The 114,053-nt window shown below is 66.4% G+C and carries 98 protein-coding genes (2 of these 98 running past the window's edge); 30 read left to right on the top strand and 68 right to left on the bottom strand.

Going from position 1 to position 114,053, the window contains the following annotated elements; translation table 11 throughout:
- The 14 genes from BLR24_RS18425 to sctV all read right to left on the bottom strand — a co-directional run.
- A protein-coding gene (locus BLR24_RS18425; protein ID WP_093019461.1) for a glutamate cyclase domain-containing protein crosses the window boundary here: on the bottom strand, positions 1-11,518 show its 5' portion. The gene continues 2,147 nt to the left of window position 1, outside the view; only the first 11,518 of its 13,665 coding nucleotides appear in the window; the start codon lies at positions 11,516-11,518; its stop codon lies beyond the left edge, outside the window.
- A 34-nt stretch (positions 11,519-11,552) separates the two neighbouring features.
- Positions 11,553-12,584: an EscU/YscU/HrcU family type III secretion system export apparatus switch protein gene (locus tag BLR24_RS18420; RefSeq protein WP_093019459.1), complete on the bottom strand. Its 1,032-nt coding sequence runs from the start codon at positions 12,582-12,584 to the stop codon at positions 11,553-11,555.
- 10 nt (positions 12,585-12,594) lie between these two features.
- Positions 12,595-13,374: a type III secretion system export apparatus subunit SctT gene (gene sctT, locus BLR24_RS18415; RefSeq protein WP_093019457.1), complete on the bottom strand. Its 780-nt coding sequence runs from the start codon at positions 13,372-13,374 to the stop codon at positions 12,595-12,597.
- A 14-nt stretch (positions 13,375-13,388) separates the two neighbouring features.
- On the bottom strand, positions 13,389-13,874 hold the full coding sequence (locus tag BLR24_RS18410; RefSeq protein WP_093019455.1) for a serine kinase: 486 nt from the start codon (positions 13,872-13,874) through the stop codon (positions 13,389-13,391).
- Positions 13,871-15,247: a FliI/YscN family ATPase gene (locus tag BLR24_RS18405; RefSeq protein WP_302848513.1), complete on the bottom strand. Its 1,377-nt coding sequence runs from the start codon at positions 15,245-15,247 to the stop codon at positions 13,871-13,873. The genes BLR24_RS18410 and BLR24_RS18405 overlap by 4 nt, the downstream gene beginning before the upstream one ends.
- The gene (gene sctL / locus BLR24_RS18400) at positions 15,244-15,879 is read right to left on the bottom strand and encodes a type III secretion system stator protein SctL (protein ID WP_093019453.1); all 636 of its coding nucleotides are present in this window, start codon (positions 15,877-15,879) and stop codon (positions 15,244-15,246) included. Before sctL ends, BLR24_RS18405 begins: the two co-directional genes overlap by 4 nt.
- Positions 15,861-16,571, bottom strand: a complete 711-nt coding sequence (locus BLR24_RS18395) for a type III secretion system protein (protein ID WP_093019451.1) — start codon at positions 16,569-16,571, stop codon at positions 15,861-15,863. Before BLR24_RS18395 ends, sctL begins: the two co-directional genes overlap by 19 nt.
- A 10-nt stretch (positions 16,572-16,581) precedes the next feature.
- Positions 16,582-17,361: a type III secretion system inner membrane ring lipoprotein SctJ gene (sctJ, locus tag BLR24_RS18390; RefSeq protein ID WP_093019449.1), complete on the bottom strand. Its 780-nt coding sequence runs from the start codon at positions 17,359-17,361 to the stop codon at positions 16,582-16,584.
- Complete coding sequence (locus tag BLR24_RS18385; protein ID WP_093019447.1) at positions 17,358-17,789, bottom strand: hypothetical protein; 432 nt, start codon at positions 17,787-17,789, stop codon at positions 17,358-17,360. Before BLR24_RS18385 ends, sctJ begins: the two co-directional genes overlap by 4 nt.
- 64 nt (positions 17,790-17,853) lie before the next feature.
- Positions 17,854-18,057: a hypothetical protein gene (locus BLR24_RS18380; RefSeq protein WP_007834711.1), complete on the bottom strand. Its 204-nt coding sequence runs from the start codon at positions 18,055-18,057 to the stop codon at positions 17,854-17,856.
- 154 nt (positions 18,058-18,211) lie between these two features.
- Positions 18,212-19,381 carry an FHA domain-containing protein gene (locus tag BLR24_RS18375; RefSeq protein ID WP_093019445.1) on the bottom strand — a complete coding sequence of 390 codons (1,170 nt, stop codon included), beginning with the start codon at positions 19,379-19,381 and terminating at the stop codon, positions 18,212-18,214.
- A 2-nt stretch (positions 19,382-19,383) separates the two neighbouring features.
- The gene (gene sctC / locus BLR24_RS18370; RefSeq protein ID WP_254787417.1) at positions 19,384-21,162 is read right to left on the bottom strand and encodes a type III secretion system outer membrane ring subunit SctC; all 1,779 of its coding nucleotides are present in this window, start codon (positions 21,160-21,162) and stop codon (positions 19,384-19,386) included.
- Complete coding sequence (gene sctS / locus BLR24_RS18365) at positions 21,159-21,425, bottom strand: type III secretion system export apparatus subunit SctS (protein ID WP_093019443.1); 267 nt, start codon at positions 21,423-21,425, stop codon at positions 21,159-21,161. Before sctS ends, sctC begins: the two co-directional genes overlap by 4 nt.
- A 45-nt stretch (positions 21,426-21,470) precedes the next feature.
- A complete protein-coding gene (gene sctV / locus BLR24_RS18360; protein WP_093019441.1) occupies positions 21,471-23,543 on the bottom strand; it encodes a type III secretion system export apparatus subunit SctV in 2,073 nt (690 codons plus the stop codon).
- Between the two features lie 299 nt (positions 23,544-23,842).
- Between sctV and sctQ the strand changes: the two genes are divergently transcribed.
- Positions 23,843-24,979: a type III secretion system cytoplasmic ring protein SctQ gene (gene sctQ, locus BLR24_RS18355; protein ID WP_093019439.1), complete on the top strand. Its 1,137-nt coding sequence runs from the start codon at positions 23,843-23,845 to the stop codon at positions 24,977-24,979.
- Positions 24,980-24,990: 11 nt separating this feature from the next.
- Positions 24,991-25,650: a type III secretion system export apparatus subunit SctR gene (sctR, locus tag BLR24_RS18350; RefSeq protein ID WP_093019437.1), complete on the top strand. Its 660-nt coding sequence runs from the start codon at positions 24,991-24,993 to the stop codon at positions 25,648-25,650.
- A 13-nt stretch (positions 25,651-25,663) separates the two neighbouring features.
- Here the strand turns inward: sctR and BLR24_RS18345 are convergent, their stop codons facing one another.
- Positions 25,664-26,074, bottom strand: coding sequence for a PaaI family thioesterase (locus BLR24_RS18345; protein WP_093019435.1), 411 nt, complete (start codon positions 26,072-26,074; stop codon positions 25,664-25,666).
- A gap of 31 nt (positions 26,075-26,105) precedes the next feature.
- Entirely contained in the window at positions 26,106-26,840 is a 735-nt protein-coding gene (locus BLR24_RS18340; RefSeq protein WP_093019598.1) for an FMN-dependent NADH-azoreductase, read from the bottom strand.
- 100 nt (positions 26,841-26,940) lie between these two features.
- Here BLR24_RS18340 and gcvA point away from each other — a divergent pair, with 100 nt between their 5' ends.
- Positions 26,941-27,867, top strand: a complete 927-nt coding sequence (gene gcvA, locus BLR24_RS18335; protein ID WP_093019433.1) for a transcriptional regulator GcvA — start codon at positions 26,941-26,943, stop codon at positions 27,865-27,867.
- A gap of 16 nt (positions 27,868-27,883) precedes the next feature.
- Here gcvA and BLR24_RS18330 read toward each other — a convergent pair whose 3' ends face one another.
- From BLR24_RS18330 to BLR24_RS18240, 19 genes are all read right to left on the bottom strand, one after another.
- Positions 27,884-28,789, bottom strand: coding sequence for an SDR family oxidoreductase (locus BLR24_RS18330; protein WP_093019431.1), 906 nt, complete (start codon positions 28,787-28,789; stop codon positions 27,884-27,886).
- A gap of 120 nt (positions 28,790-28,909) precedes the next feature.
- Complete coding sequence (locus BLR24_RS18325) at positions 28,910-29,848, bottom strand: glutathione S-transferase family protein (RefSeq protein ID WP_093019429.1); 939 nt, start codon at positions 29,846-29,848, stop codon at positions 28,910-28,912.
- 37 nt (positions 29,849-29,885) lie between these two features.
- On the bottom strand, positions 29,886-31,526 hold the full coding sequence (locus BLR24_RS18320) for an isovaleryl-CoA dehydrogenase (protein WP_093019427.1): 1,641 nt from the start codon (positions 31,524-31,526) through the stop codon (positions 29,886-29,888).
- Between the two features lie 95 nt (positions 31,527-31,621).
- Positions 31,622-32,638: an NADP-dependent oxidoreductase gene (locus BLR24_RS18315; RefSeq protein ID WP_093019425.1), complete on the bottom strand. Its 1,017-nt coding sequence runs from the start codon at positions 32,636-32,638 to the stop codon at positions 31,622-31,624.
- A gap of 22 nt (positions 32,639-32,660) precedes the next feature.
- Positions 32,661-33,125, bottom strand: a complete 465-nt coding sequence (locus BLR24_RS18310) for a PaaI family thioesterase (protein WP_093019423.1) — start codon at positions 33,123-33,125, stop codon at positions 32,661-32,663.
- Position 33,126: 1 nt separating this feature from the next.
- Positions 33,127-33,921 (bottom strand): SDR family oxidoreductase, encoded by a 795-nt coding sequence (locus BLR24_RS18305; RefSeq protein WP_093019421.1) that lies wholly within the window; start codon positions 33,919-33,921, stop codon positions 33,127-33,129.
- Between the two features lie 53 nt (positions 33,922-33,974).
- Positions 33,975-35,372: a DUF2252 domain-containing protein gene (locus BLR24_RS18300; protein ID WP_093019419.1), complete on the bottom strand. Its 1,398-nt coding sequence runs from the start codon at positions 35,370-35,372 to the stop codon at positions 33,975-33,977.
- A 66-nt stretch (positions 35,373-35,438) separates the two neighbouring features.
- Positions 35,439-35,675: a hypothetical protein gene (locus BLR24_RS18295; RefSeq protein ID WP_093019417.1), complete on the bottom strand. Its 237-nt coding sequence runs from the start codon at positions 35,673-35,675 to the stop codon at positions 35,439-35,441.
- A 2-nt stretch (positions 35,676-35,677) separates the two neighbouring features.
- Complete coding sequence (locus BLR24_RS18290) at positions 35,678-37,588, bottom strand: acyl-CoA dehydrogenase (protein ID WP_093019415.1); 1,911 nt, start codon at positions 37,586-37,588, stop codon at positions 35,678-35,680.
- Positions 37,589-37,758: 170 nt separating this feature from the next.
- The gene (locus BLR24_RS18285) at positions 37,759-38,934 is read right to left on the bottom strand and encodes an acetyl-CoA C-acyltransferase (protein WP_093019413.1); all 1,176 of its coding nucleotides are present in this window, start codon (positions 38,932-38,934) and stop codon (positions 37,759-37,761) included.
- Between the two features lie 43 nt (positions 38,935-38,977).
- Positions 38,978-40,453 carry a M20 family peptidase gene (locus tag BLR24_RS18280; protein WP_093019411.1) on the bottom strand — a complete coding sequence of 492 codons (1,476 nt, stop codon included), beginning with the start codon at positions 40,451-40,453 and terminating at the stop codon, positions 38,978-38,980.
- A gap of 26 nt (positions 40,454-40,479) precedes the next feature.
- On the bottom strand, positions 40,480-42,585 hold the full coding sequence (locus tag BLR24_RS18275; RefSeq protein ID WP_055806519.1) for a 3-hydroxyacyl-CoA dehydrogenase NAD-binding domain-containing protein: 2,106 nt from the start codon (positions 42,583-42,585) through the stop codon (positions 40,480-40,482).
- 231 nt (positions 42,586-42,816) lie between these two features.
- Positions 42,817-43,512, bottom strand: a complete 696-nt coding sequence (locus tag BLR24_RS18270; RefSeq protein ID WP_055806516.1) for an ABC transporter ATP-binding protein — start codon at positions 43,510-43,512, stop codon at positions 42,817-42,819.
- A gap of 1 nt (position 43,513) precedes the next feature.
- Positions 43,514-44,290, bottom strand: coding sequence for an ABC transporter ATP-binding protein (locus tag BLR24_RS18265; RefSeq protein ID WP_093019409.1), 777 nt, complete (start codon positions 44,288-44,290; stop codon positions 43,514-43,516).
- Complete coding sequence (locus tag BLR24_RS18260; RefSeq protein WP_093019407.1) at positions 44,290-45,606, bottom strand: branched-chain amino acid ABC transporter permease; 1,317 nt, start codon at positions 45,604-45,606, stop codon at positions 44,290-44,292. The genes BLR24_RS18265 and BLR24_RS18260 overlap by 1 nt, the downstream gene beginning before the upstream one ends.
- A gap of 90 nt (positions 45,607-45,696) precedes the next feature.
- The gene (locus tag BLR24_RS18255; RefSeq protein WP_055806507.1) at positions 45,697-46,650 is read right to left on the bottom strand and encodes a branched-chain amino acid ABC transporter permease; all 954 of its coding nucleotides are present in this window, start codon (positions 46,648-46,650) and stop codon (positions 45,697-45,699) included.
- Between the two features lie 80 nt (positions 46,651-46,730).
- Positions 46,731-47,969, bottom strand: coding sequence for a branched-chain amino acid ABC transporter substrate-binding protein (locus BLR24_RS18250; RefSeq protein ID WP_093019405.1), 1,239 nt, complete (start codon positions 47,967-47,969; stop codon positions 46,731-46,733).
- Between the two features lie 198 nt (positions 47,970-48,167).
- Entirely contained in the window at positions 48,168-49,397 is a 1,230-nt protein-coding gene (locus BLR24_RS18245; protein WP_093019403.1) for a branched-chain amino acid ABC transporter substrate-binding protein, read from the bottom strand.
- A gap of 123 nt (positions 49,398-49,520) precedes the next feature.
- Positions 49,521-51,164 carry a 3-(methylthio)propionyl-CoA ligase gene (locus tag BLR24_RS18240; protein WP_093019401.1) on the bottom strand — a complete coding sequence of 548 codons (1,644 nt, stop codon included), beginning with the start codon at positions 51,162-51,164 and terminating at the stop codon, positions 49,521-49,523.
- Positions 51,165-51,466: 302 nt separating this feature from the next.
- On the opposite strand from BLR24_RS18240, the gene BLR24_RS18235 reads away from it, so the two are divergent.
- The 6 genes from BLR24_RS18235 (at position 51,467) to BLR24_RS18210 (ending at position 56,277) form a co-directional block, all read left to right on the top strand.
- Complete coding sequence (locus BLR24_RS18235) at positions 51,467-52,543, top strand: AraC family transcriptional regulator (protein ID WP_093019399.1); 1,077 nt, start codon at positions 51,467-51,469, stop codon at positions 52,541-52,543.
- Positions 52,544-52,617: 74 nt separating this feature from the next.
- Complete coding sequence (locus tag BLR24_RS18230; protein WP_093019397.1) at positions 52,618-54,099, top strand: protein adenylyltransferase SelO; 1,482 nt, start codon at positions 52,618-52,620, stop codon at positions 54,097-54,099.
- Positions 54,096-54,506 (top strand): peptide-methionine (R)-S-oxide reductase MsrB, encoded by a 411-nt coding sequence (gene msrB / locus BLR24_RS18225; RefSeq protein WP_093019395.1) that lies wholly within the window; start codon positions 54,096-54,098, stop codon positions 54,504-54,506. The genes BLR24_RS18230 and msrB overlap by 4 nt, the downstream gene beginning before the upstream one ends.
- A 21-nt stretch (positions 54,507-54,527) precedes the next feature.
- Entirely contained in the window at positions 54,528-55,070 is a 543-nt protein-coding gene (locus tag BLR24_RS18220; protein ID WP_093019393.1) for a septation protein A, read from the top strand.
- Positions 55,067-55,348: a BolA family protein gene (locus tag BLR24_RS18215; RefSeq protein ID WP_055806485.1), complete on the top strand. Its 282-nt coding sequence runs from the start codon at positions 55,067-55,069 to the stop codon at positions 55,346-55,348. The genes BLR24_RS18220 and BLR24_RS18215 overlap by 4 nt, the downstream gene beginning before the upstream one ends.
- Positions 55,349-55,491: 143 nt before the next feature.
- Positions 55,492-56,277 (top strand): peptidylprolyl isomerase, encoded by a 786-nt coding sequence (locus tag BLR24_RS18210; RefSeq protein ID WP_093019391.1) that lies wholly within the window; start codon positions 55,492-55,494, stop codon positions 56,275-56,277.
- Between the two features lie 85 nt (positions 56,278-56,362).
- Here the strand turns inward: BLR24_RS18210 and purL are convergent, their stop codons facing one another.
- Positions 56,363-60,358, bottom strand: coding sequence for a phosphoribosylformylglycinamidine synthase (gene purL, locus BLR24_RS18205; protein ID WP_093019389.1), 3,996 nt, complete (start codon positions 60,356-60,358; stop codon positions 56,363-56,365).
- Between the two features lie 238 nt (positions 60,359-60,596).
- Here purL and map point away from each other — a divergent pair, with 238 nt between their 5' ends.
- The 4 genes from map to BLR24_RS18185 all read left to right on the top strand — a co-directional run bounded on the left by map (position 60,597) and on the right by BLR24_RS18185 (position 66,229).
- Positions 60,597-61,421 (top strand): type I methionyl aminopeptidase, encoded by an 825-nt coding sequence (gene map / locus BLR24_RS18200; RefSeq protein WP_093019387.1) that lies wholly within the window; start codon positions 60,597-60,599, stop codon positions 61,419-61,421.
- A gap of 34 nt (positions 61,422-61,455) precedes the next feature.
- Positions 61,456-64,062 carry a [protein-PII] uridylyltransferase gene (locus tag BLR24_RS18195; protein WP_093019385.1) on the top strand — a complete coding sequence of 869 codons (2,607 nt, stop codon included), beginning with the start codon at positions 61,456-61,458 and terminating at the stop codon, positions 64,060-64,062.
- Between the two features lie 84 nt (positions 64,063-64,146).
- Complete coding sequence (gene pgm, locus BLR24_RS18190; protein ID WP_093019383.1) at positions 64,147-65,802, top strand: phosphoglucomutase (alpha-D-glucose-1,6-bisphosphate-dependent); 1,656 nt, start codon at positions 64,147-64,149, stop codon at positions 65,800-65,802.
- Between the two features lie 25 nt (positions 65,803-65,827).
- Positions 65,828-66,229, top strand: a complete 402-nt coding sequence (locus tag BLR24_RS18185) for a PPC domain-containing DNA-binding protein (protein WP_093019381.1) — start codon at positions 65,828-65,830, stop codon at positions 66,227-66,229.
- Positions 66,230-66,298: 69 nt separating this feature from the next.
- Here the strand turns inward: BLR24_RS18185 and BLR24_RS18180 are convergent, their stop codons facing one another.
- Genes BLR24_RS18180 through BLR24_RS18170 form a run of 3 tightly spaced genes read right to left on the bottom strand, consistent with a single transcriptional unit; the run spans position 66,299 to position 69,383 of the window.
- On the bottom strand, positions 66,299-67,357 hold the full coding sequence (locus tag BLR24_RS18180) for an amino acid ABC transporter permease (RefSeq protein ID WP_093019379.1): 1,059 nt from the start codon (positions 67,355-67,357) through the stop codon (positions 66,299-66,301).
- Positions 67,354-68,352, bottom strand: a complete 999-nt coding sequence (locus BLR24_RS18175; protein WP_093019377.1) for an amino acid ABC transporter permease — start codon at positions 68,350-68,352, stop codon at positions 67,354-67,356. Before BLR24_RS18175 ends, BLR24_RS18180 begins: the two co-directional genes overlap by 4 nt.
- Positions 68,349-69,383 carry an amino acid ABC transporter substrate-binding protein gene (locus BLR24_RS18170; protein WP_093019375.1) on the bottom strand — a complete coding sequence of 345 codons (1,035 nt, stop codon included), beginning with the start codon at positions 69,381-69,383 and terminating at the stop codon, positions 68,349-68,351. Before BLR24_RS18170 ends, BLR24_RS18175 begins: the two co-directional genes overlap by 4 nt.
- A gap of 174 nt (positions 69,384-69,557) precedes the next feature.
- Between BLR24_RS18170 and BLR24_RS18165 the strand changes: the two genes are divergently transcribed.
- The gene (locus BLR24_RS18165) at positions 69,558-69,953 is read left to right on the top strand and encodes a DoxX family protein (RefSeq protein ID WP_093019373.1); all 396 of its coding nucleotides are present in this window, start codon (positions 69,558-69,560) and stop codon (positions 69,951-69,953) included.
- 34 nt (positions 69,954-69,987) lie between these two features.
- On the opposite strand, the gene def is transcribed toward BLR24_RS18165, so the two are convergent.
- From def to smc, 5 genes are all read right to left on the bottom strand, one after another.
- Positions 69,988-70,527 (bottom strand): peptide deformylase, encoded by a 540-nt coding sequence (gene def, locus BLR24_RS18160; protein WP_093019371.1) that lies wholly within the window; start codon positions 70,525-70,527, stop codon positions 69,988-69,990.
- Between the two features lie 51 nt (positions 70,528-70,578).
- On the bottom strand, positions 70,579-71,031 hold the full coding sequence (locus tag BLR24_RS18155) for a hypothetical protein (protein ID WP_093019369.1): 453 nt from the start codon (positions 71,029-71,031) through the stop codon (positions 70,579-70,581).
- Positions 71,032-71,146: 115 nt separating this feature from the next.
- On the bottom strand, positions 71,147-73,231 hold the full coding sequence (gene ligA / locus BLR24_RS18150) for an NAD-dependent DNA ligase LigA (protein ID WP_093019367.1): 2,085 nt from the start codon (positions 73,229-73,231) through the stop codon (positions 71,147-71,149).
- A 22-nt stretch (positions 73,232-73,253) separates the two neighbouring features.
- Entirely contained in the window at positions 73,254-74,357 is a 1,104-nt protein-coding gene (locus BLR24_RS18145; protein ID WP_093019365.1) for a cell division protein ZipA C-terminal FtsZ-binding domain-containing protein, read from the bottom strand.
- Positions 74,358-74,371: 14 nt separating this feature from the next.
- On the bottom strand, positions 74,372-77,887 hold the full coding sequence (gene smc, locus BLR24_RS18140) for a chromosome segregation protein SMC (protein WP_093019362.1): 3,516 nt from the start codon (positions 77,885-77,887) through the stop codon (positions 74,372-74,374).
- Between the two features lie 113 nt (positions 77,888-78,000).
- Between smc and BLR24_RS18135 the strand changes: the two genes are divergently transcribed.
- The 4 genes from BLR24_RS18135 to BLR24_RS18120 all read left to right on the top strand — a co-directional run bounded on the left by BLR24_RS18135 (position 78,001) and on the right by BLR24_RS18120 (position 81,191).
- Positions 78,001-78,762: a hypothetical protein gene (locus tag BLR24_RS18135; RefSeq protein WP_093019360.1), complete on the top strand. Its 762-nt coding sequence runs from the start codon at positions 78,001-78,003 to the stop codon at positions 78,760-78,762.
- A 59-nt stretch (positions 78,763-78,821) separates the two neighbouring features.
- Positions 78,822-79,130: a helix-turn-helix domain-containing protein gene (locus BLR24_RS18130; RefSeq protein WP_093019358.1), complete on the top strand. Its 309-nt coding sequence runs from the start codon at positions 78,822-78,824 to the stop codon at positions 79,128-79,130.
- Positions 79,127-80,425, top strand: coding sequence for a type II toxin-antitoxin system HipA family toxin (locus BLR24_RS18125; protein ID WP_093019356.1), 1,299 nt, complete (start codon positions 79,127-79,129; stop codon positions 80,423-80,425). The genes BLR24_RS18130 and BLR24_RS18125 overlap by 4 nt, the downstream gene beginning before the upstream one ends.
- A 73-nt stretch (positions 80,426-80,498) precedes the next feature.
- Complete coding sequence (locus BLR24_RS18120) at positions 80,499-81,191, top strand: P-loop NTPase family protein (RefSeq protein WP_093019354.1); 693 nt, start codon at positions 80,499-80,501, stop codon at positions 81,189-81,191.
- Between the two features lie 43 nt (positions 81,192-81,234).
- Here BLR24_RS18120 and BLR24_RS18115 read toward each other — a convergent pair whose 3' ends face one another.
- From BLR24_RS18115 to BLR24_RS18080, 8 genes are all read right to left on the bottom strand, one after another.
- On the bottom strand, positions 81,235-81,738 hold the full coding sequence (locus tag BLR24_RS18115) for a disulfide bond formation protein B (RefSeq protein WP_093019352.1): 504 nt from the start codon (positions 81,736-81,738) through the stop codon (positions 81,235-81,237).
- A complete protein-coding gene (locus BLR24_RS18110) occupies positions 81,735-82,832 on the bottom strand; it encodes a sulfate/molybdate ABC transporter ATP-binding protein (RefSeq protein ID WP_093019350.1) in 1,098 nt (365 codons plus the stop codon). Before BLR24_RS18110 ends, BLR24_RS18115 begins: the two co-directional genes overlap by 4 nt.
- 89 nt (positions 82,833-82,921) lie before the next feature.
- Entirely contained in the window at positions 82,922-83,815 is an 894-nt protein-coding gene (gene cysW, locus BLR24_RS18105; protein ID WP_093019348.1) for a sulfate ABC transporter permease subunit CysW, read from the bottom strand.
- A gap of 1 nt (position 83,816) precedes the next feature.
- Positions 83,817-84,704: a sulfate ABC transporter permease subunit CysT gene (gene cysT, locus BLR24_RS18100; protein ID WP_055806415.1), complete on the bottom strand. Its 888-nt coding sequence runs from the start codon at positions 84,702-84,704 to the stop codon at positions 83,817-83,819.
- Complete coding sequence (locus tag BLR24_RS18095; RefSeq protein ID WP_093019346.1) at positions 84,705-85,721, bottom strand: sulfate ABC transporter substrate-binding protein; 1,017 nt, start codon at positions 85,719-85,721, stop codon at positions 84,705-84,707. It lies immediately after the preceding gene.
- Entirely contained in the window at positions 85,718-86,293 is a 576-nt protein-coding gene (locus BLR24_RS18090; RefSeq protein ID WP_093019344.1) for an RBBP9/YdeN family alpha/beta hydrolase, read from the bottom strand. Before BLR24_RS18090 ends, BLR24_RS18095 begins: the two co-directional genes overlap by 4 nt.
- A 19-nt stretch (positions 86,294-86,312) precedes the next feature.
- Positions 86,313-86,954, bottom strand: a complete 642-nt coding sequence (locus tag BLR24_RS18085) for a peroxiredoxin (RefSeq protein ID WP_093019342.1) — start codon at positions 86,952-86,954, stop codon at positions 86,313-86,315.
- Between the two features lie 126 nt (positions 86,955-87,080).
- Positions 87,081-87,995 carry a LysR family transcriptional regulator gene (locus BLR24_RS18080; protein ID WP_093019340.1) on the bottom strand — a complete coding sequence of 305 codons (915 nt, stop codon included), beginning with the start codon at positions 87,993-87,995 and terminating at the stop codon, positions 87,081-87,083.
- A gap of 133 nt (positions 87,996-88,128) precedes the next feature.
- On the opposite strand from BLR24_RS18080, the gene BLR24_RS18075 reads away from it, so the two are divergent.
- Positions 88,129-88,776 carry an FMN-dependent NADH-azoreductase gene (locus BLR24_RS18075; RefSeq protein ID WP_093019596.1) on the top strand — a complete coding sequence of 216 codons (648 nt, stop codon included), beginning with the start codon at positions 88,129-88,131 and terminating at the stop codon, positions 88,774-88,776.
- Positions 88,777-88,856: 80 nt separating this feature from the next.
- Here the strand turns inward: BLR24_RS18075 and BLR24_RS18070 are convergent, their stop codons facing one another.
- The gene (locus BLR24_RS18070; protein ID WP_093019338.1) at positions 88,857-89,414 is read right to left on the bottom strand and encodes an NADPH-dependent FMN reductase; all 558 of its coding nucleotides are present in this window, start codon (positions 89,412-89,414) and stop codon (positions 88,857-88,859) included.
- Positions 89,415-89,599: 185 nt separating this feature from the next.
- On the opposite strand from BLR24_RS18070, the gene panE reads away from it, so the two are divergent.
- On the top strand, positions 89,600-90,532 hold the full coding sequence (gene panE / locus BLR24_RS18065) for a 2-dehydropantoate 2-reductase (RefSeq protein WP_093019336.1): 933 nt from the start codon (positions 89,600-89,602) through the stop codon (positions 90,530-90,532).
- A gap of 10 nt (positions 90,533-90,542) precedes the next feature.
- Positions 90,543-91,217: an Asp/Glu/hydantoin racemase gene (locus BLR24_RS18060; protein WP_093019334.1), complete on the top strand. Its 675-nt coding sequence runs from the start codon at positions 90,543-90,545 to the stop codon at positions 91,215-91,217.
- 13 nt (positions 91,218-91,230) lie between these two features.
- Here BLR24_RS18060 and BLR24_RS18055 read toward each other — a convergent pair whose 3' ends face one another.
- The 13 genes from BLR24_RS18055 to BLR24_RS18005 form a co-directional block, all read right to left on the bottom strand.
- On the bottom strand, positions 91,231-92,598 hold the full coding sequence (locus BLR24_RS18055; protein WP_093019332.1) for an NAD(P)/FAD-dependent oxidoreductase: 1,368 nt from the start codon (positions 92,596-92,598) through the stop codon (positions 91,231-91,233).
- Between the two features lie 74 nt (positions 92,599-92,672).
- Positions 92,673-93,587: a serine O-acetyltransferase EpsC gene (gene epsC / locus BLR24_RS18050; RefSeq protein WP_093019594.1), complete on the bottom strand. Its 915-nt coding sequence runs from the start codon at positions 93,585-93,587 to the stop codon at positions 92,673-92,675.
- Positions 93,588-93,721: 134 nt separating this feature from the next.
- The gene (locus tag BLR24_RS18045) at positions 93,722-93,937 is read right to left on the bottom strand and encodes a TOBE domain-containing protein (RefSeq protein WP_007829250.1); all 216 of its coding nucleotides are present in this window, start codon (positions 93,935-93,937) and stop codon (positions 93,722-93,724) included.
- A gap of 65 nt (positions 93,938-94,002) precedes the next feature.
- Positions 94,003-95,292 (bottom strand): O-acetylhomoserine aminocarboxypropyltransferase/cysteine synthase family protein, encoded by a 1,290-nt coding sequence (locus BLR24_RS18040; protein ID WP_093019330.1) that lies wholly within the window; start codon positions 95,290-95,292, stop codon positions 94,003-94,005.
- 34 nt (positions 95,293-95,326) lie between these two features.
- Complete coding sequence (locus tag BLR24_RS18035) at positions 95,327-96,157, bottom strand: ATP-binding cassette domain-containing protein (RefSeq protein ID WP_093019328.1); 831 nt, start codon at positions 96,155-96,157, stop codon at positions 95,327-95,329.
- Positions 96,154-97,131: an aliphatic sulfonate ABC transporter substrate-binding protein gene (locus BLR24_RS18030; RefSeq protein ID WP_093019326.1), complete on the bottom strand. Its 978-nt coding sequence runs from the start codon at positions 97,129-97,131 to the stop codon at positions 96,154-96,156. The genes BLR24_RS18035 and BLR24_RS18030 overlap by 4 nt, the downstream gene beginning before the upstream one ends.
- A gap of 11 nt (positions 97,132-97,142) precedes the next feature.
- On the bottom strand, positions 97,143-97,991 hold the full coding sequence (gene ssuC, locus BLR24_RS18025) for an aliphatic sulfonate ABC transporter permease SsuC (protein WP_093019324.1): 849 nt from the start codon (positions 97,989-97,991) through the stop codon (positions 97,143-97,145).
- 8 nt (positions 97,992-97,999) lie between these two features.
- Positions 98,000-99,169 (bottom strand): FMNH2-dependent alkanesulfonate monooxygenase, encoded by a 1,170-nt coding sequence (ssuD, locus tag BLR24_RS18020; protein ID WP_093019322.1) that lies wholly within the window; start codon positions 99,167-99,169, stop codon positions 98,000-98,002.
- A 31-nt stretch (positions 99,170-99,200) separates the two neighbouring features.
- A complete protein-coding gene (locus BLR24_RS30750; protein WP_217636331.1) occupies positions 99,201-99,353 on the bottom strand; it encodes a hypothetical protein in 153 nt (50 codons plus the stop codon).
- Positions 99,350-100,306 (bottom strand): sulfonate ABC transporter substrate-binding protein, encoded by a 957-nt coding sequence (locus BLR24_RS18015; RefSeq protein WP_093019320.1) that lies wholly within the window; start codon positions 100,304-100,306, stop codon positions 99,350-99,352. The genes BLR24_RS30750 and BLR24_RS18015 overlap by 4 nt, the downstream gene beginning before the upstream one ends.
- A gap of 14 nt (positions 100,307-100,320) precedes the next feature.
- Complete coding sequence (locus BLR24_RS31190; RefSeq protein WP_268810396.1) at positions 100,321-100,455, bottom strand: hypothetical protein; 135 nt, start codon at positions 100,453-100,455, stop codon at positions 100,321-100,323.
- A 105-nt stretch (positions 100,456-100,560) separates the two neighbouring features.
- Entirely contained in the window at positions 100,561-101,145 is a 585-nt protein-coding gene (ssuE, locus tag BLR24_RS18010; protein WP_093019318.1) for an NADPH-dependent FMN reductase, read from the bottom strand.
- Between the two features lie 122 nt (positions 101,146-101,267).
- Positions 101,268-102,296: a sulfate ABC transporter substrate-binding protein gene (locus tag BLR24_RS18005; RefSeq protein ID WP_093019316.1), complete on the bottom strand. Its 1,029-nt coding sequence runs from the start codon at positions 102,294-102,296 to the stop codon at positions 101,268-101,270.
- A 136-nt stretch (positions 102,297-102,432) separates the two neighbouring features.
- Here BLR24_RS18005 and BLR24_RS18000 point away from each other — a divergent pair, with 136 nt between their 5' ends.
- The 5 genes from BLR24_RS18000 (at position 102,433) to msrA (ending at position 108,072) form a co-directional block, all read left to right on the top strand.
- Complete coding sequence (locus BLR24_RS18000) at positions 102,433-102,705, top strand: oxidative damage protection protein (protein WP_012748083.1); 273 nt, start codon at positions 102,433-102,435, stop codon at positions 102,703-102,705.
- 7 nt (positions 102,706-102,712) lie between these two features.
- Entirely contained in the window at positions 102,713-104,551 is a 1,839-nt protein-coding gene (mnmC, locus tag BLR24_RS17995; protein ID WP_093019314.1) for a bifunctional tRNA (5-methylaminomethyl-2-thiouridine)(34)-methyltransferase MnmC2/FAD-dependent 5-carboxymethylaminomethyl-2-thiouridine(34) oxidoreductase MnmC1, read from the top strand.
- Between the two features lie 70 nt (positions 104,552-104,621).
- The gene (locus BLR24_RS17990) at positions 104,622-105,533 is read left to right on the top strand and encodes a transglutaminase family protein (RefSeq protein WP_093019312.1); all 912 of its coding nucleotides are present in this window, start codon (positions 104,622-104,624) and stop codon (positions 105,531-105,533) included.
- 196 nt (positions 105,534-105,729) lie between these two features.
- Positions 105,730-107,235 carry an alpha/beta hydrolase family protein gene (locus tag BLR24_RS17985; RefSeq protein WP_093019310.1) on the top strand — a complete coding sequence of 502 codons (1,506 nt, stop codon included), beginning with the start codon at positions 105,730-105,732 and terminating at the stop codon, positions 107,233-107,235.
- A 135-nt stretch (positions 107,236-107,370) separates the two neighbouring features.
- A complete protein-coding gene (gene msrA / locus BLR24_RS17980; RefSeq protein ID WP_093019308.1) occupies positions 107,371-108,072 on the top strand; it encodes a peptide-methionine (S)-S-oxide reductase MsrA in 702 nt (233 codons plus the stop codon).
- Positions 108,073-108,074: 2 nt separating this feature from the next.
- Here the strand turns inward: msrA and BLR24_RS17975 are convergent, their stop codons facing one another.
- Complete coding sequence (locus tag BLR24_RS17975; protein ID WP_093019306.1) at positions 108,075-109,106, bottom strand: class I fructose-bisphosphate aldolase; 1,032 nt, start codon at positions 109,104-109,106, stop codon at positions 108,075-108,077.
- Between the two features lie 51 nt (positions 109,107-109,157).
- Positions 109,158-110,330 (bottom strand): NAD(P)/FAD-dependent oxidoreductase, encoded by a 1,173-nt coding sequence (locus tag BLR24_RS17970; protein ID WP_093019304.1) that lies wholly within the window; start codon positions 110,328-110,330, stop codon positions 109,158-109,160.
- A gap of 84 nt (positions 110,331-110,414) precedes the next feature.
- Between BLR24_RS17970 and BLR24_RS17965 the strand changes: the two genes are divergently transcribed.
- The 4 genes from BLR24_RS17965 to BLR24_RS17950 form a co-directional block, all read left to right on the top strand.
- The gene (locus tag BLR24_RS17965; protein ID WP_093019302.1) at positions 110,415-111,308 is read left to right on the top strand and encodes a LysR substrate-binding domain-containing protein; all 894 of its coding nucleotides are present in this window, start codon (positions 110,415-110,417) and stop codon (positions 111,306-111,308) included.
- Between the two features lie 146 nt (positions 111,309-111,454).
- Complete coding sequence (locus BLR24_RS17960) at positions 111,455-112,420, top strand: MurR/RpiR family transcriptional regulator (protein ID WP_093019300.1); 966 nt, start codon at positions 111,455-111,457, stop codon at positions 112,418-112,420.
- Entirely contained in the window at positions 112,417-113,376 is a 960-nt protein-coding gene (locus BLR24_RS17955) for an isoaspartyl peptidase/L-asparaginase family protein (protein WP_093019298.1), read from the top strand. Before BLR24_RS17960 ends, BLR24_RS17955 begins: the two co-directional genes overlap by 4 nt.
- Positions 113,377-113,399: 23 nt before the next feature.
- Positions 113,400-114,053 carry the start of a dipeptide ABC transporter ATP-binding protein gene (locus BLR24_RS17950; protein WP_093019296.1) on the top strand. The gene runs 1,224 nt beyond the window's last position, so the window shows 654 of its 1,878 coding nt (coding positions 1-654); its start codon is at positions 113,400-113,402; the stop codon falls past the right edge of the window.

The raw sequence follows: 114,053 nt of genomic DNA, 5'->3' as shown, positions 1-114,053 counted from the left end.
CGATTTCGGGTGGCGCGTCGCGGTACTGCGCCAGGTAGTCGCCGACGTCCTGCATCTGCATGCCGGCCAGCAGGTCGAGCGCCCGCGCGTGCTCCTGTTTGAACAGCGGCAGCAGCGCAGCGGCCGCCTTGTCGCGCTCGGCCGGCGTGGCGCTCACGTCGAGCCGCAGGCGCGCCTCCTTGGCGGCGCCGGCCACGTCGCCGTCGGCCAGGCGCTCCTTCACCACAGCCTCGGAATGCAGGCGCCCCAGCATGGCGGCGTTGTTTTTCACCGCGGTGTTGAATGCCGCACCGTCGGGACCGATCGCGATCAGCGAGGCCGCGGCAAAGGCGGCCGGATCGGTGCGCGCGAGCTCGCGGCTCTTGTCGTTGATGAACACCGGGTGATCGGCCACGAGCTTGGCGTAGTCCATCTGAGCCTCGACGTCGGCGGTGGTGCCCTTGAGCAGGCCCGAGTCGCGCAGCGCATCGCGCACCGCGTTGTCGCTGTGCCCATCGAGCCGGCCCATGGAAAGCAGCTGCGCGCGCTGTCGGTTGGCCGCAGCCACCGGGTTCGCGCCCTGTTGCACGTCGGTGCGGATGGTCTTCAGCATCTCGGCCGAGAACGCACCCCAGCGGCTGTCGGCCGTGTCCTGCAGCGCCTTCACCGAGGCCGGATCGGTTCCGGGCTGCCGGGCCAGCAGATCGGCTTGGCCTTGCTGGTGCCAGGCCATGCCGAGCGTGACTTCGGCCGGCACCGAGAAGGCCTCCGGCGTGGCGCGGAAGGAAGGCGTGTCGTGTCCATGCTGCGTGGACGAGGCGATCGGATTGCGCGGCAGCCCGACGACTCCGCTCGGTACGTCGTGGCCGGTATCGATCGGGCTCACCAGGTTCAGCCCGCTGATACCCACCGCGGCCACCAGTCCCAGCGTGATCTGCCGCTTGATGACCTTGCCGGTGCTCCAGCCGGTGGCCGGCCCATGCGTCTTCTCGACCACGCCGAGCTTGAACTCGTCGTTGCCGCGCGCCACGTTGCGCAGCCCGTTGGCCGCATTGGTGCGCGTGGGCGACTGGTTCGAAACGATGAACCAGTCGTCGACGGGTTGCGGCGTGGCCTCGCGCGGCGGGCGCACCTTGCGCGAGCGGATCAGCAGGTTCGGATCCGCGCGCTGCTCGGCCGTGGGCTTCTCGGTCTGGAAGGTGATATCGGCCGTCTCGCGGTTCTTGATGCGGTAGACCGTCTCCTTGTCGCCCTTGGGCTCCAGGCCGAATTTGGCGCCCATCTCGCGCCGGGGCATCAGGCCGCCCACACCCCGGCCCGGCGTGCTGTTGCCGTACCAGCGCACCGTGCTCGTGCCTTGCGCGACGCGGCCCGTGCCGTTGATCTGCTGCGCCGTGAGGTCGGTCGTCGCTACCGGTTCGGCGTACAGGTCGGGCTGGCCCTTCACGCGGTAGACGTAGATGTTCTCGTTGCCGAAGCCGCCGCTGGTGAGCCGGGCGTGCACGGCGGGCCATTCGTCGCCGCGGAAGGCGGCGCTCTGCGGCTCCGCAGGTCGCGGACCGCCCGGCTTCGGTGTGCCGCCCTTGGGTGGCGCCACCCCGCCGGCGTCCGGGCCGCCGTCGGCCTTGACTTCGAGCGCCGCCTGGCGATACAGCTCAGCCACGCCCACATGCACTGTCGGATCGTAGCCGGCGGCATGATCGATGCCGGTGCGCGACTGGCTGTCCACGCCGCCTTCGCGCGTGATGGCGCGCATCACGCGCCGCACCTCGTCGGCCGAAGGCAGCAGGTCGGCGCGGTTGTGATGCACCTCGAGCGCGGCCAGGGTCGCATCCGCGCCCCAGCTGCCGACACCGGCTGTCACGAGCTGGTCCACCGTGACTTCGGAAGCGATGCGCTGGCCGTCCGGTGCGCGGCGCACGCGCTTGTCGACGTTGCCGCCACCGACCTCGTTGCCCACATCGAGGATCGCGAGCTGCCTGATCTTCGCAGCGCCGTCGGCGCGGCCCTCGTTGATCGTGCGCGCCGCATAGAAGAATTCATCGAGCGCAGCCACGTGGTCGGTGACGCGCTCGCCGGTGGAACTCCAGTACTGGCCCTTCGCATCGCGCCCGGGCGCCTCCACGCTGATGATCGCGTTGGGGTCGAGACCCTGCAGCATCCGCAGGGCTTCGCCCTCGGCGTGCGGGCCGATCTTCAGGCCGAAGGCCCGCACGTCGATGTCGTCGCGCCCCAACACCGCGAGCGCCGCCTTCAGCGGCTTGACGTTGGCGGGAATGGTGATGCACGTCGTGTCCTTGCCGAGCTTGGCCAGCCCGGCGGCCAGCACCGCCGCACCCTTGGTGCTGTCCGACTCGGGCGCCACGCGGCCGGCGGCAGTGCGGATCGGAAAGCCCGCCACCACCGCGACCTTCCCAGCGTCGCCGAGCATCTTCGCCGCGGCATACGCGCCGCCTGGTACGTGAATCGGGAAGCCACGGCCCGAGGGGTCGAAGGCCTGCAGCGCGTCGATGGGATCGCCGGCCTCGTCCTGGTCGAGCAGGCGCTGGGCCTCCTCGACGTCCACGTCCGTGCCCAGCTTCTTCAGCGGCACCAGCGCAACGTCGTCGCGCTGCAGCGCGATGCGCAGCGTCTGCAGCACTTCGCTCTGCTGCACCGTGGCCTTGCCTGGATCGGTGCCGGTGCGGATGGCCTCGGCCTTGTCGGCCACCGCCGTGGTGATGCCAATGGCCCGGCTCGGGCCCGTGCCGGTGCCCGGCGGCAGATGCTCGGCCACTTCGATGGCCCGCATGGCCTGGTGGGCCATCGGGTTGATCATTTTCACATCCGAACGGCCGCGGTCCTGCAGCGACTTGGTGAAGAACGGCTCGAGCTCGGGATAGTGCGTGCAGCACCACGAGACGGTCGTGACGTCGGGCTTCGCGGCCAGGATCTTGTCGGCATAGTGGTCCGCCGCGCCCTGCATGCGCGCCCGCATGTCGGCGTTCATCGGATCGGCCATGTACTGGTTCACGATCGATGCCACGTCGAAGCCGTCGTCGGTGCCGCCGACCGGCAGAACGTCCTTGTCGCGGTAGACGCCAATCAGGTCCGTGCCGGGCAGCGGCAGCGTCGCGCTCGCCTCGGTGGAGAACGCGACCACGCGTTCCCCCTGGTCCACGAGGCCCTTGTGGAAGGAGCGCGTGCTGTCGATCAGGTCGATGACCGGTGCGTTGATACCGCGTGCGTACTCGCCCTTGCCCGAGGTGCACGCGGTGTTGCAGGCCATCACGATCAGGTCCACGCCGAGCTTGTCGAGCGTCTCGAGGCCGGCGCGCGTGTGGTCGGCGATCTCGGTCTTGGTCTTGGGGCCGTAGGTGCCCGCCCCGTGGTCGCCCACCATCACCAGGTCGACGCGCGCGCCCGTGGTCTCTTCGACAACTCGCTTGATCTCGGCCGCGGCAATGATGCCGCCCGAGCCCGAATCGAACACGCCGAGCCGCAGACGCACGCCGCGCAGGTCGATGGCCGGCGCCATATGGATCTTCTCGGCGCGGATCCGAAGCATCGCGGCCACCGCGGCCTCGACGTCGGGCGACATGCCGCCCACGCCCGAGGTCCGCCCGCGCGAATCGACCTCGAACGGCACGCGGCTTCGGGTCTCGCTGTCCACGCCGCCGGCCTTCATCATGCCCATGACCATGCCGCGGATGGTGCGCTCGTCGGGCACCGCGCTCAGGGCGCCGGCGCGCCTCAGCACCTCGGTGCCGAAGGCATAGCCGACCCAGTTGGTGCGCCCACCCGTCATCGCCACGTCGGCCGTGACGATCGAGGCGATGAGGGTGCCGTTTGGCGCGGGCTGCACGCGCGTGTGCACGTCGGGATGGCCGCCCCCCACCTCGTTGCCGAGGTCGAAACCGGCCACGGTGGTGATGCGGTCGTTGCGCGTGGCATCGATGAAGAGCTGGTCGCGCGCGGCGGTGTGGTAGCCGATTGCGTGGCCATGGCTGTTGTGGTATTCGCCCTTCTCGGTGCGCCCGGGCACGTCGAAGCCCATCAGCAGGTCGGGCTGGTGGCGCCTGAGCAGGATGGCGGAGCGCCACTCGGCGCGCTTGCCGCGCGCATTGAAGCTCACGATCTCGTAGTGCTCGCCCTTGCGCTCGCCGAGCGCCTCGAGCGCGGCCTGCAGTACCTTGCGCTGCCGGCGGCCCGCGGCCACGTAGGTGACCTGGGCATCCACGCCGTGCATCTGGCCCGCGTACAGGCGGGCCGCCTTGCCGGCCACTGCCGCGCCGCCGGGGCCGCTGGTCTCGGCGCGGCCGTTCTCGATCGTGTAGCCGGCGGCGATCATCACGCGCGGCGCGCGGCCTTCGGCCACGGCACGGTCGATGGCCGCCGTGGCCGCATCGGTGCCCTCCTCGATGCCGCCCTGGCGGAAGATGCCTTCGGCCGGACGGCCGACCGGCATCGTGAGCGCGGCGTTGTAGACGTGCGCGCGTCCGGCCGGGGCTGTGGCCGAGAGGTCCCAGCGGTCGAACTGCGGGTTCGCGATACCGACGGGGAAGACACTCTTGTCCTTGTTGACGTAAAACGCTCCGAGGATGTTGTGCGAGCGCGCCTTGCCGACGCGGATCATCTCGCCGATGCCGCCCTCGGGCGCGACACGGTAGATCCATGCGCCGTCGTTGCGCTTGGACACCGCCTCCTGCGCCTTCTCGATCGTTTCGAAGACGTCCTTGCGCTTGGCGCGCACGTCGTCGCCACCGAAGATGCCCTTGCTGGGGGGCCGGACCGACACCACGAAGCACTCCTGCGACTCGGGCGTCGGGTTCTTCAGGAGCCCCTGCGTCACGGCTTTGTCGGCATCGGACAGGATCATGCCGGGCGGCAGCTCGCCGGCCTGGCCGGCCTCGCGCTGCTGCGCGATGGTCTCCTCGAGATGCAGCGCGGCGGCCATCCAATCGCCATCGGTGCCGAAGGCCGAAGGCTTGAGCGGCAGGCCGTCGTCGCCGGCGCTGGCTGCGCGCTGCACCGGGCGGCTGTTCAGCGTCACCGGCCCCTCGGGCGCCGGGCCTTCGCCGGCCGCCGCCGGCATCGGCCGGTTGTGCCGCACGGCGTCGTAGAGCTGCTCTGCCCAGTCCTGGTGCGAGCGCGTGGAAAGGTCTTCGCCGCGATGGGCGTAGAAGGCATCGAGCTTCTCGCCGAGCACCGAGATGAGCTGCTCGCGCGCCGCGCTCGAAAAGCGCGCCCGCTCCATCAGAGCGCCGATCTCGGGATTCATCCGCAGCATCGCGTCGAGAGTGACGGCGGTATAGGCGCCGTGGTCGAGGCTCTTTCCATCCTCGAGTCTGTAGCGGCCCAGCTGGCCATCGAAGCTCTCGTCGCCGGACTTCGGGCCGAAAAGCGCTTCGTCGAACTGCTGGGCCTTGTGCTCGGCATAGGCCTCTTCGAGCGCCAGCCCGGTCGTGCGCTTCTGCGCAGGATCGAAGCGCAGGAAGCCCGACATCGGCTCGATGACGTAGGTGGGCCGCAGCGTGTTCGTGTCCTGGTGGTCCCTGAGCACGAACACGTTGCGCTGGTCCTCGTTGCCATGCGCAAGTTCGTGCGCGGCGGTGCGCAGGGTAGGCGCGGTGCCGTGCCGGCTTTCGATGGCGGGATCGCGCAGAACCAGTGCCACGCCATCGCGGCGATGGTAGATGCCCTGCCCCTCGGGCAGCTGTCCGGGGCCGACCACGCGCAGGTCGACCGGTTTCATGCCGGACTGCTCGCGCCACGCCTGCAGGCTGTCGAGGTCGAGGCCTTGCTCGTGGCTTGGCAGCGCGAGCAGCCGCGCACGCGCCTGTTGCGCACGTTCGAGCGCCTGGGCGACGCGCGGGTCGTTGGCCGGGATTTGCGTGACGCGCTTCGACTTGTCGACGTAGTAGACGGTGGCGTCGTCGGGCACGTGCAGAAAGCTGTCCCGCGCCGCGCTGCCCGGCAGGATCAGGCCCGAAGACCGCGTCGCGGCCTGCACGACCGGATAGCTCACCCGCAGCGCCACCGTGGCGGCGATGTCGCTGCGCGGATTCTGCGTAACGTCGCGCAGCGTCGCGGGGCCGTCGCCGGTCTTGTCGAGATGGACCGTGGCCAGCACTGCCTCTGGCGGTACCCGGCCGTCCGCGCCGAGCTTGGGCTCGTAGACGAGCGCGATGTTGTCGTGCCCGCGGTCGCCGTTGCCGGCCTGCGCGGCGTTCATCGCCTCCTTGAGCGTGGCGTAGCGCGCGGGCGGCAGCGCGGCCAGCGCCTCGGGGCTGTCCGCGCCGGCGTACGCGGCCCTGCGCTGCGCAGGCGTCTCGCCGTCCACCGCGCGCGGCAGGCCGCTGTCGGCGGCATTGAGCGCCATGCCGGTGTTCTCGTCGTAGGGCGTGGCGTGCAGGTAGAACGCGGTGTTGCGCAGCGTGCCACCCGATTGCAGGATGGCTTTGAGCGTGCCGTTCCAGCTCACAGTGTGCAGGCTGCTGCCGGACGGAGGCAGCGCGTAGTCGGAACCGTCGTTGTTGTTCGGGCCGTCGGGGCCGTTGCTGCCGTCCGGGGCATCGGCCGTGTTGGACGTGTCCTGCCCCTCGGGTTCGGTCGGCACCGTGCGCGAGAGCAGCGGTACCACGCCGTCGGTCTGGATCTCGCCGCCTTCCTTGATGGCATGCACGATGAAGCCGGGCTCGCCCGCTTCGGCATCGGATTTACGCTCGATGCGGATCTGCTCGAAGCCCGCGCTGCGCAGCCGCTCGTGGATCGCCGCCGCTTGGTCGGAATCGATGTCCAGGGCTTCGCCGTTGCGCGGCGCCGGACCGTCCGGACGATCGGCGGCGACGTGCAGCTCGACGCGCCCGCCGGGCGCCATCGCGTCCGACACCTGCGCGGGCAGGAGGCTGTCTTCATTCGCCAGGTGCGGCAGCGTGAGCTCGGTCACCACCAACTCGTCGTGCAGCGTCCGGGCGGGGGCTGCATTCTGCGCGGCCTCTGCCTGGGCGCGCGCGCGCGCCGCCATGGCCGGGTGCAGCGCCACGTTGTTGAGCGTGCCCGGGATCACCTGCAGCGAGGCCGCGATGAACTCGCCGCGGTTCATGTGCCGGCCCTCGTTGGCCAGCGAGATCAGGTCGCCGGTGCCGAGGCCCGCCGCGCCGTCGTTCAAGAACTGCGCGCCAAGTCCGAAGTAGGTCAGCTGCTGCTTGACTGGCATGCCGCTGGCCTGCGCCTGTGCCTGCGCGGCGGGCGTTACCGCCTTCCACAGCGGGATCGCGCCCGACACGCCGCCCGTGAGCGGCGCCGTGACCAGGCCCGCCGCCGAACTGACGAAGGTGGCGCCGATGCGCTTGTCGCCCTCTTCCGTACCCAGCTTGCCGTCGAGCCCGACGCGGCCGATTTCCACCGCCACGCGGCCGGTGCCGTCGATGGCCTGCGAGGTGACACCCGCGCGCGCACCGACCACCGCCCGCCCCGCGAGGTTCAGCGTGCCCTTGCTGCCGACCATCGTTCCGTTGGCCAGCAGCTTGGCGCTGACGGAGGCGCTGGTCTTGATGCCCGCGCCCACGCCCGTGGCGGTGACCGCGTTGGTAGCGGCATCGACGACCTCGTCCTTGAGCGTGAACTTGACGTCGTCCCAACTTGCGTTGCCTGTCAGGGCCTTGGCTTCGAGCGTCCACAACGACGAGTGGCCGTCGGCGTAGATGTCGCGCCCTTGCGCGGCGGCGACGACGTCGCCCGTGGTGTCCCACAGCGCGCTGACAGCCATCGCCGCGCCAAATCCCACGGCCACGTTGCCGCCCGAGGCGATGGTGGCGGCAATACCGGCAGCCGCCGTGACGGTCATGCGCACCGCGTCGTCGACCACGCTCCAGGTGCCGTCGCTATCGCGCACCCGGTCGGCCATCTTGTCGGACTCGACGTCGTAAGCGTCCATGAACTCGTTCTCGCGTCGCGCGTACTCCGAGGCCGAGATCCGTCCCGCGCGGAGGTCGTCGCGCAGGTCGCGCAGGTCGTCGCGCTGCTCCTCTGTGTAGTTCTTCGCGTCTTCGGCCGAGTCGCCGGCCATGCTGCCCCAGACGTCACGCACCCAGGTGTGCCCTTCGATGCCCTTCTCGATGCCCTCGAGGTCCTTCTCGAGGCGCCCGTCGTCCTTGTCCCCGATCTTCAGCCACTGGTCTGTGAGTGAATAGCGCAGGTTGATCGCCGCCTGAAGCTCCTTGCCCTGGTCGGACGCGGACAGGAGCTTGTGGATCTGCCCGCTGCGATATTCGGTCGCGCGCAGGCTGCGCTGGTCCTGGTCAGTGCCCAGCGCGTCCAGATCTTTCTGGATCTCGGGATTGCGCTTGCCCCACTGGGCGATGTAATCGTCCACCGAGCGCGTCTTTTCGCGCAAGGGCCGCTCCGAAATGTCCTTGATCTGGCCGTTGAGCCTGGTGGTGGCTTCCTGGTTGTCCTCGGTGTATTTGTCCTCGGCTTTCTTGAGTGCCTCGGGATCGGCGCGGTCGGGCGCGGACACCGTCTTCAGGTACTCGGAATGCTTCTTGTGCTCGCCGATCTCGAGGTTGCCGATCTCGCCGTCGGCCAGGTTCTTGGCCAGCTTGTCGAGCGCCTCCTGGTCCTTGAATTTCTCTGGCATGACCGTCGGATTGGCGTCGGTCCACGCGTCTTTCTTCTGCTGCAGCCGGTCGAGCTCGCCCTTGGTCAGATGGGTATTGGCCCCACCGCTCGCAATGGAGGCCTGGTCGTAGTGAATGGCGGAATCCAGCGCCGCGTCGCTGGCCTGGTTGCGGTTGAGCCAGGCATCGCGCGCGGGCCGTCCCGCATCGGTGAGGTATTTGTCGCCATGCTCGTCCATCATCTCCTGCTGCTGGACGAAGGCCTTCCACGCCGCCTTGTTTTCTTCCTCGTCGTTGCGGTATGCCGGCCCGACAGGGCTTGCACCCTGAGCCTCGCGCTTCTGGATCTCCTTTTCGTCCAGGCCGTTCCACAGCCAGGTGCGCTTCCATTTCTGGAACTCCGTCTCCAGGTCGGCATCGGCCTGGGTCTTGGCGTCCTGCTTCTTCACCTGGTCGGCGCCGGCCTTGGCCAGGTCCACGTCCTTGTCGGCCACGTCGACGAGCCGGTCGACATGGTCCAGCAGCTCGAGCCGGTCATCCAGTGCCTTGATGGCTTCTGCCTGGTCCTTGCTGCCGGGCCGCGCATAGGCAACGTTCTGGTAGGCCACGCGGGCCTGCTCGTCGATCGTCACCTGCTGCTGCTTGGTGAGCGCAGCGGTGGCCCTGGTGTTGGCGATCGTGGCCTCGCCGCGCGCATCGGTCTGCTGCGACACCAACTGCTTCCGCTGCTCGACCAGGTCGGTTACCGGTTCGCCCATGCGCTTGTAGAGGTGGATGGTCTTGTCCAGGTCCCCGATCTGCTGGCCGTAGCTGTCGGCGTACTTGGCCTTGTCCTCGGCCTGATGCTGCAGGTAGCCGAGGCCGCCGCTGACCTCTACGCGCTCGGACTTCCCGGTCTTCGGGTCCTTCTGCGTGACCGTGTACTTGGTCTTGTCGTCGATGTCCTCGCGGCTGCCGCCGCCGTGGTTCCAGTCGTTCCTCTCGACCACCAGGCGGTTGGTGGCGGGATCGTAGATCGTGCGGGTCTCGATGTGGCCGTTGTCGGCGCTGGGCTTGCTCACGTCGACCGTGCCTTCGGGCAGCGCCGCGAGCACTTCGTCTTCCGTCATGCCCATTGCCTTGGCGGTTTCGGCCACGGACTTCTTGTCGTCGAAGATCGACTTGCGCACCCCCTCGCCCGGGCCGTCCTTGGCGTCGGGTTCGCCCATCAGCACCGTGCGGCGGCCACTCGCGCTCGTGGCCACCACCTGCAGCGTGCCGTCGCTCGCAGTGGTCTTCTCGAGCGTCGATCCGTCCTTGTTGAAGGTCTTGACGGTGGTGGGCACGCCGGCCACGACCAACTCCTGGCCCGGCTTGAGCGCCTTGCCGTAGTCCACGTCGGGGTTCAGCGCCAGCAGCTGCTCGGGCTTCAGGTCCGCGGCCTTGGCCACCTCTAGATAGCCCTCGTAGTCGCCCACGGGGCGGGTGACCTCTGCGCCGGTCAGCGAGGTGGTGGTGTCGGTGCGCAGGCCGTGCTCGTCCACCACGCTCACCGTGCGCGTGCCCGCGCTGCCGTCGATGGTGGTGGTGACCGTGTCGCCGGTCTTGGCGTCCTTCGTCGTCTGGCTGTAACGCCCGTTGCCCTCCTCCTTCGCGTCGACGGTCTTCTGGCCGCATGGCGCCTTCGGGTCCGCGAGACTGCCCTTGACCGAAAGGGTGTCGTGCTTCGCGTCGCGGCTGTAGGTCAGCGAGGCGTCGCCACGCTGGATGGTGGTGGCCTGCACGCCGTCCTTCGGCGCGGCCGTGGTGATCTTGACGCCCGCCGCGTTGGCTTCGGACATCACCTGGTCGACGCGCATCTTGCGATCGCTTGCGATCTGCTCCACGCTCTTTCCGTCCGCGATGTCCGTCAGCGTCTTCTTCACCTGCGGCGTGACGACCGGCTCGGGCGCCTTGAGGAAGGTGTTGAATGGCGACATCGCGTTCGTGCCGGTGCCGGACGAGAAGGTGGACGACGGTACGAGCAGGCTGCTGCTGGTGGTGCCCGTGCTGCCGGAGGTCAGCGTCGGGGTGAACAGCAGGCCGTTGTTGGCGGCCGGGTTGGCCGTGGCCTTCGGCGAGACCTGCAGCAGCTGCGTGAGCGGCGTTTGCAGCGGATCGTCGGTGGCCGGCGCCACCGGCCCCTCGGTGCCGGCCGGCGCAGGCGGATCGCCCCAGAACTCGGTGTTCGCCTCTTCGCCGATCTCGCTGCCGAACTTCTTCGTCGCAGCATCCGCCTCGCCGCGCAGCGTCTTGGCCTTTTCCTCGGCCTTGTCGAGCGCCGTGCGCTCCTTGTCGGTGATGGTGGCGGACGGACGACCCGGCGTGGGCGTCAGCTCGACAACCTTGGCCTCCGCGTCCTGCGCCTTGCTCTCCTTCTCCTGCGAGTCGAGATAGAGCTTTGAAAAGTCGCTGGTTTTCTGCGCATCGTTGCGCTCGGTCTTCGCGTCCTGCACTTTCTTGTCGGTGGCCGCGGAGGCCTTGGCATCCGAGCTCTTCGTTTCCTCCCGCTTCTGCTTGACCTCGGCCTTGAGCAGCGCAGCGTTCTTGTCCTTCAGGTTGGCGTCGGCACTTGCATCCTTGGCGCGCGCATCTTCCAGCTTGGCGTCCTGCTGCGCCTTCTTGGCTTTGTTGGCCTCGGCCAGGTCCTTGGTCTTCTGCGCCTTTTCCGCCATGGCTTCGGCGTGCTCCCTGGCTTGCTGGGCCTTTTTCTGCGCCTCGATGGCGCGCTTGCGGGCCTCCTCCGCCTGGCGCTGCGCTTCGCGGAGTTTTTCGAGCAACGCCTCCAGCTGGCGCTGCAACTCCCGCGCGCGCGCCGCGGCGTCCGACTCGGCCGAACTCGCAGGCTGCTGCGCCGTGTTCACGGGGTTGGGTACGTTCACCGGCACGCGTACGCTGCCTCCACCATCGGCAATCAACATGGCTAGTTCCTTTCGATCGTCAGTTTCTCGAGATTCATTCGCTGCCCTGCGCCCAACGCAGCAGCCTGGCCACGGGCGCATACAGCGCGCGCGGGATCGGCTGGTCTTCGGGTACTTCGTCGTAGATGCGCTCGGCCAGCGCGGGCTCGAATTCGGTCGGTATCAATCCTTCGCTCGCGAAGCGTCGTATCTGTGCGGCCACCTCGCCCTCGCCGCGCGCGATCACGCGCGGCAGGTCGGTCTCGCCGAGGTATTGCAGCGCGACGGCCACGCGCGGCGAATGGATCACCGCCGATGCCGCGCGCACCCGGTCGTTGAGGCTCGCGTACACCGCCTCGAAGTGGGCCGAGCGGCGGCGCGAGCGGTTGATGGGGTCGCCCTCCATCTCCTTGTGTTCCTGGCGGATCTCCTCGACGGACATCCGCTGCTTCTTCATGAACTCGTGGTGCTCGTGCGCGTAGTCGACCATGGCCATCACGACGTAGATCACCACCGCCCAGCCGAAGGCGACCAGCACCATGTGCGCCGCGGCCGTCATGATTCCTTCTGGCCGCGCATAGCCCAGCTTGAGCGCCGTGTCGACGAAGCCGCGCACCACCACGAACATCAGCACGGCAAGCAACGCGGTCTTGGTGCACATCTTCAGCAGGTTGATGAGGCTGCGCGTCGAGAAGATGCGCGCCAGGCCCTCTGCGGGGTTCATGCGGTTCACGTCGGGTTTCAGGCGCTCCCAGGCCGCGATGCCGCCCACCTGGAACAGCGAGCCCACGATGCCCGCCGCGGCGGCAATGGCCATGATCGGCAACGTGCCCCACACCAGCGTCTCGCCGGTGTGCAGCAGCAATTCGACAAAACGGTCGTCGGGCGCCGTCAGCAAAGTGGTGCTGGTCGCATGCAGCCACAGCTCGCGCAGCAGGTTGTAGATGAGCTGCCCGCCCAGCCACAGAGACACCACGACCACCACGAACACCACGGTCGAGGCCACGTCGGTGCTGAACACCACCTCGCCGCGCTTGCGGGCATCGCGCAGGCGCTTGGCGGTAGGGTCCTGGTCTTTCTCTGCCATGCTTCGTCCGCTACAGCGTGGACCGCAGGAAATCGAGCACGCCGTTCTCGGGCCGCAGAAAGTCCTGCAGCGACTCGTACACGAAGAACAGGAACAGCAGCATCATCAGATGCGCCAGCAGGCTCTTGAGGGGCTGCGCAAACACGAACACGTTGAGCTGCGGCGCCACCCGGCCCACCAGCCCCACGCCCAGTTCCACCAGCAGCAGCACCACGATGACGGGCGAGGCCAGCTTCACGATCCAGAGAAACAGCGTGTCGCCCTGGCGGATCGCGAACTGCTCGAGCACCAGGCCCACGTTGGGAAAGAAGGAGCCGACCGGCCAGATGCGGTAGGAGTCGACGATCACGCCGAGCATCGCGAGCAGGCCGCCGGCCGACACGAAGAGCGTGATGACCATCCAACCCAGAAACTCGCTTGTCGCGCCGTTCTCGTGCCCCGCCACCGGGTCGAAGAAGGAGGCGTTGCTGGAGCCGGTCTGGAAGTCGATCAGGTCGCCCACGCTCTGGATGGCCCAGATGAAGATGCCGAAGCCCAGGCCGAGCAACACGCCGATCAGCGCCTCCTTGCCGGCAATGAAAACCCAGGTGGCCATCGACGCGGCCGGCACCTCGCCCGCCACCGGCGACATGAAAATCGCGAGCATCAGCAGGATGCCGTTGCGCACAGTGCCGGTGATCATGCCGTCCGACAGGAAAGGCACCACCGCGAAGATCGCGAACAGCCTCGGCAGCGTCAGCACCACCGCCGAGAAAAACTGCTCCATGTGGCCGAGTTCGAAGCTTTCCATCGGATGCTCCTTGCTCAGGCGGGCCGGCGCATGGCCCAGGCCTGCGCGGTGCTCTCTTCGTTCGTGTCTTCGATCCGCAGCTCCTGCAGGTGCAGGTGCTCGGAGCGTGCGCGCTGCTGCATCTGCCGCGCTTTCTCGAGCTCGCCGTGGGCAGCGCGCAACTGGCGCCGGCTTTCTTCCAGCACCTGCTCGCGTTCCGAGTGCGCCCGCGCGGTCTGCGCGGTGACCTGGCCGGCCTCGGCGATCTGCGCATCGAGCGCGCTGCTCCAGGCGCCCGCATGGCGGAACTCCGCCACGCTGACCTGGCCGCCCAACATCGCACCGCGCGTGGCCTCCCAGTGCTGCAGCTTGTTCTGCACCTGTTGCTGCTCCGCGGCCTCGGCCTGCCGCAGTTGCGCCTGGCTCTCTTCGGCGGCCGCGCGGTCGCGTGCGACCACTCCCATGGCCACGGTTTTCTGCCGCTCGCGCACGTCGGCCAGGAGCTTCCAGTCGACGCTCATGCAGCCTGCTCCGTTCGGGGTGCCCGGCGCAGCAACGCTGCGAGCGACTGATCGAAAGGCAGGCTGGTCTTCGGCGGCTGCGACAGGAAGTCGAGCATCGCGGGCCGCGCCCGGATCGCCTCGTCGGCCAGCGCATCGGTGCCCGGCCTGTATTCGCCGATCTGCACCAGCAACTCCATCTCCTGGTACTTGGCCAGCAAGCTGCGAAAGTGCGCGGCCGCCGCACAATGCTGGCGCGAAGCCACCAGCGGCATCACGCGGCTGATGCTGGCCAGCACGTCGATGGCCGGGTAGCGGTTGGCCGCCGCGATCTTGCGCGAGAGCACGATGTGGCCGTCGAGAATGGAGCGCACCTCTTCGGCGATCGGGTCGTTCTCTTCGTCGCCTTCGGTGAGCACCGAGTACACGGCGGTGATGGACCCGGTCTTGCCCTGCCCCGCACGCTCCAGCAGCTGCGGCAGCATCGAGAAAATCGATGGCGGGTAGCTGCGGCGCGTGGGCGGCTCGCCGCTCGCGAGGCCGATCTCGCGCTGCGCGCGCGCAAAGCGCGTGAGCGAATCGACCAGCAGCAACACCTTCTTGCCCTGGTCGCGAAAGTGCTCGGCGATGGTCGTTGCCGCATAGGCCGACTTGATGCGCTCCATCGGCGGCCGGTCGGAGGTGGAGACCACCATCACGGTCCTGGCCAGCCCCTCGGGACCGAGGTTGTGCTCGATGAACTCCTTCACCTCGCGTCCGCGCTCGCCGATCAGCGCGATCACGTTCACCTCGGCCGTCGAGCCGCGCGCCAGCATGCCGAGCAAGGTGCTCTTGCCCACGCCGGGCGGTGCGAACACGCCGATGCGCTGGCCTTCGCCCAGCGTCAGCAGCGTGTCGACGGCGCGGATGCCGGTGGCCAGCGGCGCGTCGATCATGCGCCGCGCGAGCGGGCTCACCGGCTCGCGGTGCACCGGCAGTCGCGTGTGCGTGGCAAGCGGGCCGAGATCGTCGATGGGCTGGCCCAGTGCGTCGAGCACGCGGCCCAGCAGGTTCGCACCAACCGGGCATGCGTGGCCGCGGCCGGTCGGCACCACCTCGGTCAGCGCCGAGATGCCGGTGATCGGGCCCATCGGCGTGAGGATGGCCGTGTTGCCACGAAAGCCCACCACTTCGGCCAGCAGTGGCGGCTCGCCGGGCGTGACCAACTCGCACAACTCGCCCACGTGGGCCTGGATGCCGGTGGCGTCGATCAGCATGCCGACCGCCTTGCTGACCCGGCCGCGCATGGCCACCGGCGTGACATGCGCGAAAGCCGCTTCCAGCTCGGCCACGATGTCCAGGGCCGCGCTGGACATGCCGACGCCGCGCGGTGCCGCGGCTGGTCGTGCGCTCATTGAAGCCTCCCCGATGGCAGCATGCCGCTCTGTTCGACCGCGCGGCGAAAGGCCTCCAGCTGGGCGTCGACACCGATCTCGAGCACGCCGGTCGAGGTTTGCACCATGCAGGCACCGGGCGGCAGATCGGGATCGGGCGTGATGGTCATGGCCATGGTCCAGTTGGCGTCGCTGCGCAGCCGGTGCAGCGTCTCGCGCATGTTGGCTTCCTGCGCAGGCGCCACGCGCACCGTGATGAACGACTCCGCGCGCAGCAGCGCCTCCACGCGCACCAGGGCCGAGCGAAACAGCACTGCCGGATCGGCCTCCGACAGGAATTGCCCCACCGCCTTGACGACGATCTGCGCCATCGACGTGCGCAGCGCGTGCAGTTGCCGCTCGACGGCCATGCTTTCGGACACGAGCTGCGTGGCGTATTCGGCGCGGGCCTGTGCCAGCCCTTCCTCGTAGCCTTTGCGACGGCTGACTTCCGCCCCGTCCTCGGCTTGCTGGCCGATTCGCGCTGCTTCCTTGCGCGCGGTGTCGACCACAGCGGCCGCATCGAGCAGCGCCGCGTATTCGTTCTCCTTCAGCACCTTGCGCTCGCTCAGAAGCTGCAGGTTGTCGGTGGTGATCAGAAAAGCCAGTCCCATTGCGGCAGTCTTTCGGGAACGATGCAGGAGAGCATCAATTCGTTGAGTTGCGAAGCCTGGCGCGGCTCCAATGCCGGCACGCTCAAGGCGGAGATGCGGCGCGGCAGCTTGTGCTTCAAGCGGCCCTGCACCAGCGCCCCTTCGGACGCGGCAGCGCCCAGCAGCAGGCGGTAGCCGCGGTCGAGCACCACGCGGCCCGTGGCCAGGGGGCGCTGCTGCAGTACGGTGCTGTCCATGCGCAGTTCGGTGAGCTGGGGCACGCGGTCGAGCACGAAGTCGACGGCGTCGCGGTCGAAACGACGCGCCTGGCGCCGGATCTGCAGGCCGGCACCGCCGCGCAGCCTGAAAAGCGGCATGTGCACGCAGAAGCCCAGGTACGCCGAGAGACGGCGCAGCGAGGCGGCGTCGAGCAGCGCCAGCCGCTTGAGCCGCGAGTCGAAGTTGTAGTCGGCCGCGACGCGTGGTTGCACGGGTTCCGGCGCCTGCCGCCGGCGCAGCAGCTCGGCCAGAACGGCGCGGCCGGCGGGCCCCATGCGCGCCACCGACCGGTGCCGCGCCGGCCAGTCCGGCGGCAGCCAGCTCGGATGCAGGTCGGCCTCGGGATGCAGGTTGAAGCGCATCACCAGGCGCACCAGATCCATCGGGCCGGGCATGGCTGGAACGGGTTGCGGCGCTGCGGTCGATCCGTGCATGGGCGTGCGCTCAGCGCTTGTTGAGCACCTGGCGGCGCATCCAGGTGCGCCAGTCCTGGCCTTGGCGCCGCAGCAGCGTGGGCAGCACCATGAGGCAGACGGCGGCCAGCAGCAGCAGGCCCAGCAGCACCATGGCCGTCTGCGTCGAGAGAATGCCGAGCACCATCGGCGCGCCGGGCGCGTGGCCCGCGGCCGCGGCGCCGGTGGTGCGGCGCGCCTCGAACAGCGACAGCGACACCTGGTCGTGCGTGAGGCCTTCGATGCTGTGGGCCACCATGTCCTTCACGGCCGGCGCCAGCAGGCGCAGGTCCACATCGGGACGGTGCTTGATGAACACCGCCGCGGACGAGGGCCGGATCTTTTCGCTGAGCGGATCGTTGGCCGGGATGACCACGTGCACCCGTGCAGACACCACGCCGTCGACGTTGCGCAAGGTTTGCGACAACTCCTGCGACATCGCATAGATGTAGCGCATGCGTTCCTCCGAAGGCGTGGACACCAGGCCCTGCTTCTGGAACACCTCGCCCATGCTGACGTAGCGCTCGGCCGGCAGGCCCTGCACCCGCAGCACGTCCAGCGCCTGGCTCAGGCGGTCTTCCTCGACCTCGACCTGCCAGTTGCTGCCTTCCAGCTTCGTCTTGGCCGCGCCGATGCCTTCGGCCGACAGGGCCGCGACGATCTCGTTGGCCTCCTGCTCCTTGAGGTTGGAATAGAGCGCGACCTTGCAGCCGGCCAATGCCAGCAACAGCACGAGCGCGGCCAGCCAGCGCGGGCGTGGGAGCGTCTTCATTGCTGGTTCTTCAGCAGGCTGCCGAACAGGCTGGTCGCGGCGCTGGCCAGCCCGGTGGAAATATGCATTCGCGCAAACATCATGTTGGCTTCCATGGCGTGGTCGGTCATCACGAACATGGTCTTGATGGGGTCTGCGAAATCGATGGACTCGAGCATGCTCTTGCGCATGTCCTCGATGGAGCGCACGTTGCCCGACAGCTGCGCGGCCAGCGACTTGGCCGCGTCGCCGATCGCGCTGGGCGCGGCCGTTCCGCCCGGTGCCTGCACGCCCTGCATCATGTTGGCGAACATGCGCGTCTCACCCGGCTCGAAGCGCGACGGGCTGGCGGTGGACTGCTGCGCAGCCTGCACAGCTTGTGATGAGGCGGAGGCCGCGGCTTCCGGTGGCGACGCGCCAACGGCTGCCGACGCAATGGGATCGGTCATGTTTCACTCTCCTCGGAATAGAAAGGGCCGCGCGAAGCCTCGCGGCTTCGCGCGGGCCTCCCCGTCAGTTCTGCTTGGCGGACTGGCGGATGTCGTTGCCGGTGGACTTCGCCACTTCGGTGCCGGCGGCGTTGGCGCCGTTGACCGTTTGTGCCGTGGCGGCTGCGCCCGAGATGGTGGCGCCCGCAGCCATGCTGACGCTCATCAGGCGAGCCTGGTCGGCCGCGGCTTGCTGCATTTGCTGGATCGAGGTGTCGACTGCGCTCATAGGGGAACTCCTGTCAAAGGTTTAAGGTTTTCACTTGCGGATGAAAGCGCTCCGTTGCCCTTGGGGAACGAAGCCATTCCATGCGGCGTGCCGACGGCGCCGACGCATGAAATCGGGGAGCGCGGGATGAAAGCGGCATGACCGTGCATGTCTCTCACCTCGCGGGTTTCTTGTTGGGCACGCCGCCGCTCAGGACCAGTCCGTCGGCGTCGATACGCTTCAGTTCGGCGCCGGAGCGCAGCACCGAACCTTCGTAGTAGCGGTTGCCGTTCGAGAGCTGGATGTGGCGCAGGCCCTCGCCGTCCTCGGTGATGCTCACCATGCGGGCCGGCAGCACGCTCTGCCAGCTGTCCCACTGGGCGCGCATGTCGTCGTCCTTGCTCTCGGTCTTGGGTTTCTCGCGGTACTGCACCTTGTCGGAAACCAGCACCGAGGGATGCAGGTCTTCGCTGAGGCGGCGGATCTTCTGCCGCACGGCGGCGTCTTCCACCGTACCGGTCAGCGCCAGCCGGCCCTGGCCGGTGTAGGTCACGGCCACGCCGGGATCGTCGACATAGCGGCGCGCCTGCTCGACCATGTCCTCGGCCGAATGCACGTTGACGCTGACCCTGCTGCCGAAGCGCGCCATGGCGTCTTCCAGCGTCTTGCGGCGCTGCTTCGATTCCACATACCCCTTGACGCCGAACTGTCCACCCGGCGCTGCGATCACCTCGACCTCGGGGAACGGCACGAGTGCCTTTTCCACCTCTGCCAGGTTCACGCTGCCGCTGTTCATGGCGCCGCCGCCATCGCCGATCAGCGCCGTGGCCGCGAGCCCGAGCACTGCCAGGAGCGCCACCACGCCGCCCACCCACAGGCCCAGCCGCTGCGCCCTCGCGCCCGGCTGCTGAGTCAGCGCCTCGCCTTCGGGCAGCGCGCCGTGCACCGGCGCAAACATGCGGTCTTCCTGCGCGCTGGCCGGATAGGTGCGGTCGAGCTGAAAGTCGATCTGGCCGACGCTCACGATGTCGCCGGCCACCACGCTCTTGCGCGGCTGCTGCATCTCCTCGCCGTTGAGGTGCGCCGAGGCGGTGCCCAGGCGCTGCATCGACACCACCAGCTCGCCGACGGTGAACGCGAGGTGGCGCGGCAGCACGTCGCCGCCCGGCAGCATCACCTCGCATTCGCCGCCCGAGCCGAGCACGTTGATGCCGGGCTTGAGCACGATGGTGCGGCCCTTCACCGCGCCGCTCAGGAAGCGCAGGCACCAGCCGGCGGCCTGCGCGCCTTGCGGGGCCGCTGGCTCGGCACGGGCGTCGTCGTCGAACGGAACTTCGCCATTCATCGTCAACCTCCGGGCTCGGGCAGGGGCAACATCGGCACCGAGGCCGTGGAGCCTGGCGTCACGAGGCGCGGCGTCAGCAGATAGAAGCGCTCCATGTTGGCCTGCTTCTTGTCGGTGTACCTGAAGAGGCCGCCCACGCCGGGGATGTCCTTCAGCAGCGGAACGCCGGTGATCGCATTGCTCTTCTCTTCCGACGAGTAGCCGGCAATCAGCAGGCTCGCGCCTTCGTCGACCAGCGCCTGCGTGTTGACCGTGCGGCGGCGCACGATCGGAATCTTGTCGACGGATTGCGGGCTAAGGTCGCCATCGACGATGTCGATCGACATCATCACGCCGCGCCCGGCCTTCTCGTCGATGATGAGCGGCGTCACGCGCACGGCGGTACCGGCGGTGATGCTGAACAGGCCCGCGTCCTGGAAGCCGTCCACGCGCACGTAGAACTCGCTCAGGTTCTCGAGCACCGCCTCGGTGTTGTCCAGCGTCATCACCTTGGGGCGGGCCACGAAGTTGGCGCTGCCGTTGGTGGCCAGCGCCGTCACGCGGGCCAGCAGGTAGTTGCGTGCGCTGTTGCCGATGGCGGCGGTGAACATGCCGCCCAGCGGCGTGAGCGGATTGCCCGTGGTGTCGAAGCTCCCGATCTGGCCGGCTTCACTGCCGGCGCCGCCCCAGGTCAGCGGCCCGCGGTCGCCGCGGCCGGTCTGGAAGTCGCCGTGCCGCCCGTGCAGGCGCCAGTCGACGCCCAGGCTGCTGAGGGTATCGGAGCTGATGTCCATGATGGTCACCTCGATCTCCACCAGCCGCGGGCGCGTGTCCATCGATTCGATCAACCGCGCGTACTGCGCCATCTTGTCGGGCATGTCGCGCACCAGCACGGCGTTCATGCGCGTGTCGGCCTGGAATTGCGGCAGCTCGTTGCCGACGATGCTCGACATGCCGCCCAGCGTGGCGGCATCGCCGCCCGAGCCCGCGCCAGCAATGTCGATCTTGGGGGCGTTGATGGTCTCGCCACTGCGCAGCTTGATCTGCCTGTTCGGCCCCACTGAGAGGGGCCCGCTGGTTCCGCGCCCGCCCGATCCGCCGCCGGAGGCCTGGTTGCCGTTTCGCCCGTACAGGCTGCGCAGCACGTTGGCCACGCCCGGAATCACCGTCTCCTTGCCCGACCGGTTGATGCGAAAGTCGGAGGCCCAGGCGTACTTGAGCGGAAACAGCCGGATCTCGGCGCCTTCAGCCATCGCGGTCTTCTGGTCCGCAAGCTTCACCGCCTGGCGCACCATCTCCACATAGCGGCGCGGGCCCGTCACGTAGACGCTGGCGTCGCGCTCGCTGATGCTGAGCGGATAGCGCTCGTCGGAGATGTGCAGCCGCACCAGCGTCTCGGCAATGCGCCCGGCGTTCTCTGCCGCGATCGGCAGTACCTCGCTCTTCGCATCGGCGGCCAGGTCGACGAACAGAAAGGCGCCGTCGAAATACCAGGTGAGCCCGTTGACCGAGCACACGCTGTTCAGGATGTTCTTCGCGGACCCGTCGAACTTGCCGCTGATGACGCCGTTGACCTTGGGATCGATCACCGCCGTGATGCCCTGCGAGGAGGCCAGCTCGCGCAGGAAGTCGCCAAGCGGCTTTTCGTTGGCAACGATCTGGAAAGGCCTGTTCTGCCAGCGGAACTCCGCGGCCAGGCTGTGCTGCACGAGCAGCAGCATGAGCACGGCCCCGCCAAGCATCATGAAGGCCTGCCGGCGGACGAGAACAAGGCGCGCAACGATCCGCATCGCGGCAGTCATGAGAGCGTTGTCAGCGACAGGAAAGCGCGCTCCGCGAAGCGCATCACGTCGCGGCCCAGCCAGCCGGCGGTGACGATGATCGCCACCATCACCGCGATGAGCCGCACCGACTGGCCGATGCTCTGGTCCTGCACCTGCGTCACCGCCTGCAGCACCGCCACGATGAGCGACGACAGCGTGGCCACCACCACCACCGGCAGCGAGATCCACAGCACGAGCAGCAGGCCCTCGCGCGTGATGTCCAGAATGTTCTGCGGTGTCATGGTGGGCTTCGGCTCCCTCGGGAAACAGGTCGTTGTTGTCGTTCATCAATGCGCTTGGGGATTGGTGATCCAGCCCACGGGTTGCAGGGCCACGTCGTCGTCTATTTCCTGATAGGACAGCACCGCCATGTGCGGTGCCACCGGCTCGATGAGGTTCTTGATGTAGCGGCGCACGTCCGATGAAGCGATGGCCACCACGCGGTTGGCGGTGGAACCCAGAATGCGGCGGAGCTGCTCGCGGATGTCCTGCGTGACGGCCGGGCTCAGCAGCAGCAGGTTGCCGCGCGGCGAACGCTCGATGGCGTTCTGCACGCGGTCGAGCAGGCTGGACTCGAACAGGATCGCCTCGAGCTGCCGGTTCGCGCCGACATAGCGGCTCGTGATGTAGCGCCCTAGATGGATGCGCACCAGCTCGGTCAGCGCAATGCCGTCCTGTTCCTTGGCGGCCCACATGGTCAGGCTTTCGAAGATGGCGTGCAGGTTGCGGATCGGAATGCCTTCCTGCAGCAGCCGGCGCAGCACCTCGGCAATGCGCTGCGCGGAGGCCACGCGCAGCACCTCGGCCGCAAGTTCGGGCGCATCGCGCTGCACCGAGTGAAGCAGGCGCTGCACTTCCTGCAGGCCGATCAGGTCCTTCACGTGGCGGCGCACGGTATGGTCGACATGCAGGCCAACCACTTCCGCGCCGGTCCATGTCGTCATGCCGGGCTCCGGGGTCGGCACCCAGACAACCCGCGCGAAGGGGCCGAAAGGCTCGGCGACCTCCGCGCCAGGCGGGGTCGAAACTGCCTGTGCCGGGTCGAGCAACAACCACCCGGGCTTGAGCATGCCGCGGGCCACCGCCACGTCGTGCACCAGCACCTGGTACTCGTTGTCGGCCATGCCATCGACATAGTTCAGCTGCAAGCGCGGAAAGATCGGTCCGAGGTCTGACTCCACCGAGTTCTTGACCAGCGACAAGTGCTGGTCGAGCACGTAGCGATCGACGGAGCTGCGCAGGCCAGTCGACAGGCGCACCGCCAGCGGCGCAGCGATGGCGTGATCGGTATCGGTCTCTTCGGCGGCCACGCCGCCGCCGTGCGAGATCCAACCGGGCGTGTTGCGTTGCTGCCGCAGCATGCGCATCGCGAAGCCCAGGCCGAGCAGGATGGCGGCCAGCAGGCCGAACACCCATTTCGGGAAACCCGGCACGACGAGGAAGCTCGCCACAGCCAGGCCAGCGATGATGAGCGCACGAGGATGTGCCATCAGCTGGTCGCCGATCTGCTGCGCGAGCTGCGAGTCTCGGCGGTCGCCGGTGCTCACGCGCGTGATGACGATGCCCGCCGCAATCGACACCAGCAGCGACGGAATCTGCGACACCATGCCGTCGCCCACCGTCAGGATGGCGTAGCGCTGCAGCGCGCCGCCCAGCGTCATGTCGTGCATCAGCGTGCCGATGGCAATGCCCGCAAGAATGTTGACCAGCGCGATCACTATGCTGGCAATGGCATCGCCTTTCACGAACTTCATCGCGCCGTCCATCGCGCCGTGCAGCTGGCACTCCTGCTCCAGCAGCCGGCGCTGCTTCTGCGCCTTGGCGGAAGAAAGCACTCCGGCGCGCACGTCGGCATCGATGCTCATCTGCTTGCCCGGCATGGCATCGAGTGCGAAGCGCGCCGCCACCTCGGCCACGCGCTCCGAACCCTTGGCGATCACGATGAACTGCACGATGGCGATGATGAGGAACACCACGCCGCCCACCACCACGTTGTTGCCGACGATCAGCTTGCCGAAGGTCTCGATGATGTGGCCGGCATTGGCTTGCAGCAGGATCAGCTTGGTCGACGCGATGTTGAGCGCAAGCCGGAACAAGGTGGTGAACAGAAGAAGCGACGGAAAGGTCGACAGCGACAGCGCCGAAGGCACATACATCGCGACGATCAACAGCACCAGGCTGATGGCCAGGTTGCTCGCAATCAACAGGTCGAGCAGCGGCGTGGGCAGCGGCAGCACGAACAACGCCACCACCACCACGAGCAGGCCCGCGAGCAGCAGGTCGTTGTAGCGGCCGGCATTGCCCAGCAGGTCGCGAAAGCTACCGCGGTACGGTTGGAATGATCGCGAGGGACTCGCCATTGCGTCCTTGCTCTATTGAATTTCTTGGAGTTTTTGTTGGATGCGAATCGCATCGCGACGCACATCGAGCGTGAAGAACCTCACGTCGCGGTGGACTCTAAGCGCCGCCCTCCGTCCACGGCAACCACGAGTTCTCGTAAGTACGAAGGACCTGTGGCGTGCACGGCACTACGCTTTTGCGTACTACCTGCGCCCTGCCCCTTTCGCTAAGCTGCGCCGACCCGATGCCAAGGTGTTCGCATTGCTTGAAAGTACGTAGATAGTGACAAGACGCAGAAGTTGTTCGAACGAAAGCATGCATGCCGACCGGGCCTGCTGAAGCGGTGACCGAGCTCGGCGAGGCTCGCACCTTGCCTCGCGCCGATGCAGCGAATGTGCGTGCGCTCAACCGCCTCCATGCGGCGGCGCCATGGCACGGCCTGGCGGCCAAGGGCACGAGCTACCGCCTCGCGTGGCACCACGACGAAGCCTTTGCCCACACCACCCGCGAGCGCTACAGCTTCAAGCTTGGCGCACACATCGGCCATCTCGCCATGGATGCGCCGAGCATGCAGGCGCTGCTCGGCGAGCGCCGCATCGACCTGCTGCCGCGCGACCTGCGCTACATCCTTCTGGCCGACGCGCTTCACCCTGTGATCGATGCGCTCGAGAAGGCGCTGCGCCTGCATTTCGAATGGCAGCCTTCGGCGGCCGAGGCGCGCTCCGCGCGTGATGGCCACGACACCCGCGACACCCGCGAACAGCGAGAACAGCCGCTCATGCATTGCGACCCCGAGCGCGCCGCCTTCTTCGTTGCCACGCCATCGGACGGCGGCGCGATGCTGCGCGGCTGCGTGCAGTTCGACGATGCCGCCACGCTCGACGCCCTCGTGCCCGCGGCCACCGGACCTCGCCATGCCGTGCGAACGAGCGAAGCCTTTCATGCGTTGCGCATGCCGGTGAGCTTCCGGCTCGGCAGCACGCCGATCCAGCTTCGCGAGATCAGCAGCATCCGCCCCGGCGACATCGTCGGCATCGAGCAATGGAGTTCTTCGGGTGCCGCGATCGTCGTTACTGCCGAGTTGGGAGGCCCTAGCGGGCTGCACCTCTCGGCCGTTGCCGAGGGCTCGCGCATCACCGTTCAGCAATCGAGAGACAGTGCCATGAAGCCAGACACGCCCGCCGGCCCTGCGCCCGCCGCAGACAACGTCAACCTGCCGATCGACCGGCTCGATGCGCTGGAGGTGACGCTGCGCTTCGAGGTGGGCGAACTGTCGCTGTCGCTCGGCGAGCTGAAGAGCATCCGTGCCGGCCACGTGTTCGACTTGGCCGAGCCGCTCAACCGCAGCCCGGTGCGCATCCTGGCGCACGGCAACGTGCTGGGCAAGGGCTACCTTGTCGCCGTGGGCGACCGCCTGGGCGTGCGCGTGTCGGAGTTCGCTCCCGGCGAAGTCTGAGCGGGCTCCCCATGCAAGGCGGAATACCGGAGCCTCTCACACTCGTCGCGGTGATGGTCGCGTTCGGCTTCGCGACTTTCGCGGCGCTGATGGTGACGAGCTACACCAAGCTGGTCATCGTGTTCGGCCTGCTGCGAACCGCGCTGGGCCTGCAGCAGACGCCGCCGAACATGGTGCTGAACGGCATCGCGATCATCCTGACGGTCTACATCATGGCGCCGGTCGGTATGGACATCGGCGACACCCTGCGCAACCGCAACTTCGGGATCAAGGGCGAAAGCATGGGCGACATCATGGCGGTGATCGACGCCGCCAAGGTGCCCGTGAAGGAGTTCCTGCAGAAGCACACGCACGAACGCGAGCGTGAGTTCTTCCTGAAGTCGGCCTCCAACATCTGGCCGAAGGCGCGCGCCGAACAATTGAGGGACGACGACTTCATGGTGCTGGTCCCGAGCTTCACGCTCAGCGAGTTGACGCGTGCCTTCCAGATCGGCTTCATCATCTACCTGGTGTTCGTGGTGGTGGACCTGATCGTCGCCACGGTGCTGCTGGCGCTCGGCATGTCGATGATCGCGCCCACCACCATCTCGCTGCCGTTCAAGCTGCTGCTATTCGTGATGCTGGACGGCTGGACGCGGCTGGTGCACGGGTTGGTGCTGTCGTACCGATGAGCCTGCTGCGGGCTCAGCGGGCTTTCGCGATGCGCGCGCTGGCCGTGGAGCGCGCCACGACGCGGCCAGCCGGATCGCTGAGTTGCGCCTCGAGGAAAGCGATGGTCTTGCCGCGCTGCACGACCCGGCCTTCGCCATACAACAGGCCGGGCTTCGCGGCGGCCAGAAAAGACACGCTGAGGTCGATGGTGGCGGAGTACGTCTCCTCACCGTTCATGACCCACAGCGCCGGCCCCATCGTGTCGTCGAGCATCGCGACCAGGATGCCGCCCTGCACCGCGCCCGCGGGGTTGAGGAATGCACCGGTGGCCACGAAGCTAAGGCGGATCACGCCCTTGGCCTTGTCGATTGCGAGCACGCGCTGGCTGAAAAGTTCGGCGGTGGGCGGGTGGGGAAAGCGCTCCAGCAAGAGGTCAGGAATCATCTTTTTTCGCTCGGAAGTGGAGCGAAAAATCCTATCCGGCTGCTACTGACAGCGTGGTGTCAGCAGCGGCAGCCACGTGCATGCCTGGCGCCGCCAGCGTGTCGACGAGATCGTCCACGCGCTGTTCCGTGCGCCGCATCGACAGCGCCAGCTGCTCGCCTCCGAACTCGTCGCACTCCACCGCCGCGTCGAACACCTCGGTGATGCCGATGTAGCCGAACACGGAGCGCACGCTGCCCTCCGTATGGTTCATGTGCGCGATGCGCCCACCGGGGTCATAGCCATGGTCGCCACGCGCGCCGAGCAGCACCAGGCGCTTGCCGGCCTCCGCAAGCATCGGCCAGTACGGCACCGCGCCGCGCGCACGGTCGAAGCCGAAGGTGCGGCCCACGCGAACGATGTTGTCGATGTATGCCTTGAACTGCGCGGGCACGCTGAAGTTGTACATCGGCAGGCCCACCACGATCATGTCGGCGGCAACCAGCTGGTCGACGAGCCGGTCGCTTTCGGCCAGTACGTCCGCCATCCAGGGTTCGCGCTCGGCGGGCGGCGTGAACGCGGCGTGGATCCAGCGACCGTTGACGTGTGCGGGCGGATGCTGGCCCACGTCGAGATAGTCGATGCGGTCGTTCGGCCGGGCCTTGCGCCAGCGCTCGACGAAGCGCGCAGAGAGCCTGCGCGTGTGCGAGCCGTGGGCGTCGATGTCGGACCGGCCCGGACGGGCGCTGGCGTCGATATGAAGAAGGTTCAGGTTCATGGTCTTCATGGATGAGTTGATCTGTTCTGTCTTGTGCTGCCAGAATGGCTGCACGGGTCTTCAATCTAGAGATAAACCCATTCAGCGACAAACGATCATTTCTCCATCGATGAACGAAATTGGCTCATCCATTCGCCGGCCACGCAGCCTGCCGCCGCTGCTCTCGCTGCGCGCCTTCGAAGCGGCTGCCGCGCACCTGAGCTTTCAACGCGCCGCGCACGAACTCTCGGTGACGCCCTCTGCCATCAGCCACCAGGTGCGCGCGCTCGAAGACACGCTCGGCCGGCCGCTGTTTCGCCGGCTCACGCGGCAGCTGGCATTGACACCCGCGGGTCAGCGGCTCTTCGACGACTTGCGCGCGGGCTTCGATGCGCTCGAGGCGGGAATAGAGAGGCTGCGCCAACCTTCCGCATCTCAGGCCGTCACGCTCACCACCAACACCGCCTTTGCCGCGCGCTGGGTGCTGCCGCGCATGGCGGCTTTTCGCAAGGCCTGCCCCGGCATCGAACTGCGGCTGCATGCCAGCGACCCGCTGGTCGACCTGGCGCGCGGCGACGCCGACATTGCAGTGCGCTCCGGCAGCGGCAACTGGCCGGGCCTGGTGGTGCGCGAGCTGATGTCCGAGCGCTACGCGCCGCTGTGCAGCCCGATGCTGGGCCTGAAGCGCGCGAGCGACCTGCCGAAGCACCAGCTGATCCATTCCGACTGGCAGCCTGGCGCAGTGGCGCCCGCACCGTGGTCACGCTGGTTCCGCGAAGCGGGCGTTGCACCACCCAGGGGCCGGTCGATGAAGGCCGCCGGCCTGTCGTTCTCGGACGAAACCCACGCCATCCTCGCCGCACTCGCGGGTCACGGCGTGGCGCTGCTCAGCCTCACTCTCGCGGCCGAAGAACTGCGCAGCGGCGCGCTGGTGCAGCCCTTCGGGCCGGCGCTCGACACCGGCAGCTACTTTCTCGCCGTGGCAAGCGGACGGGAAGACGAACCGGCGATCCGTGCCGTTTGGAAATGGATCGTCTCGCAGGCTGGAGCCGAGTGATCAGCGCACCAGATGCTCAAGCGCCCCGCAACTGCTCCCGCAGCTTCTGCCCGATTTCAGGCCGCTCGAGAAACGGATCGGCCGGATTCGCGCCCACCACGATGTTCTCCATGCGCGCTCTTACGTTGCCCAGCGACTTCGGGTGGCTGAACACGTAGAACTGGTTCTCGCTGATGGCGTCGAACACCTTGGCCGACACTTCGGCGGCGGTGATCTTGCCGCTGCTCACGGCCTTGTTGCTCATGGCCTGGCCGATGAGCTGGCTCTTGGTGAGCTCGGTTTCCTTCGGCGCATTCGGGCGGTTGCGCTCGCTGCTGGTGATGCCGGTGGGCACGAAGTACGGGCACAAGAGGCTCGCGCCGATCTGGTCGGTGACGAGGTTCAGGTCCTGGTACAGGGTTTCGGTCAGGCTCACCACCGCGGCCTTGGCGGCGTTGTAGATGCCCATGTTGGGGGGCGTGAGCAGCCCGGCCATGCTGGCGGTGTTGGTGATGTGGCCGCGGTAGCCCGGGTCCTTGGCGGCGGCTTCGAGCATCATGGGGGTGAACAGGCGCACGCCGTGGATCACGCCCCACAGGTCGACGCCGAGCACCCACTCCCAGTCGGCCACGGTGTTCTCCCACACCAGGCCGCCGGCTCCCACGCCGGCGTTGTTGAACACGAAATGCGGCGCGCCGAAGCGCTCCTTCACCGCAAGGGCCAGGACCTCCATCTGCGCTGCGTCCGACACGTCGACCTTGCGCGCGAGCACCTGCACGCCGGCAGCTTCCATCTCGGCCCGCGCCTTGTCGAGCGCATCCTGCTGCACGTCGACGAGCACGAGGTTCATGCCGCGCGCCGCTCCGATGCGTGCACATTCGAGGCCGAAGCCCGAACCCGCGCCGGTGAGTACGGCCGTTTTGCCCTTGAAGTCCTGAATCATTTGCCGGTGTCCTTCTGCGTTGAATGTCTGTCTGTCTCTGACGTTGGAGCCGCTATTGAAATACCAAACGCGCGCCAGCGCAGTCACGAAGGTTCCCGCCTTCCGAACCGCCAAAGACCATCAGGCTTCCGCTTTCTTGAGCACGTAGCCGATGCGCGGAAAATGCACGTGCACCCTGCCGATGCGCTCGTTGCTTCGTTCCAGCGTGTAGTGCGTGCGCGTGGCGGCCACCAGCGTGCCGGGGGTTTCCTCGAGGCCGAAGCTCTCGGCGCGCACGGTGACGGCGCTCCCGAGCGGAATGCCGTGGTCGTCCTGGAAGGTGCTGTCTGTCAGCAGCGTGTGCGGGGTGGCGGCCTTGGCGACCGCAATGGCTTCTTCCGCACTGGCCTTTTCGATCGTGCCGTGGCCGATGGCGGCCATGCGGTCCATCCAGTCGATGACCGCGGGCGTGAGGTCGAGGATGCTGCGCACCGAGTCGATGCGGCGCGTGTACCAGAGCGGGTGGTAGGCGGAAAAATCGGCGATGCACGGCGCCTCGCCCAGCAGGTAGGGCTTGTCGTCGAGCATGTCCGACAGCCGGCGCAGGTATGACTTGTAGGCGCTGGTGGCGTCCGCCGGGCGCAGCCGCGTCATGTTGGCCGCGCTCATCTTGCCGCGGTCTTCGCCGAAGGCCTTGGCCATTTCGGGCGGCGCCTTGGCGAACACCTCGGCTGCGCCCCTGGGCTGCAGGTTCCAGGCCATGGCGGCCCAGAACAACGTGGTGTCGGCCCACTGAGCGAGGATGCGGGACATGCCCTTTTCGGGCTCGGGATAGAGCGTGGACTCGGGCTGCAGGTGCTCGAGCACGTCGGCGATGAGCGCGCTGTCGCAATACATGTCGGCGCCGATCTGCAGGAACGGCGTCTTGCGGTAGCCGCCGGTGAGCACCTCCACCTCGGGCTTGGGCATGATGGGCGGGATGAGGACCGACTTCCAGGGCAGCTTCTTGGCGCCGAGGATGAGGCGCACTTTTTCCGAGAACGGCGAGGTGTTGTAGTGGTGCAGGATGAGGTCGGCCATGTTGTTGTTCCCGTGGAGTGCTTGGATATTGTTGCGTTCAGAGCGGCTGCGCGCGCTCGATGATCGAATCGAAATGGGTGCCCGCGCCCAGTGTGCCGAAGGCGTTGCCCCAGTCGCCGCCAAGGCGCGATGCGCAGAAGGCGTCGGCAACGGCCGCCGGCGCGGTCTGCACAAGCAGTGAAGCCTGCACCGCCAGGGCCACGTCCTGCGCCAGGCGGCGCGCCTCCGCTTCGGAGGCCATGGCCTCGATGCGGGCCGGCAGCGCATCGGCCAGCCGGTCGAGCGCCGCATGCTGGCCGCGCGCCGGCGCCAGTTCGGCGGCGAGCGCGGCCACCGCATCGCCCTTGCGCAGGCCGCGCAGCAGGTCGAGCGCCATGATGTTGCCGGCCCCTTCCCAGATCGAATTGAGCGGCATCTCGCGGTAGATGCGCGCCATGATGCCTTCGCCGCCCTCCTCCACGTAGCCGTTGCCGCCGAGGCATTCCATGGCCTCCTGGGCAAAGTGGCTGCCGCGCTTGCAGATCCAGAACTTGGCGACCGGCGTGAGCAACCGGGCCATGAGCCGCTCGTGCGCGTCGTCGGGGTGGTCGAAGGCGCGCGCGAGGCGGATGGCCAGCGCCGTGGCGGCTTCGCTTTCGAGCGCGAGGTCGGCCAGCACGTTCTTCATGAGCGGCTGCTCGATCAGCGGTTTGCCGAAGGCGCTGCGCTGGCTCGCGTGGTTGAGCGCAATGCTCAATGCCTGCCGCATCAGGCCACTGGTGCCCAGCGCGCAGTCGAGGCGGGTCATGGTGCCCATCTCGAGAATCTGCGGAATGCCGCGCCCCTCTTCGCCCACGAGCCATGCGCTGGCGCCGTGGAACTCGACCTCGGAGCTGGCATTGGCCTTGTTGCCGAGTTTGTCCTTCAGGCGCTGGATGTGAATGGCGTTGCGGCTGCCGTCGGGCAGCACGCGGGGTAGGAAGAAGCAGCTCAGCCCGGCCGGCGCCTGCGCCAACACCAGGAAGGCATCGCACATTGGCGCCGAGAAGAACCACTTGTGGCCGGTGATCGCATAGCGCTCGCCCCAGTCGTCGCTGCCGTCGTGCGCGGCTTGCGTGGTGTTGGCCCGCACGTCGGAGCCGCCCTGCTTTTCGGTCATGCCCATGCCCATGGTCACGCCGGGCTTGTCCCGAACGGGGGCAAGCGCCGGGTCGTACCAGAGGCTGCCCAGCTTCGGACCCCAGTCGGCGTACACCGCGGCATTGCCGCGCAGGGCCGGCGTGGCCGCGTAGGTCATCGAGACGGGGCAAAGGATCGACGGCTCCAGCTCGGTGAAGAGCATGAAGCCGGCGGCGCGTTCGACGTGCGGTGACGTGGAGGTGCTGGTCCAGGGCGTGCCGTGCAAACCAGCACCGACAGCGGCGGCCATCAAGAGGTGATAGCTCGGATGAAACTCCACCTCGTCGATGCGTCGCCCGAAGCGGTCGTGCGTGTGCAGCTCCGGCATGTGGGTGTTGGCGAGCCGCGCGTGCGCTTGCATCTCTGCCGAGCCCAGGGTGACCCCGAGCTCCTGCAGCTGCGCCACGTGCAGCTGAGGTGCGTTGAACTTCAGCGCATCGCGCAGGGGCCGGTTGGTTTCGAAGAGGTTGTAGTCCACCAGCGGCTCGGGCTGGTTGAAGACCTCGTGCGTCGAATTCATTCGAATACCTCCGTGCTTCGCACCTCGGTGCACGCTTGCTTTGGACGGCCCGGCGCGGCGCGCATGACCGGCCTTCTTGCCGTACGTTCAGTTCATCAGATCAGCTTGACGAGTTGCTTGCCGAAATTCTTGCCCTTGAGCAAACCCAGGAAGGCCTCAGGGGCGGATTCGATGCCCTGCGCAACCGATTCTCGCGGCTTGAGCTTGCCGGTGCCCACCAGGGTGCCGAGTTCGGTCAGCGCCTCGGGCCACACTTCCATGTGCTCGCTGACGATAAAGCCTTCGATTTTCATTCGGTTGATGAGGATCAGCGCCGGGTTCGCAAGCGGCAGCGGCTGGCCGTCGTAGCCCGCGATCATCCCGCACAGCGCCACGCGCGAGAAGGCGTTGGCGCGCAGCAGCACGGCGTCGAAGATGTAGCCGCCGACGTTCTCGAAGTAGCCATCGATGCCATTCGGGCAGGCTTCCTTGAGCGCGGCGCTCATGCTCTTCACGTCGGGATGCTGGCGGTAGTCGATGCAGGCGTCGAAGCCGAGTTCTTCGGTCACGTACTTGCACTTGTCCGGGCCGCCCGCGATGCCCACCACGCGGCAGCCGCGCGCCTTGGCCAGTGCGCCGAAGGCGCTGCCGACGGCGCCGCTGGCGGCCGTGACGACCATCGTCTCGCCGGCCTTGGGTGCAATGATCTTCACCAGGCCGTACCAGGCGGTGACGCCCGGCATGCCGACCGCGCCGAGGTAGTGCGAGAGCGGCACGTGCGTGGTGTCGACCTTCTTCAGCGCGCCGGGCTGCGAGGCATCGACCACGCTGTATTGCTGCCAGCCGCCGAAGCCCACCACCTTGTCGCCGGCGGCGAACTTGGGGTGCCTGCTTTCGACCACTTCGCCGGCCGTGCCGCCCTGCATCACCTGGCCGACCGGCTGCGGCTGCGCGTAGCTCTTCGAATCGTTCATGCGGCCGCGCATGTACGGGTCCAGGCTCATGAAGTGGTGGCGCACCAGCACCTGGTTGTCGGCCAGCGCGGGCGTCTCGGCGGTCACGAGCTTGAAGTTGCTGGCAACGGCTTCGCCCTCGGGGCGGTTGTCGAGGTGGATCTGCTTGTTGGTGGGCATGAATATCTCCGGGGGAATGCAATTAATCGGTGGAAGGCGGACGCATCGCGTTCGCGCTGGCGGGGCCCGTGGGGAGGCGACGCTTCACGTACTTGAAGGTGCCGGTGGCGTGCGCGCATACGCGCTCCAGTTCGTCGTAGATCTTGGCTTCGGTAAAGGCCAGCGTCGCGGTGCGGTGGATGAGCGTGCCACGTGCGTGCAGCGGGCCGACCGAGGGCTGCATGAAGCTGGTCTTCATCTCGATGGTGACTACGCCCATCTCGGGTGCCACGCTGCGCGCGGCGGCCGCCATCGTGATGTCGAGCAGCGTCATGCAAGCACCGCCGTGCGTCACGTCGAAAGTGTTCAGGTGCTCGGGCTTGGCCGTGTAGATGATCTCGGACTCGCCGCCCTCGAACTTAGTCAATTCGAAACCCAAGTGGCGCGCAAACGGGATCTGGCTCGTGTACGAGCGGATGTTGATGTCGGTGGAATCTTCTTGGGCCATTTCAAGCACCGAGCACCACGCTGACGCCCCCGTCGACCGCCAGCCACTGGCCGGTGATGTGCTTGCCGGCATCGCTGGCGTACAGCAGCGCGATGCCCTTCAGGTCTTCCTCGTCGCCCAGGCGGCCGAGCGGCGCGTGCGAGGCCATTTTTTCTTCGCCCAGCGACTTGATCAGGCCGGCGGCCATCTTCGTCATGAAGAACCCCGGGCAGATCGCGTTCACGTTGATGTTGTAGCGGCCCCATTCGGCCGCGAGCGTGCGCGTGAAGCCGATCACCGCCGTTTTGGAGGTGTTGTAGGCCAGCGTCTGCATCTCGGGCGGATTGCCGTTGAGGCCGGCGATCGAGGCGATGTTGATGATGCGGCCGGTCTTCTTTGGAATCATGTAGCCGTTGGCGACGTGCTGCGACAGGATGAAGTAGCCGCGCACGTTGAGGTTCATCACCTTGTCCCAGGCCTCGACCGGATGGCTCTCGGCCGGGGCACCCCAGCTGGCACCCGCGTTGTTGACGAGGATGTCGATCGCGCCCATGCGCTGCAGCGTTTCGTCGGCCAGGCGGCGCGTGTCTTCTTCCTTCGAGCAGTCGGCCGCAATCCAGCGCGCGTCGATGCCGGCGGATTGCAGCTCGGCTGCGGCCTGTTCCAGGTCTTCGGCCTTGCGTGAACTCAGCATGATCCTCGCGCCGGCTTCTCCCAGCGAATGCGCCATCTGGAGGCCCAGGCCGCGCGAGCCGCCGGTGATGAGAGCGGTCTTGCCGGTGAGGTCGAAAAGTTGCTTGGTGGTGCGGGGTGTCATGTCTGTTGTCTCCGAAACATGTGAAAGAAGGATTGGTGGCCTGCCTGCCGCCGCTACGAGGCGTCGCCAACGGCTTTGACGGCGGCGAGCTTGCCCGACGCCACTGCTTTTTTCAGCTGGCGCCAGTCGGCCTGGTTGACGTCGGCATAGGCCTCGGCAAAGTCCGCGAGCGCGGTGTTGAATGTCTTGGAGCGCCCGAGGTAACCGGCAATGGCCCAGGCGTCGCCGCCCTTGGCATGCGCACGCGCCAGGCTGTAGCCGCAGGCCTCGGCAAACTCGACGAGATCGACCGGCTTGAAGTCTTCGAGCTTGTAGGAAGCTTTCATGTCGCGCAGCTGGCGCACATAAAAACCGCGTCCGCCGGATTCCTCGGCCCAGCCGAGGAAAACGTCGCTGGCGGCTTGCGCCAGCCGCTGCCCCTGCACCACGCGCTGGCCGGGAGAGTTCGGTTGCGGCGCCGAGCCCAGATGGGCTTCCAACACCGATTCGCCGGCTTCCTTGCATTGCAGGAACAGGGGATGGGCCTGGTCGGCCACCAGCAGCAACAGGAAGCAACGCCGGCCCACCGAGCCGACGCCAGGCGTCAGAACCGCAACGTCGTGCAGCTCATAGCGATCGAACAGCCGCTGGCGTTCGGGTGGAAGGCTGGCGCGGTACTGCGCCAGGAACGCCGGCAATCCGGAGCGAAAGCGGCCGATCTCCCGTGCGGTGGCCTTGGCGTCGTGATAGACGAACGGCGGACGGTCGCGCACCATCAGGCGGCCCTCAACCATCTCCGTCGCCTCTTCGGCAAACACGCGCGAGGTGCTGCGCCGGGCCTTCTTGATGACTGAGAGCTCGGTCGCATCCTCGGCGCCGAGTTTCAGCAGCGTTTGAGACGTGAGGCGCGCGTACCAGGCTTCCAGCGTGTCCATGCGCGCAAAGCGGCGCATGCGGTCACGGTACGCCTCGGCGAGTTGCCGGACCGCGTCGCGCCCGGTGCGCGGCTTGAAGCCCAGATCGCGCGCGGCCACGACAAACGAGGTGGCGAGCCGGCGCACATCCCAGTCGAAAGGACCCTGCAGGGTTTCGTCGAAGTCGTTGATGTCGAAGACCAGCGAGCGCTCGGGGCTGGCGAAGAAGCCGAAGTTCGCGAGGTGCGCATCGCCGCACAGCTGCGTCGCGATGCCGCTGTGCGGCAACCTGGCCAGGTCGTTCGCCATCAGGCTGGCGGCACCGCGGTAGAAGGTGAACGGCGTGGCCAGCATGCGGCCATGGCGGACCGGCACCAGTTCGGGCACCCGGCCGCGGTTGGACGCCTTCAACCAGCCGAGCGGGCTGCGGCCTGCCGCATCTGGCTTGGGCGCCTGTGCCCACTGGCCGAGCGGAAAGTGCGCACGCTGTGCGCGCCCGAATGCCCGCCGATCGGCCGGAGTGGCCTTGGCGTCGGGCGCACGGAGTTCAGATTTCATAGTCCGCACTTTGGCGCGATTTGCGCACTGCGCCGATGTTCCGAACTCAGCATGGTCCCGCCTTCCTTATTTGTCATTGAGGCGCGAACGCACGTAGATGAGCACGAAGCCCACGAGGGCGATCACGCCCCCCGGCACGGCCATCGACCAGCCGATCGCCGGCTCGGTGCGGCCCGTGGCAATGCCGAGGATCACGAGAAACAGGCCGCCGTAGATCAGGATCCAGATCCACTTCTCGAGCCGGGCGTGCGGCTTCGGGGGCTTGACGGGATTCGGGGTGTTGTTGGGAGCGGCGTTGGCCATTGTCAAAAGGCGTCCTCGGGCAATGCTGTACAGGTGGGGTCGCGGCTCTCGACCACGTTGAGCCAGGCGCCGATTTTCGGCAGCTCGTAGTGGAAGAAGTAGTCCGTGGCGCCAATCTTGCCAGCTGTTACCGCCCTCGCCTTTTCTGCGTCGATTTCCAGTGCGCGCCGCGCCACGTCCAGCCAGATCCAGGCCAGCACGGTATGGCCGAATGCCTGCATGTAGGGCACGGCGTTGGCGAGCGCGTCGGCCGGGTCGCCGGTGGACCAGGCGGCCTCGGTGGCCCTGCCGATGCGTTGTAGCGCGGCGCCCAACGCCTTTGCGTGGGCCGCGAGCGCGGGCACCTTGGTTGCGCGGCCGATGGTGTCGGTGATGCGGCCGGCCAGCAATTGCAGGCCCCGGCCTTTTTCCATCAGCACCTTGCGGCCCAGCAGGTCGGCGGCCTGAATGCCGTGGGTGCCCTCGTGGAGCATGTTCAGGCGGTTGTCGCGCCAATACTGCTCCACCGGAAAGTCGCGCGTGTAGCCGTAGCCGCCGTGCACCTGGATGGCCAGCGAATTGGCTTCCAGGCACCACTCGCTGGGCCAGCTTTTGGCAATGGGCGTGAGCACCTCGAGCAGCAGGCGCGCGTCGTCCGCAGCCTCTGCACCGCCGGTCTTCTGCTCGTCGACCAGCCGGGCGCAGTACAGCTCCAGCGCCAGCGCGCCTTCGCAGTACGCCTTTTGCGCGAGCAGCATGCGCCGCACGTCGGCGTGCTCGATGATGCGCACCTGCGGGCTGGCCGAGTCCTTCACGACCTGGCTGCCGGCGCCCGCCTCGGGCTTCTTCACGAGCCGGCCCTGCGGCCGGGTCTTTGCGTAGTCGAGCGAGGCGTAGTAGCCGGCCATGCCCAGCATGGTGGCGGCCGTGCCGACGCCGATGCGCGCCTCGTTCATCATGTGGAACATGCAGTGCAGGCCTTTGCCGGGCTCGCCGACAAGGTAGCCCACCGCGCCCGCCTTGCCGCCGACCGGGTACTTGCCCTCGCCGAAATTCAGCAGCGTGTTGGTGGTGCCGCGCCAGCCCAGCTTGTGGTTGAGGCCCGCCAGCGCCACGTCGTTCCTGCCGCCCAGCGTGACTTTCACGCTGCCGGCTTCCCCCTCTCCCGCCTGCGGTAGAGGGCCGGGGTGAGGGTTCTCCACGTTCACCAGCCACTTCGGCACGATGAACAGCGAGATGCCGCGCGTGCCGGGCACCAGCTTGCCGCTGGCGTCGGGAATCTTGGCAAGCACGATGTGCACGATGTTCTCGGTCAGCTCATGATCGCCGGCCGAGATCCACATCTTGTTGCCCGTGAGCCGATAGCGTGGCCCGAGCGGGTCGTTCTGATAGTCGGCGCCGTCGGGTACGGCGCGCGTGGCCACGTCGCTCAGCGACGATCCGGCCTGCGGTTCGGAGAGGCACATGGTGCCCGCCCAGCGGCCTGAAAATTCGTTCTTGGCGAACACCTCTTTCTGCATTTCGGTGCCGTGCACCATCAGCAGGTTGGCGTTGCCGCTGGTGAGCATGTTCGAGCCGATGCTCACCGATGCCATCGCGAAGAAGCCGTTGGCCGCGGCCTGCAGCGTGTAGGGCAGCTGCATGCCGCCAATGTCGTAGTCCTGCGCCGCACTCATCATTCCGGATTCGACAAACGCCTTGTGCGCATCGTGCGTGGCCTGCGGCAAGACGACCTTCTCGCCGTCGAAATGCGGCTCCTGCGTATCGACGATGCGATTGGCTGGCGCGTACTTTTCGCGCGCGATGCGTTCGCAGGTGTCCAGCACCGCATCGAAGGTCTCGCGCGAATGATCGGCAAAGCGCTCCCGCTGGTTGAGCGACTCGGCGTCGAGCCAGTCGTAGAGCAGGAAGTCGAGGGTGGGACGCAAGCTCATGATCGGATCTTGATGTTGAGGCTACCGACTTCGAACGGTAGCGCTCGTCGGCCGGCAAAGCCAGGCCCGTTCGTGGAACACCGCGGAACCGGCTCAGCCGGGCCGCTGGTGTTGCCCCCGGAAGGGGGTTGGCGAAGGCGGCACGCAGTGCGCCGCAGCCTGGGGGAGAGTCAGAGAACCTCGAAGACGCCTGCAGCGCCCATGCCGCCGCCGATGCACATCGTGACCAGCACCTTCTTCGCGCCGCGGCGCTTGCCTTCGATGAGCGCGTGACCCGTGAGGCGCTGGCCGCTCACGCCGTAGGGGTGGCCCACGGCAATGGCGCCGCCGTCCACGTTCAGTCGGTCGCCCGGAATGCCGAGCTTGTCGCGGCAGTAGATCACCTGCACCGCGAAGGCTTCGTTCAGCTCCCACAGGTCGATGTCGTTGACCGTGAGGCCCAGGCGCTTGAGCACCTTCGGAATCGCGAAGACCGGGCCGATGCCCATTTCATCGGGCTCGCAGCCGGCCACGGCGAAGCCGAGGAAACGGCCGAGGGGCTTCAGGCCCTTTTGCTGGGCGTACTTCTCGTCGACCACCACGCAGGCGCCGCCGCCGTCCGAGAACTGGCTGGCATTGCCGGCCGAGATCAGGCCGCCGGGCAGCGCCGGGCGAATGCCGCTGATGCCTTCCTTGGTGGTGCCGGCGCGGATGCCTTCGTCGTTCTCGATCGTGACTTCCTTGGTGCGCAGGCCCATCACCGGGTCGGCCACGCCGGCCAGCACGGTGATGGGTGCGATCTCGTCCTTGAAGCGGCCGGCTTCGAGCGCGGCGGTGGCCTTCTGCTGGCTGGCGGCGCCGTATTCGTCCATGGCGTCGCGGCCGATGTTGTAGCGCTTGGCGACCTGCTCGGCCGTCTGCAGCATGTTCCAGTAGATCTCGGGCTTGTGCTTCACGAGCCAGGGGTCGGCCAGCATGTGCTTGTTGGCTTCGTTCTGCACGCACGAGATGCTCTCGACGCCGCCGGCCACGTACACGTCGCCTTCGCCCGCGATGATGCGCTGCGCAGCGGTGGCAATGGTCTGCAGGCCCGACGAGCAGAAGCGGTTGATCGTCATGCCCGAAGTGGTGACGGGACAGCCGGCGCGCAGTGCGACCTGGCGTGCGATGTTGGAGCCCGTGGCGCCCTCGGGCGTCGCGCAGCCCATGATCACGTCATCGACTTCTGCGGCTTCGATGCCGGCGCGCGCGATGGCGTGCTGCACCGCGTGACCGCCGAGCGTGGCGCCGTGCGTCATGTTGAAGGCACCCTTCCAGCTCTTCGCGAGCGGCGTGCGGGCGGTGGAAACAATGACGGCGCTGGTCATGGTGAGGTCCTTTGAAGATGGAAGGGAAAGAGGGTTGTTGTCGTCATTGCGCCGGCGCGGCGTTGGTGTTGCGCAGGAGCTGGTGATAGAAGCCGATCATCTCGCCGTAGTTGGAGATGGCCACGCGTTCGTTGGTGCCATGGAAACGGGCCAGGTCTTCGCTCTTCATGCGGAATGGCGAGAAGCGGTAGACCGCATCGCTCACCAGGCTGAAGTGGCGCGAGTCTGTGGCGGCCGTCATGAGACCGGGGGCCACCACCACATCCGGGAACGACTGGCGCACCGCCTGCTGGATGGCACGGTAGCCGGTGCTGTCGGTCGGCGACACGGGCGATGGCTCGGAGTTGCCCGGGTAGCGCTTGATCTTGATCTCGTCGTTGCCCAGCGCCTTGCGCAGGTGCGCCTCCACGCTGTCGATGGTGTCGCCCGGCAGGATGCGGAAGTTGACTGCCGCCTCGGCCCGGCCTGGCAGAACGTTGTCCTTGTTGCCGGCACGCACGATGGTGAGCGCCGTGGTCGTACGCAGCATGGCGTTGCTGCTCGGGCTCTTTTCGAGCTGACCGCGCACCAGCGGCTCGGTGAGCCACAGGTTGGACAGCATCACACGGTTGACGCCGCCCATCTCAGGCGCGAGCGCGCCGAACATCTGGGCGGCCACACCCTGGATGGCGCCGGGCATGGGCGTGGCTTCGAGCCGCGCCAGTGCGGCGCTCATGCTGCCGATGGCACTGCGCTGCGGCGGCATCGACGAATGGCCGGGGGCGGTGTCGAGCGATAGAAAGAAGGTGCCGTAGCCCTTCTCCGCAAGGCCGATGAGCGCCGCGGGCTTCGACAATCCCGGCAGCACGCCGTCCAGGATCAGCAGGCCTTCGTCGAGCACCCAGTCCAGCCGCACGTTGCGCGACTTGAGCAGTTCGGCAATCGGCAGCCCGCCGCGCAGGCCGCTCACCTCTTCGTCGTCGCCCATCACGAGGTAGACGGTCTGCCTCGGCTTGAAGCCGCTCGTGATCAACAACTCGATGGCTTCCATCTGCGCGAACAGGTTGCCCTTGTTGTCGAGCGTGCCGCGGCCCCAGACGTAGCCGTCTTTGATCTCACCCGCGAAGGGGTCGACTGTCCACGCCTTCTCGGTGCCGGGCGCAATCGGCACCATGTCCTGGTGCGCCATCAGCGCGATGGGCTTGGTCGCGGGATCGGTGCCGGTCCATGTATAGAGCAGCGCCCGCTGGCCGACCACTTCTTTCTTGAGGGTGGCGTGAAGCTTGGGAAACTGCTGCGCGAGATAGGCATGCAGCTTGTCGAATTCGGCCAGGTTCCCGGCCGGGTCGTCGAGGCTCGAAACGGTCCGGATCGGAATCGCGCCGGCCAGCCGCTTTGCGGCAGCCTGCACGTCGATCTCGATCTTGGGCACTGGCGCCACCGCCAGTTGCTGCGACGGCGTGCGCCAGGTCTTGACCGCCACGGCAGCTACCAGTGCCATGAGCACCAGCAGCAGCCCGAGAAAGATGCGTTTCAACATAGGCGGTCAGGGTCCCGGATCTGCTGTCAGCTGAACTGCTTGCCTTCGGCGGCCAGCTTCTGGATCAGCGGCGCGGGCTGCCAGAACTCGGCGTCGTCGCGCGGGTTCTTGGCAAAGCGCTTCATGGTTTCGGCGACGTTGTACAGGCCGACCTGCGATGCGTAGTGCATCGGGCCGCCGCGCCAGATCGGGAAGCCGTAGCCGGTGAGGTACACCATGTCGATGTCGCCGGACTTGGACGCGATTCCATCTTCGAGGATGTGCGCGCCTTCGTTCACCAGCGCGTAAACCAGGCGCTGAACGATCTCTTCATCGGAAATCTTGCGCGGCGTGATGCCCAGTTCCTTGCGGTGATCCTCGATCATCTTGTTGACGAGCTCCGACGGAATTGCGTCGCGCTTGCCGGCCTGGTAGTCGTACCACCCTGCCCCGGTCTTCTGGCCGAAGCGGCCCAGCTCGCACAGCTTGTCGGCCGTGCGGCTGTACTTCATGTCGGGATACTCCACGGCACGGCGCTTGCGAATCGCCCAGCCGATGTCGTTGCCGGCCAGGTCGCCCATGCGGAACGGGCCCATGGCAAAGCCGAACTTCTCGACGGCCTTGTCGACCTGCTGCGGCGTGGCGCCTTCGTCCAGCAGGAAGCCTGCTTGGCGCGAGTACTGCTCGATCATGCGGTTGCCGATGAAGCCGTCGCACACGCCCGAGACCACGGCCGTCTTCTTGATCTTCTTGCCAATGTCCATAACGGTGGCGAGAACGTCCTTGGCCGTTTCCTTGCCGCGCACCACTTCGAGCAGCTTCATCACGTTGGCGGGGCTGAAGAAGTGCATGCCGACCACGTCCTGCGGACGGTCGGTGAACGAGGCGATCTTGTCGACGTCGAGCGTCGAGGTGTTGGAAGCCAGGATGGCGCCCTTCTTGGCGACGCGGTCGAGTTCCTTGAACACCTTCTCTTTCACGCCGAGTTCCTCGAACACGGCTTCGATGATCAGGTCGGCATCCTTCAGGTCGTCGTAGCTCAGCGTGGTGCTCAAGAGAGCCATGCGCTGCTCGTACTTGTCCTGCTTGAGCTTGCCTTTCTTGACCTGCGATTCGTAGTTCTTCTTGATGGTGGCAATGCCGCGGTCGAGGGCTTCCTGCTTCATCTCGAGAATCTTGACGGGGATGCCCGCGTTCAGGAAGTTCATCGAGATGCCGCCGCCCATGGTGCCGGCGCCGATCACGCCGACCGACTTGACTTCGCGCTTGGGCGTGTCGTCGGCCACGTCGGGGATCTTGGAGGCCGCGCGCTCGGCCATGAACAGGTGGCGCAGCGCCAGAGATTCGGGCGTGAACATCAGCGAGGTGAAGATCCGGCGCTCTTCGGCCATGCCGGCGTCGAACTTCATCTTGGTGGCGGCTTGCACGGCCTCCACGCACTGCAGCGGCGCAGGGTAGTTCTTCGACATGCCGCCGACCATGTTCTTGGCGAACTGGAAGTAGGCGTCGCCTTGCGGATGCTTGCACGGCAGGTTGCGCACCAGCGGCAATGCGTCGCCGGTCTTGCCGGCCACGCTCTTGGCGAATGCAATAGCTTCTTCGAACACCGACTCGGGCGAGGCCGCGAGCTTGTCGAACAGCTTCTGCCCCGGCAGGCTGGCCAGCAGTTCGCTCTTGACGGACTCGCCGCTCACGATCATGTTGAGCGCGGTTTCCACGCCCAGCACGCGCGGCAGGCGCTGCGTGCCGCCGGCGCCGGGAATGAGGCCGAGCTTGACTTCAGGCAGCGCGACGCTGGTACCGGGAGCCGCGACGCGGTAATGGCAGCCCAGGGCCAGCTCGAGGCCGCCGCCCATGCACACCGAGTGAATGGCCGCAACGATGGGCTTGGGCGAAGCTTCCAGCGCGAGGATCACGCTCAGCAGGTTGGGCTCCTGCAGCGCCTTGGGCGTGCCGAATTCCTTGATGTCCGCACCGCCCGAGAAGGCCTTGCCTGCGCCCGTGATGACGATGGCCTTGACGGCGTCGTCGGCATTGGCTTTCGACAGCCCATCGGTGATGCCGATGCGGGTCGAAAAACCGAGACCGTTGACCGGCGGGTTGGTCAGTGTGATCACGGCGACATCGCCGAGCACTTTGTATTCAGCCGTCATGCTGCGTTCCTTGGTGTGTGAAGAAAAAGAAGAAAAAGCACGAGTGTTCTTTTTCGAGGATTCTAGGCGTTTCGCGTGGCCTCACAATGGCACGCAGTCGCTGCCGAGACAAGACTCATTAAAGGTTACAGCCCGTTCCAGGAACACCACGGAACCGGCTCTGCCGGGCCGCTGGTGTTGCCCCCCGAGCGGGGGTGGAAAAAGCGTGTGCGCGAAGCCTGGGGGCAAGCCCTAGACTTCGAGCCACTCTTTGCGAGTGGTCGCATCGGCACGCAGGCTGTCTGGTGTGCCGTCGAACACGATGCTGCCGTGGCCCATCACCAGCGCACGGTCGGAGATCTGCATTGCAATGGTCAGCTTCTGCTCGATCAGCAGCACCGAAATACCCTTGTTCTTGAGCGTCTTCAGGTACTGCCCCACCAGCTCGACGATCTTCGGCGCGAGCCCTTCGGTCGGCTCGTCGATGATGATCAGGTCGGGGTCGCCCATGAGCGTGCGGCACAGCGTGAGCATCTGCTGCTCGCCACCCGAGAGCACGCCGGCCTCGGTGTGCTGGCGCTCCTTCAGGCGCGGGAACATGCCGTACATGTCGTCGAACGACCAGCGGCTGCCCTTGCCCGAGCCCTTCTGCCCCAGGAGCAGGTTCTGGTGCACCGTGAGCTTGGGAAAGATGTCGCGGTTCTCGGGCACGTAGCCGATGCCCAGGTGGGCGATTTCGTACGCCTTCCTGCGCAGAATGTCCTGGTCTTTCCAGCGCAGCGTGCCCTCGGCATGCACCAGGCCCATGATGGCCTTGGCGGTGGTCGAGCGGCCGGAGCCGTTGCGGCCCAGCAGCGCGACGATCTCGCCCGCCCCGACGTTGAAGGAAACGCCATGCAGCACATGGCTCTTGCCGTAGTAGGCATGGATGTCGTGAAGTTTCAGCATGTCAGTGTCCCGCCCCTTGTGCATCGGCGACGGATGAGCCCAGGTAAGCCTCCTGCACCCGCGCATTGGCGCGAACAGCCGCCGGTGTGTCGAAGGCAATCACCTCGCCATACACCACCACCGCGATCTTGTCGGCCAGGCCGAAGACCACGCCCATGTCGTGCTCGACCGTGAGCAGCGTCTTGCCGACCGTGACGTGCTTGATGAGCGAGATGAAGTGCGAGGTCTCGGTCTTGCTCATGCCGGCCGTGGGCTCGTCCAGGAGGATGACGCCAGCGCCGCCGGCGATCGTCACGCCAATTTCGAGTGCACGCTGCTCGGCATAGGTGAGATTCACCGCGTGCACGTCGCGCTTGCGTTCCAGTCCGATCTGCTTGATGAGCTCTTCGGTGCGCGCATTGGCGTCGTCCAGGTTCGAGAGAAAGCGCAGGAAGGTGTAGCGGTAGCCCAGGCTCCACAGCACCCCGCAGCGCAGGTTCTCGAACACGCTGAGCTTCGGAAAGATGTTGGTGATCTGGAAGCTGCGCGACAGGCCCAGCCGGTTGATCTCGAAGGGCTTCTTGCCGTCGATGCGCTCGCCGTTCAGCAGCACTTCGCCGCTGGTGGGGGCCAGCCGTCCGCTGATGAGGTTGAACAGCGTCGACTTGCCCGCTCCGTTCGGGCCGATGATGGCCACGCGTTCCCCGGCATTTACCGCCAGGTCCACGCCGCGGATGATTTCGGTCTTGCCGAAATTCTTGCGCAGCGCCTTCAGTTCCAGTGCGTGTTGCGCGCTCATTACGCCGCCTCCCGACGTTTGATTTCTACTTCGATTTCTTCCTGTGCCCGGCCCCAGACACGCACGAAGCGGCGGCGCGCCACCTCGAGTGCCCCGAGGCCAACCGCCAGGATGGCTGCGGCGATCAGCCAGCTTGCCATGCCCGACGTATCGAGCGTCACGCCGAAGAAGTTCAGGTTCGGGCCCATCGCCGCATTGAGCTGTATGTGATAGATCATCTCGATGAGGGCCGCGGCGCCGACGACGACCGGCACCAGTGCCACCGCGAGCGCGACGTACAGCAGCCAGAAGCGGTCGAACTTGCCGAACTTGGCGACCCGCAGGTTCATCATCACCAGGCTGGCGATGCCGCCGGGCGCGAACATCACCATGAACACGAACACCAGGCCGAAGTAGAGCTGCCAAGCCTTGGAAAGCTCCGACAGCAGGATCGACGCGAACACCAGCAGCACCGCGCCGATGATCGGACCGAAGAAGAACACCGCGCCGCCCAGGAAGGTGAACAGCAGGTAGCCGCCCGAGCGGATGGCGCTCAGGCTGTCGGCCGCGTTCACGATCTCGAAGTTGATCGACGCCAGCCCGCCACCGATGCCGGCGAAGAAGCCCGCGATGATGAATGCGAAGTAGCGCACGCGCTGCGTGTTGTAGCCGATGAACTCCACGCGCTCCGGGTTGTCGCGCACCGCGTTCAGCATGCGGCCGAGCGGCGTGCCGGTGAAGGCATACATGAGCGCGGTGCAGACGAAGCAATACGCGGCGATCAGGTAGTACACCTGGATCTGCGAACCGAAGTTGAAGCCGAAGAAGGTCGGGCCGTAGACGCGGTCGGTGGTGATGCCGCCCTCGCCGCCGAAGAAGCTCGGGAACATCAGCGCCATGGAAGCCACCAGCTCGCCGATGCCCATGGTGATCATCGCGAAGGTGGTGCCCGACTTCTTGGTGGTGACGAAGCCCAGCAGGATGGCAAAGAACATGCCGGCCAGGCCGCCCACCAGAGGAATGGCCACAAGCGGAATCTGAAACCCGCCCTTGCCGCCCATGTTCATCGCATGGATGGCAAGGAACGAGCCTAGCCCGACGTACACCGCATGGCCGAAACTCAGCATGCCGCCCTGCCCCAGCAGGATGTTGTAGCTCAGGCAGATGATGATGAGATAGCCCATCTGCGAAAGCATGGTGAGCGCGAGGCTGCTCTTGAACACCAGCGGCGAGATGATCAGCGCGATTGCGAACAGCGACCAGATCAGGAAGCGCCCGATGTTCCAGGGCTTGAACCGGTAGTACTGCGTGGTCGGGGCTGTGGTTGTCGATGTCATTTCGGTTCCACCCTTTCTTGTGCCCTCTGCTGTCGCAAGAGGGTTGGTGCGAGGGTCGGCGGCAATGGTGGGGGACTGTGCTTGCGTCATTCAGTCCTCCCGCGTGCCCAGCAAGCCCTTGGGCCTGAAGATGAGGATCAGCACAAGAAACAGGTACGGCAGGATCGGCGCGACCTGCGAGATCGTGAGCTTGAGCAGCTCGTAGCCGAATGTCTGGTCTGTCACGGCAACGCCCAGCATCTGCAGGCCACCGGCAAACGACTGGTCCATGGCCACCGCGAAGGTCTGGATGATGCCGATCAGCAGCGACGCGAGGAACGCGCCGGCCAGCGAGCCCATACCACCTACTACGACAACCACGAAGATGATGGATCCGACCGAGGCCGCCATGGCCGGTTCGGTGACGTAGGTATTGCCGCCCACCACGCCCGCGAGACCCGCGAGCGCGGCACCGCCGCCGAACACCAGCATGAAGACGCGCGGCACGTTGTGGCCCAGCGCCTCAACCATGTCGGGGTGCTTGAGCGCCGCCTGGATGACCAGGCCGATGCGCGTGCGCGTGAGCAGCAGCCACACCGAGATGAGCATCAGCACCGCCACCAGCATGATGAACGAGCGCGACTTGGGAAACTGCGTGCCGTAAAGCGAGAACAGCGGCCCCTGCAACTGCGGCGGCAGGCCGTAGGGCACCGTCGAGCGCCCCCAGGCAAGCTGAACCAGCTCGAGAATCAAGTACGAGAGGCCGAAGGTCACCAGGAGCTCGGGCACGTGGCCGAACTTGTGGACCCGGCGCAGGCTGTAGCGCTCGAAGGCGGCGCCCAGCAGGCCCACCAAGAGCGGCGCGATGAAGAGCGCCGGCCAGAAGCCGATGATGCCCGACAGCGTGTACGCAATGTACGCACCGAGCATGTAGAAGCTGGCGTGCGCGAAATTGAGCACGCCCATCATGCTGAAGATCAGCGTAAGGCCAGAGCTCAGCATGAACAGCAACAGCCCGTAGCTGACGCCGTTGAGCAGTGAGATGACGAAGAATTCGACGTTCATCGGTCTTTCGTGTCGGTTGGAAAAGAAAAAGGCCCGAGTGGTGAAGTCGGGCCTCGACCGGTCAGCGCGCGATCAGGCGATCAAGAATTGTTGGGTCGCTTCATCTGGCACGACGTTGGCGTGCTCGCGACGTAGGCCTCGTAGAACTTGACCGGTGCCAGCGTGTAGCCGGTGTTCTCCGGGCTGTAGGGGTTCTTGGCATCCGTCTTCTGCCAGCGCGTGATCCACAGGCCCTGCTGCAGCTGGTGGTCGGCCTTGCGCATTTCCACGTCGCCGTTGAAGCTCTTGAACTTCATGCCCTCCATGGCGGCTGCCACCTTGACGGGCTCGGTCGACTTGGTGCGCACGAAGGCTTCGCTGAGCATGGCGTACACCGTGTAGATGTCGGTGGTGTACATGTCGTCGTTGAACTTCTTTTTGAACTCGCCCATCAGCGGCTGGACCGGGCCCGGCGCGTTGTAGTGGCTGTAGCCCACCTGGTAGACCTTGCCGTCCGAGGCCGCGCCCATGGCGGTGGGCGTGCCGGTCGTGACCGCGTAGTAGGTGTAGAACTTGACGTTCAGGCCCGAGTCGTTGGCCGACTTGATGAGCAGCGCCAGGTCGGAACCCCAGTTGCCGGTAATCACCGAATCGGCGCCCGAGGCCTTGATCTTGGCAATGTAGGGCGAGAAGTCCCGCACCTGTGCGAGAGGATGCAGGTCGTCGCCGACGATCTCGACGTCGGGGCGCTTGTCCTTCAAGTTCTGCTTGGCGAACTTCGAGACCTGCTGGCCGTGCGAGTAATTCTGGTTGATCAGGTAGACCTTCTTGATGTCTGCCTGTTCCTTCATGAAGGCGGTCAGCGCTTCCATCTTCATGGAGGTGTCGGCGTCGAGGCGGAAGTGCCAGTAGCTGCACTTGCTGTTGGTGAGGTCGGGATCAACCGCTGCGTAGTTGATGTAGAGCACTTCCTTGCCCGGGTTTCGAGCGTTGTGCTTCTCGAGCGCATCGATGATGGCCAGCGCAGGGCCGGAGCCGTTGCCCTGCACCACGTAGCGTGCACCCTGGTCCATCGCCGAACGCAGCGCGCTGGTGGTCTCCTGCGGGCTCAGCTTGTTGTCGATGGCGATGACTTCGAACTTCACGCCGGCCGCATTCTTCTTGTTGAATTCTTCGGCCAGGAACTGGAAGGTCTTGAGCTGGTTGGTCCCGACCGCGGCCATCAGGCCGGACAGCGGGTCGAGCCAGGCAATCTTCACGGTTTCACCCTTTTGCGCCAGCGCGCCGGTGGCGGCTGCGGAAAGGATGGCTGCTGTAGCGATTTTCAGAGCGAACTTCACGATCTATGTCTCCTGGTCAAACCGTTCAAAAGGCCGCACGAGAGTACAAGCGTTTGCAGCCCCTCCCCTCAGGGAATGCCCGTAAGAGGGCGGCTGCAAGGGCCGTTTCTATCGCGCAGGCGACAGTGCATTTCTACGAGCTGCTACCGGTGGTTGAACGGTGCTACCCATGGGTAGGAAATGCGTTTGCAAGATGCCCTACGGGCGCTTCATCTGGCAGGTGGTGGGCGTGCTGGCCACATACGATTCGTAATACTTCACCGGGGCCATCGTGTAGCCCGTGTTCTCGGCGTCATAGGGGAACTTGCCGCCCGCCTTCTGCCACTTGGTGATCCACAGGCCCTGCTGCAGTTGGTGGTCAGCCTTGCGCATCTCGATCTCGCCGTTGAAGCTCTTGAACTTCATGCCTTCCATGGTGGCCGCCACCTTCACGGGATCGGTGGAGCGGGCCCTGTCGAAGGCGGTGTCGAGCATCGCGAAGGCGTGATAGATCGACGTCTGAATCATGTCGTCGCTCATCTTCTTCTTGAACTCGCCCATGATCCGCTGGATGTCGCCGCCCATGTTGTAGTGGCCATAGCCCACCACGTACACGCGGCCGTCGGCAGCCGCGCCCATGGCCGTCGGCGCGCCGGTGCCGTAGGCGTAGTAGGTGTAGAACTTGACGTTCAGGCCCGAGTCGTTGGCCGACTTGATGAGCAGCGCCAGATCGGAACCCCAGTTGCCGGTGATGACCGAGTCGGCACCCGAAGCCTTGATCTTGGCGATGTACGGGGCGAAGTCGCGCACCTGCGCCAGAGGGTGCAGGTCGTCGCCGACGATCTCGATGTCGGGGCGCTTGTCCTTCAGGTTCTGCTTGGCGTACTTGGAGACCTGCTGGCCGTGCGCGTAGTTCTGGCCGAGGATGTAGACCTTCTTGATCTCGGGCTGGTCCTTCATGAAGGTGGTCAGCGCTTCCATCTTCATGGAGGTGTCGGCGTCGAGGCGGAAGTGCCAGTAGCTGCACTTGCTGTTGGTGAGATCGGGGTCGACCGCGGCATAGTTGATGTAGACCAGCTCCTTGCCGGGGTTGCGCGCGTTGTGCTTCTCGAGCGCATCGATGATGGCCAGCGCCGGGCCGGAGCCATTGCCCTGCATCACGTAGCGTGCACCCTGGTCCATGGCCGAGCGCAAGGCGCTGGTGGTTTCCTGCGGGCTCAGCTTGTTGTCGATGGCGATGAGTTCGAACTTCACGCCGGAGATGTTCTTCTTGTTGAACTCCTCGACCATGAACTGCGTGGTCTTGAGCTGGTTGGTCCCCACCGCCGCCATCAGCCCCGACAGCGGATCGAGCCAGGCGACCTTGACGGTCTCGCCCTTCTGGGCGAAAGAGGCTGTGGCGCTGAGCAGCATTGCGCAGAAGGCTACTGACTTGATAGCACGGGGCATGAAGAGTCTCCAGGGTAAGGGGCCGAGATCGCAGCGTACAAGCGCCGGTTTTTTCGCCGCACAGGGAATGCCCGCAAGCAGGGCCGCCAAAGCGGCCTTGCTATCGCGTGCGCGACAGTGCGGCTACGCGGTAGGCAACTTGTAGTCTTTCAACAGTTCGCGCAACTTTGTCTTGAGAATCTTTCCGGTGGCGCCGAGCGGAATCGCCTCGACGAAGACCACGTCGTCGGGGATCTGCCACTTGGCTGTCTTGCCTTCGTAGAACTTGAGCAGCTCTTCGCGCGTGACTTCGGCATTGGGTTTCTTCACCGCCACGACGATGGGCCGCTCGTCCCACTTGGGGTGCGCCACGCCGATGCAGGCTGCCATGGCCACGGCGGGATGCGAGACGGCGATGTTTTCGATCTCGATCGAGCTGATCCATTCGCCGCCTGACTTGATCACGTCCTTGCTGCGGTCGGTGATCTGAAGGTAGCCGTCGGGGTCGATGGTGGCGACGTCGCCGGTGGGAAACCAGCCGCGGCCCTGCTCGTCGGGAACGAGCGGATCGCCGCCTTCTCCCTTGAAGTATTCCTTCACGACCCACGGCCCCTTGACCAGCAGGTCGCCGTAGGCCTTGCCGTCCCACGGCAGCTCCTTGCCGTCGCCGTCGACGATCTTCATGTCGACACCGAAGATCGCGCGGCCCTGCTTGAGGCGGATCGCAAGCTGGGCATCGGCCGGCATGGCGAGATGCTTGTTCTTGAGCGTGCACAGCGTGCCCAGCGGGCTCATCTCGGTCATGCCCCAGGCGTGCAGAACCTCGACCTTGTAGATGTCCTGGAACGCGCGGATCATGGCCGGCGGGCAGGCCGAGCCGCCGATGACGGTGCGGTTGAGCGTGGAGAACTTCAGGTCGTTGGCCTGCATGTGGCCCAGCATCATTTGCCACACGGTGGGCACGCCGGCCGCGAAGGTCACGCCTTCGGACTCGATGAGCTCGAACACCGACTTGCCATCGAGCGCCGGGCCCGGGAACACGATCTTCGCGCCCACCAACGCGGCCGAGTACGGGATGCCCCAGGCGTTGACGTGGAACATCGGCACCACCGGCAGCACTGAATCGCGCGCCGAGATGCACATCACGTCGGGCAGCGCCGCAGCGTAGGCGTGCAGCAGCGTCGAACGGTGGCTATAGAGCGCCGCCTTGGGGTTGCCCGTGGTGCCGCTCGTGTAGCACATGCTCGAAGCGGAGTTCTCGTCGAAGGTGGGCCAGTCGTAGTCGGTCGAATGCCCGCTCATCCAGGCCTCGTAGCTCACGAGGTTGGGAATGCCGCTGTCGGCAGGCAGCTTGTCGGCATCGCACAAGGCGATCCACTTCCTGACGGTGCTGCACCTGGCATGCACCGCCTGCACCAGCGGGAGAAAGCTCAGGTCGAAGCACAGGATCTGGTCTTCGGCATGGTTGGCGATCCATGCGATCTGGTCGGGATGCAGGCGCGGATTGATGGTGTGGAGCACGCGGCCCGTGCCGCTCACGCCGTAGTACAGCTCCAGGTGACGGTAGCCGTTCCAGGCCAGGGTGGCGATGCGGTCGCTGAACAGCAGCTGCTCGCCGTCCAGCGCATTGGCCACCTGCCGGGAGCGCGATGCGATGTTGCCCCAGGTGCTTCGGTGGATATCACCCTCGACACGGCGCGAGACGATCTCGGCGTCGGCGTGGTGGCGCTCGGCGAACTCGATCAGCGACGAGATCAAAAGCGGTTGGTCTTGCATCAAACCCAGCATCTAAAGGCTCCTGTTCTTTTGTGAAATGGCTGCTAAAACTTTGCGGTCAACGGATTCACTCAATCTTCGGTCGTTCGCACAATGACAGAAACCCGCACGCGGAACTCGACGCTGAGCGGTCTACCGGGAGGTAACACGAACCCGTGATGTCGACGAAGCGTCCACACCGGGTTAACCGGAATTCCTGCATCGTTGCCCGGTGGCCATACTCCGGCCGGCCGAACCCGCCAGAAAATTCTAGGAACAGACTGCGTTTCTCCCGCTATCGCAAGCGAGCCAATTCAATGACTTCAGGAGCCTCCATGCCACATGCCCAGCGCCGACTGCAACGCCGGCCCGGCTGCGCGCAGCAACCAGAGGGCCGGACCAGTTCGGCCGTCTGGCTCGAGGGCGTGCTCTCGATGTTCGAGGCCGAAGGACTGAACGTGCCGTCGCTGCTGCAGGCCGCGGGCTTCGATCCCGATTCGCTGCGCCGCCAGAACGCCCGCATCCCCGTCGACGAAGTCACCCTGCTCTGGCAACTTGCCGTGGCGCGCGCTGGCAGACCGTCGCTCGGCCTGCACCGCGACCTGGCCGCCACGCACAGCAAGCTGGGCACGGTCGGCCATGCCATGGCCTGCAGCCCCGACCTCGGCTCGGCGCTCGCGCGGCTGGCGCGCTACATGGCTGTGATCTCGGACGCGACTGCTTTCTCGCTGCACCCCGATCCGCGCGGTTGCTGGCTGGTGATGGAGCACAGCGGCGGCAGCTTGCCGATTCCGCGCCAGCGCGTCGAATACGCCCTCCTGACCACGCTCGTGCAATGCCAATGGCTCACGCGGCGCGAGCTGCAGCCGCTGGCCATGGAGTTCGTCTACCCTGCGCCGGCCAGCGACAGGCTGCATCGCGAGGCTTTCGGCTGCGACGTGCGATTCAACGCCGCAGCCAACCGCATGCTGCTGTCGAGCGCCGACCTGGCCATGCCACTGCCCACCCATCATCCCGTGCTGGGTGAGATGCAGCAGCACCTGCTGGACGACCAGCTGAACCTGCTCGGCCAAACCACCACCAGCACCCTGGTGTGCGCCGAGATCGCGCGCCGGCTGCCGCAGGGCGAACCGCGCCGGCAGGACGTGGCCGCCGGCCTCGGGCTGGCGGAGCGCACGCTGCAGCGTCGGCTGCAGGAAGAGTCGGTGTCGTTCCAGTCGCTGCTCGACCGCACCCGCCGCGAGCTCGCGCGGCAGTACCTGGCGGAAGACCGGCACACGCTCACCGCGGTGGCGGACATGCTGGGCTTTGTCGACAGCAGCAATTTCTTCCGCGCCTGCAAACGCTGGTTCGGCCTGCCGCCCGCCCAATATCGGGCACGGATCTGGGACATGCCGGCACTCGCCCACTGACCCTCATTGACCCTTTGCAAGAGCGCGATGGCCCGCGCCGCAAGGGGTTACGCGCTCTGCCGGACAATCCGGGCATGAGCTTGCTTGCCGAAGACACGGTCGCCGCCGACCTGGGACTGCAATGGAAACCCGGATTCCTGGCGCTGGGGCCCGCGTTTCTCACCGAATTGCGGCCGACGCCGCTACCCGATCACTACTGGGTGGGCCACAGTGAAGCGCTGGCGCGCGAGCTCGGCTTGCCGGCCGACTGGCGGCAATCGGACAGCACGCTGGCAGCGCTGACCGGCAACGTCTCCGTGGCGGGAACCCGGCCCTTTGCGACGGTGTACAGCGGTCACCAGTTCGGCGTCTGGGCTGGCCAGCTCGGCGACGGCCGCGCGATCATGCTGGGCGAGACCGCGGGCGGCCTCGAAGTGCAGCTCAAGGGCGCGGGCCGCACCCCCTACTCGCGCGGCGGCGACGGCCGCGCCGTGCTGCGTTCGAGCATCCGCGAATTCCTCTGCAGCGAGGCCATGCACGGCCTTGGCATACCCACCACCCGCGCGCTCTGCGTCACCGGCTCGAACGCCCCCGTGTACCGCGAAGAACCGGAAACTGCGGCCGTGGTGACCCGCGTGGCCCCCAGCTTCATTCGCTTCGGCCACTTCGAGCACTTTGCGGCCAACCAGCGGGACGCCGAGCTGCGGGCCCTGGCCAATTACGTGATCGACCGCTATTACCCGGCCTGCCGCACCACCGAGCGCTTCAACGGCAATGCCTATGCAGCCTTCCTGGAAGCTGTGAGCGAGCGCACCGCCGACCTGCTCGCCCAATGGCAGGCTGTGGGCTTTTGCCACGGCGTGATGAACACCGACAACATGAGCATCCTCGGGCTCACCATCGACTACGGGCCGTTCCAGTTCCTGGACGGGTTCGATCCGCGCCACATCTGCAACCACAGCGACACCAGCGGCCGCTACGCCTTCAACCAGCAGCCCAACGTGGCCTACTGGAACCTGTTCTGCCTGGCGCAGGCACTGCTGCCGCTGATCGGCGACCAGGAAATCGCGGTGGCGGCGCTGGAGTCTTACAAGACGGTGTTTCCGCGGGAGTTCGAAAGCCGCATGCGGGCCAAGCTCGGGCTCACCGATTCGGCCGAAAGCGACCGCGCGCTCATCGAGGGCGTGCTGAAGCTGCTGGCCGCGGAAAAGGTCGACTACACGATCTTCTGGCGCCGACTCTCGCAGCACATGGCCGGCGGCAACGCCGAGCCGGTGCGCGACCTGTTCCTGGATCGCGCCGGTTTCGATGCCTGGCTGCTATTATTTTCAGAGCGCCACGCGCAAGCGTCGCAACCGGAAGCCGCTGATTTGATGCTCAAATCCAATCCGAAGTACGTGTTGAGGAACCACCTGGGGCAGCAAGCCATCGAAGCGGCAGGCCAAAAGGACTTCTCGGGTGTGGCAACCTTGCTGACACTGCTCCAAACCCCATCTGAAGAACATCCCGGTGCCGATGCCTATGCCGGGTTCCCGCCCGACTGGGCCTCCACGATCGCAATCAGCTGCTCATCATGACCACTCCCGTACAGAAAACCGACGCCGAATGGAAAGCCCTGCTCGCTGAAAAAGGCGCGGAGCCCGCGGCCTTCGAGGTGACGCGCCATGCCGCCACCGAGCGCCCCTTCACCGGCAAGTACGAGGCGCACTGGGAGGACGGCACGTACCATTGCATCTGCTGCGGCGCCAAGTTGTTCGAGGCCTCGACCAAGTTCGACGCGGGTTGCGGCTGGCCCAGCTTCTCGGAAGAGGCCGTGCCCGGTGCCATCAAGAACATCGTCGACCGCTCGCACGGCATGGTGCGCACGGAAAACGTCTGTGCGAACTGCGGCGCCCACCTGGGCCACGTGTTCCCCGACGGCCCCACCGAAACAGGCCTTCGCTACTGCATGAATTCCGCCTCGCTGGACTTCCAGAAGAAATAACCAACCTGCCCTCTCCAGCGCATGAAACTGATCCTCGACTTCTTTCCGATCCTGCTGTTCTTCGGCGCCTACAAGCTGGCCGACATCTACACCGCCACCGGCGTGCTCATGGCCGCCACCGTGGTGCAGATGGGCATCACGTACGCCATCGAGCGCAAGCTGCAGGCCATGCAGAAGGCCACGCTGGTGCTGATCCTCTTGTTCGGCACGCTCACGCTGGTGCTGCACGACGACCGCTTCATCAAGTGGAAGCCCACGGTGCTCTACGGCGCCATGGCCATCGCCCTGGCAGTTGCGCTCTGGGCGCTGAAGAAGAACTTCCTCAAGATGCTGCTGGGCTCGCAGCTGCAGCTGCCAGACCGCGTGTGGGGCCGCCTCAACGTGGCGTGGATCGGCTACTGCCTCTTCATGGCGATCATCAACGGCTACGTGGCGGCGTACTTCACCACCGAGGCCTGGGTCAACTTCAAGCTCTGGGGCTATGCGTTTCCGGTCGTCTTCCTTGTGGCACAGGGGCTTTACATCTCGCCGCACCTCAAGGGCGACGACAAGCCTGCCGCATGAACGCAGCAGTGAACCACCCCTTGCCGACGGCGCGCGACCTCGAAGCGGCGCTGCGCGAAGCGCTCCAGCCCACGGTGCTGGAGGTGATCGACGAGAGCAGCGCCCATGCAGGCCATGCCGGCGCCAACGCGGAAGGCCGCGGTACGCATTTCCGGGTTCGCGTTGCTTCCCCACTGTTCGAAGGGAAGCCTCGCGTGGCGCGCCATCGCCTTGTGTATGATGCCCTCCAAGTTTTTATCGCGCAGGGTCTGCACGCCATCGCCATCGAGGTGCTCTGAGTCGTTCGATCAGTTGCATGCCGCCATCCGCCCACATGGCTGCGGCGGCCCGCCCTCCCTTCTTCTTCGATCCGTCGTCTCATCCGCTTTCTTCCACGCGCTCTTTCCCATACGCGCATTTCCCCCAGCCTGATATTCATTCCATGAAAAAACAAATCTTGCAGGCCGTTGCGGCCGCAGCGCTGCTCGGTGCGATTCCTGTGGCGGCCATGGCGCAGAACGCAGCCATCGTCAACGGCAAGCCCGTGCCCAAGGCGCGCATGGACGTGCTGGCCCAGCAGCTGGCGGCAGCCGGCCGGCCGGTCACGCCGGAAATGCAGGGCCAGCTGCGCGAGGAAGTCGTCGCGCGCGAAGTGTTCATGCAGGAAGCGCAGAAACAGGGCCTCGACGCCACCGACGACTACAAGAACCAGCTCGAGCTTGCCCGTCAGGCCATCCTGATTCGCGCGCTGTTCGAGAACTACCGCAAGACCAGCCCGGTCTCGGACGCCGACGTGAAGGCCGAGTACGACAAGTTCGTGGCAGCCAACGGCGGCAAGGAATACAAGGCGCGCCACATCCTGGTCGAAACCGAAGACCAGGCCAAGAAGATCATGGCCGACCTGAAGAAGGGCGCCAAGTTCGAGGACATCGCCAAGAAGCAGAGCAAGGACCCGGGATCGGGCGCTAACGGCGGCGACCTCGACTGGGCCAACCCCGCGAGCTTCGTGCCCGAGTTCTCGGAAGCGATGATCAAGCTCAAGAAGGGTGAAACCACCCCTGCCCCGATCAAGACGCAGTTCGGCTATCACATCATCCGCGTCGACGACATCCGCCAGGCCCAGCTTCCCAAGCTGGAAGAAGTGAAGCCGCAGATCACGCAGCAGCTGCAGCAGCAGCGCCTGCAGAAGTACCAGGAAGAACTGCGCGCCAAGGCAAAGGTCGAATAAGGCTCAGGCCTCTTCGACCTCCCCAAAAAAAACGGCCCACTCGGGCCGTTTTTTCATGCGTGCCGCCGCAGCGGCCGCGAGGTCATCAACCCACCCATTTTCTGGCGTTGCGCCAGATCTGCATCCAAGGGCTCGACTCGCTGCGGTCGCCCGGCGTCCAGCTCATCTGGATGTTGCGGAACACGCGCTCCGGGTGCGGCATGACGGCGGTGAAGCGGCCGTCCGGCGTGGTGACCGACGTCAGGCCGCCTGCGCTGCCGTTCGGGTTGAACGGGTACTGCTCGGTCGGGTTGCCGTGGTGGTCCACGAAGCGCATGGCCGCAATGGCCTTGGCCGCATCGCCGCGGTGCTTGAAGTTGGCATAACCCTCGCCATGCGCCACCGCGATGGGCAGCCGGCTGCCGGCCATGCCCGCGAAGAAGATGCTGGGCGATTCGAGCACCTCGACCATCGACAGGCGTGCCTCGAAGCGCTCGCTCTGGTTGGTGGTGAAGCGCGGCCAGGCTTCGGCGCCCGGAATGATGTCGGCCAGTTCGGCGAACATCTGGCAGCCGTTGCACACGCCCAGGCCGAAGGTGTCTTCGCGACCGAAGAAGGCCTTGAACTGTTCGGCGAGCTTCGGGTTGAAGGTGATGCTGCGCGCCCAGCCGATGCCGGCGCCCAGCGTGTCGCCGTAGCTGAAGCCGCCGCAGGCGACCACGCCCTTGAAGTTGGCGAGGTCCGCCCTGCCCGTTTGCAAGTCGGTCATGTGCACGTCGTAGGCCTCGAAGCCGGCTTCGGTGAAGGCGTAGGCCATCTCGACGTGCGAGTTGACGCCTTGTTCGCGCAGGATGGCGACTTTGGGGCGATGCTGAAGGATTGCGGGGGCGTTGATGCCGCTGCCCTCACCCCTGCCCTCTCCCGGAGGGAGAGGGAGGAAAACGTGCATGCCCGGGTCCGCAGGCACACCGGCGGCGGCGTGTTCGGCGTCGGCGCATGCGGGGTTGTCGCGCTCGCGGGCGATCTTCCAGCTGACCGAATCCCACACCTGGTGAAGGTCGTGCAGCGTGGCGCTGAACACCGACTTGGCGTCGCGCCAGACTTCAAGCTTGCCCTTGCCGGCGTCCATGGTCGAGCTGACGGGCCGCGTCTTGCCGACGAAATGGCTGTGGGCGCTGAGGCCGTGGGCGCGCAGCACCTGCATCACGTCGTTGCGCTCGGCGGTGCGCACCTGCAGCACCATGCCGAGTTCTTCGTTGAAGAGCGCCTTGAGCGTGAGCTCTTCGCGCCGCGCGCTGACCTGCTGCGCCCAGTTCTTGGCGTCGCCGGTTTCCATGCGGCTGTCGGAGATGCCGTCGCCTTCGGTGACCAGCATGTCGACGTTGAGGGCCACGCCCACATGGCCCGCAAAAGCCATTTCACAGGCGGTGGCGAACAGGCCGCCGTCGCTGCGGTCGTGCATGGCGAGGATCTTGCCCTCGGCGCGCAGCGCGTTCACCGCATTGACCAGCGCCACGAGCTGTGCCGGGTCGTCGAGGTCGGGCACCTTGTCGCCACTCTGGTTCAGCGTCTGCGCCAGGATGCTGCCGGCCATGCGGTGCTGGCCCCGACCCAGGTCGATGAGCACGAGGGTCGTGTCGGCCTCTTCGGCATCGAGCTGCGGAGTCAGCGTGCCGCGCACGTCGGCGAGCGTCGCGAATGCGGTCACGATCAGGCTCACGGGCGAAGTGACCTTCTTCGCTTCCCCGCCGTCCTTCCACTGCGTGCGCATCGACAGCGAATCCTTGCCGACCGGAATCGACACGCCCAGCGACGGGCACAGCTCCAGGCCCACGGCCTTGACAGTTTCGTACAGCGCGGCGTCTTCGCCCGATTCGCCGCACGCGGCCATCCAGTTGGCCGAGAGCTTGACGCGCGAAAGCTCGATAGGCGCGGCCAGGAGGTTGGTGATGGCCTCGGCCACGGCCATGCGGCCCGAAGCGGGCGCGTCGAGCGCAGCCAGCGGCGTGCGTTCGCCCATGCTCATCGCCTCGCCCGCAAAGCCCTTGTAGTCGGCCAGCGTGACGGCGCAATCGGCCACGGGCACCTGCCACGGGCCGACCATCTGGTCCCGGTGGCTCAGGCCGCCCACGGTGCGATCGCCGATGGTGATCAGGAAGCGCTTGGAGGCCACGGTCGGGTGCGAGAGCACGTCAATGGCGGCCTTCTGCAGGTCGACGCCGGTCAGGTCGAGCGGCTTGAAGGTTCGGGCGACGGTCTTGACGTCGCGATGCATCTTGGGTGGCTTGCCGAGCAGCACGTCCATCGGCATGTCGACCGGCTGGACCGCGGCGCCTTCATCGGCCACCAGCAGCTGGCGCTCCTCGGTCGCCACGCCCACCACCGAGAACGGGCAGCGCTCGCGCTCGCAGAAGGCCTTGAACTGATCGAGCGATTCCGGCGCGATGGCCAGCACGTAGCGCTCCTGGCTTTCATTGCACCAGATTTCCTTGGGTGCCATGCCCGACTCTTCGAGCGGAACCGCACGAAGGTCGAAGCGCGCACCGCGGCCGGCGTCGTTGGTCAGCTCGGGGAAGGCATTGCTCAGGCCGCCCGCGCCCACGTCATGGATCGCCAGGATCGGGTTGGCCGCGCCCTGCTGCCAGCAATGGTTGATGACCTCTTGCGCGCGGCGCTCGATTTCGGGGTTGCCGCGCTGCACCGAGTCGAAGTCGAGCTCGGCCGCGTTGGCGCCGGTGGCCATCGAGCTGGCGGCGCTGCCGCCCATGCCGATGCGCATGCCGGGGCCGCCAAGCTGGATCAGCAGCGAGCCGGCCGGGAACTGGATCTTCTTCGTCTGGGTGGCGTCGATGCTGCCGAGGCCGCCCGCGATCATGATGGGCTTGTGATAGCCGCGCTGCACGGTGTCGATGTCGCTGGAGACCGTCTGCTCGTATTCGCGGAAGTAGCCCAGCAGGTTGGGCCGGCCGAATTCGTTGTTGAACGCGGCGCCGCCCAGGGGGCCCTCGGTCATGATCTGCAGCGGGCTCGCGATGTGTTCGGGCTTGCCGTAGTGGCCCTCTTCCGGCCAGAGCCTGGACACGGTGAAGCCGGTCAGGCCGGCCTTGGGCTTGGAGCCGCGGCCGGTGGCGCCTTCGTCGCGGATCTCGCCGCCCGCACCGGTCGAGGCGCCCGGAAACGGGGAGATGGCGGTCGGGTGGTTGTGCGTCTCCACCTTCATGAGCACATGGCTCAGAGCGCTATCTTTTTGATAGCCCTGCGAATCCGACCGGGCGACAAAGCGCTCGATCGTCGAGCCTTCCATCACCGAGGCGTTGTCCGCATAGGCAATGACCGTGTGCTGCGGGTTCCGCTTCTCGGTGTGGCGGATCATCGAGAACAGGCTCTGCGGCTGGGCCACGCCGTCGATCGTGAAGGCGGCGTTGAAGATCTTGTGGCGGCAGTGCTCGCTGTTGGCCTGCGCGAACATCATCAGTTCGACGTCGCTGGGGTTGCGCCCCAGGCGGGTGAACGCCTCGACGAGGTAGTCGATCTCGTCCTCGGCCAACGCGAGGCCGAAGCCGGTGTTGGCTGCCACCAAGGCCTCGCGGCCGCCGCCCTGCACGTCGACCTGCGCCATCGGCTGGGCCGGCAGCTCGCTGAACAGGCTCGCGGCCTGCTCCACCGTGGCCAGCACCGATTCGGTCATGCGGTCATGCAACGGACCGGCCACTGCGGCGAGCACGTCGCCCTCGAGCACGGGCGCCTTGCCGATCAGCGGGGCCTTGAGCTTCAGGTGGTACTGCGTGACCCGCTCAACCCGGCGCAGCGCCAGCCCGCAGTTGTGGGCGATGTCGGTGGCCTTGGAAGCCCAGGGCGACACGGTGCCCAGGCGAGGGGTGACGATCACGGAGGTGCCCAACTTGGCCGGGGCTTCGAATGGCTCGCCATAGGTCAGGAGCGCAGCGAAGCGGTCGTGTTCGGCCGCGCCGAGCGCCGCGTCGGTGATCACCAGGTGCACGAAACGGGCGCCGATGCCTTCGATGCGGGGCTCGATGGCCTGCAGCCTGGGCAGCAGCTGCCGCGCGCGGAAATCGCTGAGTGCGCTGCCGCCCTCGAACATGGTTACGACAGGAAGGGCTTGAGGTGCGGGCTGCGTCACGGTCGATGGGGGGCCTTGGGGGCCGCGTTGGGAATCAAGGAATCGAGGCGGACGACCGCTGACTGGGGTCATCCGCGTTAACCCGGCATTTTAGGCCAACGCCGGGCCGTCCCAAGTTGGCTGCCCCCTTGGGGGCAGCGGCGACAGGAAGTGCCCCGCGTTGGGGGCAGGCTCATTCTTCCAATGGGATAATTCCGGGATGAGCATTACCTACAAAGACGCAGCAGGCATCGAGGCCATGCGCGTCGCCTGCCGCCTGGCTTCCGAGGTGCTGGACTACCTCACGCCTTTCATCAAGCCCGGCATCACCACGAACGACGTCGACCGGCTGGCGGCCGAATACATGGTCAAGCAGGGCACGACCTCGGCCACCGTGGGCTACATGGGCGCCAGCAGCGTGCCCTTTCCCAAGTCGCTCTGCACCTCGGTCAACCACGTGGTGTGCCACGGCATTCCGAATGACAAGCCCTTGAAGAAGGGCGACATCATGAACGTCGACGTGACCGTCATCAAGGACGGCTGGTTCGGCGACAACAGCCGCATGTACATCATCGGCGACGCCTCCATTGCCGCCAAGCGCCTGTGCCACATCACCTTCGAAGCCATGTGGCACGGCATCATGCAGGTGCGCCCGGGCGCGCATTTGGGCGACGTGGGCCACGCCATCCAGAAGTTCGCCGAAGGCCAGGGCTATTCGGTGGTGCGCGAGTTTTGCGGCCACGGCGTGGGCCAGCGCTTCCATGAAGAGCCGCAGGTGCTGCACTACGGCCGCCCGGGCACGCTCGAAGAACTCAAGCCCGGCATGATCTTCACCATCGAGCCGATGATCAATGCCGGCAAGCGCGAGGTGAAGGAAGACTTCAGGGGCGGCCAATACGACGGCTGGACCATCGTCACACGCGACCATTCGCTGTCGGCGCAATGGGAACACACGGTGCTGGTCACCGAAACGGGCTACGACGTGCTCACGCTGTCCGAAGGCAGCCCGCCCCTGCCCTCGTTCGTCACTTCCACGAAAACGTGAGCCGCGCGAGCGGCGCACGGCCCCGGACAAAGCCGTGATCGAACCAGCCAAGATCGACGTTGCCACGCTGCGCGAAGCCTATCGCGCGAAGAAGCTGGCGCTGTTCGACACTCTGCGCTTTGCACGTGCGCCCACGCGCAGTGTGCACACCGTGCTGCGCCAGCTGTCGGCCCTGGCCGATCAGACGCTGTGCGTGCTCTGGCACGAAGCCGATTTCGGCGACTCGCTCACGCTGGTCGCCGTGGGTGGCTTCGGCCGCGGCGAACTGTTTCCGTATTCCGACGTCGACGTGCTATTGCTGCTGCCGCCCGAAGGCCACGCCAGCGAAATCGATCCGGCGCGCATCGAGGCCTTCATCGGCCACTGCTGGGACGCCGGGCTCGAGATCGGCTCCAGCGTGCGCACGGTCGACGAGTGCCTGGCCGAAGCCGAGAAAGATGTCACGGTTCAGACCTCGCTGCTTGAATCGCGCTTGATCACAGGCGACAAGAAGCTGTTCGTGGCGTTCCGCAGGCGCTTTGCGAGGGCCATCGATCCGCAGGCGTTCTTCGTGGCCAAGTCGCAGGAAATGCGGCACCGCCACCAGAAGTACGACAGCACGCCCTACGCGCTCGAGCCCAACTGCAAGGAATCGCCGGGCGGCCTGCGCGACCTGCAGACCATTCTCTGGATGACCAAGGCCGCAGGCTTCGGCAACCGCTGGGATGACCTGGCCAAGAATGGCCTGGCAACCTCCTTCGAGGCGCAGCAGATCAAGCGCAATGAAGCCCTGCTCTCGCTGATCCGGGCGCGCCTGCACGTGATTGCCAAGCGGCGCGAAGACCGCCTGGTGTTCGACCTGCAGACGGCCGTGGCCGCGAGCTTCGGTTACGAAGGCGAGTCGCAGCGCAAGTCGAGCGAAGCGTTGATGCGGCGCTACTACTGGGCGGCCAAGGCGGTTTCGCAGCTCAACCAGATCCTGCTGCTCAACATCGCGGAGCGGCTGCAGCCCGTGGACGAGCAGCACACGCCGATCAATGAGCGCTTCTTCGAGCGCGCCGGCCTGATCGAGATTGCGAGCGACGATCTCTACGAGCGCGAGCCGCACGCCATTCTCGAGACCTTTCTTCTCTACCAGAAGACCATCGGCGTACAGGGCCTGTCGGCTCGCACGCTGCGCGCGCTCTACAACGCGCGCCACGTGATGGACAGCAAGTTCCGCAACGATCCGGTCAACCACCAGACCTTCATGCGGATCCTGCTGCAGCCCTACGGCATCACGCATGCGTTCAGGCTCATGAACCAGACCTCGGTGCTGGGGCGCTACCTGCGGGTGTTCCGCAGCATCGTCGGGCAGATGCAGCACGACTTGTTTCACGTCTACACGGTGGACCAGCACATCTTGATGGTGCTGCGCAACGTGCGGCGCTTCTTCATTGCCGAGCACGCGCACGAGTACCCGTTCTGCTCGCAGCTCGCGGCCGGCTGGGACAAGCCGTGGATCCTTTACGTGGCCGCGCTCTTCCACGACATTGCCAAGGGCCGCGGCGGCGACCATTCCACGCTGGGTGCGCGCGACGTGCAGCGCTTCTGCAAGCAGCACGGCATTGCGCGCGAAGATTCCAAACTCATCGAATTCCTCGTGGCCGAGCACCTGGTGATGAGCCAGGTGGCCCAGAAGCAGGACCTGAGCGACCCCGAGGTGATCGGCGCCTTCGCCAAGCGCGTGGGCAACGAGCGCTACCTCACGGCGCTCTACCTGCTGACGGTGGCCGACATCCGGGGCACGTCGCCGCGCGTATGGAATGCCTGGAAAGGCAAGCTGCTCGAAGACCTGTACCGCTACACCCTGCGCGCACTGGGCGGCCGCATGCCCGACCCCGACGCCGAGGTGGAATTGCGCAAGCGCGAAGCGCTGGTGCAGCTGGCGCTGCACGCCCAGCGCTTCGAGGCCCACAAGGCGCTGTGGGACACGCTCGACGTGGGCTATTTCATGCGCCACGACGCCACCGAGATCGCCTGGCATGCCAAGCAGCTATCGCGCTTCGTGCCGCCGCCCAACGTGCCTGTCGACCCCAAGGCGCCGCCGGTCGTGCGCGCGCATCTTTCCCCGGTGGGCGAAGGCCTGCAGGTGGTGGTCTACACGCCCGACCAACCCGACCTGTTCGCGCGCATCTGCGGCTATTTCGACCAGTCGTCGTTCAACATTCTTGACGCAAAAGTACACACCACGAGCAACGGCTACGCGCTCGACACCTTCCAGGTGGTGACCACTTTCCAGCCCGACCACTACCGCGACCTCATCAGCATGGTGGAGTCGGGCCTTGCGCAAACGCTGACCGAAGCCGGCCCCCTTCCCGCACCCAGCGTGGGACGGGTGTCGCGCCGCGTGCGCAGCTTCCCGATCAAGCCGCGCATCAGCCTGCTGCCCGACGACAAGGCGCAGCGCTGGCTGCTCAACATCTCGGCCAGTGACCGCGCGGGGCTTTTGTATTCGGTGGCGCGCGTGCTCGCGCGGCACCACCTGAACCTGCAGCTCGCCAAGATCACGACCCTGGGCGAACGCGTGGAAGACACCTTCCTGATCAGCGGGCCCGAACTGCAGGGCCAGAAGACGCAACTGGCCATCGAGACCGACCTGATGGAAGCGTTGGCCTCTTAGGCCGCTTTCCGCTTGTTTCATTCGCAGGCGCATCCTGCGGCATGATGTTGTCGACTTGATTCAACTCGAACGGCAACACCCGACATGAGCCAGAAAACCAATCCCCTCGCAGGCCAGCCCGCACCGCTGGACCTGCTGGTCAACGTTCCGCGCCTTGTCTCGGCCTATTACACGGGCCGGCCCGATCCCTCGGTTGCCGCGCAGCGCGTGGCATTCGGCACCTCGGGGCATCGCGGTTCCTCCTTCGACAACGGATTCAACGAATGGCATGTGCTGGCGATGAGCCAGGCCATTGCCGACTACCGGCGCCAGAAAAGCATCGACGGCCCGCTGTTCCTCGGCATCGACACGCATGCACTCTCCACGCCGGCCTTCAACAGCGCGGTGGAAGTGCTCGCGGCCAACGGCATCGAGTTGATGCTCTCGAAGGACGACGAGTACACGCCCACGCCGGCCGTCTCGCATGCCATCCTGGTCTACAACCGAGGGCGCACGACAGGGCTGGCCGACGGCATCGTGATCACGCCCTCGCACAATCCGCCCGAAAGCGGCGGCTTCAAGTACAACCCGCCCAACGGCGGCCCGGCGGGCACCGACATCACTTCCGCCGTCGAGTCAGCCGCCAACAAGATGCTGGCAAACGGGCTCGAAGGCGTGAAGCGCATGCCGCTCGCGCAGGCGCTGCGCGCTTCGACCACTCATCGCCACGACTACCTGAACACCTACGTCGAAGACCTTGCGCAGGTGCTCGACATGGATGCGATTCGCGGTGTGGAGATCGACCTGGGCGTCGATCCGCTCGGCGGTGCCGGCGTGCACTACTGGCCCGCCATCGCCGAGCGCTACAAGCTCAAACGCCTTGAAGTGCTCAGCCAGGAGGTCGACCCCACCTTCCGCTTCATGTCGCTCGACTGGGACGGCCGCATCCGCATGGACCCGTCCTCGCCCGACGCGATGCACAAGCTGATCGCGCTGAAAGACCGCTTCGGCATCGCCTTTGCCTGCGACACCGACCACGACCGCCATGGCGTGGTCTCGCGCAGCACGGGCCTGATGCAGCCGAACAGCTACCTCGCGGTGATGATCGATTACCTCTACACGCACCGCCCGCAGTGGCCGGCGCAAGCGGCCGTCGGCAAGACGGTGGTGAGCAGCCAGATGATCGACCGCGTCACGGCCCGGCTCGGCCGCAAGCTCCACGAGGTGCCGGTCGGCTTCAAGTGGTTCGTCGATGGGCTGGTGGACGGCTCGCTGGGCTTCGGCGGAGAGGAAAGCGCGGGTGCGACCTTCCTGCGTTTCGACGGCTCGGCATGGACCACGGACAAGGACGGCATCGTGCCCGCGTTGCTCTCGGCCGAGATTGCCGCTCGCACCGGGCGCGACCCGGGCGAGCGCTACGCCGAGCTGACGCAGGCGCTGGGCCAGCCGGTGTCCGACCGCGTCGATGCGGCAGCCACCGTCGAGCAGAAAAAGAAACTGTCCAATCTGTCGCCGCAGCAGGTCAGCTCGACCGAGTTGGCAGGCGACAAGATCGAGGCCGTGCTGAGCCATGCGCCGGGCAACGGCGCAGCCATCGGCGGTGTGAAGGTCGTCACCGGCAACGGCTGGTTCGCCGCGCGGCCCTCCGGCACCGAGAACATCTACAAGATCTACGGCGAAAGCTTCAAGGGTGCGGAGCACCTGGGTCGCATCCTCGAAGAGGCGCAGCAGTTGGTGGACAAGGCGCTGTCGGTGGGCTGAGGCCAGACAGCACAAACCGCCCGACATGCATGCACACTCGCTGCGCCTGAACCCCGGCGACGACCTGCGCGCCGCGCTCGATGCGGCGCTGAGGCAACGTGGCGCCGAAGCCGCCTTCGTGGTCTCCGGCATCGGCAGCCTCCGTGGCGCATGCATCCGGTACGCCGGAGCGGAAACCGCTTCGGTGCTCCAAGGTGATCTTGAAATACTCACGCTGTCCGGCACGCTCTCGCCGGACGGATCCCATCTGCACATCAGCGTGTCGGACGGTGCGGGCCAGGTCCGGGGTGGCCATGTCGCGCCGGGCTGCACGGTGCGCACCACGGCCGAGATACTGATCGCCTGGTTGCCCGAGTGGCGCTTCGTCCGTGAGCAGGATCCAGCGACCGGCTATGCCGAACTGATGCCGCGATCCAGAAAGACCTGAGCCCAAGCGAGCTGGCGACAACTCGCGGAGTAGTGCGGCGTCTTGTTTGGTCGCAGCAGGCAGCACGCCTCAGGTCGGCGCGCTCGCCAGCCTTCGCTCCAGCCACACGCTGTAGCGCGAGAGCCCGAAGCACAGCACCCAATACACCGCCGCAATGAAAAGGTAGCCCTCCAGATAGAACGGCCGCCAGACCGGGTCGCCTCCGAGCGCCAGACCCAGCGCGCCGGTGAGCTCGAACAGCCCCACCACCGTGACCAGCGAAGTGTCTTTCAGCGTGCCGACCACGTTGTTGGTCAGCGCGGGCACCACGAGCCGCAGGGCCTGGGGCAGAACGATGTCCCGCTGCACGGGCCAGCGTCCGAAGCCCAGTGCCATCGCCACCTCGGTCTGCCCGCGTGGCACGGCTTGCAGGCCACCGCGGATGATCTCGGCCAGGTAGGCCGCCACGAACAGCGCCAGGCCCGCGAGCACGCGCACCAGCACGTCGGGCTGCCAGCCAGCGGGCCACAGCAGCGGCAGCAGGAAAGAGGCCATGAACAGCACAGAAATCAGCGGCACACCGCGCACCAGCTCGATGTAGCTCGCGCTCAGCGTGCGCACCACCGGCCAGCCCGAGCGGCGCCCGAGTGCCAGCAGCAGTGCCAGCGGAAAAGCCAGCGCCAGACCCACCACCGCAAGGCCGATGGTGAGCGGCAGTCCGCCCCAGCGGCTCGTCGGCACGGCGTGGAGGCCGAGCACGCCGCCGCGCATCAGCAGCACGAAGAGCAGCAGCGCCACCGCCCAGAGCGGCAGCAGCCACCAGCGCCAGCTGCGCGGCCAGGCGCTCAGCACCGTGACGGCCGACAGCAGGACCACCGCGATGGCCGGGCGCCATTGCTCTTCATAGGGGAAGCGGCCGAACAGCATCGGCCGCCATTTCTCGGCCACCACGCCCCAGCAAGCGCCGTGCTGCACCGCGCGGCAGGCTTCTGCATCGGGCCGGAACACCGCGTGCACCACGCCCCATTCGACGACATGGAAGCCGCCCCACGCGAGCAGCGCGATCAACGCCACGGTGGCCAATGCGCGCAGCGGCGACCCCCAGAGCTCACTGCGCCAGGCGATGGGCCCTTGCGCGACGTTTCTCATCGCCAGCCTCTGAGAGCGACGCGCGCGTTGTAGCGGTTCATGACGAAGGAAATCAACAGCGACAGCAGCAGGTAGACAGCCATGATGATGGCGATGCACTCGAAGGCGCGGCCGTTCGAGCCGATGGTGGTGTTGGCCACCGACACCAGTTCCGGATAGCCCACGGCCACCGCGAGCGACGAATTCTTGGTGAGGCTGAGCAGCTGGTTGGTGAGCGAAGGCACGATCACTCGCAGCGCCTGCGGCAGGATCACGATGCGAAGCTGCTGCACCGATGTCAGGCCCAGCGCCTGCCCGGCCAACACCTGCCCTTGCGATACGGAGAGGATGCCGGCGCGCACGATCTCCGCCACGAAAGCCGCGGAATAGAAGGACAGCCCTGCGACGATGGTCACGTATTCCGGGCTCAGCGCCGCGCCGCCGCTCACGCCGAAGTCGCCCTTCTCGGGCCATTCGAAGTGCGTGGGCCACCAGCTGCCCTCGCCCGACGCGGGCCAGGGCACGCTGAGCCCGCCCTTGCTGAGCCACACACCGGGGAGCAGGCGCACGGGCTCGGTCGGGTCGGGCAACAGGTTGGCCATGGCAAAAGCCAGCATCAGCAACTGCACCAGCAGCGGCACGTTGCGCAGCAGTTCGACGTACGCCGTGCAGATGCCGCGCAGCAGCACATGCGGCGCGAGTCGGCCAATGCCGATCAGGGTGCCGAGCACGACCGAAAAAATGGCGGCGGGCACCGAGGCGCGCACCGTGTTGATCAGGCCCGCCACGAAGGCGCGCCAGAACGGCTGGCTGGCATCGAAGTCGAGCCAGCCTTCGCTGATGGAGAAGCCCGCGGGCTCGGTCAGAAAGTCGAAGCCCGACCGCACGCCGCGCGCGCGCAGCACTTCGAGCGCATGGTGCACCACCCAGAAGGCGCCGGCCACGACGGCCAGCACCAGCAGCGCCTGGACGACCCAGGCCAGCCAGGCGCCGCGGCGCGAGGCCCCGCCGCTCATCGAACCGGGGGTGCGTAGATCAGGCCGCCCTTGTTCCAGAGGTTGTTGGAGCCGCGCGGCAGCTTGAGCACCGACTTGGGCCCGACGTTGCGCTCGAACATTTCGCCGTAGTTGCCGACGGCCTTGATGGCACGGAACGACCAGTCCTTGTCGAGGCCCAGCAGCTTGCCCAGGTCTTCACCGGTGCCGACCAGGCGCTGCTGCCCCGGGTCCTTGCTGTTGGCCTTGAGCTCGTCGGCATTGGCCTGCGTGACGCCGAACTCTTCGGCCTCGATGAGCGCGTTGGGCACCCACTTGGCAATGGCAAACCATTCGTCGTCGCCGCGGCGCACCAGCGGCGCGAGCGGCTCCTTCGAGATCAGCTCAGGCAGGATGACGTAGTCGTCGGGGTTCGGTGCTTCCTTGTTGCGCAGGCCCGCCAGCGCCGAGGCGTCGGTGGTGAAAGCCTGGCAACGGCCCGAGAAGAAGGCCTTGAACGAAGCCTCGAAGCTTTCGAACACGACGGTCTTGACCGGGATGTTCTGGGCCCGGAAGTAGTCGGAGACGTTCTTCTCGTTGGTGGTGCCCGACTGCGTGCAGATGGTGGCGTTCTTGAGCTGCTTGGCGCTCGTCACCTTGAGCTTCTTCGGCACCAGGAAGCCCTGGCCGTCGTAGTAGGTGATGGTGGTGAAGTTGAAGCCCAGCGACGCGTCGCGCGTGAGCGTCCAGGTGGTGTTGCGCGCGAGGATGTCGATCTCGCCGGCCTGCAGGGCCGAGAAGCGCTGCTGCGAATTGAGCGGCACGAAGTCGACCTTCTTGGGGTCGCCCAGCACGGCTGCTGCAATCGCGCGGCAGGTATCGACGTCCAGCCCGGACCAGTTGCCCTGCGTATCGGGCGCGGAAAAACCGGCCACGCCATTGGTCACGCCGCACTTGACGGTGCCGCGCTGCTTGACGGCATCGAGGGTCTTGCCGGCAAAGGCGGGAGCGGCCGCGGCAAGCGCCACGACGGATGCGGCCGCGGCAAGCGCGGGACGAAATCGGCTCTTCATTGGTGTGTTCTCCTCAACTGTAGGCAAAAGGCAGTGTACGGGGCTGCGCGCTACTCTGCCAAAGAACGGACAGTTGAATGCATATGCCGCAAGCCGCTTGCGGTGGGCTTTTCTCGGCCGCCGCATTCACTAACATACGGCCCTTCAATCACTCTCTCACCAAGGAATCCGCTCATGACCAAATCCGACGACACCGGCAAGCTCGTTCTGCGCGTTGCACTCGGCATCCTCATCCTGTTGCATGGCATTGCGAAGGTCGGCAAGGGCGTCGACGGCATTGGCGGCATGCTGGCGTCCCATGGGCTGCCGGCGGCCCTGGCCTACCTGATCTACGTCGGAGAGATCATCGCGCCGGTGTTGCTCATCGTGGGCCTGTTCACGCGGCCGGCGGCGCTGATCGTCGCGATCAACATGGTGGTGGCAATCTGGCTGGTGCACCAGAAGGACATCGGCACGCTCAATAGCCAAGGCGGCTGGGCGCTGGAACTGCAGGGCATGTTCCTGTTTGCCGCGCTGGCCATCAGCCTGTTTGGCGGCGGCCGATTCGGCCTGGGCGGCAAATACAACTGACCTCATGAGCCGGCCGCGAGCCGGCTTTTTCTTTTCAGTCGTCGTCGTTGGCGTCGAGCCCTGGAAACAGTACGTCGGTATAGCCGAAGCGCGAGAAATCGCGCACGCGCATCGGGTAGAGCTTGCCCAGCAGGTGATCGACCTCGTGCTGAACCACGCGCGCATGAAAACCGCTGGCGATGCGGTCGATGGGATCGCCATAAGGGTCGAAGCCGGTGTAGCGGATGTTCGCAAAGCGCGGCACCACGCCGCGCAGGCCCGGCACCGACAGGCACCCTTCCCAGCCCTCTTCTTCCTCTTCGCCGATCGGGGTGATGACCGGGTTCAGAAGCACGGTGCGGGGCACCGGCGGCGCATCAGGGTAGCGGGGATTGACAACGTCTGTGCCGAAGATCACGAGCTGCTGGTCGACGCCGATTTGCGGCGCCGCCAAGCCGGCCCCGTTGACCGCCTGCATGGTCTCGAACATGTCGCGCACCAGGAGGTGCAGTTCGTCAGTGTCGAAGGCGGCCACCGGCTGCGCAATGCGCAGCAGCCGGGGGTCGCCCATTTTGAGGATTTCACGGATGGCCATGGCGGGATTATCGCGACCGCCAGGGCCGCTCACCGGCCCACCTTTCGAGAATCAGGGAGGGGTTTGACCCTTGGAGTCGGGCGACGTATACAGCTTCTGATCGCCGCGCGGCGGCTGCGACCGGTACTGCGGCAACGGCGAACCGCCCGACGGCGCCACGGCCGCACCACCGGAATGGCGGCCACCGCCGCCCCAACCCGGACGCGACGGCACGGGCACCGGCACAGGCACAGGCACTGGCCGCGCGACAGGATAGCCCGGCCTGCCGTAGTAAGGCCGGCCGCCGTCGTAGTATGGCCGCCCGCCGTAGTAAGGACGGCGGCTTTCGTAGTAGCCGCCGCCTTCGATGTAGACGGGCGCCGGCTGAACGACCACCGGATTGTCGTAATACGGCTGCGAGTAGCCCCCGCTGTAGTAGGGGTCGGCAGGAACGCCTACGCAGCCACCGAGCAGCGCAATGCCGCCGATGGCGACGCAAGTACCAAGAACACGAATCTTTTGCATAAGGGACTCCTTGTCAGCCTTCTGTTTTATCAACGCCAGCTTGTAGACCCTGTTGACTGCGCCGGTGTGAAGGCACGTAACGAGCGGTAAGAACACCGCGCCGGCGCCCCTCTTTTCAACCCGGGACGCCATTGGCGAGTATGTCTAGCATCCCCGCCTCGTCGATCACATTGACGCCAATCTCTCGAGCCTTGTCGAGCTTGCTGCCTGCCTCCTCCCCGGCCACCAGGTAGCTTGTCTTCTTGCTGACCGAGCCTGCCACCTTGGCACCGGCGGCTTCCAATTTATCCTTCGCCTCGTCCCTGCTGAGCGTAGGAAGGGTGCCGGTGATCACGAAGGTCAAGCCCGCCAGTGGCTTGGGTGCGCGCGCGGCGGGCTCGCCCTCTTCCCATGTCAGCCCGCAGGCCCGCAGCTGCTCGACCACTTCGCGGTTGTGCGGCTGATCGAAGAAGGTGCGGAGGCTCTGCGCGACCACCGGCCCCACGTCGTTGACCTCGAGCAACTGCACTTCGGTCGCGTCCATGATCGCGTCGAGCTTGCCGAAATGCTTGGCCAGGTCTTTCGCGGTGCTCTCGCCCACATGCCGGATGCCAAGGCCGAACAGGAAGCGCGGCAGCGTGGTCTTCTTGGAGGCCTCGAGCGCATCGACGATGTTCCTGGCCGACTTCTCGGCCATGCGGTCCAGGCCCGCGAGCGTCGTGAAGCCGAGCCTGTAGAGGTCGGGCAAGGTGCGGATCAGGTTGGCATCGACCAGTTGTTCGACCAGCTTGTCGCCGAGCCCGTCGATGTCGACGGCGCGGCGGGCCGCAAAGTGCAGGATGGCTTCCTTGCGCTGGGCGCCGCAGAACAGGCCACCGGTGCAGCGGTAGTCGACCTCGCCTTCTTCCCGTAGCGCCTCCGAACCGCACACCGGACACTGGTGCGGCATGGTGAACAGCGGACCACGCTCGGAGTCGGGCCTGGCCAGGCTCTCCGGCACCACGCCGACCACTTCGGGAATCACATCGCCGGCGCGGCGCACGATGACCTTGTCGCCCACGCGCACATCCTTGCGACGCGCTTCGTCTTCGTTGTGCAGCGTGGCGTTGGTCACGGTCACGCCGCCGACGAAGACGGGCGCGAGCTTGGCGACCGGCGTGAGCTTGCCCGTACGGCCCACCTGCACTTCGATGCCGAGCACGTCGGTGATCTGCTCCTGCGCCGGGTACTTGTGCGCCACGGCCCAGCGCGGCTCGCGCGAGACGAAGCCCAGCCGACGCTGCAGCTCGAGGCTGTCGACCTTGTAGACCACGCCGTCGATGTCGTAGGGCAAGGCGTCGCGCTGACGCCCGATGTTTTCGTGAAATGCTATCAATTCAATAGCACCTCTCGCCCGCGCAGTTTGCTTCGCCACCGGGAATCCCCATGCGTCGAACTGCTGCAGCCAATCGAACTGCGTTGAAAATTCCGGCCCGCCTTCGCTGGCGGGCGTGACCTCGCCGAGTCCATAGGCAAAAAAGCTCAGTGGACGCGCCGCCGCAATGGCCGGATCGAGCTGGCGCACCGCGCCGGCCGCCGCATTGCGCGGGTTGACGAACACCTTTTCGTTCTTCTGCCCGGCCGCGATCTTTTCACGCTGGCGTTCGTTGAGTGCCTCGAAGTCGGCGCGCTTCATGTAGATCTCGCCGCGTACTTCGACCACGGGCGGTGCCTTGCCGTCGAGCCGCAGCGGAATCTCGCGCACCGTGCGGATGTTCTGCGTGACCTCTTCGCCGATTTCGCCGTCACCGCGCGTGGCGGCCTGCACCAGCACGCCGTTTTCGTAGCGCAGGTTCATGGCCAGACCGTCGAACTTGAGCTCGCAGACGTACTCGACCTGGGGACCGTCTTCGGCCAGGCCGAGCTCCTTGCGCACGCGGGCGTCGAAGGCACTGGCGCCACCGGGCGTGATGTCGGTCTCGGTGCGAATCGACAGCATCGGCACCCTGTGGCGCACCTTGGTGAAGCCGTCGAGCACCTTGCCGCCCACGCGCTGCGTCGGCGAGTCGGGCGTGCGCAAATCGGGAAATTCCGCCTCAAGGGCCTGCAGTCGCTGGAACAGCCTGTCGTACTCCGCGTCGGGCAGCTCGGGCGCGTCGAGCACGTAATAGAGGTGGGCGTGCTTGTGAAGCTGTTCGCTCAGTGCGGCGGCTTCGCGTGCCGCTTCGTCGCGCGTTGTCATGGGTGTCTCCCGAACGATCGGATCAGCTGAAGAGGCGGCGCGCCAGCGGCGAGCCGGCGGCCAGGTCGCGCGACTCGAGCGTGTCGTAAAGCTGCTCGAGGTCGGCGCCGATGGCATCCATGGTTTCATCGCGCAGCAGTTGCCCGTCGCTGTCAGTCACCACGCCGTCCATCTCGCGCGCCAGCGTGGCGGCGGCCTCGCGCATGCGGCGGAACGGCTCCTCGGTGCGATCGACCTGCGGCACGTCCAGGCTCAGGCTGAGCTCGCGGATGGCCGATTGCGCGGGATCGTCGGCCAGCGCGGCCTGGGTGTCGAATGAGAGTCCGAGGATCGGCGGCAAGCCGGCTTCGCTGGTGGGCAGCACCATGCGGCCCGGAATAATGCCCGCCACGAAACCCAGCCGGGCCGCGTTCTGCTGCACGTAGCCCGGGCTCCAGGCCGCGTGCAGTGCGCGCAGCACAAAGCCCAGCTGGGCATCGTGCGCGCTGGCGAACTGGTCGAGTTCGCGGGCGCGAGCCACTTCGTCGAGCATCTCGGGAAACTCGAGCGCACCGTTCACGGCATCCGCAAAGGCCTGTGCCTTGACGACGAATTCGGAGTATTCGATCTCGTTGAGCGCACCGGTGCGATTGGCCAGCTGCACGCCCACTTGGAACGCGCTGTAGCGCTGCCCCGGCACGGGCGGCTCCCACTGGCCGGTGTGCTCGTTCAGGCCTTCGATGGCCACGGGCTTGCTGCCCGCGCGGCGCGTGGAGGGCATGGCCGCAATCGCCGCATCGCCCGAGGCAAGCCCGTCGAGCGAGACCGGTGCGATCACGTCGATGAGCGGATCGAGTCCGCCGCGCCGCTCGGCCGTCGGGACGGGGGTGGCGCCCGGCGCGGGCAGATCGGGATCGAACAGCGGTTCGTGGCGCTCATGGCCCGGCACCTGGTGTGGATCGACGTGCAGCATCGGCTCCACGCCACCGGAAGATGACGAGGGCCGATCGGCATCGGGCGACAAGTCGAGGTCCCGGGCATCCGGCTGCCGCGGCGCATTGCGGCGCGAGGTCACTGTGTTGAAGGCAACGACGGCCGCGAGAACGAGACCGCCGAGGATGGCCAGGGCGAGAGTGAGATTGCTCATGCGTGCTGCTCGGCTTAAGCAGCTTCGACCATGGATGCGGCCGCTTCCATGTCGACCGCGACGATGCGCGAGACGCCCTGCTCCTGCATGGTGACACCGATCAGCTGCTCGGCCATTTCCATGGCGATCTTGTTGTGACTGATGAAGAGGAACTGGGTTTCGCGGCTCATGGCGGTCACGAGTTTGGCATAGCGTTCGGTGTTCGCGTCGTCCAGCGGCGCGTCCACTTCGTCGAGCAGGCAGAAAGGCGCCGGGTTGAGCTGGAAGATTGCGAACACCAGCGCGATGGCCGTGAGCGCTTTTTCCCCGCCCGACAGCAGATGGATGGTCTGGTTCTTCTTGCCGGGCGGCTGCGCCAGCACCTGCACGCCGGCATCCAGGATTTCGTCGCCTGTCATCACCAGCCGCGCATTGCCGCCGCCGAAAAGCTCGGGGAACATGCGGCTGAAGTGCTCGTTGACGATCTTGAAGGTGCCGCCGAGAAGCTCGCGCGTTTCGCCATCGATCTTGCGGATGGCGTCTTCGAGAGTGCCGATGGCTTCGTTCAGGTCGGCGGACTGCGCATCGAGGAATGTTTTGCGCTCGCTGGCCACGGCAAGCTCGTCGAGCGCCGCCAGGTTCACCGCACCCAATGCCACCACTTCGCGGTTCAGGCGGTCGATCTCGCCTTGCAGGCCCGCGAGACGAACCTTGTCGGTTTCGATCGACAGCGCAACGGCTTCGAGGTCGGCGCCGGCATCGTCGAGCAACTGCTGATACTGCTCGACACCGAGGCGGGCGGCCTGTTCCTTGAGCTGGAATTCGGTGATGCGCTGACGCAGCGGATCGAGTTCGCGCTCGAGCTGCAGCCGGCGTTCGTCGCTGGCACGCAGCTTCATCGTGAGGTCGTCGTACTGGCTGCGCGCGGCACCCAGAGCGGCTTCGCGTTCGAGCTTCAGGGCCAACGCATCCTGCAGGCCGGCCTGGGCCGCCGCATCCGACAGGCGGCCGAGCTCGGCCCTGGCGCGCTCGTCTTCGTCAGTGAGGGCCACCACCTGCTGCGATGCGGTTTCGATCGCGCGATTCAGCTCGCCGCGGCGCGCTTCGAGCGTGCGCTGCGAGAAGGTGGCTTCCTGCGCCTGCCGTTCGAGGCTGCGGTGCTGCTCGCGGCTGGCAGTCAATGCACGGCCGGCTTCGATCACGCGCTCGTCGAGTTCCGCGTGCCGTTCCTGGCTGTCGGCGAGCTGCATGTCGAGCTCTTCGAAGCGGCCTTCGGCGGCCATGCGCTTTTCCTGCAGCTCTTCCAATTGCGCGTCGACTTCGGCAAGGTCGGTGGCCAGTTGTTCGCTGCGTGCGCGGGTCTGTTCGGCCAGCTGCGTCATGCGCAGCGTTTCCACCTGCAGTTCATGCGCGCGGGATTGCGTTTCTGCCGCTTCACGGCGCGCGGCCACGAGGCGCTGTGCGGCCTCGGCATAGGCGGCTTCGGCACGCACCAGGGCCGTGCGCGCTTCTTCGCTGATGAGCGTCTGCGCGCGCAGCTGGCGCTCGAGGTTTTCCATTTCCTGCTGGCGCGCCAGCAGGCCGGCCTGTTCGGAATCGGGGGCGTAGAAATTCACGCTGTGCGAAAACACGGCGTGGCCGCTCTGCACATAAATGACCTCGCCCGGCTTCAGTGTGGCGCGCTGGGCGAGCGCCTCCTCGAAGCTCTGCGCGGTGTAGCAGCCGTGGAGCCAGTCCGTCATCAACGCCTGCAGGCCCGCGTCGTTCAGGCGCAGCAGGCTCGACAGGCGAGGCAGCGTGCCGCCGTCTTGCGATACGCCGGCCGCCGGGGGGCTGTAGAACGCCAGCTTGGCGGGCGGCGCGTCGTTGCCGAAGGCGCGCACCATGTCGAGCCGGCTGACTTCGAGCGCGCCCAGGCGCTCGCGCAACGCCGCTTCGAGCGCGTTTTCCCAGCCTTGCTCGATGTGGATGCGGCTCCACAGGCCTTGCATGCCTTCGAGCCCGTGCTTGGCAAGCCAGGGCGCGAGCTTGCCGTCGGTCTTTACCTTTTCCTGCAGCGCACGCAGCGCCTCGAGCCGCGCCGAAAGTTCGGCATGGCGCGCACCTTCGGTGTTGACGGCCTGCTGCTTCGAGCGGCGGTCGTCGTCGAGCTGCGGCACCGATTCCTGCAGTTCGTGCAGGCGGGCGTCGGCTTCGCTCGCAGCTTCCTGTGCGGCCGCATGCTCCTCCTGCATGGACTGCAGGCGGGCTTCGTCGGGCGCGGCCAGCGCGTTCTGATCGGCACGCAGACGTTCGCTGCGCTGCGTGAGCTGCCGGCTCTGGTCTTCGATGTTGCGTTGGTCGGCGGCCAGCACCTGGATCTGCTGCTGGACCTGGCCGACGGCGGCGCGTTGCGTGTTGGCTTCGTTCTGGGCCCGCTGCACGGCTTCCTCGAGCTCGGGCATGCGCGCGTCGTGCTCTTCGAGCTGCGCGGCCAGCAGCACGGCCTGCTCCTCGGCGTCGACGCCCTGGCCGGCCAGGGTTTCGATTTCTGCCTCGGCCTCTTCGCGGCGGCGGCCCCATTGGCCCATTTGCTCGCGCAACTGGACGAGCCGCTGCTCCACGCGCTGGCGGCCTTCGACCACGAAGCGGATCTCGCCTTCGAGGCGGCCGACTTCGGCGCTGGCTTCGTAGAGCTTGCCCTGGGCCTGGTTGACCTGGTCGCCGGCACCGTAGTGGGCCTGGCGCACGGTTTCGAGTTCGGCCTCGATGCGGCGCAGGTCGGCGGTGCGCGATTCGAGGTCGTTGATCGCCTTTTCGGAATCGGCCTTGATCTTGGCCTGGTCGGCGTCGCTTTCACTGCGCTTCAGGAACCACAGCTGGTGCTGCTTCTTCGTGGCATCGCCCTGCAGCATGTTGTAGCGCGCGGCCACCTCGGCCTGCTTCTCGAGCTTTTCGAGATTGGCATTCAGTTCACGAAGAATGTCTTCGACGCGCGTGAGGTTCTCGCGCGTGTCGCCCAGGCGGTTCTCGGTTTCGCGCCGGCGCTCCTTGTACTTGGAGACGCCCGCCGCCTCTTCGAGGAACAGGCGCAGCTCCTCGGGCTTGGATTCGATGATTCGGCTGATCGTGCCCTGTCCGATGATGGCGTAGGCGCGCGGGCCGAGGCCCGTGCCGAGGAACACGTCCTGCACGTCGCGGCGGCGCACCGGCTGGTTGTTGATGTAGTAGCTGCTGGTGCCGTCGCGCGTGAGCACGCGCCGCACCGCAATTTCGCCGAACTGGTTCCATTGCCCGCCCGCGCGATGGTCGGCGTTGTCGAACACCAGTTCCACGCTCGAACGGCTGGCCTGCTTGCGCGTGGTCGTGCCGTTGAAGATCACGTCCTGCATCGACTCGCCGCGCAGCTCCGACGCCCGCGACTCGCCCAGCACCCAGCGCACCGCATCCATGATGTTCGACTTGCCGCAACCGTTGGGCCCGACAACGCCGACCAATTGGCCTGGCAGCAGGAAGTTGGTGGGTTCGGCGAACGACTTGAAGCCCGAAAGCTTGATGGAATTAAGACGCACGACTTGTCGGCCTGCCTTGGCGTAGCGCCAAGGTATTGATTTGTAAGGAAAATTGCACGGGCCCGCCGCTCAAAGCAGGCCGCCGCCCCAGCCGTGGATGATAACGTCAGGGCATGAGCGATTCCCTGGTTTCATCACCCTTCGCCGCGCGCCGCGGCTGCCTGCTGGTTGGCGCTGCCGCCCTGCTGGGTCTTGGCGGCTGCGCGGCCGTGCGTTCCACCGAGCGCGCCGAACCCTATGCCAATCAGGAATGGCTGCAATCCAGCGCCAACCGCATTGCGAACCTGTCCTTGCGCGACAACCTGCAATCGATCCGGCGTGTGCAGACCACGCTGTATCGGCGCAACCCGCGCGAGTGGCGCAAATCCGCAGCCAGCGTCGAAGCCGCCGCCCAGCGCGCCTGGGACGCGGTGCTTACAGGTCCCGCCCTGCCCGAACTGCGCGGTGCCACCGGCATCGACGCGATCCGCCTGGCGTTCGACACCGGGCCGCAAGGTTACCAGGGAGACCGGGTCGCGGCGCTGGTGGTCGGCTGGGCCACCATGCTCAAGCAGGCCAACGGCGACACCTGGGACCAGACCTTGCTCGACGGTGTCAATGCCGAGAACAGCTACCGTGCGGCGCGAAATTTCGAAATATCGCTCTGGCTCATCTCGTCCAAGACCGGCCCCGACGGCCAACCCCTGCTGCTGGCCACCGAGATCAGCGAGCGCGGCCGCAACCTCGTGGCTGATCGCGAGCTGTCCAAGGTGGTGGCGCGGCTCGACCTGCTGGCCGCCCAGGCGGACGAGAAATACCGACGCGCCGCTCTCGACTTCGGGCAGAACTGGGTCATGGGCGTGGTCATGCCCTTCTTCACGCTGGTGCCAAGGTAGAAGCATGGCTGATCGAGGAAATATATTTCCAAAAATGGCATTTACGGTAATATCTTTCCGTGACCAAACAGGAACTCATCACCGCCCTCGCAGCCCGGCGCGATGCCACGGGCATCACCCATGCTGAAATTGCGCAGCGCTCCGGCCTGACCGAACGCTCGGTGCGCAATGCGCTGAGCCTGAAGGGCAACCCGCAGCTGTCTTCGCTGCTGGCGCTGGTCGATGCGCTCGGCCTGGAACTGCAGCTCGCGCCGAAGGGCTTCGGCCAGAGCGCGGGCACCGATCCCGACTACCGCCCCGTCGTCACCCGCGTGGGCCATGCCGTGGCGCAGGCTCCGCCGCACGCCAACAAGCGTCGCCCGCCATGAACGTCAAGATCCTCGAGATCTCGCTCGGCACGCGGCGCTTTGGCAAGCTCTTCCAGTATGCCGACCTGTGCCGCTTCGTCGCCGAGCCGGAGCTGGTCGCCGCGCCGCCAGCGGAGGTGCTTTCGCTGTCGATGGTGGCCAGCGATGCGGCCACGCAGTCAGCGCTCTGGGCTGACGTGAAAAACCCGTTGTTCAATGCGCAAGGCGGCCAGCTGCCGCGCTTTTTCCAGAATCTTCTGCCCGAAGGCGTGTTGCGCAGCCATATCGCGCAGCTGCGCGGCTGCCGTGAAAACGACCATTTCGAGCTCCTTGCGGCCTGCGGCGGCGACCTGCCCGGCGCAGTGAGCGCCAAGCCGGTCGCGGTGGACCGCCAGACGCTGCAGCGGCTCATCACGCAGGACCAGGACGCGCTCGAGATGTCGGTCGTCGAACTGCCCATGCCGCAAGGCATCTCGGTGTCGGGCGTGCAACCCAAGCTCGGCCTGCGCCGTCAGGGCGGCCGCTACGTGGCACGCACCCGCGCCGGCGCGAGCACGCGCGTGATCGCCAAGCTGCCCGTGGCCGGACGCCCCCACATGCCGCAACTGGAAATGCTGTCTCTCCAGTTGGCCGGCGCGGCCGGTGTCGAGGTCTGTCATGCCGAGCTGGCACCGCTCTCGGCCATTGCGGCCGAACACAGCTATGCGCTGCCCGACGAGCCCGACTTTCTGGCCGTGACGCGTTTCGACCGCGAAGGCGCGCGCCGCATTCACTTCGAAGATTTTGCGCAGGTGCTCGCTGTCGACCCGATGCACAAGTACAGCGCCAGCTATCTCGACATGGCGCTTGCGATGCAGGCCTTCCCGTCGCTGGGCGAAGAAGGCGTGCTCGAACTCATGCGGCGCCTTGCGGTGAACGACCTGCTCGGCAACCCCGACGCGCACTTGAAGAACTTTGGCGTGCTCTATCCGGACGGCATCGCGCCGCGGCTGGCGCCGGCCTACGACATCGTGGCGTACGCCGCGCTCCAGGGCGTCGATGGCCACGCTCTTCCTCTCATGCCCGCAGCGCCCGCCGGTGCCGCCACCAAACGCACGGCCTTGTTCACGCCCGCGAACGTGCGCGCCTTCTGCTTCTCGGCGGGGCTGCACGAGCCGCTGGTCCGGCGCGTCATTGCCGACACGGCGCGTCTCGCGCGCAGCCGATGGCCGCAGATGATCGAGGCATCGACGCTGCCTGCCGCCTGGAAAAAGCGGCTGCAGCAGCGCTTGCAGGCACATCCCTTGCTGCAAGGCATGGCGAGGCGCGGCAAATAGAAGAGAAAGAAAACGCGGCCCCTAGAATGAATCAGCCCTTCACTCCTCAACCCCTTCGAAGCAGCAGCAACTCATGAGCTCCATCAATTTCATCGGCGGCGAAAAAGGCGGGGTCGGCAAGTCGGTCACCGCGCGCGTGCTGGCACAGTATTTCATCGACCACAGCAAGCCCTTCATCGGCTTCGACACGGACCGCTCGCACAGCTCGTTCACGCGCTTCTACGAAGGCTTTGCGTCGCCCATCGTGGTCGACAGCTTCGAGGGGCTCGACACCGTCGTGAACGGCTTCGAGACCAATCCGCAGCAAAGCGTGATCGTCGACCTTGCCGCCCAGACGCTGGCCCCCTTGTCGCGCTGGATCAAGGAATCCGATCTGTTCGACGTGTTCGACGAACTCGGCGTGGCCGTCAATTTCTGGCATGTGCTGGACGACGGCAAGGACTCCACCGACCTGCTCGGCGCGCTGATCGACACCTTCGGCAATCGGCCCAACTACATCGTGGTGCAGAACTACGGCCGCGGCAGCGACTTTGGCATGCTGCTGGCATCGCAGTCGCTCTCCAAGGCGACGGCGAACGGCGCCCGCGTGATCACCCTGCCGCGCCTGCACGAGGCGAGCATGCGCAAGATCGATGCGCAGAACACGAGTTTCTGGAAGGCCGTGAACGACCGCGAAGGGGCGCACGCGCTCGGCCTGCTGGAGCGCCAGCGCGTGAAGTCCTGGTTGGCGACCGCTTACGCGGCCTTCGACACCCTGCCTCTGTAAGCCGGTGTGTTGGGGGCGCAGCGGCCCCCGACGCTTCGCCGGCTCAGCGCGCCAGGCGACGGCGAAAAAGCAGCACCAGCAGCATCGTCGCAAGAACGACGAAGGCAACGAACGACCAGTTCGCCAGCGTCAGGCCGAACAGCGACCAGTCGACCTTCGAGCAATCGCCGCCGCCGCGAAAGATCATCGGCAGCGCGCGCTTGAGCGGAAAAGTCTCGATCATTCCGTACAGGTCGCGTCCGCACGAGACGACCTCGGGCGGATTCCACTGGAGCCAGCTCTGCGATGCTGCCGTGTAGGCGCCGCCAATGGCCGCCAGCAGCGCCAGCCCACCGCCCGTGACCTGCAGGCCACGGCTGCGGAACACGCCGGCCAGGCCGGTGAAGAGCGCCACCAGCACCAGTGCATAGCGCTGCACGATGCACATCGGACAAGGCTCCAGGCCCACCACATGCTGCAGATAGAGCCCGAAGGCCAGCATCAGGACGCAGGCAAGGCAGATCAGCCCGTACGCGCGGCGCGGCGCGCCGAAATACCAATCGATCAAGGGGAAACCCAATCTTCTTCTACGAACACCCTGGCCTTGCGCGGCGTGGCGACGACGGTGTCACCCTCTTGCAAGCCCAGTTCCCGGAACTGTTGCGCAGGGAGTTGCGCCTCGATGATGGTTCCGGAGCCCGGATTATCTGGATTCGTTTCGGTGGGCTCAAGTTCCAGCCGCGCGATCGGGCCGACCACGATGGCCCGCGACAAGGTGGCGACGATGCCGGTCGCCCCGGCGGTGTAGCGCTCCACGGTGAGGTCGTGCGGGCGCACATAGGCCATGGCCTTGGCGTCGCGCGCGCCGCTGTGTTCCGGCGAATCGAGGCGCATGCCGTCCAGTTGCACCGCGCCGTTGTCGGCCCGGCCATGGAACAGGTTCACGTCGCCCAAAAAGCCGTAGACGAACGGGCTAGCGGGCTGGTCCCACACTTCTTGCGGGGAACCGACCTGCTCGATGCGCCCTTTGTTGATGACCACCACGCGGTCGGCCACCTCGAGCGCCTCTTCCTGGTCGTGCGTGACGAAGATGGAAGTGACGTGCAGTTCATCGTGCAGCCGGCGCAGCCAGCGGCGCAACTCCTTGCGCACTTTGGCGTCGAGCGCGCCGAAGGGCTCGTCGAGCAGCAGCACCTTGGGCTCCACCGCCAGCGCACGCGCCAGCGCGATGCGCTGGCGCTGGCCGCCGGAGAGCTGCGACGGGTAGCGGTCGGCCAGCCAGTCGAGCTGCACCAGCTTGAGCAGGTCGGTCACCTTCTGCTTGATCTGCGCGTCGCTCGGGCGCTCCTTGCGCGGCTTCACGCGCAGGCCGAAGGCCACGTTCTCGAACACCGTCATGTGGCGGAACAGCGCGTAGTGCTGGAAAACGAAGCCGACCTGGCGTTCGCGCACATGCACGTCGGTGGTGTCTTCGCCCGCGAAAAGAATGCTGCCGGTGTCGGCCGTTTCCAGCCCCGCGATGATGCGCAGCAGCGTGGTCTTGCCGCAGCCCGAGGGGCCAAGCAGCGCGACGAGCTCGCCCGACTCGACGTCGAGGTTGACGTTGTTCAACGCCCGGAAGTCGCCAAACTGCTTGCTGATGTTGCGGATTTCGATGCTCATGGAATCTCTTCCTCTGCCTTCTTCTGATTACTCCCTCTCCCCGTGGGGAGAGGGTCGGGGTGAGGGATCTCCCCTCACCGCGGGACTGTTCAAGCCACCGTCGGCCGCTCGGGCGGCAGATCGGCAATCGCCTTCATTTCACGTTCGTGGCGCCATTCGATGACCGACTTGATCACCAGCGTGACCAGCGCCAGGATGGCCAGCAGCGATGCCACGGCAAACGCCGCCACCGACTGGTATTCGTTGTAGAGCACTTCCACGTGCAGCGGCATGGTGTTGGTCTGGCCGCGGATGTGGCCCGACACCACCGACACCGCGCCGAACTCGCCCATGGCGCGCGCATTGCAAAGAATCACGCCGTACAGCAGCCCCCACTTGATGTTGGGCAACGTCACGCGCCAGAATGTCTGCCAGCCGGTTGCGCCCAGCACGATGGCGGCCTGCTCCTCGTCGGTGCCCTGCGCCTGCATCAGCGGAACGAGCTCGCGCGCGATGAACGGGAAAGTGACGAACACGGTCGCGAGCACGATGCCGGGCACGGCGAAGATGATCTTGATGTCGTGCTCGGCAAGCCACGGGCCGAACCAGCCCTGCGCACCGAACACCAGCACGTAGATCAGGCCCGCCACCACCGGCGACACCGCGAACGGCAAATCGACCAGCGTGGTCAGAAAGGCCTTGCCGCGGAACTCGAACTTGGCGATGGCCCAGGCCGCGGCAACGCCGAACACCAGGTTCAGCGGCACCGCGATGGCGGCCGTGATCAGCGTGAGGCGGATCGCGCTCCAGGCGTCGGGCTCCTTCAGCGCTTCCAGGTAGGCGCCGACGCCCTTGCGCAAGGCCTCGGTTGCCACGGCTGCGAGGGGCAGCACCAGAAACAGGAACATGAACGCGAGCGCAACGCCGATCAGCAGCCAGCGCACCCAGGCCGACTCGGTGGTGCCGGCCTGCGCGCGGCGAATGATTTTGGAAGGGGCGCTCATGTCATGCTCCCGCGCGGCGGCGCTGCCAGGCTTGCAGGCCGTTGATGACGAGCAGCAGGATGAACGAAATCACCAGCATCACGAGCGCGACTGCGGTGGCGCCGGCGAAGTCGTATTGCTCCAGCTTGCCGATGATGATGAGAGGCGTGATCTCCGAGATCATCGGCATGTTGCCGGCAATGAAGATCACCGAGCCGTACTCGCCGATGGCCCGCGCGAAAGCCATTGCGAAGCCCGTGAGCAGCGCGGGCGCGATCGATGGGAAGATCACTTTCGTGAAGGTTTGAAGGCGCGTTGCACCGAGCGAGGTGGCGGCTTCTTCAAGCTCTTTTTCGGCGTCTTCGAGCACCGGCTGCACCGTGCGCACCACAAAGGGCAGCCCGATGAAGATCAGTGCAATCACGATGCCGGCCGGCGTGAACGCCAGCTTGATGCCATGCGGCTCGAGCAGCTGCCCGATCCAGCCGTTGCCCGCGAGCAGTGCGGTCAGCGAGATGCCGGCCACCGCCGTGGGCAGCGCGAACGGCAGGTCGACCAGCGCATCGACGATGCGCTTGCCCGGAAACTTGTAGCGCACCAGCACCCAGGCCACGAGCAGGCCGAATACGGCATTCACCAGCGCCGCGATCAGCGAGGCCCCGAAGGTCAGCCGGTACGAGGCCATCACGCGCGGTGAGGTCACGGCCACCCAGAACTGCTCCCAGCTCAGCGTGAAGGTCTTGAAGACCAGCGCCGACAGCGGGATCAGCACGATCAGGCAGAGATAGAAAATCGAAAAGCCGAGCGTGATGTGAAAGCCCGGCAGCACCCGTCTGGCGCCCCCCGCCCGATTCACACGCGAAAGCGGCGCTCCCGCTGACGGGAGCGCCGAAGAAACAGCGCCGCTCATTTACTTTGCGCCAGGCGTGTAGAGCTTGTCGAACTGGCCGCCGTCGTTGAAGTGCACCTTCTGCGCATCGCCGAGGCTGCCGAACAGTTCCTGCACCGTGAAGAGCTGCAGCGGCTTGAACGTGGCGGCGTACTTCTTCAGCACGGCCGCCGAGCGCGGGCGCAGCGCATGCTTGGCCGCGATTTCCTGCGCTTCTTCGGAGTAGAGCCAGTCGAGATAGGCCTTGGCCAGTTCGCCGGTGCCCTTCTTCTTGGTCGTGCGCTCGACCACGGCCACCGGGTTCTCGGCCACGATGCTGATCGACGGGTAAACAGAATCCACCTTGCCCGAGCCGAACTCGCGGTCGATCGACACCACTTCGGATTCGAAGGTGATCAGCGCGTCGCCGATGTTGCGTTGCAGGAAGGCGGTGGTCGCGTCGCGGCCGCCGCGCGCCAGCACCGGCACGTTCTTGAACAGCTTGCCGACGAACTCGGCCGCTTGCGCGTCGGTGCCGCCCTTCTTCTTCACGTAGCCCCAGGCCGCAAGGTAGGCGTAGCGCCCGTTGCCGCCGGTCTTGGGGTTGACGATCACGACCTGCACGCCCGGCTTGACCAAGTCTTCCCAGTCCTTGATGCCCTTCGGGTTGCCGTTACGCACCAGGAACAGCATGGTCGAGGTGGTCGGCGATGCGTTCTCGGGGAACTGCTTGTTCCAGTCCTTCGCGACCACGCCGGTGTTGGCAAGAAAGTCGATGTCGGTGGTGGTGTTCATGGTCACCACGTCGGCATCGAGGCCGTCGGCCACGGCGCGCGCCTGCGCGCTGGAACCGCCATGCGACTGGTCGATCTTCACGTCCTTGCCGGTGGTCTTCTTGTAGTGGGCCACGAACGCCGCGTTGTAGTCCTTGTAGAACTCGCGCGCCACGTCGTACGAGGCGTTCAGCAGCGTGCTGCCCTGTGCGAAGGCGCTGCTGCCTGCGAATGCGGAAGACGCCAACGCGAGCACGGCGACGAAGGTCTTGAGTCTGGAAGTCATGAAGTTGCCAAGGTTTCTGAAAATTCACGGCCCGCCGGCCAGGCGGCGGGCTCGTCGGTCAACGACTGGAGCAGGGCCAGGCCGAGCGGCCAGTCTCCATGTCCCGAATCGATGTTGATATGGCCCGCATTCTGCATGCGGACAAACTCACTGCCCCAGGCGCGGGAATATGCGCCGGCCAGGCGGATCGGGCAATACGGGTCGTTGCTGCTCGCCACCACGATGCTGCGGTAGGGCAAGGCGGCATACGGCACGGGTGCGAAGTCGGACAGCACGGCCCGGCGCTCGGGGTCGGCCGGTGCCACCAGAAGCGCCCCGCGGATGCGCGCGGCAGCCTCCGCCGGCAGGTGTGCCGTGGCGATGCAGCCCAGGCTGTGCGCGGCAATCACCACCGGGCCGGGGCTCTCGAGCACCAACCGCGCCAGCGTGGTCACCCAGGCCTCGCGCTTGGGCGAAGCCCAGTCGTCCTGCACGACCCGCGCCGCACCCGGAATGCGCTCTTCCCACAGGCTCTGCCAGTGGCCGGGCCCGGAGTCGCGCCAGCCCGGCACGATGATCACGGAAGTCTGCATGGCGACGCTGCCCTGCCGCTTACTTGTTGGGCTGCGGCGTAATGCGCAGATACGGCTTCACTGCCTTGAAGCCCTTGGGAAAGCGCTCGGCGAGTTCGGCCGGGTCCTGGATGCTCGGGATGATGACCACGTCGTCGCCGTCCTTCCAGTTCACGGGCGTTGCCACCTTGTGGCTGTCGGTGAGCTGCAGCGAATCGATCACGCGCAGGATTTCGTCGAAGTTGCGGCCGGTGGACGCCGGGTAGGTGATGGTTGTGCGGATCACCTTCTTCGGATCGATGATGAACACGCTGCGCACCGTGGCCGTGGCCGAGGCGTTCGGGTGGATCAGGTCGTACAGGTCGGCCACCTTGCGGTCGTGGTCCGCAATGATCGGGAAGTTCACGGTGGTGTTCTGCGTCTCGTTGATGTCGCCGATCCACTCCTTGTGCTTGGTGGCAGGATCGACGCTCAACGCGACGGGCTTCACGCCGCGCTTGGCGAATTCGCCCGACAGCGCCGCAGTCTTGCCGAGTTCAGTGGTGCACACGGGCGTGAAATCGGCCGGGTGCGAGAAGAACACGACCCACGAATCGCCGGCCCACTGGTAGAAGTCGAGAGACCCTTCGCTCGAATCCTGGGTGAAATTGGGGGCTGTGTCGCCGAGTCGCAGGGTCGCCATGGTCGGTCCTTGAAATGGATGGGACCTGGGATTGTGCGAAGGGCTGCTTCAATGCCAAACGAATATCTACTTGTTTGGTTATGGCGTTTTTCGCATAAGGTACGCCGCCCCAGCTTATTTGACGAGCTAATACATGCCGGTTTCGCTTCCGTGCAGGTGCTCGGCCAGGAAATCGATCACCCGCCGGACCGCCGGCACCAAAGCCCGCCGCGCCGGAAACACCATGTGCGCGATGACCGGCGCCGGCCCCCAGTCGGGCAGCACCCTTGCGAGCCGGCCCGCCTCTACGTCGTCGCGGCACATATAGCCGGGGAGCAAAGTCGCGCCCACGCCCTCGAGGGCGGCCAGCTGCAACGTTGCAAGATCGTCCGCCACGTAGCGCGGGGTATGAACGTGCACGTAAATCTCGCCCTTGGGGCCTTCGAGCCGCCATTCGCTGCGCCCCTCGCTGTTGGCCGCCATGGCCGCAGTCTGGAGCCGCGCAAGATCGGCCGGCTTGTTTACCGGACCCTGGCGCTCCAGCAAGTCCGGCCTGGCCACCAGCACCGCGCGGCTCGTTCCCAGGACCTTGGCCACGAGCGTCGTGCTGTCCTCGATGGCCGGACGCACGCGCAAGGCGATGTCGACGCCCTCCTCGATCAGGTCGACCGGCCTGTTCATCACCCGCAGGTCGACCCGCACAGCCGGATAGAGCGCCATGAACCGGGGCAGCAATTGCCCCAGCCCGCTGTGGGCGATGGAGATAGGGCAGCTCAGGCGCACCGTGCCGCTGGGTTCGGTCTGCACCTGCGCCACCGCTTCGGCCGCGGCCTGCGCTGCATCGCGCATCGCGGCCGAGTGGCGCAGATAGATTTCGCCCGCCGGGGTGAGCGACAGCCGCCGCGTGCTGCGCTGCATCAGCTGTACGCCAAGCCGTTCCTCGAGGTCCGCCACGCGCCGCGACAAGCGGGATTTGGGAATGCCGAGCGCGCGGCTGGCCGCGGCAAAGCCGCCGCGCTCTGCCACTTCGGCGAAGAAAACCATGTCGTTGAGGTCTTGCATGGCACTTATTGTCCTATGGGTAGAACGATGAATTGATATTTTGCTTACTTATCAATCACTCGCATCAAAAATAGAATTCTCCCATCGCCGGCCACTTTTGAGCGCCGACCTCCACACGAAAGTGAAATCGACCATGAAGCTGCTCCATATCGACTCCAGCATCCTGAGTGCCAATTCGACCTCGCGCCTCCTGACGGCCGAGATCGTGGCGGCATGGAAAACCGCGCATACCGACACCGCGGTCGAGTACCTCGACCTTGCCGCTGACGCCCCGTCGCACTTCGGCTCCGACGCCCTCGGCATCAAGACCGGCGTGCAGGCCCAGCCGACCGAAGCCCAGCAGCGCGAAAACGCCCTCTCGGAAAAGCTCGTGAACCAGTTCCTCGCCGCCGACGTCATCGTCGTGGGCGCACCGCTGTACAACTTTTCGGTTCCGACCCAGCTCAAGGCCTGGATCGACCGCCTCGCCCAGGTCGGCCGCACCTTCAAGTACACCGACAAGGGCCCCGTGGGCCTGGCCGGCGGCAAGACCGTGATCGTCGCGTCCACCCGCGGCGGCGTCTACTCGACCACCGAAGGCGGTCAGGCTGCGGAACACCAGGAGAGCTACCTGAAAGTGGTCTTCGGTTTCTTCGGCATCACCGACGTGCGCTTCGTACGCGCCGAAGGCCTGGCCATGGGCGACGCACCCAAGGCCGCTGCCCTGGCCGGGGCACGTGCCGAGATCCTGGCGGCAACGGCCGAAGCCGCCAACCAGAGGGACGTGGCCCAAGCTGCCTGAGCCCGGGTTTACTTCCAAAAGAAAGGCCGCCCCTCGGGGCGGCTTTTTCACGTCATGGGGCACCGATGGCAAGTTGTCCGTCAGGCGGCCGAGTGGCGCTGAATCCAGGTCACGTACTTGTCCATCCAGCCCAGCAGGAATTTCTTCGTGCCCTCGTTGCCGATGTGGCCGCGGTCGTCAAACAGGCCATCCTTGAACTGCAGGAAGATCTCCGGCGCACCCATCGTCGGAACGTCCAGGTAGGACAGCACATTGCGCAGATGCTGCTGTGCGAGCGCGGTGCCAGTGGCGCCCACCGAAATGCCCACCACGGCCGCGGGCTTGCCCGCCCAGGCACTCTGCCCATACGGACGCGAAGCGTGGTCGATGGCGTTTTTCAGCAAGCCGGGGAACGAGCGGTTGTATTCGGGCGTAACGAACAACAAACCCTGGGCCGCCGCAATCTCGGTCTTGAGCCGCTTCACCGAAGGCGCCTGGTTGCCGTCGTCGTCCTGGTTGTACAGAGGCAGATCGTCGATACGCACGTATTCGAACGTGAAGCTCGAAGGGGCAAGGTGCGCCAGCGCGATGGCCAGCTTGTGGTTGTACGAATCCTTGCGAAGGCTACCGACGATCACGGCAATTCGGGTCTGGCTCATGAATTGAAGCTCCTTGAAATGAGTGAGAAGGAAACAAGGGGGTTGGCGAAAACCATTATGCGAAGCGTCCAAGACCTTTTCTAGAAAAGCTCTTCGCCTCGCCTCCGGCTTTCAGGCAAGCAAAGCAGGTTCGCGAAATCGCGGGCATCATCGCCCGGGTCCTTTCGACTCAGGAGCGATTCACAATGCGATTTCTGGTGGTGGGTGCCGGCGCACTCGGCGGTTATTTCGGCGGCCGGCTGCTGGAGGCGGGGCGCGATGTGACCTTTCTTCTGCGCCCTCGGCGCGCGGCACAGATCGCGAACACCGGACTGGTGGTTCAAAGCCCCTTCGGCAACCTGCAACTGCCTTCGCCGCCCTACGTGATGGCCGAAGACATCGAGGCGCCATTCGACGTGATCGTTGTCGGAAGCAAGGCCTACGACTTCGATTCGACCATGGATTCCTTCGCGCCAGCGGTGGGGCCGGACACAGTCATTCTTCCCCTGCTCAACGGCATGAAGCATGTCGACCGCCTGGTCGAGCGCTTCGGCAACGAGCGCGTGCTGGGCGGTCTTTGCATGATCTCGGCCACGCTGGACGACGAAGGCCGCGTGCTGCATCTCAACGACATGCACGGCCTCGGCTATGGCGAGCGCGCGGGCGGCCGATCCGCACGTGTCGATGCCATCGAGGCGCAGTTCGCAGGGGCGAAGTTCGAGGCCACCGCGAGCGAGACCATCTCGCAGGACATGTGGGAGAAATGGGTGTTCATCGCCTCCGCTGCGGGCCTCACGAGCCTGATGCGCGCGTCCATCGGCGATGTCGTGGCGGCAGGCGGCCAGGACGTGGCGCTCGCGATCTTCGACGAATGCTGCGCCATTGCCGCGCACAACGGCTTCGCGCCGCGGCCGGCGGCCATCGAGCGCGGCCGCAAGATGATGACCTCGCCGGGCTCGCCGATGACGGCGTCCATGTACAAGGACATCGTGCGCGGCGCCCCGGTCGAGGCCGACCACATCATCGGCGACCTGTTGAACCGCGCCGCGCGCGCCGGTTCGCCGACGCCTTCGGTGCTGCGCACGGCCTACGTTCATCTCAAAGCGTACGAAGCGCGGCGGGCCCGCGAGGCCGCCTGAGTTCACATCAATGGCCGACGCCATCGCATTCCTTCACACGGCGCAGGTCCATGTGCCGACTTTCGAGCGCCTCGCCCGCGAGATCGCGCCCGACCTCGAGGTGCGCCACCTGGTGAAGGAAGAACTGCTGCACGAAGCGCGGGCCAAGGGCGCGGACAGCCCCGAGCTGTCGGCGCGCGTGCACGACGCCATGCGCGAGGCAGCATCCAGCGGCGCCACCGTGGTTGCGTGCACCTGCTCCACCATTGGCGGCATCGCCGAGCAAACCGCCACGGGCGGTGCCTTCGCAGCCCAGCGCATCGACAGGGCCATGGCCGACCGCGCAGTGCGCACGGGACCTCGCGTGCTGGTGGCCGCGGCGCTCGAAAGCACGCTCGAGCCGACAACCGCCTTAATTCTTTCGGCTGCCGCGCAGGCCGGCGTGGGCGTCAAGCCGAGCGTGCTCCTGGTCCAAGGCGCTTGGGCGCATTTCGAGGCCGGCGACGCCGCGCACTACATCGAGACGCTGGCCGATGCAATCCGAGCCGCTGCAACCGCGGCCGATGTCGTGGTGTTGGCACAGGCCTCGATGGCGCCCGTGGCCGCAAAACTTGTCGACATCGGGATCGAGGTGCTTGCCAGCCCCGGACTGGGCGTGGCCCATGCGGTAGCCACGCTGCGCGCATCGCGCTCGGCGTGGGCGTAGGCTGTGAGCCGCCCTACTCCGACTTGAGGATCGTCTCGCCCTTCAATGCACCCATGTCGCGGATGTTGAAGCGGTGCCGCTTCCAGCCCTCCCACGTGCGCCGCATGTGGGTGATCGAGATGAAGTAGTAAAGAAACTTGAACATGCCGAGCGCGCGCCACATCGGCGTGCCACGGTAGATGTCGCCCGCGAGCAGCGACATCAAGCCTTCTTTCACGCGGAACGGATTGCCCGGGTGCATGAACATGTCGCGGATCGTGGGGTTGGTCACGCGGTAGATGAACCACGAATACTCTCGCGGTCCCTTGCGCATCATGGCTTCGAAGGTCTCCCGCACGGACGCCAATTCGGCCGGCTTGTCCAGCGCCGTGGCCACCAGCTGGGCGCCGTCGAAGGCGCTGTGCATGGCAAGGTACACGCCCGACGAGAACATCGGGTCGATGAAGGTGAACGCGTCGCCCAGCATCAGGTAGCGGTCGCCCGTGGCATGGGTGCTCGAATACGAGAAATTGCCGGTGGCGTGCACGGCGTCGTCGACCAGCGTGGCGTTTTGGAGCCGCTCCACCAGCACCGGGCACAGCGCGATGGTGTCGTAGAAAAAGTCTTTGAGCGGCTTGTCGCGCGTCTTCAGGTAATAGGGCCAGCAGACCGCACCCACGCTGGTGGTGCCATCGGCCAGTGGAATAAACCAGAACCAGCCGTGCGGGAACCAGCAGATGCTGATGTTGCCTTCCTTCTTGCCTTCGAGCCGTTCGGCATTGGTGAAATGTCCGAACAGCGCGGTGCTGTTGTGGTCGGGGTTCTTTTCCTTACAGCGGAATTTGTTGGCCAGCAGCGTGTCGCGCCCCGTGGCATCGACCACGAAGCGGGCGCGCCAGCTGCGCTTGGCGCCGTCGTCCATTTCGGCCTGCACCGTGGCACCCTCGGCATCGAAGGCCACGTCGCGCACCTTGCAGCCTTCGAGCGTCTGCGCGCCGCGCGTGGCCGCGTTGCGGAACAGCAGCTCGTCGAGCTCCGAGCGGCGCACCTGCCAGGCGGAGTCGAGCGATTTGTCCCAGCCCTCGGCAAAGTCCACGTAGCTGCGGTGCTCATGCTCCGGCGAGACGAACTCGATGCCGAACTTGGGCATGCCGATCTTCTCGACCTGGTCGCGCACGCCGAGCTTGTCGAAAAGCTCCACGTTGGCCGGGAGCAGCGATTCGCCGATATGGAAACGCGGGTGATGCGCTTTTTCGAGCAGCACCACCTTGCGGCCTTGCTGCGCCAGCAGCGCAGAAATCGTGGAGCCCGCCGGTCCGCCGCCGATCACGAGCACATCGCAGGACTCGTCGGCGGCCGGGGGCATGGAAGAAGCGGAGGAAGTGGCTTGAGGCAAGGACATGCGGATGCAAGCAACATTGTTAACAATGGCGAAGCATAGCGCGGCCGACGATGCCGGGGCCTTCGGCTCACCCCTTATGGCGCGTGGCCCTTCGGCGCGTTCTGCAGGCTGGCCTGCGTCACGCTGGCGCCCGGCTTCACATCCTCGGTGATCCACACGTTCCCCCCGATGACCGCACCCTTCCCCAGCGTCACGCGGCCAAGGATGGTTGCGCCCGCGTAGATCACCACGTCGTCCTCCACCACCGGATGCCGCGGCAGGCCTTTCTGCAGGTTGCCCTCCGCGTCCGTCGGAAAGCGCTTGGCGCCCAGCGTCACGGCTTGGTACAGGCGCACGCGCTTGCCGATGACCGCCGTCTCGCCGATGACGACGCCCGTGCCATGGTCCATGAAAAAGCCCGCGTCGATCTGCGCGCCGGGATGGATGTCGATACCCGTCTGCGCGTGCGCCAGCTCGGCCACGATGCGCGCCAGGAGCGGCAGGCCGAGTTCATAGAGCCGGTGCGCAAAGCGGTGGTGGATCATCGCGAGCACGCCGGGGTAGCACAGCAGCACCTCGTCGACGCTGCGCGCGGCCGGGTCCCCCTGGTACGCTGCAAGCACGTCGCTGTCGAGCAGCCGGCGCAGGCCCGGCAGCGCACTTGCGAACTGGCGAACCGCCTCCGTCGCTGCCTGGTCGATCTCGCTCGCGGGACGCGGCTGGTGGCGCGCATTGAAGTTCAGCTCCAGCCGCGCCTGCACCAGCAGCGACGCCAAGGCGGTGTTGAGCGTATGTCCGACGTAGAAATCTTCGCTCTCGTGGCGCAGCTCGGGCGGTCCGAGCCGCATCGGAAAGAGCGCGCCCTTGAGCAGCTCCACGATCTGCGCAAGGGCGTCGCGCGAGGGAAACTCGCGCGCGCCGGGTTCGCGCGAACGGCGCTGCGAATCGCGCCACTCGTTACGCGCGTCGTGCAGTGCGCGGACGATGTCGCTCACTTCGAAGTTGACCATGGTGTTCTTTCCGGGCGTTGCAACCGACACTGTAGAAGCCCGCGATCCATGTGCCAAGAACGGAAAACCCGACTGCGAAATAAAAAAACCCGGCACCAAGACGGCGCCGGGTTGTTCGCGAGGCCGAGGGTCCGTCAGAGCTTCGCGATCGAAACCTCCGTCGACTTGACGAGCGCGACCACGTCGGATCCCACCTTGAGCTGCAGTTCGTCGACCGAGCGCGTGGTGATGACCGAGGTCACGATGCCCCAGGCGGTTTCGACATCGACTTCGGAGACGACGTCGCCGCGGATGATTTCGCGGACCTTGCCCTTGAACTGGTTGCGGACGTTGATGGCTTGAATGGACATGATGTTTCTCTTTCGGGTTGAAGGATGGTTCGAATGGGAGGGAAGGGAAATGGAAGCGGTGCGGATCAGCCGGCTGCCGCGGCCAGCGCCTGGTCGAGGTCGGCAGTCAGGTCGTCGATATGCTCGATGCCGACCGACAGGCGCACGGTGTCTTCCGTGACACCGGCTCGGGCCAGTTCCTCGGGCGAGAGCTGCCGGTGCGTGGTGGAGGCCGGGTGCGTGGCCAGCGAGCGCACGTCGCCGATGTTCACGAGCCGCGTGAAGAGCTTCAGCGCGTCGAGGAACTTCGCCCCGCCCTCACGGCCGCTCCCGATGCCGAAAGTCAACACGCCGCTTGACTTGCCGCCGAAGTACTTCTTCGCGAGCGCATGGTCGGGGTGGTCTTCGAGCGCCGCATAGTTGACCCACTTCACGGCCTTGTGCGTCTTCAGGTGCTGCGCCACCGACAGTGCGTTGCTGCTGATGCGGTCCATGCGCAGCGCCAGCGTCTCGATGCCCTGCAGGATCAGGAAGGCGTTGAACGGCGAGATGGCCGCACCTGTGTTGCGCAGCGGCACCACGCGCGCGCGGCCTATGTAGGCGGCCGGGCCCAGCGCCTCGGTGTAGACCACGCCGTGGTAGCTCACGTCGGGTTCGTTCAGGCGTTTGAAGCGCTGCTTGTGCTCAGCCCACGGGAACTTGCCCGAATCGACGATGGCGCCGCCGATGCTGGTGCCATGGCCGCCCAGGTATTTGGTGAGCGAGTGCACCACGATGTCGGCCCCGTGCTCGATGGGCCGGCTCAGGTAGGGCGACGGCACGGTGTTGTCCACGATCAGCGGCACGCCGTGGCGGTGCGCAATCTCGGCGATGGCCGCGATATCGGTCACGTTGCCCGCCGGGTTGCCCAGCGATTCGACGAACACCGCCTTGGTCTTCTCGTCGAAGAGCTTCTCGAAGCTGCTGGGATCTCGGTGGTCCGCGAAGCGCGTGGTGATGCCGAACTGCGGCAGCGTGTGCGCAAACAGGTTGTAGGTGCCGCCATACAGCGCGGTGCTGCTGACGATGTTGTCACCCGCCTCCGCGATGGTCTGGATCGCATAAGTCACGGCCGCCTGGCCCGAGGCCAGCGCCAGCGCCGCAATGCCGCCCTCGAGCGCGGCCACGCGCTGCTCGAGCACGTCCTGCGTCGGGTTGTTGATGCGGGTGTAGATGTTGCCCGGCACCTTCAGGTCGAACAGGTCCGCGCCGTGCTGGGCGCTGTCGAAGGCATAGGCCACCGTTTGATAGATGGGCGGCGCTACGGCGCGCGTGGTCGGTTCGGGCGAGTAGCCGGCGTGCACCGACAAGGTTTCGAATTTCCAGTTTTGCGACATGCAACTGCCTTTCTGTTTTTGTGGATGAACGAGTTCAGATCGCCCAGCGCAGCGTGTGCGCGGACGGTTGCAGCCAGCTTGCGTCCGTCTCGGCGGGCTCTGCATCGCCGGCCTTCTGCAGCACGCGGTCGAGAATGCGTTTCTCGATCGCCGCAAAAGCCGGATCGCCCTGCGAGCGAGGCCTGGCAAGCGCGATGTTTTCGTCGAGCGCGATGCGGCCGTCCTCGATCAGGATCACGCGGTCCGCCAGCGCCACGGCCTCCTGCACGTCATGCGTCACCAGCAGCGCGGTAAAGCGGTGGCGCAGCCAGAGGTTTTCGATGAGCCGATGCATCTCGATGCGGGTCAGCGCGTCGAGCGCACCCAGGGGCTCGTCGAGCAGCAGCAGGCGCGGGTGATGCACCAATGCGCGTGCGAGCGACACCCGCTGGCGCTGCCCACCCGACAGGCGCGCCGGCCATTCGTTCTCGCGGTCGGCCAGGCCCACCTGCGCCAACACTTCCTTGCCGCGCGCCTTGGCGTCGCCGGGCAAGCCCAAGGTCACGTTGTCGAGAACGCGGCGCCAGGGCAAGAGGCGCGCTTCCTGGAACATGATCCGGGTGTCGTCGTGCAGGCCATCAATGGCCTTGCCGTCGGTGTAGAGGCCTCCGGAGGTGGCCTTCTCGAGTCCGGCGATGAGCCGCAGCAGCGTGCTCTTGCCGCAGCCGCTGCGCCCGACGATGGCAATGAACTGCCCCGGCTCGATACCGAGCTGGGTGTTGCGCAGCACCTCGCGATCGCCATAGCGCTTGTGCAGCCCGCGCGCCTGCAGGCGAACGCCGCCGGCGATGGCCGGTTGCTGGATGTCTTTCAGAACGGCACTCATGATTTCAGCCTCGGTTGGAAGAGCGCCACGTCCAGCGCGTTGATCTTTCTGGGAAGCAGCTTCTCCGCGAAGAAGGCATCGGCGATGCGCTGCTGTTCGGTCAGCGCCTCAGCCACGACGGGGCGTACCGCGTAGCTGCGGCGTGCATTGGCCTGCTCGATCGTTGCCGCATCGAGGCCCCACACGGGCGACAGCAGCGCCGCCGCTTCCTTCGGGTTCTGCTTGACCCACTGGCCGGTTCTCTCGAGCTCGGCGTACACCACGCGCAGCACGTCCGGGCGCGCCTTTGCGAACGGGGTTCCGGCAAGGTAGTAGCGCTGGTACGAGGCGATGCCCGTGCCGTCGGCCAGCACGCGCACCCTGGCCTGGCGCTGCGCCGCGGCAAGGAACGGGTCCCACACCACCCAGGCGTCGATGGCACCGCGCTCGAAGGCAGCGCGGCCGTCGGCCGGTGTCAGGTAGGCAGGCTCGATGTCCTTGAAGGACAAGCCGGCCTTCTCCAACGCCGCGATCAGCAGGTAATGCGCGCCCGCCGCCTTGGCGAAACCGATCTTCTTGCCCTTCAGGTCTGAAAGCGACTTGAGCGGCGAGTCTTCGCGCACGAGGATGGCCTGCGCGGCGGGCGAAGGCGCTTCCTGTGCGACAAAGGTCAGGTCGGCTCCGGCGGCCTGTGCGAATACCGGCACGGTGTCGGCCACGTCGGCACTGATGTCGAGGTTGCCGAGGTTCAGCGCCTCGAGCAGCGGAAGGCCGCTGGTGAACTCATGCCAGCTCAACGTGGCATTGAGCGAGGCCAGCTGCTTCTCGAGCGTGCCCTGCACCTTGAGCACCGCCGTCAGCGTCGAGGATTTCTGGTAGCCAAGGCGCACCGTGGCAGGCCGCGCTGTCGCACCCTGCGCCAGCACCGCACCGGCACCCAGTACGCCCAGGGCTGCGATGGCCGTGCGGCGCGAAATTGTGGAAGAGGTAGTCATGCGCCCTGCCCTCACTTCGGCTTCTTCTGGTAGCCGGGATGCCAGCGCAGCCACCACTGCTCCAGCCCGCGCGCAAACAGGTCGGCCAGCTTGCCGAGCAGCGCATACAGCAGGATGCCCACCAGCACGATGTCGGTCTGCAGAAACTCGCGGGCGTTCATCGTGAGGTAGCCGATGCCGGCCTGCGCCGAGATGGTTTCGGCCACGATCAGGATCACCCACATCAGCCCGAGCGAGAAGCGCAGGCCCACCAGGATGGACGACAGCGCACCCGGCAGGATCACCTCGCGGTACAGCTGCCAGCGCGAGAGGCCATAGGTGCGGCCCATCTCGATCAGCTGCGGGTCGACGTTGCGAATGCCGTGAAAGGTGTTGAGGTAGATCGGAAAGAACACCGACACCGAGATCAGAAACAGCTTGGCCGACTCGTCGATGCCGAACCACAGGATCACGAGCGGAATGAGCGCCAGCGCGGGAATGTTGCGCACCATCTGGATGGTCGAGTCGAGCAGCGTCTCGAAGAATTTCACCGACCCCGTCAAGAGGCCCAGCACCAGCCCGGTTCCGCCGCCGATGGCGAGGCCCGCGAGCGCACGGCCCGCGCTCACCTTGACGTGCGTCCAGAGCTCGCCCGACAGCGCCAGCCCCCAAGCCGCCTTGACCACGTCAACCGGCGCCGGCAGCACCCGCGTGGAGAGCCAGCCCAGCGATGAGGCGATCTGCCAGAAGACGATCAGCCCCACCGGCACGAGCCACGGCACCAGCCGGCCCGCCACGTTGGCGCCGAAGGCCTTGAGCGCCCGGCCGGCGCTTTCTTCTGAAGGCGCGACCACCGGAAGTTCTTGCACTTGTTCCGTCATGGGAGTCCTCAGCTTTGGGAAGCAAGACGCGAAGGCGCGTCGAGATTGGCGACCACCTCGCCGAACGGTCCGCTGAGCGAGCCGCCTGCGAGCCGTGTCTGCGCCTTGCGCGAGAGCAGCGGAAACACCAGCTCGGCGAATCGGTAGGCCTCTTCGAGATGCGGGTAGCCCGAGAGAATGAATTTGTCGAGGCCGAGCGCCGCGTATTCCTCGATGCGCGCCGCCACGGTCTTGGGGTCGCCCACCAGCGCGGTGCCTGCGCCGCCGCGAACCAGCCCCACGCCGGCCCAGAGGTTGGGCGAAATTTCGAGCTCGGCGCGCGAGCGCCTGGCCCCGCCGGCATGCAGCGCCGCCATCCGGCGCTGGCCTTCGGAATCCATGCGCGCAAACGCGGCCTGGGCGCGGATCACGGTCTCGTCATCGACGCGGCTGATCAGTTCTTCGGCGGCCTTCCACGCGGCGTCTTCGGTTTCGCGCACGATGACGTGCAGCCGGATGCCGAACTCGACGCTGCGGCCCTTGCGCGCGGCGCGGTTGCGCACGTCTGCGATTTTCCGGGCCACCTCGGCGGGCGGCTCGCCCCACGTGAGATACGCATCGACCTGCTCGGCCGCGAGCTCGTGCGCGGCGGCCGACGAGCCGCCGAACCATACCGGCGGATGGGGGGTCTGCAGCGGCGGATAGAGCAGCTTGGCGCCCTTGACGCTCAGGTGGCGGCCTTCGTAGTCGAAGCCCACGCCGTCGTGGCTGCGCGCAAGAATCTCGCGCCAGATGCGGATGAATTCGGCCGACTGTTCGTAGCGCGCCGCATGGTCCAGGTACACGCCGTCGCCTTCGAGCTCGGCCTGGTCACCGCCGGTCACCAGGTTCACCAGCAGGCGGCCGCCCGAGAGCCGATCGAAGGTCGCGGCCATGCGCGCAGCCAAGCTGGGCTGGTGCAGCCCGGGCCGCACCGCAACCAGGAACTTGAGCTTCTTCGTCGCGCCGATCAAGCTCGAGGCGATCACCCAGGGGTCTTCGCACGAGCGGCCGGTGGGAATCAGCACCCCTTCGTAGCCGAGGTTGTCGGCTGCGCCCGCGATCTGCTGCAGGTAGGCCAGGTCGACGGGCCGTGAGCCCTCGCTCGTGCCGAGGTAGCGGCTGTCGCCGTGGGTGGGGAGAAACCAGAATATCTGCATGTCGTCTTCCGTCGGTTCGGGCCTGCGCCCTTCAAATGGCGAAGAAAAAGCCGCGCACGCGGGGCAGCGCGAAGCGCAGGCGCGGAAACCCGGCACGTGTGCGCCGTTGCTGTTCGGAAATGCCCCAGGCGCGCGTGGTGGTGGCAACCACGCGTGCGGCGCGGTCTTGCAATGGCCGCGTCACAACGTGCCCGCCGCGGCGGCCTCGAGCACGCTGATCTTTCGGGGGATCAGCTTCAGGTCGAAGAAGGTGTCGGCGATTTTTTGCTGCTCGGCGAGCACGGCCTTGCTGATGGGGCTGGTGCCATAGGCCGCCCGCGCCACGGTCAGTTCGGCCACCGGCTGGGGCAGGCCCCACAGCGCGGCAAACTCGGCGGCCAGCTCGTTCTTGTGGGCAGTGCCCCAGACGTCGACCTTGTTGATTTCCTCGATCGCAATGGCCAGCACGTCGGCGTTCTTAGCCACGTAGCCGAGCGACGAGAAGTAATAGCCACGGTTGCCCACCACGCCGGTCGCGTCGGCCAGGATGCGGGCCTCCAGCAACTTCTCGGCGGCGGCAAGGAACGGATCCCAAATCACCCATGCGTCGACAGAGCCTTTCTCGAAAGCGGCACGCGCATCGGCAGGCGGCAGGTAGACGAGGTTCAGATCGCTGTACGCGAGACCGTGCTTCTCGGCCAGCTTGACGATGAAGTAATGGACGTTGGAGCCCTTGTTGAGGGCGATCTTCTTTCCCTTCAGGTCTGCCACGCTCCTGATGGCGGAGCCCTTGGGCACCAGCACAGCTTCCGACTGGGGCCGAGGAAGCGTGGTTGCCACGTAGGCGAGCGGCGCCCCCGCGGCCTGCGCAAAGATCGGCGGCGCTTCGCCCACGTCGCCGAAGTCGATCGAGCCGACGTTCAGCGCTTCGAGCTGCACCGGGCCGGCCGTGAACTCGGTCCACTTCACCGAGACACCGAGCGGCGCCAGCCGCTTCTCGAGCGTGCCGCGGCCCTTCAGGATGCTGAGAGCCCCCTTCTGGTGGCCGATACGCAGCTGGCGCCCCTGCGCCTGGGCCAGCGCCGCGAACGAAGGCAATGCAAGCGCGGCTGCGGTGCCTTGCAGCAAGCGGCGGCGCGGAATGGAGATCGAAGTCATGAAGGTGTGTCCTTTCAGGCCGAGATGAAACCGACGATGAGCGCAATGGCGGTCACCACGATCGTGCTGATGGCAAGGTCTCGCAGCGCGCGCCAGATGGAGCGAGGCGGCGTGTCGAGCGCGGAGTCTTCGGTGGCTACGGGGTTCATGTGTGGATTCCTTTGGGCAAAGCTGTCCCCTCGCCGCGTACGGGCGACTTCAAAAAATGGGGAACGGAGTTGAGATTGGCCGAACGCGAGTTCGGCGAAGATCCGTTAGACGCTACATCGCACGCGGGAAAACGGCACGGGCTCGAAGCCGTGTGTCGCGGGCAGCTTGAGCCCTTCGGTCGCCAGCACCTCGACGGCTTCGTTGAGCCGCTCGGCCAGGTCGTTGTGCACCTGGTAGGCGTTCTCGGGCGTCAGCGTGATCTGCGAATCGGTCGCGTAGACGCCCGGCAGGATGTGGCGCGCCGAGAGCGCATGCAGCACCGGCCGCAATGCGTAGTCGAGCGCGAGCATGTGGTGCGGGCTGCCGCCGGTGGCCAGCGGCAGCACCGTCTTGCCCTTGAGCGCGTTCTGCGCCAGCAGATCGAGGAAGACCTTAAGGACGCCGCTGTAGGCCGCCTTGTAGACCGGCGTGGCCACCACAACCACGCGCGCATGCGCCACCTGCGCAATGGCGCGTTGGATAGCCGGATGGTTCCAGTCGGCCAAGAGCAGCGCCTCTGCCGGCAGATCGCGGATCGCGAGCCGCTCGATCTGCGCATTGCGGCCGGCCAGGCGCTCAGCCACGGCCTCGAGCAAGGCGGTGGAGCGCGACGGTGCCGAAGGGCTGCCGGCAATCAAGAGAACGGACACAGATGGCTTTCGTTGGTAATTGTGCGAGCTATGACACGAGAAGCCTCGACGCGAGCGGCGGCCTGCCCGCCCCGGCAGGGGCTGGACACAGCAACCTCAAAAGTGCGCGAAGCGTGGGCGCGCTACTTCGTGTAGATCTGGTCGAACGAACCGCCGTCCGCGAAGTGCGCCTTGTCGGCCTTCGCCCAGCCACCGAACGCCTGGTCGATGGTTACCAGCGTCAGCTTGGGAAACTGCTTGTCGTACTTGGCCTTGGCCTTTTCCGAGGTCGGGCGGTAGAAGTTGCGGCCCGCAATGTCCTGGCCTTCGTCGGAATACAGGTACTTGAGGTATTCCTCCGCCACGGCGCGGGTGCCCTTCTTGTCGACCACCTTGTCGACCACCGCCACCGTGGGCTCGGCCAGGATGGAAATGGAAGGCACCACGATCTCGAACTTCTCTGCACCGAATTCCTTCAGCGCCAGGAAGGCTTCGTTCTCCCAGGCCAGCAGCACGTCGCCGACGCCCCGCTGCACGAAGGTGATGGTGGAGCCGCGCGCGCCGGTGTCCAGCACGGGCACGTTCTTGAACAGGCTACCGATGTATTCCTTGGCCTTGGCGTCGCTGCCGTACTTTCGCTTGGCAAACTCCCAGGCGGCCAGGTAGTTCCAGCGGGCGCCGCCCGAGGTCTTGGGATTGGGCGTGATCACCTGCACGCCCGGCTTGACGAGGTCGTCCCAGTCCTTCAGGCCCTTGGGGTTGCCCTTCTTCACCAGGAACACGATGGTCGAGGTGTAGGGCGCAGAGTTCTGCGGCAGGCGCTTCTGCCAATCGGCCTTGACCACGCCGCCGTGCGTGACCAGCGCGTCGATGTCGCCGCCCAGCGCCAGCGTGGCCACGTCGGCATCGATGCCGTCGATGATCGACCGGGCCTGCTTGCCCGAGCCGCCGTGCGACTGCTTGATGCTCACGTCCTGGCCGGTCTTGGCCTTCCAGTATTTCGCGAACGCGCGGTTGTAGTCGACGTAGAGCTCGCGCGTCGGGTCGTAGGACACGTTGAGCAGCGTCACGGGGGCGCCGCCCTGCGCAAACGACGGCAATGCCGTCAGGGCCATGGCACCGGCCACGCCGGCCCCCAGGGAAAGCTTGATAAAGTCGCGGCGAAGGCTCATGGTGTCTGGCTCAAAAAGGCATATCGATGAAGCCACGTATTCTGAATACGACATATAGAAACTGGAACGACCGAGTTCTCAGTTCTAAATAGCAAAATCAACTAAGCAACCGCTTTCCCCATCAGAGGCATCAAAAATGGCACGCATGGTTCAGTGCATCAAACTCGGCAAAGAGGCCGAAGGGCTCGACTTCCCGCCCTATCCTGGGGAACTGGGCAAGCGCCTGTGGGAGAACGTCAGCAAGGAAGCCTGGGCCGCCTGGCTCAAGCAGCAGACCATGCTGGTGAATGAAAACCGGCTGAATCTGGCCGATCTGCGCGCCCGCCAGTACCTGGCCCGCCAGATGGAAAAGCACTTCTTCGGCGAAGGCGCCGACGTCGCCCAGGGCTACGTTCCCCCCTCGAACTGAGCCCGCCTTGGCCGCCGAGCCCGTCGCCTGGCGCGCCGACGGCGTGCCCTACAGCGAGCGCTTCGACGACATCTACCACACCGAAACCGGAGCCCTGGCGCAGTCGCGCCATGTGTTTTTGGGCGGCTGCGGCCTGCCTGAAGCCTGGGCCGGACGGCCGCAATGGCGGATTCTCGAAACTGGATTCGGGCTCGGACTCAATTTTCTGACAACCTGGCAGGCTTGGCGTGCGGACGCCAACCGGCCGAGGCTGCTGCATTTCGTCTCGGTAGAAGCGCACCCGGTCGGTCCCGAAGACCTCTTGCGCGCTGCCGGGGCCTATCCCGAGCTGGCTTTGTTGGCCAAGGAACTGGCCGCCCAGTGGCAGGGGCTGCTGCCGGGCTTTCACCGGCTGGCCTTCGACCAGGGCCGGGTCTTGCTCACGCTGTGCATCGGCGATGTGCAGGCCATGCTGCGCGCGCAGCGCTTCGAGGCCGACAGCATTTTTCTCGACGGCTTCAGCCCGCAGCAGAACCCCGCGATGTGGTCGCCCGACACGCTGAAAGCCGTGTCGCGCTTTGCACGCCAGGGCACCGGCCTTGCCACCTGGACCTATGCCCGCGCAGTGCGGGACGCACTCTCTCAGAACGGCTTTCAGCTTGAAAGGCGCGAAGGCCTGCCGCCCAAGCGCGACTGCCTCGCCGGCGTATTCGCGCCTGCGTGGACGGTGCGCCGCCGCGGCCCTGCGGCCGAACACATCGAGGCCCCCGGGCGCTGCGCGGTCATCGGTGCCGGGCTGGCCGGCGCTGCCGTGGCGGCGAGCCTGGCACGGCGCGGCTGGCAGGTGACGGTGCTCGATGCGGCCGATCGCCCGGCCGCCGGCGCTTCGGGCCTGCCGGTCGGCGTGATGGCGCCGCATGTCTCGCCCGACGACGCCCTGCTGTCGCGGCTCACGCGCGCCGGCATTCGCGCCACGTGGATCGAACTGGAACGCCTGCTGGCGCAAGGCCGTGATTGGCGCGCCAGCGGCGTGCTGGAGCGCCGGCCCGAGGGCGACACGCGGGTGCCCGCCGAATGGAGCGACAGCGGCCCCAATGAGTCGTGGCCCGCAAGCACGGCGCAATTGGCGGAGACAGGCCTGCCTGCCGATACGCCCGCGCTCTGGCACGCACGTGCGGGCTGGGTGCGTCCTTCGCGTTTGATCGAGGCGTGGCTGCGCGAGCCGGGCGTCGAGTTTCGCGGCAATGCTGCGGTCGCGCGCGTTTCACACAGCGCGGCGGTGTGGCAGCTGTTCGGCGACGACGGCCGGTTGCTGGCCGAAGCCGACCGCATCGTCGTTGCCGCGGGCTTCGAATCGGGGCGCTTCGCACCCCAGCTTCCACTGCAGCCGGTGCGCGGGCAGGTCGCGTGGGGGCGCATGACGGGCGAACTCGCGCTGCCCGCCACGCCGCTCAACGGCGACGGCCACCTGATCGCCCATGTGCCCGAAGGGGAAGACGCCCTGCTCTGGCTCGCTGGCGCCACCTTCGACCGGGACAGCACCGAGCTCGCGCCGAACGACGCCGACGCCGCCGCAAACCGCGAGCGCCTGAAACGGCTGCACCCCGCCGCCGCAGGGTTGGCCGCCAGCTTCGATCGCGGCGAGGCCAACGCCTGGGTCGGCGTGCGTTGCGCCTCCGGCGACCGCCGCCCGCTGGTCGGCCCGCTGGACGAGGACGGCCTGTGGGCATGCACCGCCCTGGGCTCGCGCGGGCTCAGCTTCGCGGCCCTGTGCGCGGAGCTGCTGGCCGCCCAATGGCATGGGGAACCGCTGCCGTTGCCGGTCAACCTGGCGAAGGCGCTGGGCACGCAGCGCACACGGGCTTAGGCGCACATTTCCCGGCATTCGGCGGCATCTGACCGCCCGCAGCAACCATGGCCCACGTCAACACGTGAGAATGCTCCGCATGGCCATCCAATACGACATCACGCACACCACCGTCTACCGCTACAAGAAACCGGTGACCTTCGGGCTGCACCGCGTCATGTTCCGGCCGCGCGACAGCCACGACCTTCGGGTGCTGGCCACCGACCTGCAGGTGAGCCCGCAGTCGTTCACGCGGCTGATCCAGGACCCGCATTCGAACTCGGTCGCGCTGGTGCAACCCATGGGCGAGGCCACGGAGCTGCGCATCGTGTGCTCCTTCACCATCGAGCACGTGCCGGCGCAGCAAGACCAGCTCGCGCTCGACCCTGCGGCCGAGTTCCTGCCCTTTGCCTATACGGTACAGGAGCGCCTCGACCTGGAGCATTACTTGCGGCCGCACCATGACGACGATGCGGGTGGAACCCTGATCCGCTGGGCCCACCAGTTCCTGCACACCGACCAGCCCAACAGCACGCGCGAAGTGCTTGCGCGCATGAACGCGCACATCGGCCAGAGCCTCGAATACAAGGCGCGCGACGAGGAAGGCACGCAGACGCCGCTGCAAACGCTGGCGCTCGGCAGTGGCAGCTGCCGCGACTACGCGCTCTTGATGATGGAGGCCGCGCGGCGCCTGGGCATTGCCACCCGCTTTGTCTCCGGCTATCTCTACGATGCCGCGCTCGACCGCGCGGCCCAGGCGCCCGGCGAATCGATGACCGGCGCCGGCACCACGCACGCCTGGCTGCAGGCCTATCTTCCAGGCATCGGCTGGCTCGCCTTCGATCCCACCAACAACCTCATGGGCAGCGGGCAGCTGATCCGCGTCGGCGTCACGCGCGACCCGGCGCAGGCCGCGCCGATCTCCGGCAGCTGGTATGGCGATGCCGAGGCCTACGACGGCCTCGAGGCCACGGTGGTGGTGACGCGGCGCAAGGAAGGCTGAAACCCTCCCGCGCGGGTGTCACGCGGGTGTCGCGCAGGAGATAGCAGCTACGGGAAAGCCCGGACCGGCGCGCCCGGCAACGCCCCTACCCTGCCCCGCCGGTTCAGCGAAATAGCACGGTCGTTCTCTACGGTCGGGTGAGGCTCCGCTGTGCCGGGCTTCTTCCCAACACCAAGAAAACGGAGAGAGACACCTCATGCATTCAGCGCGCCTGACATTTCTTGCCCTCGCAGCCAGCCTTGCCGTCGCATCCTGCGGCGGGGGCGGCGGAGGCAACGGTTTTGCCTTCACGCCGCTGCCGCCGGCACCGGCTCCCGCGCCTCCAGCACCGCCCCCTCCTCCGCCGCCGCCTGAAGAGACGCGGCTGCAGGACAGCCGCAATTCCTTCGCGCCCGCCGATCCGGCCGCCACCACTTTTGCGGCGCTCGCGGCCGATGCCGGCGACACCATCGACAACGCTACCACCAGCCGTTGGGCCGGCATGCTGGGCGGCGCGCAATATCGCGTCGAAGTGCCCGCCAACTGGAACGGCAAGCTCGTGATGTACGCGCACGGCTATGCCGGCGACGTCAACCTGCTGGTGGTGAACAATCCTTCGATCCGCCGCTACCTGATCCAGAACGGCTACGCCTGGGCCGCCTCGAGCTACAGCAAGAATTTCTACGACGTACGCGCCGGCGTGGAAGACACCAATGCACTTGCCCTGCAGTTCAACGCGATCGCCAAGGCCAACGGCCGCGAGCTCGCGGCGCCGTCGAGGCTCTACATCACGGGCCACTCGATGGGCGGCCACATCACCGCGGCGGCCATCGAGGACGAGGCCTACGCCACGGCCAATCACAAGGTGAAGTACAACGGCGCGGTGCCGATGTGCGGCGTGCTCGGCGACACCGAGCTGTTCGACTATTTCTCGGGCGCACAGGTCGCCGCGCAGGCGCTGGCCGGGTTGCCCAAGTACCCCACCGTCAACTGGTCGGACATCAAGGCCCAGGTCACCGGCACGCTCTACACCGCCTTCCCGGGCACGCCGACGGCCACCGGTTTGAAGTTCGCCTCGGTGGTGAAGAACCTCACCGGGGGCGAACGGCCGATGTTCGACCTCGGCTTCACGCAGGGCGGCTCGTTCGCGGCGGTGTGGGGCGTGTTCGGCAGCGACGGCACGGTCAACGGCATCCTGAACAGGAGCACGCTCGACACCAACCGCTTCACCTACACCATCGACGGCGACGAGCCAGGGACCACCGCGCTGAACGCCTCCGTGCTCAAGCTGACGGCGGCGGCCGACGCCAACCGCCTGCGCACCGACGGCCTGCGCTGGATCCCCAAGGCCAACGGCGAATTCAAGATTCCGGTGGTCACGCTGCACACGCTGGGCGACCTCTACGTGCCCTTCAGCATGGAGCAGATCTACAACCAGCGCGTGGCCGCCAAGGGCAACAGCGGCTGGCTGGTGCAGCGCGCGGTTCGCGGCATCTCGCACTGCGACTTCACCCTGGCCGAGCAGGTCGAGGCCTTCGACGCCATGGTCAAGTGGGAGCGCGACGGCGTGAAGCCGGCGGGCGACGACGTGGTCACCGCGTCCACCGTGGCAGACCCGGCCTATGGCTGCACGTTCACGCGCCCGCTGGGCACTGTGGACGAAGGCACCACCAGCAAGGCGACCCGGCCGGGCGCAGCCGCCGCACGCCCCTGCCCGCCCTGATCGGGATGTGATCGGCATGTGACCGGCGGGCTAAGTCTCGCGCGGCAAGAGGCGGGGAAGCGACATTGACGCCCGTTGGAAACGGCGGCAATGTCGCACCATCGGCGTGGCACCGAACGCCTTGAAGGACGACGCATGAGACTCCTCGCACTCGCCGCCGGCACGCTGATGGCCGCAGCCCTGGCCTGGCACGCCGCACCCTCGTTCGCCGAGCCGGCGCGCCGCGTGCCCCCGCCCAGGTTCGACGTGATGACGCCGCCGACTGCGATATACGAAACCGCCGTGTTCGCCGGCGGCTGCTTCTGGGGCGTGCAAGGCATATTCCAGCGCGTCAAGGGCGTGAACATCGCCGTGTCGGGCTATGCCGGCGGCGACGCGAAGACCGCGCGCTATGAACAGGTGGGTTCCGGCCGCACAGGACATGCCGAATCGGTGCGCATCGTCTACGACCCGAAGCAGATCAGCTACGGCAAGCTGCTGCAGATCTTTTTTTCGGTGGCGCACGACCCGACCGAGCTTAACCGGCAGGGTCCGGACACGGGCCCTCAATACCGCTCCACTGTGTTTGCCGAGAACATCGAGCAGGCCCGCGTGGCGAGGGATTACATCGCGCAGCTGAACCAGTCCAAGACCTTTGGCAAGCCGCTGGCGACCACCATCGAAATGTCGAAGCCGTTCTATGCGGCCGAGGCCTATCACCAGGACTTTCTTACTCGCAATCCGAAATACGGCTACATCGTGATCTACGACATGCCGAAGCTCGAGAACCTCAAGAAGCTGTTTCCGGAGAGCTACCGGGCGACGCCCGTGCTTGTGAACCCGGCAAAGAGCGGGTGAATTCAGGCGCCTCTCGGCGCGTCCGCCGTCGCATCGTAGTTGCCGCGGCGTGCCGCCTGGTTGCACCGCGCGCGATGCACGAGCGCCTTCTGCGCGGCCTCCACATTGGCGGAGTCGCCTTTCCAGGCATCCAGGGCCGGTTGCTGAACGGCGCGCGAATATGAGAACGCCAGCGCCCAGGGCAGCCGCGACTTGAATCTCTGGTTCATCGCATTCAGCCGGGCGGACGCGAGCTGCGACGATTGGCCGCCCGAGAGAAAAGCGATTCCCGGCACTGCGGCAGGCACGGTGCGCAACAGGCACGTGACCGTTGCGTCAGCGACTTCTTCCACGCTCTCCTGCTGCGGACAGGCTTGCCCGGGCAGCACCATGTTCGGCTTCAGGAGCATGCCTTCGAGCAGCACACCCTGCAAGCGCAGCTGGGCGAAGACCGCGTGCAGCGTGTCTTCCGTGATTTCCGCGCAGCGCGCCAGGGAATGGTCGCCTTCCATCAGCACTTCGGGCTCGACGACGGGAACGAGTCCGGCTTCTTGGCACAGGGCCGCGTAGCGGGCCAGCGCGTGGGCATTCACCTCGATGCATGCCCGGCTGGGCAAGCCGGCGCCCGGCGTGATGACGCCGCGCCATTTGGCAAAACGCGCGCCCATGCCGGCGTACTCGGCCAGCCGCTCGCGCAGGCCGTCCAGGCCTTCGGTGACCGTCTCGCCCGGATGGCCCGCCAGCGGCTTCGCACCGGTGTCGACCTTGATGCCGGGAATGATGCCCACCGCGTCGAGCGCCGAGACGAAGGACGCGCCCGCGCTGGTTCGTTGCCGGATGGTTTCGTCGAAGAGGATCGCACCGCTGATGCATGCGCCCAGGCCCGGCGTGGTAACGATCAGCTCGCGCCAATCGCGCCGCGCGTCTTCGGTTTGGGGAATGTTCAGTTTGGCGAAGCGCTTGTGGCAGGTGGCGTTGCTCTCGTCCATGGCGAGCAGCCCCTTGTCTCCTGCGACCAGCGCTTGTGCGGTATCGATCAATGCCTGTTCAGTCATGATGCTGTGACCCTCGCTTGAAACGATCCTACGCCTGTGCCTGGCCTCCGGCTAGATCACGTTCTTCTCGAGCAACGGCCGGTTCTCCAGAATCCGCGCGAACGAAACCGGCGACAGATCGAGGCTGCGGTACTCGCCGTAGCGGATGAGTTCGGCGATTCCGCGCCCCGTTGCCGGGCAGTGCTGAAGCCCGTGCCCGGAGAAGCCATTCGCAAAGAACAGGTTCTCGCAGTTCGGGTGCAGACCGAGGATCGCGTTGTGATCGAACAGGTTCATCTCGTAATAGCCCGCCCATGCGCCGGTCATGCGGATGGCCTCGAAGACGGGCACGCGCTTGGCCAGTGCGGGCCAGATGAAATCGTCGAACACCCGGTAGTCGACTTCGAGCGGCGCATCGTCGCGATCCCGGTCCTGGGGCGGCGCAAAGCCGCAGATGAAGCGGCGGCCCTCGGGGCGAAACCAGATGCCCGAGGTATCGATCACCAGCGGACAGCCCGGCAGGGTGTCGGGACAGGAGAAGCTGAACACCATGCGGCGCCGGCCACGCACTGGCAGGTCGATGCCGGCCATGCCCGCCACCTTGGCGGCCCAGGCACCGGCGGCATTGACGACGACGTCGGCCTGGAGCACGTTGCCGATGTCGAGCTCGACGCCCGTCACCCGATGGCCGTCGCACTTCAAACCGGTCGCCTTTGCCTGCACGTAGAGCGCCCCCTGCGAGACGGCCTTCTTGCGAAAGGCTTGCAACAGGCTATAGCCGTCGTACCAGCCCTCACCTGAAAGGCCCAGCGACGCCAGCGCGATGTCTTCGGTCGACATCCACGGGAAGCGTGCCTCCAGTTCATCGGGCGTCATCAGGGCCACGTCGACGCCATGGGCCTTCTGCAGCGCGTGGTTCTCGCGCAGTACTTCGACGCCTTCCGTCGGCGCCAGGTACAGATAGCCGGGCTCGACCAGTCCGATGTCGGGCACGTTGTCGCCCACCCGCAGGATTTCGCCAAGGCCGCGGAAGAACTCGATGCCGTAGAGCGACATCTCGATGTTGATGGCGGTGGAAAACTGCTGCCGGATCGAGCTGGCCGACAGGGCCGACGACGCCTGCGTGTACGAAAAGTCGCGCTCGACCACGGTTACCTCGAACGGTTCCTCCTGCGGATCCCGGTTCAGGAAATAGGCGATGGCGGAGCCGATGGCGCCGCCGCCGATGATCACCACACGACGCATGAAATACCTTTCTTGCTGCTCGCCGACATGTCATTGTCCCAAGCGCCGCGAAAAACCGCGAGCCCCGCCCGCAGAATAGCAACGATGAGAAAAGACATTCCCAACCTGGGTGCGCTGCAAGCCTTCGAGGCCTCGGCGCGGCTGGGGAGTTTCACCCGTGCGGCGGCCGAACTGGCCCTCACGCAAAGCGCCGTCGGTCGGCAGGTGGCCACGCTTGAGCAGCGGCTGGGCGTGCCGCTTTTCTCACGCGTTCGCCGGCGCCTCACCCTCACCGATACGGGGCGCGAATACGCGGCACGCATCCGCCGCCACCTCGACCAGATCCGCCGCGACACGCTGGAGATCAGCGCCGGCCATGACATGGGTTTTGTGCTCGAAGTGGCCGTGGTGCCCACATTCGCCACGCAGTGGCTGATTCCGCGCCTGCCCGATTTCAGCCTTCGGCATCCGAACATCACCGTCAATCTCTCGGCACGGTCGCAGCCCTTCTCGTTCCAGGAGAACGCCTACGACGCGGCCATCTATTTTGGCGACCAGTTCTGGCCCAACACCCAAGGCGGGCTGATCTTTTCCGAGGGCGAGATGGTGCCTGTCTGCAGCCCCGCGTTTCGCGACGCCAATGGGCCATGGGACGAATCGGCCTTCGAGCGCTGCCGCCACGTCCACCTGGGCACGCGCGCGCACGCCTGGCGCGACTGGTATTCGCAGCAGGGCTGGGACTACACCGTGCACGCCTCGCGCGGCCCGCGCTACGAACTCTTCACCATGGTGACGGCCGCTGCGGCCGCCGGCATGGGCGTGGGCCTCGCGCCGCGCATCCTGATCGAACGCGAATTGCGAACCGGCGAACTCGTGATCCCGATCGACCGGCACCTGGACGTGCGCCAGGGCTACTACTTCGCCTATCCCGAAGGCCGCCCGGCTTCCGGGGCGCTGGAGCACTTCAAGCGCTGGGTGCTCGGGCTCACGCCCGGCTGACAGGATCGTCAAAGCGTTCGACCGCGGCCCATTGCTGGCCTGCAATTTGCTCCGTCGATCAAAAATGACAGAAAATTTTCTTTTTTGTCTTATATTTGTAAACTCGTTTTCATCAGATGCCCCGTTTCGGGTGCACGAACCCACGCATGAGCACCAACGTCGACAACACTGGCACCACCGTGGCCCAGCGCATTGCGCAGGCCCTGCCGCGGCTGACGCGGTCGCACCGCCAGGTCGCGGACTTCGTGCTGGAGCACCCGCTGCAGGTTGCGACCTTGCCCATCGACGAGCTTGCAGCCGCCGTCGGCGTATCCGTCGCCACGGCCAACCGCTTTGCCCGGGCGCTCGATTTCGACGGCTACGCCACCTTTCGCGCCGAGCTCGTGCGCGGGTTCGAATCGCTGGTGGCGCCGGTTGAGCGCCTGCGCGGCAACCTCGAGCATCCGACCACCGTGGCCGAAGTGTTCGCCACCGCGCTCGACGAGAGCCGCCGCAACATCGAAGCCACGCGCCAGTCGCTCGACTACGCCGCCTGCGAAGCCGCGGTGCAGCGCATCGGCAAGGCGCGCTCTGTCTACATTGCCGGTTTCGGCGCGAGCGCGTGGCTGGCGGGGCTGCTGCAGCACGGGCTCGACGGCAGCTGCACTGACGTGCGGATGCTCTCCAGCGTCAGCGGCGTGACGCATGCGGCGCGCACGCTGATGCACGCCGGGCCCCAGGACCTGTTCATCGGCCTGACTTTTCCGCGCTACCTCACGGACACGGTGGCGCTGGCCCAGATTGCCAAAGGACAGGGTTGCGCCGTGCTGGCGCTGACCGACCGCCCGAGTTCGCCACTGGCGCCGCTGGCCGACGTGGTGCTCTATTGCCAGACTGAAACCAACTACCGGCCGAACTGCGAGACCAGCGTGCTTGCATTGATCGAGGCGCTGACCAGCGCGGTGGCGCTGCGCGCGCCGCGCGCGGTGCAGTCCGCGAGCCGCATCCTGCAGGCCGTGCGGCCCTGGCTGCATGGCGCGCAAGGCCTGCCACGGGCCGATGCCGCCACACAACTCGCCGGCGCCGCCACCACGGCCGATGCCCGCAAGAAAAAGAAGAAAGTTTCCCGATGAAGAACGTCACGCCCGTCATCGCCATTCACGGCGGCGCCGGCACCATCAGCGCCGCGACGACCGGTGCGGCCCAGGCACAGGCCTATCACGATGCCTTGCGAAGCATCGTGCTTGCCGCGCAGGCGCTGCTCCGGAAGGGTGCTTCCGCACTCGATGCCACCTGCCTTGCGGTCGAGCTGCTCGAAGACTGTCCGCTCTTCAACGCGGGCCACGGCTCGGTTTTCACGCACGAGGAAACGCACGAGCTCGATGCCGCCGTGATGGACGGTGCCACCCTGGCCGCGGGCGCGATTGCCGGCGTGTGCCACATCCGCCGCCCGGTGCGCGCCGCACGTGCCGTGCTCGAAGACGGCGCCCATGTGCTGCTCGCCGGCCCCGGCGCCGAAGCCTTTGCGCGCGAGCACGGGCTGGAGATGGTCGAACCTTCGTATTTCTCCACCGAGGCGCGCCGCCAGCAGCTCTACCGCGTGCGGGGCACCGGCCGCGTGGTCACCGACCATGAAGGCGCGGCCATGACGACGACGCCGCTCGACGAAGACAAGAAGCTCGGCACCGTGGGCGCCGTAGCGCTGGACATGCAGGGCCATCTCGCCGCGGCCACTTCGACGGGCGGCATGACCAACAAGCGAGTCGGCCGCATCGGCGATTCGCCGCTGATCGGCGCCGGCACCTATGCCGACGACCGCACCGCCGCGGTCTCTTGCACCGGCAGCGGCGAAATGTTCATCCGCGTGGCAGCGGCCTACGACGTTTGCGCCCGCATGGCCTACGGCGGCGCCACGCTCGAAGCGGCCACGCACGCCGTCGTGCAGCAGTCGCTGCCGGCCATCGGCGGCACCGGCGGTCTGATTGCCGTCGACCGCCACGGCAACCTGAGCCTCGCCTTCAACACCGAAGGCATGTACCGCGCCCACGCGCGCGGCGACGAATCGCCGGTCACGGCCATCTTCGCCTGACGCCCTCCTTCCTTCGCACTCCCATGTCCACCCCTTCCCTCACCCTGCCAGACGGCCGCGTCCTCGCCGTCGACGATCTCACTGTGCGCTTTTCGACTTCCGAGCGCACGGTCGACGCCGTCAAGAATCTCTCGTTCCACGTCGACCATGGCGAAACGCTCGCGGTGGTGGGCGAATCGGGTTCGGGCAAGTCGGTCACGTCGCTCGCGCTGATGCGGCTGGTGGAGCATGGCGGCGGCCGTATCCTCGGCGGACGCATGGCGTTTCGCCGCCGCAATGGCGAAGTGCTCGACCTGGCGCAGGCCCGCGACACCACGATGCGCGGCATTCGCGGCGCGGACATCGCGATGATCTTCCAGGAGCCGATGACCTCGCTCAACCCGGTGTTCACCGCCGGCGAGCAGATTGCAGAGGCCATCCGCATCCATCAGGGCAAGAGCAATGCGGCCGCGCGCGCCGAGGCATTGCGCATGCTGGAGCTGGTGCGCATTCCCGAAGCGCGCAACGTGCTCGACCGCTTTCCGCACCAGCTCTCGGGCGGCATGCGCCAGCGCGTGATGATCGCGATGGCGCTGTCGTGCAAGCCGCAACTGCTGATTGCCGACGAGCCCACCACCGCGCTCGACGTGACCATCCAGGCGCAGATCCTCCAGCTCATCCGCGAGCTTCAGAAAGAG

Source organism: Variovorax sp. OV700 (assembly GCF_900099805.1).
Classification (GTDB): Bacteria; Pseudomonadota; Gammaproteobacteria; order Burkholderiales; family Burkholderiaceae_C; genus Variovorax.
This window is presented reverse-complemented; position numbering and strand designations above follow the sequence as displayed.

Bases quoted from the DNA above. Each gene is read 5' to 3' on its own strand.
- ligA (WP_093019367.1), bottom strand. From the start codon at position 73,231: ATGACAACGCGCGACGAAGCGGCACGCGAAGCCGCCGCACTGAGCGAA.
- BLR24_RS18000 (WP_012748083.1), top strand. From the start codon at position 102,433: ATGGCACGCATGGTTCAGTGCATCAAACTCGGCAAAGAGGCCGAAGGG.
- BLR24_RS18175 (WP_093019377.1), bottom strand. From the start codon at position 68,352: ATGAGCGGCGGGGCCTCGCGCCGCGGCGCCTGGCTGGCCTGGGTCGTC.
- BLR24_RS18340 (WP_093019598.1), bottom strand. From the start codon at position 26,840: ATGAAGACCATGAACCTGAACCTTCTTCATATCGACGCCAGCGCCCGT.
- BLR24_RS18300 (WP_093019419.1), bottom strand. From the start codon at position 35,372: ATGAAATCTGAACTCCGTGCGCCCGACGCCAAGGCCACTCCGGCCGAT.
- sctT (WP_093019457.1), bottom strand. From the start codon at position 13,374: ATGGAAAGCTTCGAACTCGGCCACATGGAGCAGTTTTTCTCGGCGGTG.
- BLR24_RS18255 (WP_055806507.1), bottom strand. From the start codon at position 46,650: ATGAACGTCGAATTCTTCGTCATCTCACTGCTCAACGGCGTCAGCTAC.
- sctS (WP_093019443.1), bottom strand. From the start codon at position 21,425: ATGACACCGCAGAACATTCTGGACATCACGCGCGAGGGCCTGCTGCTC.
- sctC (WP_254787417.1), bottom strand. From the start codon at position 21,162: ATGACTGCCGCGATGCGGATCGTTGCGCGCCTTGTTCTCGTCCGCCGG.
- map (WP_093019387.1), top strand. From the start codon at position 60,597: ATGAGCATTACCTACAAAGACGCAGCAGGCATCGAGGCCATGCGCGTC.
- purL (WP_093019389.1), bottom strand. From the start codon at position 60,358: ATGTTCGAGGGCGGCAGCGCACTCAGCGATTTCCGCGCGCGGCAGCTG.
- BLR24_RS18290 (WP_093019415.1), bottom strand. From the start codon at position 37,588: ATGAGCTTGCGTCCCACCCTCGACTTCCTGCTCTACGACTGGCTCGAC.
- BLR24_RS18060 (WP_093019334.1), top strand. From the start codon at position 90,543: ATGGCCGACGCCATCGCATTCCTTCACACGGCGCAGGTCCATGTGCCG.
- epsC (WP_093019594.1), bottom strand. From the start codon at position 93,587: ATGGTCAACTTCGAAGTGAGCGACATCGTCCGCGCACTGCACGACGCG.
- sctR (WP_093019437.1), top strand. From the start codon at position 24,991: ATGCAAGGCGGAATACCGGAGCCTCTCACACTCGTCGCGGTGATGGTC.
- BLR24_RS18270 (WP_055806516.1), bottom strand. From the start codon at position 43,512: ATGCTGAAACTTCACGACATCCATGCCTACTACGGCAAGAGCCATGTG.
- BLR24_RS18185 (WP_093019381.1), top strand. From the start codon at position 65,828: ATGCATGCACACTCGCTGCGCCTGAACCCCGGCGACGACCTGCGCGCC.
- sctJ (WP_093019449.1), bottom strand. From the start codon at position 17,361: ATGAAGACGCTCCCACGCCCGCGCTGGCTGGCCGCGCTCGTGCTGTTG.
- BLR24_RS18375 (WP_093019445.1), bottom strand. From the start codon at position 19,381: ATGAATGGCGAAGTTCCGTTCGACGACGACGCCCGTGCCGAGCCAGCG.
- BLR24_RS18215 (WP_055806485.1), top strand. From the start codon at position 55,067: ATGAACGCAGCAGTGAACCACCCCTTGCCGACGGCGCGCGACCTCGAA.
- BLR24_RS18265 (WP_093019409.1), bottom strand. From the start codon at position 44,290: ATGAGCGCGCAACACGCACTGGAACTGAAGGCGCTGCGCAAGAATTTC.
- BLR24_RS18030 (WP_093019326.1), bottom strand. From the start codon at position 97,131: ATGACTACCTCTTCCACAATTTCGCGCCGCACGGCCATCGCAGCCCTG.
- panE (WP_093019336.1), top strand. From the start codon at position 89,600: ATGCGATTTCTGGTGGTGGGTGCCGGCGCACTCGGCGGTTATTTCGGC.
- BLR24_RS18275 (WP_055806519.1), bottom strand. From the start codon at position 42,585: ATGACGGCTGAATACAAAGTGCTCGGCGATGTCGCCGTGATCACACTG.
- BLR24_RS18230 (WP_093019397.1), top strand. From the start codon at position 52,618: ATGAGCTTGCTTGCCGAAGACACGGTCGCCGCCGACCTGGGACTGCAA.
- BLR24_RS18240 (WP_093019401.1), bottom strand. From the start codon at position 51,164: ATGCTGGGTTTGATGCAAGACCAACCGCTTTTGATCTCGTCGCTGATC.
- cysT (WP_055806415.1), bottom strand. From the start codon at position 84,704: ATGAGCGGCGCTGTTTCTTCGGCGCTCCCGTCAGCGGGAGCGCCGCTT.
- BLR24_RS18220 (WP_093019393.1), top strand. From the start codon at position 54,528: ATGAAACTGATCCTCGACTTCTTTCCGATCCTGCTGTTCTTCGGCGCC.
- BLR24_RS17955 (WP_093019298.1), top strand. From the start codon at position 112,417: ATGAAGAACGTCACGCCCGTCATCGCCATTCACGGCGGCGCCGGCACC.
- BLR24_RS18180 (WP_093019379.1), bottom strand. From the start codon at position 67,357: ATGAGAAACGTCGCGCAAGGGCCCATCGCCTGGCGCAGTGAGCTCTGG.
- BLR24_RS18330 (WP_093019431.1), bottom strand. From the start codon at position 28,789: ATGATTCAGGACTTCAAGGGCAAAACGGCCGTACTCACCGGCGCGGGT.
- BLR24_RS18155 (WP_093019369.1), bottom strand. From the start codon at position 71,031: ATGCAAAAGATTCGTGTTCTTGGTACTTGCGTCGCCATCGGCGGCATT.
- BLR24_RS18420 (WP_093019459.1), bottom strand. From the start codon at position 12,584: ATGGCAGAGAAAGACCAGGACCCTACCGCCAAGCGCCTGCGCGATGCC.
- BLR24_RS18005 (WP_093019316.1), bottom strand. From the start codon at position 102,296: ATGAGCCTTCGCCGCGACTTTATCAAGCTTTCCCTGGGGGCCGGCGTG.
- BLR24_RS18085 (WP_093019342.1), bottom strand. From the start codon at position 86,954: ATGGCGACCCTGCGACTCGGCGACACAGCCCCCAATTTCACCCAGGAT.
- BLR24_RS18315 (WP_093019425.1), bottom strand. From the start codon at position 32,638: ATGCCCACCAACAAGCAGATCCACCTCGACAACCGCCCCGAGGGCGAA.
- BLR24_RS18405 (WP_302848513.1), bottom strand. From the start codon at position 15,247: ATGAGCGCACGACCAGCCGCGGCACCGCGCGGCGTCGGCATGTCCAGC.
- BLR24_RS18235 (WP_093019399.1), top strand. From the start codon at position 51,467: ATGCCACATGCCCAGCGCCGACTGCAACGCCGGCCCGGCTGCGCGCAG.
- BLR24_RS18305 (WP_093019421.1), bottom strand. From the start codon at position 33,921: ATGACACCCCGCACCACCAAGCAACTTTTCGACCTCACCGGCAAGACC.
- BLR24_RS18280 (WP_093019411.1), bottom strand. From the start codon at position 40,453: ATGTTGAAACGCATCTTTCTCGGGCTGCTGCTGGTGCTCATGGCACTG.
- BLR24_RS18260 (WP_093019407.1), bottom strand. From the start codon at position 45,606: ATGACATCGACAACCACAGCCCCGACCACGCAGTACTACCGGTTCAAG.
- BLR24_RS18385 (WP_093019447.1), bottom strand. From the start codon at position 17,789: ATGACCGATCCCATTGCGTCGGCAGCCGTTGGCGCGTCGCCACCGGAA.
- msrA (WP_093019308.1), top strand. From the start codon at position 107,371: ATGAGACTCCTCGCACTCGCCGCCGGCACGCTGATGGCCGCAGCCCTG.
- cysW (WP_093019348.1), bottom strand. From the start codon at position 83,815: ATGAGCGCCCCTTCCAAAATCATTCGCCGCGCGCAGGCCGGCACCACC.
- BLR24_RS18070 (WP_093019338.1), bottom strand. From the start codon at position 89,414: ATGAGCCAGACCCGAATTGCCGTGATCGTCGGTAGCCTTCGCAAGGAT.
- msrB (WP_093019395.1), top strand. From the start codon at position 54,096: ATGACCACTCCCGTACAGAAAACCGACGCCGAATGGAAAGCCCTGCTC.
- BLR24_RS18325 (WP_093019429.1), bottom strand. From the start codon at position 29,848: ATGGCCGACCTCATCCTGCACCACTACAACACCTCGCCGTTCTCGGAA.
- BLR24_RS17965 (WP_093019302.1), top strand. From the start codon at position 110,415: ATGAGAAAAGACATTCCCAACCTGGGTGCGCTGCAAGCCTTCGAGGCC.
- sctL (WP_093019453.1), bottom strand. From the start codon at position 15,879: ATGGGACTGGCTTTTCTGATCACCACCGACAACCTGCAGCTTCTGAGC.
- BLR24_RS18125 (WP_093019356.1), top strand. From the start codon at position 79,127: ATGAACGTCAAGATCCTCGAGATCTCGCTCGGCACGCGGCGCTTTGGC.
- BLR24_RS18380 (WP_007834711.1), bottom strand. From the start codon at position 18,057: ATGAGCGCAGTCGACACCTCGATCCAGCAAATGCAGCAAGCCGCGGCC.
- sctV (WP_093019441.1), bottom strand. From the start codon at position 23,543: ATGGCGAGTCCCTCGCGATCATTCCAACCGTACCGCGGTAGCTTTCGC.
- BLR24_RS18345 (WP_093019435.1), bottom strand. From the start codon at position 26,074: ATGATTCCTGACCTCTTGCTGGAGCGCTTTCCCCACCCGCCCACCGCC.
- BLR24_RS18310 (WP_093019423.1), bottom strand. From the start codon at position 33,125: ATGGCCCAAGAAGATTCCACCGACATCAACATCCGCTCGTACACGAGC.
- BLR24_RS18055 (WP_093019332.1), bottom strand. From the start codon at position 92,598: ATGTCCTTGCCTCAAGCCACTTCCTCCGCTTCTTCCATGCCCCCGGCC.
- ssuD (WP_093019322.1), bottom strand. From the start codon at position 99,169: ATGCAGATATTCTGGTTTCTCCCCACCCACGGCGACAGCCGCTACCTC.
- BLR24_RS18095 (WP_093019346.1), bottom strand. From the start codon at position 85,721: ATGACTTCCAGACTCAAGACCTTCGTCGCCGTGCTCGCGTTGGCGTCT.
- BLR24_RS18170 (WP_093019375.1), bottom strand. From the start codon at position 69,383: ATGAAGAGCCGATTTCGTCCCGCGCTTGCCGCGGCCGCATCCGTCGTG.
- BLR24_RS18395 (WP_093019451.1), bottom strand. From the start codon at position 16,571: ATGCACGGATCGACCGCAGCGCCGCAACCCGTTCCAGCCATGCCCGGC.
- ssuC (WP_093019324.1), bottom strand. From the start codon at position 97,991: ATGACGGAACAAGTGCAAGAACTTCCGGTGGTCGCGCCTTCAGAAGAA.
- BLR24_RS18090 (WP_093019344.1), bottom strand. From the start codon at position 86,293: ATGCAGACTTCCGTGATCATCGTGCCGGGCTGGCGCGACTCCGGGCCC.
- BLR24_RS18015 (WP_093019320.1), bottom strand. From the start codon at position 100,306: ATGACTTCGATCTCCATTCCGCGCCGCCGCTTGCTGCAAGGCACCGCA.
- BLR24_RS18110 (WP_093019350.1), bottom strand. From the start codon at position 82,832: ATGAGCATCGAAATCCGCAACATCAGCAAGCAGTTTGGCGACTTCCGG.
- BLR24_RS17990 (WP_093019312.1), top strand. From the start codon at position 104,622: ATGCTCCGCATGGCCATCCAATACGACATCACGCACACCACCGTCTAC.
- BLR24_RS18210 (WP_093019391.1), top strand. From the start codon at position 55,492: ATGAAAAAACAAATCTTGCAGGCCGTTGCGGCCGCAGCGCTGCTCGGT.
- sctQ (WP_093019439.1), top strand. From the start codon at position 23,843: ATGCCGACCGGGCCTGCTGAAGCGGTGACCGAGCTCGGCGAGGCTCGC.
- BLR24_RS18145 (WP_093019365.1), bottom strand. From the start codon at position 74,357: ATGAGCAATCTCACTCTCGCCCTGGCCATCCTCGGCGGTCTCGTTCTC.
- BLR24_RS17970 (WP_093019304.1), bottom strand. From the start codon at position 110,330: ATGCGTCGTGTGGTGATCATCGGCGGCGGCGCCATCGGCTCCGCCATC.
- def (WP_093019371.1), bottom strand. From the start codon at position 70,527: ATGGCCATCCGTGAAATCCTCAAAATGGGCGACCCCCGGCTGCTGCGC.
- BLR24_RS18035 (WP_093019328.1), bottom strand. From the start codon at position 96,157: ATGAGTGCCGTTCTGAAAGACATCCAGCAACCGGCCATCGCCGGCGGC.
- BLR24_RS18285 (WP_093019413.1), bottom strand. From the start codon at position 38,934: ATGACCAGCGCCGTCATTGTTTCCACCGCCCGCACGCCGCTCGCGAAG.
- pgm (WP_093019383.1), top strand. From the start codon at position 64,147: ATGAGCCAGAAAACCAATCCCCTCGCAGGCCAGCCCGCACCGCTGGAC.
- BLR24_RS18410 (WP_093019455.1), bottom strand. From the start codon at position 13,874: ATGAGCGTCGACTGGAAGCTCCTGGCCGACGTGCGCGAGCGGCAGAAA.
- BLR24_RS31190 (WP_268810396.1), bottom strand. From the start codon at position 100,455: ATGAACCCCGTAGCCACCGAAGACTCCGCGCTCGACACGCCGCCTCGC.
- BLR24_RS18080 (WP_093019340.1), bottom strand. From the start codon at position 87,995: ATGCAAGACCTCAACGACATGGTTTTCTTCGCCGAAGTGGCAGAGCGC.
- BLR24_RS18075 (WP_093019596.1), top strand. From the start codon at position 88,129: ATGAAGCTGCTCCATATCGACTCCAGCATCCTGAGTGCCAATTCGACC.
- BLR24_RS18295 (WP_093019417.1), bottom strand. From the start codon at position 35,675: ATGGCCAACGCCGCTCCCAACAACACCCCGAATCCCGTCAAGCCCCCG.
- BLR24_RS18120 (WP_093019354.1), top strand. From the start codon at position 80,499: ATGAGCTCCATCAATTTCATCGGCGGCGAAAAAGGCGGGGTCGGCAAG.
- BLR24_RS18135 (WP_093019360.1), top strand. From the start codon at position 78,001: ATGAGCGATTCCCTGGTTTCATCACCCTTCGCCGCGCGCCGCGGCTGC.
- BLR24_RS18320 (WP_093019427.1), bottom strand. From the start codon at position 31,526: ATGAATTCGACGCACGAGGTCTTCAACCAGCCCGAGCCGCTGGTGGAC.
- BLR24_RS17985 (WP_093019310.1), top strand. From the start codon at position 105,730: ATGCATTCAGCGCGCCTGACATTTCTTGCCCTCGCAGCCAGCCTTGCC.
- BLR24_RS17975 (WP_093019306.1), bottom strand. From the start codon at position 109,106: ATGACTGAACAGGCATTGATCGATACCGCACAAGCGCTGGTCGCAGGA.
- BLR24_RS18040 (WP_093019330.1), bottom strand. From the start codon at position 95,292: ATGTCGCAAAACTGGAAATTCGAAACCTTGTCGGTGCACGCCGGCTAC.
- BLR24_RS18165 (WP_093019373.1), top strand. From the start codon at position 69,558: ATGACCAAATCCGACGACACCGGCAAGCTCGTTCTGCGCGTTGCACTC.
- BLR24_RS18245 (WP_093019403.1), bottom strand. From the start codon at position 49,397: ATGCCCCGTGCTATCAAGTCAGTAGCCTTCTGCGCAATGCTGCTCAGC.
- BLR24_RS17960 (WP_093019300.1), top strand. From the start codon at position 111,455: ATGAGCACCAACGTCGACAACACTGGCACCACCGTGGCCCAGCGCATT.
- gcvA (WP_093019433.1), top strand. From the start codon at position 26,941: ATGAACGAAATTGGCTCATCCATTCGCCGGCCACGCAGCCTGCCGCCG.
- BLR24_RS18045 (WP_007829250.1), bottom strand. From the start codon at position 93,937: ATGTCCATTCAAGCCATCAACGTCCGCAACCAGTTCAAGGGCAAGGTC.